The following is a 115343-nucleotide window of genomic DNA, read 5'->3' on the forward strand; positions in this document are numbered from 1 at the left end:
GATGCGCTGCCGAGGATGCGCTGGACCTGGCTGATCGTGAATGTGAGATCGGCGGCCGCCAGCACCGCGAGCACGTCGCCGTCGAGGGTCGGTGTCACCGTCGCGAACGGCTTGTTGAGCTGCATGGCGCACCCCTCTCCAACGAAAGTTGGAGTAACACAACTATAGTTGGAGAACGGCTGGAGGACGACGCGCTCGCCCCTGCGCGGACTGCGCATCAGCAGCGCCCGCCGGTAAGACGGCGACCGACGCACCGCGGGCGGGACAGACTGATCACCGTGAACCCACGACGACGGACAGGCCCCGTCGACCGCCCTCGACGCCCGACTGCTCGAGATTGAGTCGGGCCCCTGACACCGGGCCACTGACACCAGACCCCCTCCGACCACCAAAAAAACCTCCCGGATGAACCGGGAGGTTTTCATGGTGGCCAGAGTCGGGATCGAACCGACGACCTTCCGCTTTTCAGGCGGACGCTCGTACCAACTGAGCTACCTGGCCCTAAGACAACCGGCGCATCCGGTAGAACCGAATGCGCCGGTCATCTTTGGCGACCCTGACGGGACTCGAACCCGCGACCTCCGCCGTGACAGGGCGGCGCGCTAACCAACTGCGCCACAGGGCCTTGTTTAATTGTGCTGTCCGACTCTCGTTTCCGAGTGCCGTCCAGGCGTACCCCCTACGGGATTCGAACCCGCGCTACCGCCTTGAAAGGGCGGCGTCCTAGGCCGCTAGACGAAGGGGGCCGGTCTCGCTTCTCCGCTGGGAGCTCGCATAGCTTATGACAGGTTTCGCGCGCAACACAAATCGGCTGGTCAGAGCTATAAAACGACGATTAACGCACCCTCGCTGCCTGACGTGCTCCCCCCTCGCCGCTTGACGCGCGAAGCCTCCCTGCCTGACGCGCACCCCCTCCCTGCCTGAGGCGCGAAGCCGCCCCCCGCTGCCTGAGGTGCACCCCTCGCCGATTGAGGCGCGGCGCCGCCCCCGCTGCCTGAGGTGCGAGGAGCGATAGCGACGAGCCACGAAGGCCTCGCAACAAGCCTCGAAAAGCAAGTGCCCTCGCAGCCCCACCGGACACACTCCCCGCGGCCGGCTCGACACACCCATAGGCCCCCGTTCACGCCGTCCTGGCAAGCTGTAAACTCGTCGACGCCCCGGCTCGCCGGGTTACGCCCCTATAGCTCAGTTGGTAGAGCTACGGACTTTTAATCCGCAGGTCCCAGGTTCGAGCCCTGGTGGGGGCACTACTGAACGATATTCTTAGCCTCACTTCCGGGCCCTCGTGCAGCTCGATTTGAGGTTTGTCACTGCACGTCTGAATCGCATCAAACCACCCGGCGAGAAGTCTCCTGCAAGCTCAGCAGGCGAGGCGAACCCGAACGACGCGAAGGTGCGAGGGAACAACGCGTCCACCGGCGCAGTCATGCGTACTTAGGAACACCTGCTGCCGCGACGCACCCGCCAGCGAACGCCACACAGGACCCCTTACGCTGCCGACTACGTGATGCCAAGCGATGATGTCTCCATGCTGCGTAAGATATGGCCCGGTTTCTGGCGTGACCTAATGCTGAACACGGTCATCAGTTCCTCGTTGGTCCCGCCCCGAGTCCGAGCGATAGCCCTACGCATGTACGGGATGAAAGTCGGCGCCAACGTCTTCATCTCGCCTGCAGTATGGTTCGGCAGCAAGCGAGTGACCCTCGGAACTAGCACCTTTGTCAACTACGGGTGCAGATTCAACACCTCGAGTCCAATATCGATTGGCGAACGTTGCAATATCGCCATGGATGTGCTCTTTGTCACCGATACACACGAACTGGGGCCACACTCCAGGCGGGCAGGGGAAAATAAGTCGGCACCAATCAAGGTCGGCAACGGTGTGTGGATCGGCGCTCGTGCTGTAATACTCCCTGGCATATCCATCGGTGACGGCGTTGTTATTGCTAGCGGCGCGGTAGTTGCAGCAGACTGCGAGAACGACGGACTATATGCTGGCGTACCCGCCAGACGAATCAAGACCATTGAGCAATAGAAACCACTTACCGCGACTAAGCAGAATTGACACCCACGAACTGCTGGGTGTTCCGTTTTAACACGGAGAGTTAAACTTCTCCAACCTCGGCCACCCTACGCCATGCCCGAGGCAGTGCCCAAGTTGAGCGCCAGCAAGATAAACGGCAAGGTGGAGCGGTTTTGACGCCCAACGAAACGGCGGAAGCCCTCACCAACATAACGCGCAGTCTTAGACAACCGAGCACGGGTATCGGAAGATCCGAAGCAAGGCGAATACCCATTCAGGAGTAATGCCCACGACAGCACGCATTACTTCGCTCGCAGGCTTCCTTCTTCCTCCAGGCCGCGAATCTCGCCATCGCGGACCCTGTCTAGCCATTTCAGTTTAGCCGGACACCGATACGAGCCATCAACAGCGCCTGAGAACCAAATAGTCTGCGACACACGGTTGTAGGTATCACGCCAGGCACCAACCTAAAGCGAGGAGTGCCACAGAAAAATTCGACGAACATTCTGCAATAGCCCACTTCTTTGAGAGTTATCAAGCCACTAATCAGCGAACTATAGTGCGTTTCTAACCACCGACCTCAGTGTTCAAGATTTTTAGACTAGCCACTTTCTCTTGTCCGCAAGACAGTCCACTAAGCACAACGGCAGCTATCGCGACACCGACGCAGCCAGGGATGGCACGGTCCAACCCGCCAAAATGCGTCCACACGAGTGCCAAGGTCGCCGCCCAAACTGGCAACGCCGGCCTAGTGTCCTGAGTCATTAATTGTCGTTCGGTTGTTAGGCTAGGGAATGGCAACCCGGGGTCCGCGAGCAGTGGATATCGTTCTGACCGATGACGAGCGCCGTGAGCTCGAAGGGTGGGCGCGTCGACGAACGACAGCCTCGGGTTTGGCGATGCGATCACGAATCGTTCTCGCCGCCGCCGAGGGTGGTTCTAATACCGAAGTGGCACAACGACTCGGACTCAATCGAAGTACCGTGCGGCGGTGGCGAGGCCGGTTCGTCGAGCAACGCTGTGATGGGTTGCTCGACGAACCCAGGCCCGGTCGACCACGAACCGTCGACGACGAGCAGATCAAAGACCTGATCACCGCAACTCTCGAGACCACTCCGAAGAATGCGACACACTGGTCGACCCGGTCGATGGCTGAGCATCTCGACATGTCGCAGTCAACGGTGTCGCGTGTCTGGCGAGCGTTCGGATTGGCTCCGCACAAACAGGATTCGTGGAAGCTGTCGAAGGATCCTCTGTTTACCGAGAAGGTCCGCGACGTCGTCGGGCTCTACATGAACCCACCCGAACGTGCCTTGGTGCTCTGCGTTGACGAGAAAACCCAGATCCAAGCGCTCGATCGCACCCAGCCGATCTTTCCCATGCTCCCGGGCACCCCGCAACGGGCCAGCCACGACTACGTGCGCAACGGCACCTCCAGCCTGTACGCGGCGTTGGACATAGCGTCGGGAAAAGTCATCGGCTCGCTTCACTCACGCCATCGCGCAACAGAATTCATCGGATTCCTACGCAAGATCGACGCCGAGGTGCCCGACGAGCTCGACGTCCACCTGGTCATGGACAACGCCTCTACCCACAAGACACCCGCAGTGAAGCGATGGCTGACCTCGCACCCACGGTTTGTTGTCCACTTCACCCCGACCAGCTCATCCTGGATGAACCTCGTTGAACGCTGGTTCGCTGAACTGACCACCAAGAAGCTCCAACGTTCCACCCACCGCACCGTAAGAGCGCTCAACGCCGACATCAGAGCGTGGATCGACACCTGGAACGACAACCCCCGCCCCTACGTGTGGGTGAAGACCGCTGATCAAATCCTCGACTCCATCGCCCACTACTGCACACGAATTAATGACTCAGGACACTAGTGTCCTGAGTCATTAATTTCCGTTCGGTTGTTAGGCTAGGGAATGGCAACCCGGGGTCCGCGAGCAGTGGATATTGTTCTGACTGATGACGAGCGCCGTGAGCTCGAAGGGTGGGCGCGTCGGCGAACGACGGCCTCGGGTTTGGCGATGCGCTCACGAATCGTTCTCGCCGCCGCTGATGGCGGTTCGAATACTGAAGTGGCACAACGACTCGGCCTCAATCGCAGTACCGTGCGGCGCTGGCGAGGCCGGTTCGTCGAGCACCGCTGCGAGGGGTTGCTCGACGAACCCCGGCCTGGGCGACCTCGCACCGTCGACTGGCGTGTCCCCCGTGAACCGGTCCGGTCTGTTTTAGAGTCCTGATTGCCCTGTTGAGGGCAGAGAAGGGACGATGAGGATCATGGCAGGACGCAAGCGCCACTCGGCAGAGGACATTGTGCGCAAGTTGCGCCGGGCTGACGAGTTGGCGGCGCAGGGCAAGACCGGCGAGGAGATCGCCGCCGACCTCGAGGTGTCGGCAGCGACGTTGTACAACTGGCGCCGCCAGTACGGCGGCATGGACGGTGACGTGGCCAAGGAGCTCAAGGAGCTGCGTGAGCAGAACGGCCGGCTCAAGCGGCTGCTCGCCGATGCCGAGTTGGAGAAGGACGCGCTACGGGAGATCGCCAAGGGAAAATTCTGAGCCCAACCGCCAAACGCGCCGCCATCGACATGCTCAAAGACGTGATGAACATGTCAGAACGCAAGGCGTGCAAGGTTGTTGGGCTTGCTCGTTCAGCGTATCGTCAACTGCCGCAAGCGCACACCCCGGCTGACCCGGATGCTGGCCTGCGCCAGCAGCTACGAACCTACGCCCGTCAGAACCCACGCCACGGGTTCCGTCGGGCGTGGGCCTGGCTGCGTTTCGACGAAGGCGACACCGTGAACAAGAAGAAGGTCCACCGGCTGTGGAAGGAAGAAGGATTGCAGGTGCGCCGGGCGCCGCGGCGTAAACGGGCCGGCCAGTCGTCGGTGCCGATTGTCACCGCGGACGCACCGAAAGTGGTGTGGGCATTGGACTTTCAGTTCGACTCCACTGTCGACGGACACAAGATCAAGATCGCGTCCATGGTCGATGAACACACCCGGATGTCGCTGCTCAACATTGTGGATCGCTCGATCGCCGCCGACCGGTTGATCGAGGAGTTGAAGAAGACCTTCGCGATCTGGGGTGGCCCACCGAAGGTGCTGCGCATGGACAACGGCCCTGAGTTCATCTCTGAGGCCCTCCAGACGTTCTGTGCAGGGTCGGTGGGGATCTCCTACATTCCGCCTGGCACGCCGTGGAACAACGGGTTCATCGAGTCGTTCAACAACCGGTTGCGCGACGAGTGTTTGAACCGCAACTGCTGGCCCACCCTGTTGGAGGCCCGCGTGGTCATCGAAGACTTCAAAGACGACCACAACCACCGACACCGCCACTCAGCGCTGGGCTACAAGACCCCGGCCGAGTACGCTGCCCGATGCACCCACCAGCACCACCCCGTGGGCTGCGAGATCGACTGACCGACCGCAAGTAAGAACTGGCTCTAGGACCGACTGGACCGGTTATCGGGGACCTGCCACGCGCGCGAGCGAGTTCACTATTGGCGCGTTTGACGATCAGCTCGCGGGTCCGCTGTTGACCTGGGGTGAGGTTCTCAGGGTTCTTCAACAGTGCCCACCTCAGATTCCTACGATCGTCGTTGGACAGACCGTGGATCCGGTTGAGGACCCGGCTGCGACAACGGTCCACGGCGCGGGTGGCCCACTGGACGACATGAAACGGATCCATGCATCGAATGGCATCCGGAGCACGTTCTGCAACAACCGTTTCGATGTACTGACCCGCGTCGGCGCTCACATGGGTCAGCTGTGCACTGCGCGTGGGGTAGCGCCCCATAGAGTGGTGTAACTCGGTGGCCGAGTTCGTTATCGACGTCGTGTCGTTAACGGATGCAGAGCGGCCACCGCGTGATCCTTCGAGTCAACCTTCCACAGAATCCTCGAGGAGTCATCGCGATGACCGCACCCCACATTGTCGACCCTGCAGGCCTTCTTGGCCAAGCCCTCGCAGACGCGTCACCAGATCTGATGCGTGAGCTGCTGCAAACCATGATCAACGCGCTGCTATCGGCCGATGCCGACGCGGTCTGCGGAGCCGAATGGAACCAACACACACCAGAGCGCACCAACCACCGCAACGGCTACCGCCACCGGCCACTGGATACCCGCGTCGGCACCGTCGACGTCGCCATTCCGAAGCTACGTTCGGGCAGCTACTTTCCCGAGTGGCTCCTCGAACGCCGCAAGCGGGCTGAGTCAGCACTGATCACCGTCGTGGCCGACTGCTACCTGGCCGGAGTCTCGACCCGCCGGATGGACAAACTGGTCAAGACACTCGGCATCGACTCACTGTCGAAGTCACAGGTCTCACGCATGGCCACCGACCTCGACGAACAGGTCACAGCATTCCGCCATCGTCGCCTCGACGAGGTCGGGCCGTTCACCTTCGTCACCGCAGATGCCCTGACGATCAAAGTCCGCGAGAACAAGCAGGTCGTCAAAGCCGTTGTCCTGCTGGCCACCGGTGTCAACGGCGATGGCCACCGCGAGGTGTTGGGCATGCAAGTAGCGACCAGCGAAACCAAAGCCTCCTGGAACACCTTCTTCGCCGATCTGGTCGCCCGCGGGCTGGGCGGGGTGCGTCTGGTGACCTCTGATGCCCATGCCGGACTGGTCGAGGCGATCGCGGCGAACCTGCCCGGCGCCGTGTGGCAACGGTGCCGTACCCACTACGCGGCCAACCTGATGGCGGTGTGCCCCAAGTCCATGTGGCCGGCGGTCAAAGCGATGCTGCACAGCGTGTATGACCAGCCCACCGCCACCGCGGTGCACGAGCAGTTCGACCGACTCCTGGAATACACCGAAGGCAGACTCCCCAAGGTTGCTGACCATCTCGGTGACGCTCGAGAGGACCTGTTGGCCTTCACAGGCTTCCCCGATGACGTGTGGCGACAGATCTGGTCTAACAACCCCACCGAACGACTCAACCGCGAGATCCGCCGCCGCACTGACGTTGTGGGTATCTTCCCCAACCGTGACGCCATCATCCGACTCATCGGCGCGGTCCTGGCCGAGCAGACCGACGAGTGGGCCGAAGGCCGCCGATACCTCGGCCTCGAGGTCCTCAACCGATGCCGACTGACCCTGACCACCGACACCACCACAACAACGGAGGCCACTACCGACCCGCTGATCGAACTGCCTGCCTGAAAGCCCGACGAAGGATCAGAAACGAGTTACACCACTACTTGGGACTTGACCGCGCGTGGCGCCGAGCTCGTCGAAGAACTGGCGAAGCGTCTTCTTGGTTGCACCCTCACGCGCCCACACCAACCTGCCGGTGTCGTGGTCGACGATCACCGTCAGATATCGCCGGCCTTTTCGGTAGGCGATATCATCGATACCTATCCTGCGCAACCCATCCATTCGGTCGGTCTGTCCGGTGTGATCGGCAACGACTCGAGCGATGATGCGTTGCACTGTTCGCCACGACACCCTCATGTACTCACACACCGCGGATGATGGACTGTGCGCGGCGAGCCAGGCGACCGTGTCGTCGAATCGGCGCGTCATCTTTGCTGCCGGCCGTGCCCACGGCACATGTTCGGTGACGACGCCGTGCAGGCTGCAGTCAACCCGTCCAATGTGTCCTTGCAGGTAGCAGCGCATCCCGCCCAGGTCGAGGTGTCGCCAACGGCGCGGATGGTGTGAGCGGTCATAGCCTGGTCGACGCCGTCGGCAGTGTGGACACCGCGAGTCCTGCCCGCGTTTCGCACGGACCGAGACGACCAACAACTGGCCGTCATCGTCGTCTTCAACGCCGACATCAAGAACCACCAGGTTCTCGATCTTCAGCAACTTCTGCAGTAGTCTGGTAGCGCGCAACGCCCTGCTCCTCGGTTTAGTCTTCGCAAACCAAACCTTAAGTGAGACAGGGCGTTGCGCGCTTCAGGCGCACCGGGGGCACCCACAGAACCGTCAAGAGTGCCACGTATGTTCGTGTACAAAGGAGTCATGTCTCGATTCGAAGAGCCCATCTACTGACGAAGAAGCCGATCGAAAATCTTGTCAGACCCCTGATGTAGAAATGAAGACAACGAAGTCGTAGGACCGAGCAGTAGTCAATGACGTTCCCACCCCACCTGATTCAGATCCTCTTGAGAGGGAAGAAGGTTGCTGTCATGACCGACTCCGACACGGCCGACGCCGCGGCGCTGCTCGAAGCTATATTCGACCAGCTCACCGAGGTCACCCCACCCGCCGACGACCCAACCGGCGCAAAGACTTTCGCCCAGATCGAGTGGATCCGACTGATCCGCAACGCAGCGGACCACCAACTCGGCTCGCACACAGCCAATCTCGATGTGCTCGGGGTGCCCGAACGACACGGCTCCACCACCAAGCGACTGTTGATCGAGATGGGTTTCCCACCCGCGGTCGCCACACGCTCGGTGCGTATCGCCGGCAGTCTCGGGGCGCTGGGCAAGGTCGAGGCGTGCGCTGCCGACGGGCGCCTCTCGGGTGAGATCGTCGATGCCGTCGTTCGGGGAATCGCCACGATCGAGAAACGGTCACCCACAAAGCTTTCCGACGACGACCGAACGGTCTACGAAACCGAACTCCTCACCCAAGCCCTGTCCGGTGCCACACCCACCGAGATACAGAAACATGCCCAGACCATCGGCAACACCATCGCCGACGACGAGGGCGGCATTCCCGCGTCCGACGACCGATCCCTGGACACCCTGTCACACAGCGTGACCGACGACAGTCGCGTCGAGATCCACGCCAACGTGACCCAGGCCGTCGGCGAGAAGTTCATCGCCATGATCGACGAACGCTCTGTACCGCGTCCCGAGCCCGACGGCGCCGACGACCGACGCTCCCCCGATCAACGACGCGTCGACGCCCTCGAGATCCTCCTCGACCAAGCAGCACAAGGTGCATCCCAGGACAGCATCGGTGCACCACGTACCCAGACCCTGTTGACCATCCCCGCCGACGGTGGTGATCCCGCCTTCCTGCCCTGGACCGGGTCGGTCACCCAGGCCACCGCGCAGAAACAGTCCTGCGACGGCACGATCACCGAGATCATCATCAACGGAGAGACCGTGCCCCTGGCGATGGGTCGCGAACGACGCCTGTTCCCAGCACATATCCGCAAAGCCATCATCATCCGCGACCGATGCTGCATCAGCTGCGGCGCACCACCCTCGCACACCCAGGTCCACCACATCCAACACTGGTCCGACGACGGCGACACCGACCTCGACAACGGCTGCCTACTCTGCCAACGGTGCCACACCCGGGTCCACCACAACGGCTGGGACATCATGATCGGCTTCGACCGCCACCCCTGGCTGATCCCGCCCGCCGACATCGACCCCCGACGCCGACCCCTACCCGCCTACAACCGACGCACCATGCGACTCGACGACGCCGCCTGACACAGACTCACGCGCAGCACCTTCCGCACCCGGTGATCAGCCGGGACCGCGTTCGATCATTGACAAGTCCATAGTGAAACTGGGCCTCCCGCGTGGCGCGGCGGTCACCCCGCGGACGAACCCTCCACCGCTGCATGGGTGCTCACCGCGTCGAGGGCTTCGGTGAACGGCGGGATGAAGAACTTCGCACCGAGTACGCAGCAGGCGTGGCCACCGTCGACCTCGAAACGCTGCGACCCGGGGATGCCGTCGAGCAGCAATTGCTGGCGTTCCGGTTCGACGACGCGGTCGCGGGTGGACACGACGACAGCGGTCGGGACATCGATCTCGTGGAGCCAACTGCGGGAGTCGAACTGCCCCAGACCGTTTCCGAACTCACCGAGGTGCGACAGCGGCGTCGAGAAGAACTGCCGCAGCGCCCAGATGGATGTGTGCGACGTCGTCTTGTTGAGGCTTTTCTCGGAGACACGCGGGAGCATCCGGTACAGCGGCGCCAGGATGCGGCCGGTCCGTTCCGACGACCTCCGGTGCTTGGGGTCGTTGGTGCTGAAGAACGGGCCCGTCGAGCAGAGCACGAGTCCCGACACCCGCTCGGGGTGCCGACGCCACGTCAGCTGGGCGATGCCGCCGCCCATGGAGAAGCCGGCGGCGACGAAGCGATCGATGCCCAGGACGTCGGCGACGGCGACGACGTCGTCGGCGCAGTCCCGGAGGTCGAAGGTCTCGGACTCGATGCCGCGGCCGTGCCAGCGAGCGTCGAGGGTGATCACCCGGTAACGGTCGTTGATCGCCGGGATCGTCGGGTACCAGCACAGCAGGCCGGTGGTCAGCACCGAGTGGAGCAGGAACACCGCCGGGGCGTCGCGGGGTCCCGAATCGGTGACGAAGGCGCGTCCCCGGCCGGGCAGGTCGAGCATCTGACCTCTGGGTATGTCCGTGGCCGGGTGGGGCGAGAAGACATGGCGGACTGCTCTGGCGGTGCCGTTGAGAAACTCGGGGATCACGCATACAACGCTACGTGAGATGCTGGTCACATGATCGACATCGCCCGTCCGAAAATCGAGGGGTCGATCGCCGTGGCCGACGGTGATCGTCGCATCGGGTTCGCCGAATACGGATCAGCTACCGGACGGGCCATCATCTGGCTCCACGGGACGCCCGGCGCTCGCCGCCAGATCCCCGTCGAAGCTCGTGGATATGCCGCTGAGCGGGGGGTTCGCCTGATCGGGCTGGACCGGCCGGGCGTCGGGTCGTCGACGCCGCACCGGTACGAGAACATCGCCGCCTTCGCCCCCGACCTCGAGACCGTACTCGAAGCACTCGGCATCGACGAGTTCGCCATCATCGGCCTCTCCGGCGGCGGACCGTACACACTCGGAGTGGCGCACGCGATGCCCGACCGGGTGGTCGCCGCGGGCATCCTCGGCGGCGTCGCCCCGACCGTCGGACCCGACCGCATCCCCGGCGGGGCGATGAAGCTCGGCTCGTTCCTGGCGCCGGCGGTCGATGTCGCGGGGGCGCAGATCGGGCAGATCGTGAGCACCGCACTCCGCTTCGCACGACCGATTGCCGAACCCGCCATCACCGTCTACGGTCACTTCTCCCCTCAAGCCGATCGAGAACTGCTGGCGCGCCCCGAGTTCCGGGCCATGTTCCTCGACGACCTGCTCCACGGCGGGCGCCGCGCGATGGAGGCACCGTTCGCCGATGTCGTCGTCTTCGCCAAGGACTGGGGATTCCGCGTCTCCGACGTCGGAGTGCCCGTGCGCTGGTGGCACGGCGACCACGACCACATCATCCCGTACGCACACGGCCAGCACATGGTGTCGTTGCTCCCCGACGCCAAGCTGTTCGAGCTGCCCGGCGAGAGCCACCTCAGCACGCTGCACATGGCCACCGACATCATCGACGAGCTGCTCGCCATCTGGGATCAGTCGCGGGCGTTGAAGTAGGGCGCGTCCGTCAGGGTGCGGTCGCCGACAATCCGGCGGCCAGACCCAGCACGACGGCCATCAGCATCAGTTCGACGACGGCGTTCCGGATGGACGCGGTCTCGGTCTGGCGATGGCGCTCGACGGCAGGCACCCAGCGCCGTCGATGCCAGGCGGCGACTCCCACCAGCGCCGCCAGCATCACGACCTTCGCCACCAGAATCCTCCCGTAACCCGTGGTGACCAGTGCCGACAGTCCGTCGATCTCGGTCAGTGCGGCGACCACGCCGGTCACCGCGATCACCCCGACCGCCCACGGCGCCCGCTGCGAGAACACCGGCAGGCTGCGCGCCCACCCGGACCGGCCGCGCACGGAGAGGACCATCGCGGCGAGCAGTCCGCACCACCAGGCGGCGGCCAGCGCATGCGCGCCGACGAGGAACGGGCCGATGGCGTTGTTGCCGGCGTGACCGGCGATCGCGGTGGCCAGCACACCGATCGCTGCGAGCGCTCCGACCACCAGAACCGGAACCTCGACTGCGGTCAACAGGTCGAGTACCGCCCACAGGACGATGAGCAAGCCCGTGACCAGCGCGACCATCTCAGAGGCACCGGAGGTCAGGACCTCACCGAAGTCGGCGGCACTCACGTCGAGCACGTCCTTGCCGGACCTGTCAGCGGTACGCACCCAGGCGCTGATCAGCGTCGCCACCACCCAGACACCGGCGAGCGCACCGATCCAGGTCGACGCCGGTTCGGCGTCGACCGTCGGCAGCAGCCCGAGGCCGAGTACCACGACCGAGACGCCGAGCGCGAGGGTCGCGGGCAGTGCGACCGTGTCGGGTCCGTCGGGGCGGGCGAGCAACCAGCTCACCAGCAGTCCGGCGAACAGGACCGGCACACCGGCCACGACCCTCACGCGTCAGCTCCGAGTCTTGGGACGGGTCAGCCAGAACACGATTCCAAGACCTAGCACCAGGACCACGACGGCGCCGACGATGAAGTACCACACCGGGATTCCGTCGTCGGACTGATCGGCGGAGGCGTCGGCGAGCGGGCCCGGTTCGCCGTTGCCGGCGACCGTCAGCTCGAAGCTGCGCTGCCCGCTGATGACGTGTCCGTCGGCGGAGGTCACCCGGTAGTTGATCGTGTACTTGCCGGTCGGCCCGAGTTCACCCATGCCGACGCTCACCTTGCTGCCGTCGACCTTCGGGTCGCCGGACTGCCAGAAGTGCTCATCGGGTCCGACGACGTTGAGCACCGCATACGCGGACTGGATGCCCTCGTTGAAGGTCAGCGTGACGGTCTGCGGACCGGCGGGCAGCCTCGCACCGTCGGCGGGGTCGGAGGAGACGAGCCGCGAATGCGCCGAGGCGGCGGGCGCCGACCAGGTACCGACCAGGCCCAGGCACGCCAGCGCGGCCAAGGTCAGCAGGATGGACCGGCTCAGCGGCATCACGCGCTTACGCATTGCCGCGACCGTTGCGTCGGACCACCATCAGCGCCGCGACACCGAAGACGGTGCCCAGCGCGCCGACGACCAGTCCGATGCCGCCGAGCCAGCGGGCTGCGGAGTCGGCCTGGGCGGTCTCCGTCGTTTGCGACGCAGCCGCGTCGGTGGTCTCGGGGGCGGCGCGGTGCTGGCCGTGCCCGGCCTCGCCCACGGGGATGGTGATCATGGGTGCGGGCTTCTCGGGCTCGGTGCCGTCGGCCGGGGTCGGCTGGTTCCAGTCGGCCTTCTCACCGTCGGCGTAGGTCTGCAGCGTCGGCAGTTCGACGGTCTCCTGCTCGGGGAAGGGACCGCCGGCGAAGCTGAACTGCGCGAACTGTCCGACGGGGATGCCCGGCGAACCCGGCTCGGCGGTCCAGGTGAGTTCGGTGACCAGGTCGTCCTTCTTGGTGACGACGGTCTTCCATCCGGCCATCACCTCCGGGCGGGCCGACTTCAGACCGGGGAGGGTGACCCGGATCGACGTCGTCGGCGCCACCTCGGACTCGTTGGGGACGACCAGGTTGACCACGCCGTACCCGCCCTGGGTCACGGTCGGGGCGTTGGCGCTGACATGCGCCGATGCCGCGCCCGCGCCGGTGAGGGAGGAGACGCCGACGACGGCGGCAGCGGCGGCGGGAAGGACGAGACGGCGGGCGACCGTCGCCCGCGACGAGACAAGCTTCTTCATCTGGATTCTTTTCTCAAGAGTTCGGACATTCGATGCGTAACGCGCGCACGACAGCACCGAACCGTCGCGGGTCCGGTGTGGCGGCGCGGCGTCAGAGTCCGAGCGGAGGTCCGCGAACACCGGTGCCGCCGACGGCGGGACCGGCGACAACAGCGGGTTGAGTCCAGAAGACCGGGCGCGCACCGGGCACGCGCAGTACGGCGGGCGGGGTGAGGAACGCGAAGACCGACCCGATGACGGCCAGCAGCTGCGCACCGACGACGATCAGTACCGCGCTGAGCGGTATCGCGACGAAGTGCGTCAGCAACATCGGCAGCGCGGGGGCGTCGTGGGTGACGTGCGCGGCGTCGGCGGCGAGCGACCAGTGGCTCGCGACCTGCGCGGCAGTCAGGACGCCGACGGCCGATGCAGCAGCCGGGACCAGGCGTCGGCCCCGGGTCGCCAGCTGCAGGAGCATCGCCGCGGCCACGCCGATCGCGACGGTGAGAACCACACCGCCCGAGCTGAGCGCATGTCCGCCGGCGGCACCGTGCGCGGCGATCGCGACAGTGGGCACCACACCGGCCGCGGCGACGCGCGTGAACGCGTCGGGCGTGCGGACGGTGGGTGACATGGCCCCCATCCTAAGGAGTGGGTCCGGGTCGGACGGAGTCGCCCAACCCGGCCAACTCCCGCCGGACGCGGTGAAACAATCGAGGGCATGTCGCATTCACCGGCTCCTGTCGAGGCACGCCCAGCTGGATTCGGTTCCGTCGAGGTTCGCGAGCTGTCCTCCCCCGACGAACTCGAAGAACTGATGCGGGTCTTCGACGACGTCTGGCGACCCGACCCGACGAGACGCCCGGTGGGCATCGACATGCTGCGGGCGTTGTCGCATTCGGGCAACTACGTCTCCGGCGCCTTCATCGGTGATCACCTGGCCGGTGGAAGCGTGGCGTTCCTGTCGGCACCGGCCGGTGAGGCCCTGCACAGCCACATCACCGGGGTCTCCCGACGCGGCCGCGGCCACCATGTGGGTTACCTGCTGAAGATGCATCAGCGGCAGTGGGCGCTGGCACGTGGACTCACGACGATCACGTGGACCTTCGATCCGCTGGTCGCGCGCAATGCGTATTTCAACATCACCAAGCTGGGCGCCGAGCCCATCCACTACTACGAGGACTTCTACGGCGAGCTCGGTGATGAGTTGGGCGGCGGCGTGGACTCGGATCGGGTGTTGATGTCGTGGGCGCTGCACGACGAACTGCCCAGCAGCGTGGACGGCGTCGGAAGTGTCGAGGCGCTGATCGCCGGCGGTGCGGTGCCGGTGATCGACGATTCCGATCGGTCGCGTCCGGTCGCCCATCACGAGCGGTTGGACCCCGACGCGACAGTGGTGGTGGCGTTGCCGCGGGACGTCGAAGCGATGCGGGTGAGTCATCCGCTCGACGCGGCGCGGTGGCGGATCGTGCTGCGGGATGCGATGTCGCCGTTGCTTCTCGAGGGTGATGCCCGACGGTCGGTGCGGTTTCTGCGGTCGGGTCACTACGTGTTCGGTCCGGCGGGCTCGGGGGTGCGGTGAGCGGCGAACTGACTCCCGACGAACTGACACCCGCCGACTGGGGGCGGTACCCGCACACTCTCGCCGACGTTCTGCCGGCAGCGTCGGTCGCCCTGAGCGTTTCTGACAGCGCGGATCTCGTTGTGCCTCCGGGCGATTCGGTGGTGGTTCTGCTGATCGACGGACTGGGCGCGACGCTGCTCGAGGAGTACGCGGAGTTCGCGCCGACCCTGCGGGAGCTGACCGCGACCACTCTGCGTGCGGGATTCCCGGCGACGACGGCGACCAGCATCCTGAGTCTGACGGTCGGCGCACCCTGCGGCGTGCACGGGATCATCGGCTACAGCTTCCGGCCCGACGACGACTGCCGGACACGGGGTTCCCGACGGGTGCTGAACTCGCTGCGCTGGAGTCTCGATGACGCGCAGGGACCGTCGGCGCTGGTCACCTATCCTCCTGCGCTGGTGCGTACACATCCCGGGAGCCTGGAAACGCTTGCCGACGAAGGTGTTCGGGTGACGTACGTGATGCCCGGCGAGTTCCGCGGGTCCGGCCTGACCCTGGCGGCGTTCCGCGCGCCCGGCCAGTACGTACCGGCAGTGACGCCCGACGGGGTGCGCGACGGCGTCCTGGCGGCGGTGCAGGGACACAGTCGCCATCGTCGGTTCGTCTACGCCTACTACAGCGAGTTGGACATGGCGGGACACATCCACGGCCCGGGGTCGTCGGCGTGGCTGGAGAAGCTCCGGCTCGTCGACCAGCTGGTGGCCGAGCTCGCCGCGGAGTTGCCGTCCGGCACAACACTGCTCGTCACCGGCGATCACGGCATGATCACTGCCGACCGCGCCATCGACATCGACACCGCGCCAGGGCTTCTCGAGGGTGTCGACGCCGTGGCCGGCGAGGCGCGAGCGCGGCATGTGTACGCGACGCCCGGTGCTGCCGACGACGTGCTGAAGGCATGGTCGGGGCATCTGGGCGATGCCGCACACGTCGTCTCGCGCGAGCAGACCCTCGACGAGGGCTGGTTCGGCCGCGAGGTGACCGATGCGGTGGCGAATCGGATCGGGGATGTGGTCGCGGTGGCTCGGGAATCGGTCACGTTGACGCGGTCGAAGAACGAGACGATGGAGTCGATGATGATCGGCCACCACGGCGCCTGGACGGCCGCCGAACAGCTTGTGCCACTGCTGGTTGCGCAGGGATAGTCAGTCAGTTCTCCTCGTCGGTCACCAGGTCGAGGCGCACGCCGAGGAGACGGACCGGGTGATCGATGTCGAACTTGGTGAGCAGGTCGGCGACCACCGCTTCGAGCTGGTCGAAGTCGAGACTCGGCGCAGGGAGTTTCCGGGACTTGGTGCGCGTGTAGAAGGTCGTGGTCCGGACGGTCACCGCGACGCGGAACGGTAGGCGTTCCTCGGCGATCACCTGATCGAGCAGCTCACGCAAGAGTTCGGCGGCCGCGGTACGCATCTCGGACGGGTCCGCGATGTCGGTGGCGAAGGTCCGAGACTTGGAGTGCGACCGGGCGAGCCACGGTTCGGCGGTGATCGTCGAATCCCCGCCGCCGCGGCACAGGACGTACAGCCAGTTGCCCTGGTGCGGACCGAAGGTGGCGATCAGATCGTCGCGAGGTGTCGCGATGAGGTCGTTGACGGTCTCGACGCCGGTGGCGGCGAGTTTGGCCGACGTCTTCGGTCCCACGCTCCACAGGTCGCGAGTCGGCCTCGCCCCCATCAGGTCCAGCCAGTTGCGGTCGTCGAGCAGGAACACGCGCGGCGCACCCACGCCGTCGTCGGGTGTGGCGCCGGGCGGCCGCTTGGCGAAACCGGTGGCCATCTTGGCGCGCTGCTTGTTGTCGCTGATGCCGACGCAGCTCATCAGGCCGCACCGGTCGAGGATCTCGTGCCGGACCCGTTCGGCGAAGTCGACGATGCCGGCGTCGTCGAACTCCTCGACCTCGGCGCCCCGCACGCCGACGCCGAGGTACGCCTCGTCCCAGCCCCACACCTCGACGGGGTGGCCGGTTCCGCGCAGCACGTCCATGACGTCGGCCGATGCGGCGTCGTACGCCCCCATGTCCAGCGGGAGGTACACCGCATCAGGCAACTTCTTGTAGGCAGCACGCAGCGGCATCCCGGCCCGCACGCCGACGTCCCGCGCTTCATACGACGCGCAGGTCACGACCTTGCGGGCCTCGGTCGGGTCGCCATTGCCGCCGACGATGACCGGGACACCGACGAGCTCCGGACTGCGCAGTCGTTCGACCGAGACCTGGAACTGGTCGAGGTCGACGTGCAACAGCCACCGGTAGCGTTGCGAAACCGACGTGGTCACCCCGTCAGGGTAACCACGGACCGGCGATCAGACGGCGCCGTCAGACAGCGATACGGACGTCGATCTCGCCGAGTCCCACGCCTCGGCACGACGAGCGCAGCGAATGCGGGTTGTAGCGCAGCACCGACAAGCCGCGCTGCGTCTCGGTCGACCAGCCGGCGAACGACGCACTGGCCTCGGCGATGAACCCGGTCAGTTCCGCGATCGACGGCTCGTCGAGCGCGGCCACCGCGTGGACGAGCACCTTCTCGAGCAGCGCACGGTCGCGGTGCAGCGGTGGCGGCACCAGATTGAGTGCGGGGGAAGCGGTTCCGCAGTTCATCGGATCGGTCAGGGCATGCACCGCGACGACCAGGAAGGCCAGCGAGACGATCGCCCGCGAGGCGGGATCCCCGAGGCGACCCGGATATGACTGGATGATGTGGCACACCTGCACCGGCCGCGGCGGGGTGACGCCGACGGCCTCGGCCCGGCTGGGCTCGAGGAGCCCCAGCGCAGCCATCGCCTCTTGATGTGCGGACGAAATGGTTTCCGCGGCAAGCGCATCCGCATGCATCCGCCGCAGTTGGGCGATGATCGCCTGATGGCGTCGCGCCGCCTCGTCGATCTCCCGGACCAGATGTTCGGTCAGCCCGAAAGTCGACGAATAGTGGGTCAGCGCCTGATATCCGGGCAACACGATGTGTTGCTCGATGGCGATGGCTTCGGCGATTGCCGACGGTTCGAGAAATTTCCTGGTGCTGCGCTTAGACGCGCGCGCCGAGAGAGTACTGGTCAACTGAGCCTGGATCCACCGATGATGTGAGGGATTGAGCGTGTCGTAGAACGCGAGAGCCCCTGGTGGGCTGGAGAATTGGAGTTACCACAACAACAATTCCGGCCCAAACAGGAGCATCTCGCAGATGAAAGCATCTCACACTCTCACCCCAGTTTTCGATGACCCGAACCTGGTGTCGGCGGCGGGTCTGGTCCCGGTGATGCGCCTGGCCGAGACCGCCGGCCTCCACCAGCTCTGCGAGCGGCACCTGAGCGTGGAGTGCCCCAACCCGGTCCTCAAGTCGACCAGCATCGTGGCCGGCGTGCTCGCCGGCGCCGACAGCATCGACGACCTCGACCTGCTCCGCCACGGCGCGATGAACCGGCTCTTCGCCGGGATACGGGCACCCTCGACCTTGGGCACCTACCTGCGCTCGTTCACTCACGGCCATGTCCAGCAACTCGACGCCGTGGCCACCCGGCTCCTGGCCGGCCTGACCGCAACCGTTCCGGCGCTCCTCGGTGAGGCCGGTGAGCTGGCATTTCTGGATATCGACGACACCATCCGCGAAGTCCACGGCTACGCCAAACAGGCGGCTGCGTTCGGCTACTCCAAGGTCCGTGGCCTCAACGCCCAGCTCGCCGTACTGTCGACCCCGACGACGGCACCGGTGATCGCCCGGGCCCGGCTCCGCCGCGGCAACGTCGCTTCCCACACCGGCTCCGGCCGCCTGCTCACCCTGGCGGCCAACACCGCCCGCGCCGCCGGAGTGACCGGACAGATCCTGGCCCGCGCGGATTCGGCCTACTACTGCCACGCCTTCATCGCCGCCGCCATCCGGGCCGGCATCTGGTTCTCGGTCACCGCCCGCCACAACCCACAGATCACCGCGGCGATCGCCGCCATCGACGAGGCGGCATGGACCCCGATCGAGTACACCAACGCCGTCTACGACGAGGCCGAGCAGCGCTGGATTTCCGATGCCGAAGTCGCCGAAACCCCGGTCACGATCTTCACCTCACGCCGCAAACGCGACCACGTGACCTGCCGGTTGATCGTGCGGCGCGTCAAACGCCTCAACCCGGCCAGCGCCGATGGCCAAGACGAGTTGTTCACCACCTACCGTCACCACGGGTTCATCACCAACTCGACCCTGCCGATGATCGACGCCGACGCCCATCACCGCGATCACGCCATCGTCGAGCAGGTCATCGCCGAACTGAAGAACGGGCCGCTGGCGCATCTGCCCTCAGGGAAATACGCGGCCAACGCCGCCTGGCTCGCCCATGCCGTCATCGCCTTCAACCTCGCCCGCGCTGCCGGCGCCGCGGCCTCACCCCGACATGCCCGTGCCCGCTGGGCCACCATCGGCACCCACCTGATCAACATCCCCGCCCGCATCGCCTCCTCCGCACGACGACTGACCCTGCACCTGCCCACCGACTGGCCCTGGGCCTCGGCCTGGCAAGCCCTGTTCACCTCCGCGACCAGCCCACCAGCGACCGCTAACTGACCACCGGCCCCAGCGGCCCCGACCAAGGACCCCAGTGAAAAAGCCGGGCAGACCGGCGATACCGTCACGCCTACATCCGCCTTCCCGACCCTCACCCCGATGGGAGCGCAGCCGCATATGCGGTCGGTGGATCAAGGCTGAGCCCTCCACACACGTAGACCACAAATGCTCCGGCGTGGAATCTGCCCACCCCGGTGTTGACCCCCTACGCCCCGAGCACCCCCTCCGATGCCGTTAACGAAGCGCACGATCACCATAGCTGGAATTACGGAAAAGTGTGAGTCGAACGACTGATGATGCGAAGAATCGGTCATTCCGGAACACCGACGAATGCGTATTGGGCCCTATTACCCAGTCGCGGTCGACACATCGACCCTCTACACACCACCGAAGACCCTTCCTTTCCCGGGCCCGGCGGGTTTCACTCGATCAGAGGGCTTCGACGGGAGGACTCGAGACGATGCACGCAGTGACGCTGACCGGACATCTCGACGAACCGCTGTCGCGATGGCTCTGGCTGCTCAAATGGTTGCTGGCGATCCCGCACTTCCTGGTCCTGGTCGTGCTGGACATCGCGTTCTTCTTCGGCACGGTCGTGGCCGGCTTCGCGATCTTGTTCACCGGCCGCTATCCGCGCGGACTGTTCGACTTCAACGTGGGTGTGATCCGCTGGAACTGGCGCGTCGCCTTTTACACGCACTCCGCGTTGGCCACCGATCGGTATCCGCCGTTCGCGCTGCGCCGAACCGACTATCCCGCCGACTTCGACGTCGTCTATCCCGAGCGATTGTCGCGCGGCCTCGTGCTGGTGAAGTGGTGGTTGCTGGCGATCCCCCACTACCTGGTCCTCGCGGTACTCGCCGGCGGATGGCTGGGCGGGCCGCCGGCCGTCGGCTACGCGGCACAAGGCGACGACGGCCGTGTGACCATCGCGCCCGTGCTGGCCTTCGTGGTGTTCTTCGCCGCAGTCGCGCTGCTCTTCACCGGCACCTACCCGCGCGGGCTGTTCGACTTCGCGATGGGCATCAATCGCTGGCAGTACCGGGTGTGGGTGTATGCGGCGCTGATGTGTGACGAGTACCCACCCTTCCGGCTCGATCAGGGCGGGGACGAACCGACCACCTCGACAGGAGTCCGCGATGTTGCGGTTCCTCGCCCGTGAACTGCACAGCTGGCGGCTGATGCACGCTTCGTCGAACCGGCTGGTCCGGCCGCTGGATCGGCTGGAAACCACTGTGCTGCTGGCTCTCTGCGTGTCGGCGCTGGCAGGTCTACTCGCCGCCCTGACCGTCGGCGGCAACACCTACGCGGCACACAAAGCCGCCGCCGAGGTCCAGGGACCGCGGCATTCGGTGAGCGCCACCGTCATCACGACTCCGAAGCAGGACGACAGCCCGACGATCGTCGCCTGGCGGCGGCCCGACGGCGCACGCCTCACCGCCGCCGTGGACTCCGAACGGCAGGACCGCGTCGGCCGGGTCCGCCTCATCTGGCTCGACGACGAGCAGCGCGTCGCGGACCCGCCGGTCACCCACACCGACGCCGTCGTCGAGGGCGTCATGGCGGGGCTCGGCGTCGTGATGCTGACCGCCATGGGCTGGTGGGGGCTGGTCTTGCTGGTCCGGGCGGCCGCCGACCGGCACCGGATGCGTCGATGGGAGGCCGAGTGGCTCGAGTTGGACATCGACAGCCACCGGTGAGATTCCGCGGAACCTCCTGCTCAGCCGTCTTCGGCGTCCTCGAGGTCCCGCGTCGACAACCATGCCTGCGAATCGTCGATGCCGACCTGTGGCGGCAGCGGAGGTACGCGGGTCCCGAACACCTCGTGCGTGAGTTTGCTCAGGGCCCGGCATTCCTCCGCCCAGGACATCCGGCCGGCCGGGGTGGTCTCGTAGGTTCGACGCCCCGGGTACCCCGCCGATGCCTCTCGGACACCGACGAGCCCGCGTCCGACGAGTTCGTTCAGAACCGACCGGAGCTCGCGCGACTGGAGGCGGTAGCCGCGGCGATGGAGTTCGTCGAGCATCCGATGGTCTGACGCGTCTTCGTTCAGGCCGATACCCAGGATGTGGACACGAATGGCGGCGCGCTCAACAGCTCTCATCTGCCATCCTCCCTTCGTTCTCCGAGACCGCCGCGATGGTGGGGCAGACAAACATCCGACACCTACCGTCCGGGTGCGTCGAGGACGGCTTCGACGAGCAGTCGCTGTTCGGCGCGGGCGACGTGCAGCCGGGTCGTGGCGATGGCGTCGGGATTGACCGACACGGAGGTGATCCCCATCCGCACGAGGCGCTCGGCGAAATCCGGGTTGGTCGACGGCGCCTGCCCGCACAGCGACGAGGTGATCCCGCAGCGGCGGGCGGTGGAGATGATCGTCGCGATGGCGTCGAGGACGGCCGGGTCGCTGCCGTCGAACAGTTCGGCGCAGGATTCGGAGTCGCGGTCGACGCCGAGGATCAGCTGGGTGAGGTCGTTGCTGCCGATCGACACCCCGTCGATGCCGGCCTCGACGTATTCGGGGAGCCAGTACATCACCGACGGCACCTCGGCCATCACCCAGCGATGCAGGCCGCGTTGGCGGCCGAGCGGACTCTCGTCGATGAGTTCGAGGCAGCGTTCGAGTTCCCAGCGGGTCCGGACGAAGGGCAGCATCACGTGCAGATTGGGGTGCGTCTCCCGGGCCCGCGCGAGCGCCGCGAGTTCGAGCCGGAACACCTCGGGCTCCGAGACGTACCGATAGCAGCCGCGGAAGCCGATCATCGGGTTGCGTTCCTCGGGTTCGAACTCCTGCCCGCCCTCGAGTCCGCGGAACTCGTTGGTGCGCAGGTCGGTTGTCCGGTACACCACCGGCCGGGTGCCGAACGGACCGGCGATGCGTCCCAGGGCGTCCGCCATGGCCGAGATGGCCGCCTCGGTCTCGCCGGCGGCGATGACCGCACGCGGATGACGCCCCGACAGCGCCTCGGTCAGCATGAATTCGGCGCGGAGCAGACCCACGCCGTCGACGCCGGTCGCGCCGACCTCGGCGGCGTGCTCGGGCGACCCGAGGTTCACGTAGATCTTGGTCGCCGTCACCACCGCCGGCTGCCCCTGCGCCCCCGATGACGCCGAGACCTCGGTGACCGTGGCCCGCTGCGGTGCGACACGACCGGACCTGACCTCACCGGAGCCACCGTCGACCGTCACCACCGATCCGGCCGTGAGAACCTTGGTGCCCGTTCGGGTTCCGACGATGCACGGGACGCCGACCTCGCGGGCGACGATCGCGGCGTGACAGGTGATCCCGCCGCGATCGGTGACCACGGCCGAGGCGCGGCGGATGGTCGGCAACCAGTCGGGGTCGGTCATCGGTGCGACGAGCACCTCGCCGTCGATGAGCTGGTGCCCGTCACGCGGGGAATGCAGGATGCGGACCTCGCCGCTGGCGATGCCCGGGGCGGCGGCGAGACCGCGGAGCAGAACCGGCTTCGACGACTCGTCCGAGGTGTCCACACCGGTGGTGATCGGCCGGGACTGGACGATCCAGATCCGGTGCTGCGGATCGATGGCCCACTCCATGTCCTGCGGGCGCGCGTAGTGACGTTCGGCTCGCAGCGCCATCCGCGCGATCGTCTGGACGGTCGTCGGGTCGATGACCGGCGTGGTCCTCCCGGGCGCCACCGGCTCGCGGCGGTCGTGACCGTCGCTGCCCCGCACGATCCGGAATTCCTGGTTGCCCATGCTGGTCTCGAGAACCGAACAGTCCGCCCTCGCGACCAGGAAGGTGTCGGGGGTGACCGCACCGGACACCACCGCCTCGCCGAGTCCTTCGACGGCTTCGACGACGAGATGGTCGAGGTCGCCGGTGACGGGGTCGGCGGTGAAGACGATCCCGGCGACCTCCGAGGACACCATCTTCTGCACCACCACCGCCATGAGCGGATCCGAGGACAGACCCTTCTCAGCTCGATAGGAGACGACCCGCGGCGAGAACAGCGACGCCCAGCACCGCACGATCGCACCCAGAAGCTCGTCGGCGGAGCCGACATTGGTGAAGGACGCGTTCATACCCGCGAACGACGCATCCTTGCCGTCCTCCCCGACCGCCGACGACCGCACCGCCACGTTGGCGCCAGACCCGTTCCCGCCAGACCCGTTCCCGCCGGACCCGTTCGGGCCGGCATCCGAGTCGAGGCTCCGGTATGCGGCGAGCACCTCGTCGACGATCCTCGGGGTGATGCCGACCTTGGTGACCATCTCGGCCATCCGGCGGCTCAGGTCGGCGAGCCGGGCATCGTCACCGACCGCCGACAGGGCCTCGCGATGGGTGGCCACCAGGTCCTCGTGCACCCCGCCGTCCCGCATCGACTCCGCGAACGCGTCGGCGGTCAGCGCGAAACCGTCGGGGACCGGCAGTCCGGCCGTGACGAGTTCTCCCAGGTTGGCCGCTTTGCCGCCGACCACCATCATCTGCTCGAGTCCCAGCTCCGCGAAGGTCAGTACATGCCTCATACGCTCACCATTCTCTTCTTGCGGCGCGAGCCCTAGTGACCAACGGCGACGACCGAGATGACCAAGGTCTCTTCGTCGTGGTGCGTGCGCGGCGTCGAATGGCTGTGTCGGGTCCCCGCGGAGGTGCCGACCGGAAGAACGGTGCATGAGATGTCCACCCCACAACCGCTCCCGTGGCCGCAGGCGCTGAGCGCCTTCGGACGATGCCTGGTGGACGTCGTGCGATCGCTACGGCAGCGGCGACTGCATCAGCCGTCGGCGAACCTCGGTCGCGTCATCGCCTTCGCCGATGGCACGCAGGCCACCGTCTACCGGGAGACCGTTCACGACAACGGCCCGGTCACCGAACCGGTCAGCCTCATCGTCGCCTTCCAGTTGCGCGGGGTGGGAGGCAACCGGGTCGCACATCGACTGTTCCGGCTCGAAAGCGCTTGCAACACGGTCTTGTTCGCCGGATTCGACGGATTCGTGTCGAAACTGTGGATGACGGCCGACCACAAGCACATGTACCGGGGCGTCTACGAGTGGGACGGCTACGACAGCGCGGTCGACTACGTGCGTGCCCTGTGGTGGCCGCTGATGGTCGTGAGCCGCCGGGACTCCATCCGCTTCCACGTCGTCGGCGAGAGCACGCGCGCATCACTGCTCGACGGCGCTCATGGTGATTCAGATGGGTCGTGGTGGCAACCGGTGTGATCCGCCGCGGCTCACCGGTTGTCGTCGACGATCTGCCGACACCAGTGATCGACGTCGCCCCAATCCCGGGCGTCTCCGTAATGGCCGCCCATGAGACGGAACACGATCCGGCCGACGCCCGGCCAGTCGCCCTTGGCGATGGCCCCGGCGAACTTCCGATGATCCCGCAGGGTCCCGCTCGCCTCGATTGCCGCGACCGCTCGCGGCAGCGGAGTGCGTGGCCGGAGGAAGCGCGCCACCCGCGGTGACAGGAAGGTGGAGGTCTCGCCGACCGAGGAGACCGAGAACGCCCACGCGGGGCCGTCGCGTTCGTTCGCCACCATCTCGGCGAAGCGCTCCGCCGCGGAGAGCCACTGGCCGTTGTGGATCGCGCTGCCGATGACGAGATGGTCGGCACCGATGGCGGTGTGGTCCGGCGGACCGGCGGCGGTGAGATCGCACAGATGAACCGTGGCGCCGGCGGCACGCAGACCGTCGGCGACCCGGTCGGCGATCTCCTCCGTCGATCCGTTCGCGCTCGCGTAGGCGACCACGGTGCGCTTAGCCCTCACCACGACCTCCGCGTCAGGGGGCGGTGTGGGTGACCATCACCGGGCACTGCGCGACCTGCAGGACAGCCCGGCTGGTCGATCCCAGCAGCAGACCGCGGATTCCGCCGCGGCCGCGTGTGCCCACGACGACCAGCTGAGCGGTCTCGGCGGCATCGACGAGAGCATCGGCGGGAGAACCGATCTCGACCCGGCGCTCGATCTTGACGTCCGGGTAGTCCTCCGGGTACCCGGCGAGCTGTTCGCCCAGCAGCTCCTCCGCCTCGTCCCGGAGCTGCCGGATGATCTGGTGCTGGTCGCCGTAGAACGCGGTGCCCGAGAAGCCGCCGAACGTGTGCACCGCGAGCAGCGACGTCTGCAGCAGGTCGGCCTGCCGGAAGGCGTGGCCGATCGCGGCGGTGGAGGTCGGCGAACCGTCGACGCCGACCACCACGGGCCCGGCGGTCGGTGTTGGGCCGCCGACGACGATGACCGGGCATTCGGCGTGGATCGCCGCGTCGTTGCTCACGGAACCGAGCAGCAATCCGCGGACGCCGCCGACGCCGCGCCTGCCCACGACCAGGCTGTGCGCCTGAGCGGACGCGTGCCGGAGCGCGAGCACCGGCGAGCCGCCGACGACCGTGCCGTCGACCGGCACATCGGGGGCCGTCTCCTTCGCCACCGCCGTCCCGGCCTCGACCGCGCGCCGGGCATCGGACTGCATCGCCTCGACGACGACATCCGACGTCATCATCGCGGTCGGCGCGTACGCCCCCGGGAAGATGCCGACCGCGAACAGCACGCGCAGCGGACGGTTTTCGCGGGATGCGGCCGCCGCAGCCCAGCGGACGGCCATCAGTGCACAGTCGGAGCCGTCGACGCCGACGACGATCGGTGCGGTCGAATCGGTCATGGTGATCTCCTTCGTAGAGCGGTCTGCACGATGACGACGACCATCGCGATCGCGGTACCGGCGATACCCACGGCGAGCACGACGCGCGCGACCGTCGACCAGGGAATCCCGGAGTCGCCGAAGTCGAATGGGAAGACCTGCCAGAGACGGACCAGGGCAATGAGCCCGAACGTGTCGATGGCGAGTTCACCGATCATCTCGACGATCGGCGGGTCGGCGATGAGGTACATGGCGTTGGCGACGATCCCGGCGACCAGCGCGGCGACGACCCAGCCTATGATGCGGCCGAAGTCGTCGGTGAGGAACGGAACCGACTCCCAACCCGGCCAACCGAGAAGGGCCACCAGCAGTACGGCGTTCACGGCGATACTCACCGAGTAGCCGACTTGCCTGCGCCGGGCGTCGACCCGATGGTCCGACAACGACTTCGAGGTGGTCACGGCTGCTCCGAGGGGTCGACGACGCCGGCACCTCTCATGGTGGTCGCGGACCCCGGCGTCGAACCTGAGTCGAAGGTCATCTCGGCCGGTCCGAAGGTCCCACTGCCGTGGCGGTTCGGTTGCCCTCAGCCGGTGACGAAGATCCAGATCAGGAACACCACCCAGGCGATCGTGCCGAGGATGTTGACGCCGAGGGCGGTCATCAGCAGGGCGTCACGACCGCCCTCCGCCCGGTTGATGCCGATCACGGTGAGCGCCATGCCGACGATCGTGCCGAGGCAGATCGGGAACCCGAGGATGCCGAGGATCAGGCCGGCGAGGGCGTAGGTGTTGATGCCCGGGGACGCCGGAACGGGGTGTGCACCAGCATGTCCCGCAGCCGGGGTGCCGGGTTGTCGCGGCGGGTACGGGGACTGGGGTTGGCGCTGCTGGGGCGGCGGATACATCGGTTGGGGTTGCGCGTACGCCGGCTGGGCGGCGGTGATCCCGGCCGGGGCACGGTGGAGCTGCGACCACTGTTCGGGCCGGAGATCGGCCGCACCGACGGCACCGAAGACGACGCCCGGTTGTGCGACGACCCCGGGACGCAGGTCGAGTCCGTGCAGGGTGCCCGCCACCGGGGCGTCGACCGTGAGCCGGCCCGACGGCGAGTCGAGCGTCGCCAGCGGCTCGCCCGCGCGCACGACCTGACCGTTGCGGGCGAGGACACCGGTGATCACGGTGCCGGGCGGGACGGTCGGGAACGCGATGCGGCGTGCGGAGGCGTCGACCGCGGTCGCCGACATCGGCGGATCGGTAGGCCGCGCCGCGTACTGCTGGGCAGCGGCAGCCCCGTGGACGTCGACGTTGGTCGATCGCAGCAGGCCGCCCTGGGCAACGACGACCTTGGGGTCGCCGATCCGGGCGACGCGACCCACCGACGACAGGGCCGACTGCAGCATCGGGATGGAGCTGGTCCCGCCGGTGACGTAGACGATGACGGGCCCCTTCGGTCCGGTGCCGGCGGCGTCGGCGCGGGCGATGGCGTCGCGGGTCAGTTCGACGGCGCGTTCGACGAACGGCGCGATCATCGACTCGAACTCGCGGCGGGTCAGCAGCAGCGTGTGCCGGGTGCCGGGCAGTTCGATGACGGCCTGCGCGGTGTCGGAGAGGGCTTCCTTGGCGGACCGGACGTGGTCGGCGAGGGCGATGGCGGCGGCCGGTGCGCGAAGGCGGGCCGGAAGTCCGGGGTCGATCTCGGCGGCTTCCTCGAGCACCCATCTCGTCATGCGGGCGTCGAGGTCGCGGCCGCCGAGGTTGTTGTCGCCGCCGGATCCGGTGACGGTGAAGCCGTCGGCTCCGGCGCGGATGAGGACGGCGACGTCGCAGGTGCCGGCACCGAAGTCGAAGACGCACATCCGCTCGTCGCCCGTGACGTCATGTCCACGGTAGACGTAATACCAAGCGGCGGCCAGGGATTCGGAAGCGATGCGCAGCCGGTCGGCGGAGATACCGGCGCGCTCGGCGGCGCGTCTGAGCACCCCCTTGCGGCGTTCGCTCCACTTGTCGGGGTGGGTCAGGATGATCGAGTCGAATTCGGGAAGTCCGCTGTGGCGCAGCGCGGTCTGGTGCGCATGCCGCAGGACCGCGCCGATGAGGTCCTCGATCGGCCAGAACCGGTCGCCGAGTTCGATCTCGCCCTCGTCGATCCGCGACTTCGGGGAGTCCTCGTAGGCATCGGGAGCCTGCACGCGACGACGCACGGCGTCGTGCCCGACGACGATCCCGCCGTCGTCGGCGAACACCGCGGACGGCATCGCCGGACCACCCGAACCCAGGGGCACGATGACCGGTTCGGCCGGCCCCACGCGGTAGGCGGCCGCGGTGTTGCTGGTTCCGAAGTCGATGCAGAGTCGCCGGCGGCTCTCCTGTGTCACCTGACCACCTCCCACCATCCGCCCTGAGGCACATGGTTACACAACTGACCGGCGTTCATCCGGTGGGCGCCCGGAGGACCCGGGCGATCGCTTTGCGGACGTTGTCGACCGCCACGATCTGGGTGCGCAGATCGGCGGCGGTCTTCTCCCGGTCGGCGGCCGACTTCTTGGCCTCGACCGCGGCGTCGTTGATGATCTTCGTCGACTCGGCGAGGAGTCGTTCCAGCAGTTCGTCGTAGGCGATCTGCAGGTCGGCGCTCGCCTCGGACTTGATCGACTGCAGTTGCGACCGCACGTCGGCCTTCATGTCGTTGACCGCCTTGGTCAGCCACTTGCGGTGGTTCTCCTTGCCGACCTTCGACGCCCGGAAGCCGACCACCACCCCGGCCCACACGGGCACGGCCACCACGTTGACCACCGGGATGATGGCCAGCGGTCCGCCGGCGGCGACGATCGACAGGAGCACCGGGTCGACCATGTTCTTCCACGGCGAGATCTTCTCCTGCTCACGCAGCTTGAGGTCGGACACATTGCCGGAGATCCGGTCGACGAGTTCGCCCGAGATGGTGGCGTCGGCGAAGAGGTTGTCCGCGATCCGCTCGATCCCGGCGACGAAGAACGCACTGACCTCGCGGGCGGCGGCCTCGAGGTCGACGGTCATCTGCCCGATCAATTCCTGTCCGGCGCGGTGCGGTTCGTAGAAGCGGAGCTTGTCGATGCGCGTCGACCACTGGCCGAGGAGTTTGTCGAAGCGGTCGCGGATCAGGTCGTCGGTCTGCAACGACGCGGCGGTGATGTCCTGGTTGAGCCGCGCGCGCCACTCGCGTCGTCGATCCTTGAGGCGCTGCAACCGATCCCGTTCGGCCTCGATGTCGGCGCGCTCGGCGGGGGTCGCAGTGGCCGCCTTCATCTCCAGAACCAGGCGTTTGCGGACATCGTCGAGGCCGGCGAAGGTCAGCTGCAGCGCATTGCGTTCCGGCGAGGCCGCACCTTCGGCGACCAGCGGCGTGAGGGCGTCGACGAGTTCGGGGATGCCCGACGCGGCGAGGGCACGTTCGCGGCGTTCGGGATCGGTGATGGCGGCGGCCTGCTCGGCGATGCGGTTGGAGATGCCGATGATCGGGATGTGCGCGAAGCGAGGCGCATTGGCACCGATGAGTTTCCGGTTCTCGGCGACGATCGTCCGCCACTGCCGCATCACCAGATCGGTCTTCGTGACCACCAGGACCACCGAGGCGACCTCCTCGCTGACGCTGCTGAGGAAGGCGAGTTCGGGGGCCGACAGCGGTGCCGTCGCGTCGCACACCATCACGAGCACCGAGGCGCCGCGGGCCGCACTGACCGCGGCTTCGACGTGTTCGGGAACCAACGATCCGACGCCGGGGGTGTCGACGATCGTGACGCCCGGGAGCAACGGCGAGTCGATCCCGACGCGCGCCGAGACCGGCGGCACGAGAACGGAATCGACTGCGGTGCCGGGCGCGAGGCGTTCGGCGGGAACCCCAGCGGCGTAGTGACCGCCGACGGTGATCCAGTCGGCGAGGTCGGCGACCGGGATGCGATGGGTGGCACCAGGGAACTCGATGAGTGCCGAATTGACCGGCAGATCCTCGGTCGCGGGGGTGAACCGGACGTAGACCGAGGTGGTGATCTCGGTGTCGACCGGAGCCAGTCCGTTCACACCGACGAGGGTGTTGACGAGAGAGCTCTTGCCGCGGCTGACCTCGCCGATCACCACGACGGTGCCCTGCGGTGCGGGCCGGTCCGTCACGCGGAGAGCACGGTCGGCGATGGCGTCCTCGCCGTGCTTGCGCAGCATGTCCACGGCGGCTCGCAGCGTGGCGTCGGGGGTGGGGACCGCGGACTTGGCGGGCGTCTTCTCGAGACTCACTGCCCCGCTCCTCGTTTCACGACTGTTCCCCGGCTCATGTGGTCCACCGCCCACGGCGCACCAGCTGATAGGTCTGTTCGAGAACCAGCAACGCCTCCTTCTCGGCGGATGTCGCGGCGAAGGCCCGTCGCGTGCGGCAGTCGGCGGCCCGTTCCTTCGCGGCGTCGGCGATCTGCGGTGGCGCGGCATTGGGCGGCAGCGACAACAGCAGGCGCACATCGCGACTCGCGACGACGAGGGTCAGCTCGCCGATGAGGTCGCTGTCGGGTTGCCAGCGGGCGAGGGCCTCGAGCGCGGCGACCTCGCGCAACCGGTGCAGCTCGGGAGCGGTCTCGGCCTCCTCGATCGCCTCCAGGAAGGCATCGCGGCGCGTAGCGCGATATGCGGCCTCGCGGAGTTCGGCCAGTGCGGTGCGGGCCTTGAGGATGTCGCCGACCGCGAGGAAGCGTCGTCCGATCGCGAGGCGCAGTTCGTCGATGCCCGAGACTCGGTGCAGCCATTCGCAATACGCGCGCGCACCCTGGCGGGCGACGTCGGCGCCGGCATCCATCGCGTAGGTACCGACCAGTTCTTCGAGTCTGCCCAGCAGGTCGACGTCGAGTCCCGGTGGTGGCGGCGCCGCGCCGTCGAGGATGGTCAGCAACTCCCAGGATTCGAGGAGTCCGCGACGGGAGATCTGTGCGGTCTCCCGTTCGGTGACGCCGCAGACCCCGGCCTCGGCCATGAGTCCCGACACTGCGACCACTGCACCCGCGATCGCCGGGAACCGCCGCCAGACGCGTCGGGCGATCTCCTGCGCCTTGAGCATCGGGTTGTCCGCGGCGATCAGGTCGGCGTGGGAGATGACCAGGATCGTGTTCTGCGCCGACGCCCCGGCGTCGGCGAGGAACTGCACCTCGTCGGACTTGGGACCCGCCGCGTCGTCGAGGAGGAACAGGATGACGTCGGGTCGCGGCAGCCGACCCTCCCCGGAGAAGACGCGGCGGGTGGCGATCTCGGCGGTGTCGGTGAACCCGGACAGCCCGGGGGTGTCGATGACCCGGAATCGCTCGCGGAGCAGGCGGGACGGGGTGTAGACGACGGCGTGGTCGATGTCCTCGGGTCTCCGTCCGAGGTCGCCGCGCATGGTTCCGGGGATCTCGGTGACGGTGCCGTCGAGGCCGACGACCTCGACGCGCTGCGGGTTGCCCTCGGTGTACAGGGCGGCGACCTTCGTGCACTCGGCGCGGTCGGTGGGTGCGACGCGGTCGCCGACGAGGGCGTTCAGCAGCGTCGACTTGCCGGCACTGACGCGTCCGACGAGCGCGACGGTGAGCGGGTTCGCCAGTTGCGCGCGCAGGACACCGATCAGCGCGGGATCGGGTGCGAGGGGAGTGACCTCGTCGAGCAACTGCTCCACGCGACCCCGCACGGTCATGTGTTGCTCCACGCCATCGGTCCTCCAGTTCACGGACACTGCCTCGTGACGTTGCGCCGTTTCCGACTCTGCGCCGTGTCGGTGCCGCCGGGAACATTTCCGCGTCGTCGACACTCCAAGTCACGTGACGAGAATTGTCCATTACCGTCGACGCCCTGACAGTCGACCGGATGACGGTATCCGGGCCGACGCCGCGTGCGTCGCAGATCCGAGCAGGAGTCGAACACCATGACCGACAACACCACCAGTTGGGACGACCCGCTCGACGGGGACGACTTCGAGTCCTGGCTACGCGAGAGCGATCCGCCGAGCGAGCTGGCCGTACCGGCCACGACCTGGGATTCTGCGGTGGAGACCGCCTTTGATCCGTCCCACGAACTGACCGAGGACCTGACCGCCGCGCCCGGACCGGGCCCGCTCGACGAGGAATCGTCCGACGGCTCCCCCGATGCCGAACTCGTGGGATTCGACGACGATCTCGGTGGAGACCTGGACGCCACCCTCGACACCCCAGACGCCTTCGGCAGCGACGACGACGCCGGCGACGAGTCATTCGGGGGAACGACTTTCGACCACTCGGCCCTCGGTGACGACTTCTGAGGATGGACACTTCTGAGGTGCATTCGTTGACCGACGAATCCGATCCGGGCGCAGACCTTCTCGAGCATGCGCGCTCCGGCGACCCACAGGCCTTCACCATGCTCGTCGAACAGCACCGGGACCGGTTGTGGGCCATCTGTTTACGCATCACCGGCAACCAGCACGACGCCGAGGATGCCCTCCAGGACGCATTGGTCGCCGCGTGGCGCGCGATCGGAAGCTTCCGGGGCGACGCGCAGGTGTCGACGTGGCTGTACCGGATCGGATCGAATGCGGCGCTCGCGCGCATCCGCAAACGATCCGACGCCGACGACATCGACGACCACGACCCGGTGAGCTCGCTCGACGTCGCGCAGCAGGTCGTCGTGTCCGATCGCATCCAGGAGGCGTTGTCGCAGGTCCCGGACGCCTACCGGGCCACTTTCGTGCTGCGGGTCTACGGCGAGCTGAGCTATTCGGAGATCGCCGAGGCGCAGGGTATCGGCCTGCAGACCGTGCGCAGCCGCATCTCGCGGGCACGGTCCGTCCTCGCGGACCTGCTTGCGGATCTGCGATAGCAGTCGTTGCCCTCCGCTAACGAATTACGCTCTGTCCGAGCACGTTTCAGCCACCTGAATTATGGGTTGACCACCTGGTGCGCAATTACGCTCATCCTCGTGCTCATCGGCGGCCAGGTCATCTCATCGGATGATCGACTCCTCCCAGGGAACAAACACCGCCGAGTTCGTCTCCAAGTAACCAGAGCACGAAAAACCACCACCCACAGCATTCCCTGGAAGGAAACATCATGAGCGAGATCCCCGAAGACGCAGTACTCGTCGACACCGACGGCGACGGCACCATCGACGCCGCCCTGACCGACGTGGACGGCGACGGCGTCACCGACGCCGTCCTCGACACCGACGGCGACGGCCAGGCCGATTCCATCGCCTACGACACCGACACCGACGGCGAGATCGACGTCATCGAGGCCGACACCGATGGAGACGGCTACACCGACCTCGCGGTCGCCGACACCGATGGCGACGGCACCTTCGACACCGCCGTCGACGACGAGGGCAACGTCGAGGTCGGCGACTTCGGCAGCATCGACGGCGGCGACGCGGTCTGACAGTCCACTCCTCGAAGGAATCCCGGTCGCGTATCGCGGCCGGGATTTCGCCCTTTCTAGACTGTCCGAGTGCGAACCGACCTGAGCAAGCTGGCCGACCCCGATCGCGGAAACATCGGATCCCTGGAGTTCGCCATACCGGTGTGGGCGACCGCGACCGCGCTGATCCTCGTCCTGATGGTGGCCTGGCTCTTCGGTTCCGTCGCGAAGTGGCTGTTGCGTCGACGGGCACGGCTGAACACGACCACCTGCATGGTGCTCTCGATCGTCGGCACTGCCGTCGGCTTGTTCATCGCCGGCGCCGTCGACCACCGCATGGACATCTGGAGCCCGGTGACCATCGTGCTCGGACTGGTGAGTTCGATCGTCGCGGTCGGCGCCTACGCGTTGATCGCGGCTCGGCTGCAGACCCCGACCGACATCTCGGTCGCCGAGATCCTGGAGTCCGGCGAATCCGAACGGGTCGAGTTCAAGTCGACCGCCCGCATGAACCTGCGCACCAAGCAACGCGATCCCGCACTCGAGGCGGTGATCGTCAAGACGGTGGCCGCATTCCTCAACTCCGACGGCGGGAACCTGCTGATCGGCGTCGACGACGACGGCACTCCCCTGGGTCTCGACGCCGATTTCACGTTGCTCCGCCAGCCCGACGCCGACCGGTTCGAACTGTGGCTGCGGGACCTACTCACCACGATGCTCGGTCAGAGCACCGCCGCCGAGGTGGGCATCTCTTTCGAGAAGATGGCTCGTCCCTCTGGAGACGCCGACTCCGAGGGCCCTGCGGAGGCGCTGGTGTGCCGGGTGGAGTGCACCCCGTCGCCGCGCCCGGTCTATCTGCGCGGCACGAAGAACAACGCCGTGCCCGAGTTCTGGGTGCGCGCAGGCAACTCCAGCCGGCAACTGAACGTCGACCAGGCCGCCGAATACGTCATGTACCGCTGGCCGCTCGGCGTCGGACGCGCGGTGGCGGCCCAGGTCCAGGCCGCCGTGCGGTTCTCGGCCGTCTGACCACCGCCCAGACGCAACGCGCCACTTGGCGGACGAAAACTCGTCCCCCTGAGCCGTATTCAAGGGCAGATTGCCCTCCGACCACGCTCAGGGGGACGGGATTTCACGACGCCTCGGGTCCTCCTCGCGTCTGATGCGATGACGGTCGGGTCGTGTGACGGCTCTGATGTCCTCGAGAACGCTCTCCCAGTCGTAGAGAACGTCGTCATAGGTGACACGCATCGTCATCCAGCGATCGATCAGAGTCATCCGGTCACGACGACGATCGTTCCGAAATGCTTCTGCGCTCGAGTGGTATTGCCGACCATCGCATTCGATCAGCAGCGAACCCACGCGCAAGTCCGCCCGCTCGTGTCCGCCGATGGAGGGCTGGACCGCCACCTTGAACCCAGTGGCGACCAGTCGAACACGCGCGATCGATTCCGTGCCGGACTGAGATCGTGCATCGCAGCGTCCGAACAATTCCATCACTGCCTTCGTCACCCCGCCCATGTCTGCCTGGATGTCGGGGATGGTCAGCTGGGTCTGGTTCAGGATGGAATCGACGGTCGCGACCCAGTCCTCCGGTTCAAGACAGCGCGCCGCGCAACCCAGCGCGATCGGGATCGAATCGACCGCGGACACCACCGGAAGAGGCCGACCATAGCCCTGACACCACCGAAAAGGTCCGGTCGGTCGGGCTCCGGACTTCCGGTGTTTGGGCCGGCGAACGTGGGTCTCCTGGTATCCCGGAGGTACCCAGATCCCCTCGGAACCGTGTGTTCTGTGAAACCGGAGCGCAGAAATGCACGATAACGCGCCACCTGCGGCCACCGCCGAGACCGCTCGCTCGTCGGCGCCCTCCGCACTCACCCAACCGTGCGCGACAGAACTGAGCCGGCCCGCACGGCGGGCTTCGGCCACCTCCGCCCGTGACCAGCCGTTCGCCAGTAGTTCGCTGAGTGGGTAGACGCCGCAATCTGACATATGTCTTGGACGCGCCGCTTCCAGTTCCGGTTGCGCGACTTCGGAAAGAGGACCGAAACCGTCCTCGATGCCTGGGACCGTGGTTTCAGAGCACACGACCACGACATCAGGAGGAACCGTGAACTGGACACTCGAAGTCGTCACCCTGCCCGTCACGGACGTCGATCGCACCAAGGCGTTCTACGAGTCGATCGGGTTCAACCCCGATCACGATCACACCGTGAGTGAGGAGATCCGCTTCGTCCAGATGACGCCTCCCGGGTCGAACTGCTCCATCGCCTTCGGCAAAGGCCTCACCGACAAGGTCCCCGGGTCCACCGGACCGATCATCATCTGCGTCACCGACATCAACGCCGCCCGCGATCAACTGCTGGCCGCCGGCGTCGATCCCGGCGAGGTCGACGTGCAGCCGTGGGGGCACTTCGTGTACTTCGCCGACCCCGACGGCAACCAGTGGTCCGTGCAGTATCTGCCGTATCGCGACAACTGACTGCTGCACCACCGAACGCAGGACCACCGACGGTCGCGGATACGGTGGGATATGCGATCCCCCATCGACGACTATCTCCACCAGGTTCTCCAGGACTGCCGCGACGACGACGCCGGGGACGTCATGTCCGGCAATCGTGAACTCGAGCGGGCGGATCCGTCGTCGTTCGGCATCGCTCTGGCGACCGTCGACGGGACCGTCTACACCGCGGGCGACGCCGATCACGAGTTCACCATGCAGTCCATCGCGAAGCTGCCCGCCTACGCACTCGCGCTGCGGGACCGGGGACTCGACGGCGTTCTCGACCGCGTGGACACCGAGCCGTCCGGTGACGCCTTCAACGAGATCTCCCTCGAGGCCGAGACCGGTCGCCCCCGCAACGCCCTCATCAACGCCGGCGCCATCGCGGTCCACGGCATGGTCGACGGCGACGGCGCCACCGAACGGGTCGACCGCATCGTCGACCTGGTGAGCACCCTCGCCGGACGAGAACTTTCCGTGGACAGCGACGTGCATTCCGCCGAGCTCGCCTCCGACGACCACAACACCGCACTCGCCTACCTGCTGCGGTCCGCGGGCAAGCTCGAATACGAACCCGACGAAGTCGTCGACGGATATGCCGCCCAGTGCGCGATCAAGGTGAGCTGTCGCGACCTCGCGGTCATGGGATCGGTCCTCGCCAACGGCGGACTCTCCACGACGAACGACGACGAGAGCCTCCTCGAGGGTTGGATCACCCGGCACCTGCTGTCGGTGATGGCCACCTGCGGGATGTACGACGGCAGCGGCAGCTGGATGGCAAGGGTCGGGATACCCGCGAAAAGCGGTGTGAGCGGGGCGATCCTGGGAGTGCTGCCCGGCCAGGTCGGGGTCGCGGTGTGGTCGCCGCGGCTCGACGAACAAGGCAACAGCGTGCGCGGCGTCGCTGTCTTCGAAAGGCTTTCGCGCGACATGGAATTGCACATGATGCACGTCGCGCCGTCGGGCATGCCGGCGTTACGGTCGGTCCGCGAGAGCGACGGCGCGACCGTCGTCGAACTCCAGGGCGACGTGCGCTTCGCGGGTGCGGAGATCGTCGCAAGCCGCGCGTGCGAAGGCTTTTCGACCGACAAGGTGATTTTCGACCTCACCCACGTCCGTGTGATGGACGACGCCGCACGAGGACTGCTGCGCGAGGTCACCACACGTCTCGAAGACGACTACGACACCCACATCGAGGACCCGAACGAACTCATGGACGAGGGCCCCGATGACCAGGACACCGACGGGGAATGATGAGCCCGAGACGATTCCGCATCCCCTGGATCGCGACCCTTGCCGCCATCGTGGTTCTCATCGGAACGACGCCGGCGGCCGTTCTGGCCGAACCGGCCACGCGGCGGCCCGTGGACGTGTCGTCGTCCTTTGTTGCCACCGAATGCGCGGGCAAACCCGTCCAGGTCGACACGCGCTGGTACTTCCCCGCCGGCCGGCCCACTGCGCTCGTCTGGCTCCAACACGGCTTCTCCCGTAGCGCAGCCAACCTCGACGCGCTCGCGCGCTCCTATGCGAACTCGGGTTTCCTCGTCGTGAGCCCGACACTGGACTCGGTGAACCTCAGCGGCTGTGCCGTCGCGGACAACATCGCCGACAACTCTGCATTCGCCCAGACCATCGGCGGGGTGTTCGGCTCCGGCCGGGACGCGGCCGGCCCGCTCGGGATGAGTCTCGTCCGGGCGCGGAACGCCGTACACCGTCCCGAGGTGACGATGCCGTACCGAATGGTCTTCGCCGGGCATTCGGCCGGCGGCGAGTTCGTCGTGGTCGCGGCCGACACGCTCCGACGCGCGGACCCGGTCGCCTACCGGCGTCTGGCCGGGCTCATGCTGTTCGATCCCGTGAACTCGTTCTTCGGCGTCCACTTCGCCTCCGCCGCAGCATCTCTCGGCGCCGACCGGTTCCCCATCAGGGTGATCGCCTCCCAGCCGTCGGTGTCCAACTCCTTCGGCTCCGGGGTGGCGGTCCTCCAGCGGACGACGCGACAGGAGTTTCTCGGCTCACGACTGGTCACCGGTGTCCACATCGATGCCGAAGGCGAGTCCACCGACCTGATCGGTGAACTGTCCGAACTCGCCGTGCCGCGTCCCCGAAACGGTCGGGTCATCCACGCGCTGGCCACCGGATGGTCCTCGGACATGGTGGCCGGCACCGTGACCCGCACCTATTACCCCGGCGGACGCTACTACGACCTTCTCCTCTCGACCCGCACCGTCACCACACTCCCCGTGGGCTGAGACACCCAGAACAGCGAAAAGCCCTCGCACTCAATGAGTGCGAGGGCTTTCGGCTTCGGTTACGGCTTACCGGTATTCGTTGGAGAAACCGTAGTCGTCCAGCGGCACCGCAGCGCCGGCCGGAGCACCGAAGGTGCCGTCCGGGCTGTAGTAGGTGTCGTCGTACGACGGCACCGCGTAGGCCGCGGCACGTGCCTCTTCGGTCGGCTGAACCTGGATGTTGCGGTAACGGTTGATACCGGTACCGGCCGGGATCAGCTTACCGATGATCACGTTCTCCTTCAGACCGATCAGCTTGTCGCTGCGGCTGTTGATCGCCGCGTCGGTCAGGACACGCGTGGTCTCCTGGAACGACGCCGCCGACAGCCACGACTCGGTCGCGAGCGAGGCCTTGGTGATACCCATGAGCACCGGACGTCCGGCTGCGGGCTCACCACCCTCGGTGACCACCTGACGGTTGGCCGCCTCGAACTCGGCACGCTCGACGAGCGAACCGGGCAGGAACTCGGTCGCACCGTGATCGATGATCGTCACGCGACGCAGCATCTGACGGACGATCGTCTCGATGTGCTTGTCGTGGATCGACACACCCTGGCTGCGGTAGACCTCCTGGACCTCGTTGACCAGGTGGATCTGCACCTGACGGGGACCCATGACGCGCAGGACCTCGTGCGGGTTGGCCGAGCCCTCCATGAGCTGCTGGCCGACCTCGACGTGGTCACCGTCGGCGAGGAGCCGCTCGGAACCGTCGTCGTGCTTGAACACGCGCAGACGCTGACGCTTCGAGATCTTGTCGATGACGACCTCTTCGGAACCGTCGTCCGGGATGATCGTGATCTTGTAGAAGCGGTCGTCGTCCTCGAGGCGAATCCGGCCGGAGACCTCCGCGATCGGCGCGACACCCTTGGGGACGCGGGCCTCGAAGAGCTCCTGGACACGCGGCAGACCACCGGTGATGTCGTCACCGACGCCACCCTGGTGGAACGTACGCATCGTCAGCTGGGTACCGGGCTCACCGATCGACTGGGCCGCGATGATACCGACGGCCTCACCGATGTCGACGAGCTTGCCGGTGGCCATCGAACGGCCGTAGCAGTGCGCACACACACCGGTGCCGGTGGCACAGGTGAGGACCGAACGAACCTTGACCTGTGCGATGCCGGCCGCGAGGAGAGCCTCGATGGCCGGGTCGCCGAGATCGTGGCCGCGCTCGACGATGACGTTGCCGTCGGCGTCGACCGCGTCGGCGGCCAGGGTGCGTGCGTAGGCCGAGGTCTCGACATGCGCGTCGCGGATGATCGAGCCGTCGGGCTGCTTCTCACCCAGCGACACGTTGATGCCGCGCTCGGTGCCACAGTCGGTCTCGCGAACGATGACGTCCTGCGACACGTCGACGAGACGACGGGTCAGGTAACCCGAGTCGGCGGTACGGAGAGCCGTGTCCGCCAGACCCTTACGGGCACCGTGCGTGTTGATGAAGTACTCGGCGACGGTCAGGCCCTCGCGGAACGAGGACTTGATCGGACGCGGGATGAACTCACCCTTCGGGTTGGTCACCAGACCCTTCATGCCCGACAGGTTACGAACCTGCGTCAGGTTACCGGTGGCACCCGACTTCGGGATCATGATGATCGGGTTGTCCTCGGGGTAGAAGTCCTCCATGGCCTTACCGACCTCTTCGGTGGCCTGCTTCCAGATCTCCACGAGTGCGTCGCGACGCTCGTCCGGCGTGAGGGCACCGCGCTGGAACTTGCGCTCCAGGCCGTCGGCACGCTCCTCGTAACGGTCGAGGATCTCCGCCTTCTGCGGCGGCACGAGCACGTCGGCCATCGACACGGTGACGCCCGAACGGGTGGCCCAGTAGAAGCCGACGTCCTTGAGCTTGTCGACGGTCTGGGCAACCACGATCATCGGGTAGCGCTCGGCGAGATCGTTGATGATCGCGGCCTGACGCTTCTTCGGCATCTGCTCGTCGACGAACGGGTACTCGATCGGCAGCAGCTCGTTGAAGAGCACGCGGCCCAGCGTGGTGATGGTGGTCCACGGCTGACCGAAACGCCATCCCTCGGGGAACAGCTCGGCCTCGACCTCGGCCGGCGGACGCTGACCGGTCAGACGCACCTTGATGCGCGACTGCACGGTGAGCTGACCGCGGTCGACGGCCATGATGGCCTCGGCCGGGCTCGAGTAGACACCGCGCTCGATGTCGTCGGCGGTCGCCGGGGTGTACTCGCCTGCCGCACCCTCCTTGAGGGAGGTCAGGAAGTACAGACCGGTCACCATGTCCAGACGCGGCATGGCGAGCGGACGCCCCGATGCCGGCGACAGGATGTTGTTCGACGACAGCATCAGGATGCGTGCCTCGGCCTGCGCCTCCGCGGACAGCGGGAGGTGCACGGCCATCTGGTCACCGTCGAAGTCGGCGTTGAAGGCCTCACACACCAGCGGGTGAAGCTGGATGGCCTTGCCCTCCACCAGCTGCGGCTCGAAGGCCTGGATGCCGAGGCGGTGCAGCGTGGGTGCACGGTTCAGCAGAACCGGGTGCTCGGAGATGACCTCTTCGAGGACATCCCACACCGCGGGGCGCTGACGCTCGACCATGCGCTTGGCCGACTTGATGTTCTGGGCCTGGTTGAGGTCGACCAGACGCTTCATCACGAACGGCTTGAACAGCTCGAGAGCCATCAGCTTCGGCAGGCCGCACTGGTGCAGCTTCAGCTGCGGGCCGACGACGATGACCGAACGGCCCGAGTAGTCGACGCGCTTACCCAGCAGGTTCTGACGGAAACGACCCTGCTTGCCCTTGAGCAGATCGCTCAGGGACTTCAGCGGGCGGTTGCCCGGCCCGGTGACCGGACGGCCGCGACGACCGTTGTCGAACAGGGCGTCGACCGACTCCTGCAGCATCCGCTTCTCGTTGTTCACGATGATCTCGGGGGCACCGAGGTCGATCAGACGCTTGAGGCGGTTGTTGCGGTTGATGACGCGGCGGTACAGGTCGTTCAGGTCGGAGGTCGCGAAGCGGCCACCGTCGAGCTGAACCATCGGGCGCAGCTCCGGCGGGATCACCGGAACGGCGTCGAGGACCATGCCCAGCGGCGAGTTGCCCGACTGCTGGAACGCGGCGACGACCTTCAGGCGCTTGAGAGCACGCAGCTTCTTCTGGCCCTTACCGCTGCGGATGGTCTCGCGCAGCGACTCGGCCTCGGCGTCGATGTCGAAGGTCTCGAGGAGCTTCTTGATCGCCTCGGCACCCATCGACCCCTGGAAGTACTCGCCATAGCGCTCTTCGAGCTGGCGGTACAGCTTCTCGTCGATGATGAGGTCGCCCGGGGAGAGCTTGACGAACTTGTCCCAGATCTCCTCGAGACCGTCGAGCTCACGCTGGGCGGAGTCGCGCATACGACGCATCTCGCGCTCGGCACCGTCGCGCACCTTGCGGCGCACGTCGGCCTTGGCACCCTCGGCCTCGAGCTCGGCGAGATCCTGCTCGAGCTTCTGCTGACGCTCGTTCAGGTCGGCGTCGCGCTGATCGGCGACGGCCTTCTTCTCGACCTCCATCTCGGCCTCGAGGGTCGAGAGCTCGTTGTGACGCAGCTCGTCGTCGACGGCGGTGATCACGTAGGCGGCGAAGTAGATGATCTTCTCGAGATCCTTCGGCGCCAGGTCGAGCAGGTAGCCCAGCCGGCTCGGCACACCCTTGAAGTACCAGATGTGCGTGACCGGTGCGGCCAGCTCGATGTGGCCCATGCGCTCACGGCGCACCTTGGCCTTGGTCACCTCGACGCCGCAGCGCTCACAGATGATGCCCTTGAAGCGGACGCGCTTGTACTTACCGCAGTAGCACTCCCAGTCGCGGGTCGGTCCGAAGATCTTCTCGCAGAACAGGCCGTCCTTCTCGGGCTTGAGCGTGCGGTAGTTGATCGTCTCCGGCTTCTTGACCTCACCGTATGACCAGTTGTGGATGTCGTCGGCCGTGGCCAGGCCGATCTTCAGTTCGTCGAAAAAGTTGACGTCGAGCACTTGTTACCTTTCCAGAGCTCTGTTGTCAGTGAGGATCAGTTGGCGAGGTCGTCGACGGTTGCCGACTCGTTGCGCGACAGGTTGATTCCGAGGTTGGCAGCAGCGCGCTCCAGGTCCTCGTCGTCGGTGTCGTGCATCTCGATGGCGGCACCGTCGGAGCTGAGCACCTCGACGTTCAGGCAGAGCGACTGAAGTTCCTTCAGAAGCACCTTGAACGACTCGGGGATTCCCGGCTCCGGGATGTTCTCGCCCTTGACGATCGCCTCGTAGACCTTCACGCGGCCCACCACGTCGTCAGACTTGATGGTGAGCAGCTCCTGCAGGGTGTAGGCGGCGCCGTACGCCTGCATCGCCCAGCACTCCATCTCACCGAAGCGCTGACCACCGAACTGCGCCTTACCACCGAGCGGCTGCTGGGTGATCATCGAGTACGGGCCGGTCGAACGGGCGTGGATCTTGTCGTCGACCAGGTGGTGCAGCTTGATGATGTACATGTAGCCGACCGCCACGGGGTACGGGAACGGCTCGCCGGAACGACCGTCGAACAGCATCGCCTTGCCGTCGCCGTTGACCATGACCTCACCGTCGCGGTTGGGCAGCGTCGAGGACAGCAGTCCGGTCAGCTCCTCCTCACGCGCACCGTCGAACACCGGGGTGGCGGTGTTGGTGTCGGGCTCCGCCGAGTACATGTCCTCGGGCAGGTTCGAGGCCCACTCCGGGACGCCCTCGGCCACGTTGATGTTCCAGCCGGCCTTGGCGATCCACCCGAGGTGGGTCTCCAGGATCTGGCCGATGTTCATACGACGCGGGACACCGTGGGTGTTCAGGATGATGTCGACCGGGGTGCCGTCGGGCAGGAACGGCATGTCCTCCTGCGGGAGGATCTTGCCGATGACGCCCTTGTTGCCGTGGCGACCGGCGAGCTTGTCGCCGTCCTGGATCTTGCGCTTCTGGGCCACGTACACGCGGACCAGCTCGTTGACGCCGGGCGCGAGATCGTCGTCGTCGTCGCGGCTGAACACGCGCACGCCGATGACCTTGCCGGTCTCGCCGTGGGGCACCTTCAGCGAGGTGTCGCGGACCTCCCGGGCCTTCTCACCGAAGATGGCACGCAGCAGACGCTCTTCCGGGGTCAGCTCGGTCTCACCCTTCGGGGTGACCTTGCCGACCAGGATGTCGCCGTCGCGGACCTCGGCACCGATGCGCACGATGCCGCGCTCGTCGAGGTCGGCGAGGACCTCGTCGGAGACGTTCGGGATGTCCCGGGTGATCTCCTCGGCACCGAGCTTGGTGTCGCGGGCGTCGATCTCGTGCTCCTCGATGTGGATCGAGGTGAGCACGTCCTCTTCGACGAGGCGCTGCGACAGGATGATCGCGTCCTCGTAGTTGTGACCCTCCCACGGCATGATCGCCACGAGCAGGTTCTTGCCGAGCGCCATCTCACCGTTCTCGGTGCAGGGGCCGTCGGCGAGGACCTGGCCGGCCTCCACGCGCTGGCCCTCGTCCACGATCGGACGCTGGTTGGCGCAGGTGCCGTGGTTCGAACGCGCGAACTTGCGCATCCGGTAGGTGTCACGGGTGCCCTCGTCGGACATGACGGTGATGTAGTCGGCCGAGACCTCTTCCACCACACCGGTCTTGGAGGACACGATGACGTCACCGGCGTCGACGGCGGCACGGAGCTCCATGCCGGTACCGACCAGCGGCGACTCGTTGCGCACCAGCGGCACGGCCTGACGCTGCATGTTCGCACCCATCAGGGCGCGGTTCGCGTCGTCGTGCTCGAGGAACGGGATCATCGCGGTCGCGACCGACACCATCTGGCGCGGCGAGACGTCGAGGTACTCGACATCGGTGGCGCCCACGAACTCCACCTCGGAGCCCTTCTTGCGCACCAGCACACGCTCGTCGGTGATCCGGCCGCTGCCGTCGAAGTTGGTGTTGGCCTGACCGATGAGGAAGCGATCCTCCTCGTCGGCGGTCATGTACTGGATCTCGTCGGTGACGACACCGTCGACGACCTTGCGGTACGGGGTCTCGATGAAGCCGAACGGGTTGACCCGCGCGTACACCGAGAGCGAACCGATCAGACCGATGTTCGGACCCTCAGGGGTCTCGATCGGGCACATACGGCCGTAGTGCGACGGGTGGACGTCGCGCACCTCGAGGCCGGCACGCTCACGGCTCAGACCGCCCGGGCCCAGCGCCGACAGACGACGCTTGTGGGTCAGACCCGACAGCGGGTTGTTCTGGTCCATGAACTGCGACAGCTGGCTGGTTCCGAAGAACTCCTTGATCGCCGCCACGACGGGACGGATGTTGATCAGGGTCTGCGGGGTGATCGCCTCGACGTCCTGGGTGGTCATGCGCTCACGCACGACACGCTCCATACGCGACAGGCCCACGCGGATCTGGTTCTGGATCAGCTCGCCGACGGTACGCAGACGACGGTTGCCGAAGTGGTCGATGTCGTCGACCTCGACGGGAACCTCCACACCACCGGGCACGGTCATGTAGGTGGTCGTGTGCGGGTCGGCCTCGTGCAGACGCACCAGGTACTCGACGGTCGCGATGATGTCCTCGCGGGTCAGGGTCGACTCGCCGAACATCGGGTTGTCCGTCAGGCCCAGCTTCTTGTTGACCTTGTAGCGGCCCACGCGGGCGAGGTCGTAGCGCTTGTCCTTGAAGAACAGGTTCTCCAGGAGGTTCTCCGCGGACTCCTTGGTCGGCGGCTCACCCGGACGCAGCTTGCGGTAGACCTCGAGCAGCGCCTCGTCCTGGTTGGCGGTGTTGTCCTTCTCCAGGGTCGACATCATGATCTCGGAGAAGCCGAAGCGCTCGGTGATCTCCTCGGTGGTGAAACCGAGGGCCTTGAGCAGCACGGTGACCGGCTGACGGCGCTTGCGGTCGATACGCACACCCACGGTGTCGCGCTTGTCGACGTCGAACTCCAGCCACGCACCGCGACCCGGGATCACCTTGACGGTGTGCAGGGTCTTCTCGGTGGCCTTGTCGATCGACGCGTCGAAGTACACGCCGGGGCTGCGGACCAGCTGGCTCACCACGACACGCTCGGTGCCGTTGATGATGAAGCTGCCCTTGTCGGTCATGATCGGGAAGTCGCCCATGAAGACGGTCTGCGACTTGATCTCACCGGTGTTGTTGTTGATGAACTCAGCGGTGACGAACAGCGGAGCCGCGTAGGTCATGTCCTTGTCCTTGCACTCCTCGACGGAGGCCTTGACCTCGTCGAAGTGCGGCTCGGAGAACGACAGGGACATCGACCCGGAGAAGTCCTCGATCGGGGACAGCTCGTGGAGGATGTCCTCCAGCCCGCCCGTCGGGTTCTCTTCTCCGCGGGCGATCGCCTTGGCGCGCCACTCCGGGGACCCGACGAGCCATTCGAAGGAATCGAGTTGGAGGTCGAGGAGGCCGGGGACCTCCAGCGGCTCGCTGATCTTTGCAAACGACGCGCGATGCGGCGCGCCGGGGATTGTTGAGGTGGACTGGCGGTTGACTGCCAAGATGCGTCCTTCCAACACGACGTTATTCACAACCTAGATGTGCGGTGGCTTGATGGGCCGTTCGCTGGTGACACCCTGAGATCGGCGATCACCGCAGCACACACAACTAAGAGTGGCCGTAGAAGGATCGATTGATGGACAGGAGGCAGCCAGCGCAACGTCCAACTGTAGCAGAAAATAGACGCACTTTGTCAAGCCCGTCAAGAAACGATTTCGCACGGGTGGCTGCCTGCACTCAATCGCTGGTCACAGCCTGGCCCGACAACGCCCAAACGTCAAGCGGTACGCGCCAATTTGGCGAACTTGTCCCGGGACTCACCCGGTGACCTGGCGATCAGAAGGGCTCGACGCCCTGGATCCGCCACGTGTCGCCCTCCCTGACCATGGCGAACTGCGCGCGCGGTGCACCGCTGTTGGTGGCCATGCTGTTCTGCGTCTCGCTGATGATCAGGTTGGCGATCACGGTCGCACGGTCGCCGGCCAGGTCCTTGACGCCCAGGGCGTCGACCCGGCACTCGGCACCGGTCTTGGTCTGCGTGATCAGGTCCTTCTGCGCCTTGAAGGTCTTGTCGAACTCCTCGCGCGCCTGCCCCGTCAGGGCATCCTGTGCGCGTTTCTGCCAGTCGTCGAGCTCGGTGTGCTCGTAACCGAACACCGCGCAGATCCGTTGCTGCGCTTGCCCGGTCAGTTCCGAGGTGGCCTCACGCTCGATGAAGGCCTTGTTCGGGCCGATGCTCGCACCGGGGTGGAAGGCCAGGACCAGGGCGGCGATGCCGAGGACCACCGCGACCGCGGCGAGGATCGCCGCGAGCGGGGTCGACCGCACCTTCTCGCCCACACCGCTCCCCCGCCGGCCTCGAGGGGCGTCCGCTAAGGTGTCGGCCGCCGCGTCCGCGGCAGTCGGATCGGTCGAGCTGGGACGCAGGGTCGAGACCCGGGAGACCGGCCTGGTCTTGGGCTTGGTCAGATCGGGCTTGGTCAGGTCGGGCTTGCTGGAAACGGACTCGGTGAGGTCCGGCGTGGCGGGCGCCTCGGCGTCGGTGGTGACCTCGCCGGACTTCGACATGGAGACGCCGGCGTCGTTGGTCGCCTCGTCGGACGTCGACGGGGTGACACCGGTGTCGGTGGTGACCTCATCGGATTCCGGACGGACGGGACGGGTGTGTCCGGCGACCTTCGGCGTCGGACGACGCTTTCCTGCGGGCTTCCTCGGGTTCTGGGCCATCAGTTTCCGCCTCCCGGTGCCGGCGCGGGCGCCTGACCGTTTCCGGCCTGACCCGCGTCTGCGTAGGCGATGCCTTCCAGGCCGAGGAGGTTCTCGGCCTTCCAGAGGTCGCCGTCCTTGACCATGCTCACGTCGAATCCGCGCGTCTCGTCGACGCCGGGCTGGCCGGGCCGCTCGAGGGTCGTGACGACGTAGACCAGGACCTTGGCCTTCTTCTCGTCGGGGTTGACCTCGGTCGGTGCGCTGCGCACCAGGCGCGCGCTGAGCTTGGCGGCCTCGGGTCCCGCCTGCGACAGCATGTCGAGCACGCTGCCGTCCTTGCCGCCGAGCACCTCTTCCTTGGCCTTGCCGGTCAGCGAGGCCTCGGCACGCTTCTTGAAGCCGTCGAGATCAGTGGGATCGATCGTGGTGACGTTCAGTACGGCCTGCTCGGCCGCCTGGGTGGCGTCGTCACGCGTCTGCTGCGCGGGGTACTGGTTCGCGTAGACGTCGTAGGCGCGCACTCCGAACACGACCACGCAGACCGTCGCCGCGATCACCGCGATGATCGCCAGGGCGAGCGGCGCGACACCGGCGATCCGCGTCCACGCGGATCGGGTGCTCTTCTCGGTCGGATCAGTGTCCGAGTGTGCTGAGTCTGAGGGTTCGGGGGTGCCGGTCATAGCAGAAGACACTGTATAGATCGCTCCTGAGCGCAGGCCAAGGCCGAGAGTCCGCCGGGGGGGCGGAGTCCGGGCCCTGGACGGCCTGCGTTCGTCTACTTGGGCCGCACGCCGAGCAGCGCTGCGAGCTGCTGGGCCAACGGGTTGAGGTTCAGCTTGTCGGGGTCCTTCTTCGGCGTGGAGTCCCACGGCTGCGGGTACGCGGGATTCGCGTACTGCGCACGATCCGCACCGCGCACACCCGTCGGATTGCCGAGCGGCACGGTGCACTTGGCCTCGGTGTTGAACGGGAATTCGTCGTAGTGCTTGTCGAAGTTCGGGTTCTTGCGTCGCATCTCGGCCATGACCGCGTCGGTGCTCTCGTAGCCCCGGGTACATGCGGCCGGGTTGTTGGTCTCGAGGACGACGCCGAAGTGGATCTGGCCGTCGCCGGGGGCCGGCGAGTGGCTGCCTGCCGACAACGCGGACAGCATCGCGAAGGTCATCGACGTGGTGTAGGTGGCCGGCTCGATGGTCCGGGCCACCTCGGAGAGGTCCTTCACGACCTTGGAGATGTCGTTGCCGTTCTTCTGGATGAGCTCGGAGATCTGCGTCGCCGACAGGGTGCCGGTGGTGAGCAGACGACGCAGGTCGGGGTCGGAGGTCGCGAGAGTCGCGGTGACCAGGTTGAGGTTCCGCGACCACGTGAGGATCGCATCCGACTGGTCGGCCTGCGTCTCGAGGACGACGTTCGAGTCCTGGATCAGCGACACGACCTGGGGCAGGTTGTCGACGCCTGCACGCGACAGCTTCCCCAGCGAGTCGACGAGGCGGGTCAGGTTCTCGCTCTGACCGTTGAACGCCTTCCCGAGCTCGGTGATCACGATGTTCAGGTCGTCCACCGGGATCGACGAGGTGAAGTCGATCGCCGACTTCACGACGTCCTCCAGCGGCTCGGGCAGCTTGGACTTCGTGATGACGTCGCCGTCCTTCAGGTACGGCCCCTCCGCGGAGGTCGGCTGGAGGTCGACGTACTGCTCACCGATCGCCGAACGCGACGCGACGACCGCGGTCGCCGACGCCGGGATGTCCGGGCCGCCCGAGTCGATGTCCAGGGCGACGTCGACGCCGGTCTTGGTCAGCGTGAGTCCACCGACACGACCGACCGGGACACCCTGGTACGAGACCTCGGCGTTGGTGAAGATGCCGCCGGAATCGGGCAGCTCCGCGGTGACCGTGTACATGCCGACACCGGCGAGCTTGTCGAGCCGCGCATATTTGGCACCGACATACACCAGCGCGATCAGGCCGACGACGACGAACACGATCAGCTGGATCTTGACGAGTCTGCTGGTCATCGTCCTGCTCCTGTAGGTGCCTGCGACTTGGGTGCGATACCCAACGCCGCGAGCGGGCCGTCGAGAATGCCCTGTCCCGGCTTCGCAGGTGCGGGCATCGGGCCGGCGCCCTCGGCCGATCGTGAGAACGATGCCGCCGGGTAACGCCCGCCGGACGGCGGCGTGTTCGGTCCCGGCCGCCAGTTCGGGCCGGGCGGCAACAGCGTGATGGTCGGCCAGCCGTAGCGAGGTCCGTTACCGCCGTAGTACGGGTTCCGCTTGTCGACGGGCACCTTCACGCGGGCCGGCGGCGAGTACTTCGGTGTCCCCTGCCCCACGCCGAGAGCCTCGATCTGGTTGAGGATGCGCAGGTCCAGCGTCATGAAGAGGTTGGTCGCGTCGCCCTTCACACCAGGCAGCAGCCAGTCCGGGAACGGATGGGTCAGCATTAGCGGTGCGGCGGTGATCAGGTCCGGGGCGGCCGCGGCGAGCTGGGTGAGCACCGGGCGCAGCGCCTTCAGGTCGTTGATCAGGGCCTTGCGCGACTTGCCGAGCACGTCGGTGCCGACCTGACCGAGCTGGTCGAGCTTGGTCAGCAGTTCGACGAACTGCGGGCGCTGTTCCTCGAGCACCTCGATGCCCTCCGGCAGCTGCTTGAGGATGCGGTCGATCTGCGCGGTCTGCTTCTCGGTACGCGCCGACAGCTCGGCGAGACCGTCGATGGCGCCGATGATGTCGTCACGCTGGCGGTTGAGACCGGCGATCAGCTTCTCGGACTGATCGATGAGGTCGCGGACCTTGTCGGTCCGGCCGTCGAGCGTCTTGTTCAGCTCGGTGACGATCGGCTGGATCTGGTTGATGCCGCCGCCGGTGAGCAGCAGCGCGAGCGCGCCGAGGACCTGCTCGATGTCGGTGGCGGTGCGCGTCCGCGACGTCGGGATCGGCTCCGCCGGGTTCTGGCGCGGCGCGTCGGCGCTGCCGTCGGGTTCGCTCAGCGCGACGAACTTCTCACCGAGCAGCGAGGTCTGCTGGACGCTCGCCTCGGATTCGTCGGACAGGTCGACGTCGTTCTTCACCTCGACCGTGACCTGCGCAAACCATTGATCCTTCGGCACCTCGACCTTGGTCACTCGGCCGACGGGGATGCCGTCACGTTTGACCATCGACTGGGGTACGAGGTCGAGCACGTCGTCGAACTGGATCTTGTAGGTGCGCGGGTCGCCGCCGGTGTCGACGCCACCTGGCAGCGGCAGCGACTGGATGCCGTTGGACATGCAGCCCGACACGAGCACCGTCAGCGACAGGACCGCACCGGCCAGTGCCGCACGCATGGAACGCGGGTTCATCAGTTGCCTCCCCGGGGTCGCGGGGTGGTGGACTTGGTGGTCGACGACGATGCGGGTGCACGTGCGGCCGGCGGCGCGGGTGCCCGCGACGATGACGGGGTGCCGAGCTCGGGATCGGGGTTACCCGGGACCGTGCCGGGGACCGGCGCCCTCTGCAGCTTGTTGTTGCTCATGATGCCGAAGGGGAGCACCGGCAGAAGCGGCTCGAGCACGCCGTCGGTGATCTGCTTGCCCAGGGCCTCACACTGGCTGATCAGCGGCCGGAGCGTGTTGCTGAACTGCGTGGCCTGCGGGTTGCCCGGAAGCAGCTGACCGAGATCGAGCAGCCGGCACTGGGCGCCGATCAGGTCCTGCAGATCCGGGATCGTCAGACGCATCGCCAGGGTTCCCGACTCCGCGTCGTAGGCGTTGATCAGGTTGCTGATCGTGACCGGCAGAACGGTGAGGATCTCTTTGAGGTTGGTCTTCTGGTCGAGCAGCGCCTGAGTGGTCGGCTGGAGATCCTTGACGGTCTCGCCGATCTGCTCACGGTTCTCGTCGAGAAAGCGTGCCACGTCGCCGAGGGCGATCGACAGCTTGTTCAGCGCCGACGCGAGCTGGTCGCGTTCGCCTGCCAGGAACTGGTTGAACGAGGCCATCTGCGTGTTGAACTGCCGCACCTGGGCGTCGTTCTCGCGCAGCGCGCCGACGAAGGTGTTGAGGTTCTTGACCGTGTCGAAGAGGTTGCCGCGCGAGTCGCTGAGGGTCGTGGTGGCCTTCGACAGGTTCTCGATGGCCGCGCCGAGCTTCTCGCCGTTGCCCTCGAGGTTCGCGGCGCCGGTCGCGACGAGTTCGCTCACCGCGCCCTGACGTCCGGTGCCGTCCTGCTTGTTGGCACCGTCGGGACCGAGAGCGTCGGACAGTTCCTTGACGCTGCGGTAGAGCTCGTCGACCTCCACCGGGACCATCGTCTGGTTCACGTCGAGGGTGATGTCACGCGAGGCCTTCGGCCCACCGGTGTAGGCCGGGGTCAGCTGCACGTAGCGGTCGGCGACCACCGACGGGATCACCTGCACGGCGCGGACGTCCTCGGGCAGGGTGATGCCGCGGTCGACGGTCATCGTCACCCTCACGGTGTCGCCCTGCGGCGTCACCGAGTCGACCTTGCCCACTGCCACGCCGAGGATGCGCACGTCGGAACCGGAGTAGATGCCGACCGAACGCTTGAACGTCGCGGTGATCTTGGTGGTCCCGATCGACGAGAACACCCACCACAGCGCACCGGCGACGACCAGCGCGATGATCAGGCCGAGGACGAGCGCCACGATGTGACGGGGTGTGAACCACCGGCCGGGGCCGGAGGTCTGTGTCAGGTCTGGCGCGGTCATCAGCCTGCCTCCGTTCCGCCGTTGTTCTGGTCCAGCGTCTTGTTCGGCGGACGCGTCGTGTTCTGCTGCGGCAGCGCCGGCGGCAGCAGGTTCACCACGGACGACTCGAACCAGCGACCGTTACCGAGCACGTTGGCGTAGAGCCGATAGAACGGCGCCATGTACTTGATCGAGTCGCGGATGTTCTGGTTCTGGCGCTGCAGCAGCTCGTTGACGCCCTTCAGCGCGTCGAGCGCCGGTCCGATCTGTTCCTCGTTGTCACGGACGATGCCGGTGAGCGAGTCGCCGAGGCTCGTCGTGCTGGCCAGCAGCGCGGAGATGGACCGCTGCCGGTTGTTCAGCTCGTCGAGCAGCTGTCCCGCACCGGCGATCAGGCGCACGAACTCCTCGTTGCGATCGGCCAGCAGCTTTGACGTGTCCTTGGTCGCGGAGAGGAGCTTCTGCACCTCCTGGTCACGGCTGGCGATCGTGTTGGACAGACGCGCCAGGCCGTCGAGGGCCGGGCCGGTGGTGCCGGCGGTGCCCGAGAAGGCGTCGGACAGCACGCGCATCGACTCGGCCAGCTGATCGTTGTCGAAGTCCTCGATCTGATTCGTCGCCGCCGAGAACGCCTCGATGACGTCGTAGGGCGCGACCGTGTCGGTCAGCGGGACGTCGGGATCGGCGGGCTCGCTGCCGCGCGGGTTCAGCGACAGGAACTTCTGACCCAGGATCGTCTTGATCTGGATCGAGGCCTGCGTCTGGTTACCGATCCAGGTGTTCTCCACCTTGAAGGTGACGTCGACGAGGTCTCCGTTGAGCTTCACGTCGTCGACCTCGCCGACCTTCACGCCGGCGACACGCACCTCGTTGCCGGGCTTGAGCCCGGCGGCCTCGCTGAACTTCGCGGTGTAGCGGGCGCCGGCGCCCAGCAGCGGGACGTCGGTCAGGTAGAACGCGCTGAGTCCGAGCATCATCAGGATCAGGATGCCGATGGCACCGATGCTCACCGGGCTGCGTCGACCACCGAACCGGCGATGCGGGTGCTGCGCCTTCGCCGGCTTCTGCCCGGCGTCGTTCGTGTTGTCGGCGTTCGTGTAGTCGTCTGCCATCGTGGTCACCCCCCTGGCTTCTCGTCGGCCCAGCAGCGGGTTGCCGCACTGGTGTAGAGCACGTGATTGATGTCGGGCAGCGGGACCACCGGCTGGGTCAGCAGCGGCGACTTGCCGTTGCCGGCCACCACGTCGATGCCGCACAGATAGAACTGGAACCAGGAGCCGAAGGTCGCGGCCCGGCCGATCTTCTGCGCTTTGATCGGCAGGTTGGTCAGCGTCTCCTCGATGTCCGCGTCACGCTTATTGATCTGGTCGGCGAGCGACTTCAGACCGGCGATGTCGCCCTGGATGGACGGCCGCGTCGCGCCGAGGATGTTCGCGGTGACCGAGGTCAGGTTCGACACCGACGTGATCGCCGACCCCACCGAACCGCGCTGCCCCGCAAGGCCGGTCACGAGCTTCTCGGTGTTGTCGAGGAGGCTGGTGAACTGCTTGTCGTTGCGGTTGACGGTGTCGAGGACCTTGGTGAGGTTCCCGATCAGTTCACCGATCACCTTGTCCTTGTCCGCGATCGCGTTCGTCAGGTCCGCGGTGTCGCTGACCAGGCGCGTGATCGAGCCGCCCTGACCGTCGAAGATCGCGATGATCTGCTCGGTCAGCTTGTTGACGTCCTCGGCCGACAGCTGCTGGAACAGCGGGCGGAACCCGTTGAACAGTTCGGTGAGGTTCACCGGCGGATGCGTGTCGGTGCTGCCGGGTTCCAGACCGAAGGTATGGCCCTGAGGCACGGTCTGCGACGGGTCACCCGCTCCCCGCTCGAGGCCGAGGTATCGCAGACCGGTGAGGTTCCGGTAGCGGATGTAGAGCTGCGTGCCGTCCGGCAGCCGGTCGCGGTCGACGTTGAACGAGACCATCGCCCGGTTGCGGTCGTAGACCTCGACCTTCTCCACCTGTCCCACCCGGACGCCGGCGATGCGGACGTCGTCTCCGGCGTTCAGCAGCGTGGCGTCGGAGAAGACGGCCTTGAACTCGGCGCCGCCGTCACCGCCGGCGTTCGCGATGGTGAGCGCGAGCAGGCTGGTGGTGACCACGGTGACCACCGCGAAGATGATCAGCTTGACCAGGGGCGCGACGATCGACCTCATTTGATGTTGACCTTCGCTCCCTGGAGGGCGCCGCCGGCGATCATGGTGACCCAGGTCGGCACCGACTCCGGCGACTCACCGGTGGTCGCGCCGTAGATCACCTGCAGCTGCTTGCGATAGTCCGGGTCGTCGAACGGGTTGGGCTTCACCGTTCCCGCGGGGATCCCGCTGAACTGCGGCTGCGGGAGTTGCTTGACGGTCCGCGGGCCCGCGTTGCGTGACGGCGGCTGGTAGCTGCCGTCGGCGAGGCCGCCACCCGGGTACTGCGGGAACGGGCGACCGTTTTTGGCGGGCTCGTAGCACACGGCGGGCGGGTCGAGATCCATGAAGCGGGGTTCGTCCTGGTTCGGTAGGTAACGGCCACGGGGGTTGACGAACTGCAGGTTCACGCGCACACCGGGGTTCTTGGTGCCCTCGCCCACGATGTTGCGTGACTCGGGGATCAGACCGGCGAAGTTGCGGAAGGTGCAGGCGAAGGTCGGGGACTGCTTGGCCAACCCGACGAGCAGTTGCTCGGAGTCGACGAACAGGTCGATCAGGTCGGTCCGGTTCTGGCGCAGCCATCCGGTGAGGTCGTCGGACGCCACACCGAGGGTCGCGATCAGTGTCCGCAGATCGCTCTGCCGTTCGACGATGGTGTTCGACGTGGTGCGGAACGAGTCCAGCGCGTCGACGACGTCGGGCAGTGCCTGCGAGTAGGTCTGCGAGAAGGTCGCCAGACCCTCGAGGGTGCCCTCGAGGTCGGGCAGGTTCTTGTTGATCTCGCCGAAGATCTCGTCGAGCTCCTCGAGCGTGGTGCCGAGCTGCTCGCCGCGACCCGACAGCGCCTTCGACAGCGAGGTGAGCGTCGCGTTGAGATCCTGCGGCGGGATCGCCTCGAGCACCGGCAGCAGCTTGTCGAACAACTGCTGGACCTCGAGAGCGTTGCCGCTCTTGTCGGTCTCGATGGTCGCGCCGTTCTTCAGCGTCGGACCGTTGTTGTCCTCGGGAACCTGCAGCGCCACGTACCGCTCACCGAAGAGCGTCTTCGGCAGGATGCGCGCGGTGGTCTTGTCGGACAGCTCCGAGGCCTTGGTCGGATCGAGGCCGAGGATGACCTCCACCGAGCCGTCGGGGGCGGGCTTGACCGCGCGGACCTCGCCGACGATCATGCCGCGCGCCTTCACGTCGGCGTTCGCGGGGAGGGCGTTGCCGGTGGAGTCGGTCAGCAGGGTGACGTCGGTGAAGTCCTGGAACGTCTTGTTGAACTTGGTGATGGTCGCGGTCAGGAACAGTGCGACCACGATGAAGAAGACCAGGCCGAGCAGCCTCTTGCGCAGGGTCGACACGCCTAACCTCCCACTCTGACAGTCGTCGTGGTGCCCCAGATCGCGAGACCCAGGAAGAAGTCGAGAACCGCGATGAGGACCAATGCCGCTCGGACCGCGTGACCGACGGCCACGCCCACACCCGCGGGACCGCCCGATGCGTAGTAGCCGTAGTAGCAATGCACCAGGATGATCACGAAGGCGAAAACCAGCACCTTGCCGAACGACCAGAGCACATCGGCCGGCGGCAGGAACAGGTTGAAGTAGTGGTCATAAGAGCCGCCCGACTGCCCGTTGAAGACGGTCGTCACCACGCGTGACGCGAGATACGCCGACAGCAGACCCAGCACGTACAGCGGGATGACCGCGATGAAGCCGGCGATCACGCGGGTCGACACCAGGAACGGGATCGACGGCACGGCCATCGTCTCGAGGGCGTCGATCTCTTCCGAGATCCGCATGGCGCCGAGCTGGGCGGTGAAGCCACAGCCGACGGTCGCGGACAGTGCGAGGCCCGCCACGAGGGGCGCCACCTCACGGGTGTTGACGTAGGCCGACAGGAAGCCGGTCAGGGCCTGCGACCCGATCTGGTCGAGCGCGGCGTAACCCTGCAGGCCGACGACGACGCCGGTGAAACCTGACATCAGCACCATCACGCCGATGGTGCCGCCGATGACCGCGAGTCCGCCCGAGCCGAAGGCGACCTCGGCGAGCAGGCGCATGACCTCACGGGTGTAGTGCACCAACGTCTTCGGCATCCACGCGAGCGTGCGGCCGTAGAACGACATCTGCTCGCCGGCACCGTCGAGCACCTTGAGTGGTTTGCCCAGCTGTTTGCGGGCCTCGTACATGTAGTACTCGGGCCTGCTCTTGGCGATCGTCACGCCACCGCCACCATCGGTCACGTCTAGCTCCCCTTCGGTGGGACGATCTGCAGGTAGACCGCAGTGATGATCAGGTTGGCGAGGAACAGCAGCAGGAAGGTGATGACGACGCTCTGGTTGACGGCGTCACCCACACCCTTCGGCCCGCCCTTGGGGTTGAGCCCCTTGTAGGAGGCGACGACGCCCGCCAGCACACCGAAGATGGCTGCCTTCAGCGTCGAGACGTAGAGGTCGGGCAATTGGGCGAGGGCACCGAACGACGCCAGGTAGGCGCCCGGGGTGCCACCCTGCACCACCACGTTGAAGAAGTAACCACCACCGATGCCGATGACGGCGACGAGGCCGTTGAGCAGCATCGCGACCAGAACCATGGCCAGCACACGCGGGACCACGAGACGCTGGATCGGGTTGATGCCCAGCACCTCCATGGCGTCGATCTCCTCACGGATGGTGCGCGAACCGAGGTCGGCGGCGACCGCCGATCCGGCCGCACCCGCGATGAGCAGCGAGGTCACCAGTGGCGACCCCTGCTGGATGACGACCAGCACGCTGGCCGCACCGGTGTACGACTCGGCACCGAGTTGTTTGATCAGCGAGCCCGTCTGCAAGGAGACGATGGCGCCGAAGGGAATCGCGATCAGGGCGGTGGGCAGGATCGTCACACTGGCGATGAACCACGCCTGCTGGATGAACTCCCGCCACTGGAACGGCCGCACAAAGGTCTGGCGTGCAACATCGACGAAGAGCTGAACAATATTGCCGGTCTGGGCGAGTGCACCTGTTCCGGCCTGCGCGATTCGGTCGACGCCACGCGTGGTGGCATTGGTCATCCCTAGCTTGTCCGCCCTTCGTTCCCGTCAGCAGCACGATGACTGGGCTTGGTCAGTGCGTCGCCGCCACCGGGCGTCTGCCACTGTTCGGTGGGCGCATCGCTGCCGCCGTAGTCGATGACGTCGGTCTTGGAGTCGGCGACGGCCACGTTCCCGGCGGGAGCGCTGGTCCACTCGTTGTCTCCGCCGTGGCGTCCGCCGCCGCCCGCCATGTCCTCGGCGTGCGCGCGGCTCTCCTCGCGGATCTGGTCTTCCTGCTCCTGGCTGCGGCGGATCGCTTCCTGCGCGTTCTCCGGCAGGTCGGGCAGCATCGCGTGGACGCGCTCTCGGTGACGGGCGATCGCCTTGCGTTCGGGCATACCGGGATTGGGCTGGACCTGCGGGATGATCTCGGTGAAGTCCTCTTTGGTACCACCACCGGAGATACCCGCGGCCTGCATGGCCTCTTCCTGCTTCTGGACGGCCTCGTCCTTCTCCTCGGACATGCCGATCGGACCGAAACGATCACCGGAGAGGAACTGCTTGACCACCGGCTGCTCCGAGGTCAGCAACTGCTCGCGCGGACCGAACATCACCAGCTCCTTGCGGAAGAGCATGCCGATGTTGTCCGGGATGGTACGAGCGATGTTGATGTTGTGCGTCACGATCAGGATCGTCGCGTCGATCTGCGCGTTGATGTCGATCAACAGCTGCGAGATATAAGCGGTACGAACCGGATCCAGACCCGAGTCCGGCTCGTCGCACAGAATGATCTGCGGATCGAGAACCAGCGCACGAGCCAAACCGGCACGCTTGCGCATACCGCCGGAGATCTCACCGGGCAGCTTGTCCTCGGCACCGGTCAGACCGACCAGGTCGATCTTCTCCATCACGATGTCGCGGACCTCGTTCTCCTTCTTCTTCGTGTGCTCACGAAGCGGGAACGCGATGTTGTCGAACAGGCTCATCGAACCGAACAGCGCACCGTCCTGGAACAACACACCGAACAGCTTGCGGATCTCATAGAGTTCCTTGGCCGAACACTGCGTGATGTCGGTGCCGTCGATGATCACCGAACCCTGCTCGGGATGCAGCAGACCGATCAAGGTCTTCAGGAACACCGACTTACCGGTACCCGACGGACCGAGCAGCGCGGAGACTTCCCCCTCCGGGAGGGTCAGAGTGACATCACGCCAAATGTTCTGAGAACCGAACGACTTGGTGAGCCCCTCGACACTGACCTCTACACCCACAACTTCCTCCAGACGATCGCTGCCCCCGAGAGCGGCCACGGTGTGGCCGCACACCAACCGGTTGCAATTTGTGGTTGGGGTCACTGTAACCGACCGGAGACCTCCCACAACGCGACCGGAGTCACTCAGCTTGCGCCCGCGAAAGCTACCAGCCGGTAACTCTCGCTGCGTCGATGACATTAGCCGATGGAACGAAGTGAGGGAAGTCGGACATCAGCGCCGGATGTGATGCCGGACGCAGAGTCCCAGGTCACTCGGGAAGTGTCCGTTTCGGCGATGGAAATTGAACCGAGAAGGCGCCTCGTGCGTCCAATCCTCATGACTTGGTTCCCGACCGATCGACACGGACTCATACGGCGCGAATCGACGCTGCGGGTCGGCATCACCGACGACACCGTCGCAGCGGCGGTGGACGGGGGCGACTTGATCCGACTGGCGCCAGGGGTCTACGTGGAAGCCACCCCCGACACTGCCGATCCCACCGCGGCCCATCGCCTGCGGTCCATCGCGGTGGCGACCTCGGCGCGCGATCGCGGCACGACGACGCTGAGTCATGATTCGGCCGCAGCCATCCTCGGCCTGGAACTCCTCCACCCCGACCGCGAAGCTGTCCATCTCACCAAGAAGTCGAACGCGGGCGGTTTCGTGCGCGGCCACCGACATGTGCACAACGGTCCGCTGACATCCGCCGAGATCAAGATCGTCGACGGGATCGAGGTGACGACACTCGAGCGCACTGCGGTCGACGTCGCGACGAACGGCGACTTCGCGCAAGCACTCGTGGCCTTCGACCGAGCGCTGGCGATGAAGGCCGATCCATCGGCCATGACAGCCATCCTCGACGCACGATCACGGCGGCCCGGGACCAGAATCGCACGACGCGCCCTGTCGTTCGCCGACTCGTCGTCGGAGAGCGTAGGTGAATCGTGGAGCCGCGCCCAGATGATTGCAGCCGGACTCCCCGTCCCACGCCTGCAGCACAGGTTCCGGACGTCACAGGGCGAGGCGCGGGCGGACTTCGACTGGGACGGTCGGCTCGTCGGCGAGTTCGACGGACTCCAGAAGTACGGAATGCGCCCCGCAGAGACCCCACGAGAGGCACTGCTACGCGAGAAGCGGCGCGAGGACGCCCTGCGAGCCATGGGGATCATGGTGGTCCGCTGGACGTGGGCCGAGCTCGAACGAGGAGAGCTGGTCGGCCTCCTGAGACCCTGGCTCGTGAAGTTGGGGCTCGCGGCCGCCTGAGCGAGCCACTCTCAGACTTCATTTCGACGCTGCGACTTCGATCGAGGTCGCAACGTCGAAATGAGGTCTGGAAGTCAGGCCGCCACGAGAGTCGAGTGCCCAAACAGCAACAAGCCCGGGACAGCAATGCTGTCCCGGGCTCGTGAGTCGCGTAAGAAGAGTCTTACTTGACGGAGACCTTGGCGCCAGCCTCTTCGAGCTTGGCCTTGGCAGCCTCGGCGGCGTCCTTGTCGACCTTCTCCAGCAGAGCCTTCGGAGCGCTCTCGACGAGGTCCTTGGCTTCCTTCAGGCCCAGGCCCGAGACGACCTCGCGGACGACCTTGATGACCTGGATCTTCTTGTCGCCGGCGCTCTCGAGCACGACGTCGAACTCGTCCTGCTCGGCAGCAGCCTCAGCGCCACCGGCAGCCGGGGCACCGGCAGCGGCAACGGCGACCGGAGCGGCCGCGGTGACCTCGAAGACCTCTTCGAACTTCTTCACGAAATCGCTGAGCTCCAGCAGGGTCAGTTCCTTGAACTGCTCGATGAGCTCGTCAGCGGTGAGCTTCGCCATGGTGGCGTCCTTCCTGTAAGTCCCCGTACGGGGTTGGTGTGCATCCCCGTATGGTCCGGGGATTGGCTTGGTGCGGCGAGTTATTCGCCGGCTTCGTTCTTCTTCTCCTGCAGGGCCGCTGCGAGACGCGCGACCTGCGATGCCGGCTGGTTGAACAGACCGGCTGCCTTAGCCAAGTTGCCCTTCATGGCGCCGGCGAGCTTGGCCAGCAAGACCTCACGGGTCTCAAGGTCGGCGATCTGCTCGATCTCGGCAACGGACAGCGCGCGGCCGTCCATGTACCCGCCCTTGATGACCAGAGCCTTGTTGTCCTTGGCGAACGTCTTGATCGCCTTCGCGGCCACAACCGGCTCACCTTCGATGAAGGCGATGGCGGTCGGACCGGTGAACAGCTCGTCGAGCCCTTCCACGCCCGCATCAGCTGCGGCACGCTTCACCAGGGTGTTCTTGGCGACGGAGTAGGTTGCACCCTCACCGAGGGAACGTCGCAGCTGGGAGATCTGGGTGACGGTGAGTCCACGGTATTCCGTGACCACTGCCGCCGAGGAGCCCTTGAACTGCTCTGCGATCTCCGCAACAGCGGCGACCTTTTCGGACTTGGCCATACTTCGCCTCCTCTCCTCGTCACTTGAGTTGGTCGGGTTCAACTGAGCGACGGGCCGTGGAGGCGATCGAGGGCGGAAATGACAAACGCCCCGGCACGCAGGCACGGGGCGTGAAGACGCACACTGATGTGTGGGACCACATTCCTCGTTCATCCTGCGTGGGCCGGCGACTTCGTCGCGCCTTCGTTCGGGAGTTCCCGACGACCAACGGTCTCTGGTTGAACCGATACGACGCACGGTTGTGCATCACACCGACGACTAGGCTACGTCCTTGTGGGGGAACAAACCAAATCGACCGACGCGCACGACGCCAACGAGCGCGCGCAGGCCGCCATGGACGCCGTCGCGGCGCGGCATCTGCAGCGCGCCTTCTGGCTGCCGGCGACGCGGACGGCGGCGGTCGCCTGGCCGATCGGGTTCGTCGCGGCGCATCTCGGATCCTGGCACTACTGGTGGCACGCACATCTCGTCGACCTCCTCGTCGACGCCGCGATCCACAGACCCGAAGGTTCCGCACACGGAGACCGCTCCTTCGACCCCGATGTCGCCGACGACGCCAACCGGGTGTTGCGCGGGATCAAGGTGCGCAACCTCGGACGGTGGACGAACAACTACTACGACGACATGGCGTGGCTGGGACTGGCGATCGAACGCGCCGACCGTCACCTCGACCTCGACCATCGACGCGGCCTGGAGGTCCTGACCCGGCGCATGCTCGACGCCTGGGTTCCCGAGGACGGGGGCGGTATCCCCTGGCGCACCACCGACCAGTTCTTCAACGCCCCGGCGAACGGCCCCGCGGCCATCCTGGTCGCCCGTACCGGTCACGTCGAACGCGCGGTCGCGATGTGTGACTGGATGGACGCCAACCTCATCGACCCGAAGACGCACCTCGTCATCGACGGCCTGAAGAAGCAGCCCGACGGTTCGCTGAAGGCCGAGACCGGCACCTATACCTACTGTCAGGGCGTCGTCCTCGGCGCCGAACTCGAGGCCTTCCGCGCGACCGGCGGACAGCGCCATCTGGACCGTCTGGCCCGCCTCCTCGGTGCCGTCGAGAAGCACTCCTGCACCGACGGGGTGATCAAGGGCGGCGGCGGTGGCGACGGCGGCCTCTTCCACGGGGTGCTCGCCCGCTATCTCGGGCTCATCGCCACCGACCTCCCGGATGTCGACGGATCGGATGAATTGCGTGCCCGGGCAGCCCGAATCGTGACCTCGAGTGCCGATGCGGCGTGGGCGAACCGCACCGAGGTCCGCGGCCGCGTCGTGTTCGGCAGCGACTGGCGCAGCAGGGCCGTCATCCCTACGGCCGCCGGCAAGAAAGCCCAGTTCGTGGCGGGTGCGGTGATGCCCTCGGAGGTCCCCGAACGCAATCTGTCGGTGCAGCTGTCGGCGTGGATGGTCCTCGAGGCGGCGGCCGCGATCGACCTGTCGCTACCGGAATGTGACCGGCCGTAGACCTCCGATGGCCAAACCGAGGCCACCTGGTTAGCCATCCGATACCGGCGCTGAGCTATTCTTCAGCGAACGCGTGAGGTGACCTGGAACACACTGACATCCGCCGCCAGCGGAGCGGGTCCGGCGCCCACGACCGACACGAAGGGGTGTCGGTGTCCACCCGGCCATCTCGACCAGCAGCACTCGCGGTGCGACACCTCTCACCCCAGGCAGGGTGGTGCACCATGACGTATCAGTTGGACCCCGCGGAACGCCGTGCGCGGCCGGCCCCTTCGCCTTCGCGACGTCCCACGGAAGCACCCCATTTCGGCACGCTCCCCCTCGGCGACCCCACCGGAGGCGCCGACGGCATCCGCTGGCGTGAACAGGTCGACGGCAAGCAGCTGTACCCGCGCGTCGTCATCGACCGTGACGTCTCGATCACCATGAGCGACGGGGTCGTCCTGCGTGCCACCGTGATCCGTCCGGCCAACCGGTTCGGCCAGACGGTCCTCACCCCGTACCCCGCGATCATCAACATCAACCCGTACAACCGGGCCGCCATCGACTTCGTCGACCAGGCGCTGCACGCTCCCGTCCTCGGCAAGGCGTTGCACACCGCGTCGGCGTCGATCGATGCGGCCGGTACCGCACTCGAGGGCCTCACCACCCTCACCCAGACGCTGTCGGGGGGCGTCTTCGACGTCTTCGGCATCAACCGCAACCTGGTGCGCAGCGGCTATGTACAGGTCGTCGTCGACGTCCGCGGCACCGGTGCGAGCCACGGCAAGTGGCAGATCCTCGGCCCGCGCGAGCAGGAGGACTCCGTCGAGATCATCGACTGGGTCAGCGAGCAGGACTGGTGCGACGGCACCGTCGGCCTGGCCGGCTGGTCGTATTCGGCGATCAACTCGCTACAGGCCGCGGACAAGCGCCCGCCGCAGCTGAAAGCCGTCTTCGCAGTGGAGGGTTGCGACGACATCGTGCGCGACATCTACATCACCGGCGGCATGCCGTCGGCGTTCATCCCGGTGTGGCTGTCGGCGGTGAACATGCTCAAGTGGGTGCCCAATCCCGCCAACATCATTCGGGACATCACCAGCGGTCACGCGTTGAGGTGGGCCATCGACCGGGTGAAGTCGCCGGCCACCGAGATCCCCTCGCTGCTCTGGGGTTTCCTCACCGCCCGCGACCCGCGCATCTTCGACGACCCGTATTTCGACGAACGCGACCCGATCGTCGACCGCATCGAGGCACCCACGTTCACCGTCGGCGCCTGGCATGACCTGTTCGGCCGCAGTGCAACCGGCGTCTACGAGCGGCTGAACATGGAACCGGGCCGCAAGCAGATGATTGTCGGCGACGGCTATCACCTCGACGTCGGTTCGGGATACGGCGGCAAGTTCGCGCCACCGCGTCTGGACGTCCTCGAACGCGCCTGGTTCGACCGCTGGCTCAAGGGGCACCGCAACGGCGTCGAGTACTACGGGCCGGTCACGATGCTGCAGCAGGGCGGTGCGTGGACCGCCGGACAGAACTTCCCCCGCCCGGGCGTCGAGCCGAAGCGGTTGTACCTGACGGCCGATGCCTCGTCGACCGCCGACCATGCGGTACACGACGGCTCGCTGGGTTCGACTCCCGCACAGGGTGTCTCGTCGTTGCACATCCGCCCCGACATCCGCGGTCTCCGATCGCGCGACATGACCCAGGTGACCGCCGGCGCCACGATGGTCCTCGGCGCCGATTACGCCAAGGACGCACGCTTCCAGGAGCGGGGCGCGTTGTCGTTCACCACCGGCCCGGTTCTCGAGGCCACCCCGATCAGCGGCGCGATGAACCTGCGACTCAACGTCGCAACCACCGCCCACGAGGCGATCTGGGCGGTGACCGTGAACGACGTTGCGCCCGACGGCACGTCGACGGTGCTCACCAACGGCGCCCTCTCCGCGTCGAATCGCGCACTGGACCGCAGCAAGTCGACCTACGCGACCGACGGCAGCCTGCTCTCGGCGCATCACTACCTGTCCCACAAGCGCAAGCTGCCGGTGCCCGCCGACGAGCCGGTCCGCATCGACGTCGACCTGGTCCCGACCGACGCGGTCCTGCAGCCGGGGCACCGCCTACGCGTCGACGTCTACGCGGCGAGCCTGCCCCGCTACCTCACGGTGGTGCCCGACCTGATCAAGGCACGCGGCCGCAGGCAGCGCCTGGTCCTCGACCCCGACCATCCGAGTTACCTCACGTTGCTCGCGGGTGAGGGACTGTGCGCCGACGCACCCGAGGCGGTGCAGCTCTAGCTGCGCAGCGCCCCTACCTGCAATTTGGGACGGTTCTTTTTGTCCGTCCCATTGACACCGTCGTACCTCCGACCTACGTTCTGGGTGACAGCCGTTGCCCAGAACCTCCGATCGGAGTGCACGTCCGATGACCACCGCACGGGTTGCCACCACGCCGCCGCAGGCGCCGCCGAGCACCCCCGCACCGACTATCCCGTCCCGCCACCCGGACGGACCCTGCAAGATCCCGATCGGCCTGCGGCTCGTCGGACCCCTGCTGGGTCTGCGCAAACCCGACCGCGAACTGTTCCGTCATCTCGGTGAACTCCTGACGGTCGGCGACGAGCCGGCGGATCGCCTGGTCGAGTGGATGCACACCGCCGGAATGGCCCGGTCCCGTCCGCTGTTCGAGCGGGCACTCGTCAACGGCATCGACTCGATCGACGACGCCCCGGCCCCGCTGCGCGAGTTCTTCACCGAGGTGGAAACCGTACCCACCTGGGTCGACCGCGACCTGATCGAGAAGGGCGCGCGGGTCATGCGCAGCGGAGGCGCCGACGGCCTGTACGTGGCGCGTGACGTCGCCCTACTCGGCGGCTACCAGTTCGCCGGTTTCAACCAGACGCTGCTGCGCACCGGCGCTCTCGAGAAGGGCTCGAACACACGGTTCGCCGAGACCACCCAGTGGGCCACCGACGTCATCACCGAAAACGGTTTGCTGCCACAGGGAATCGGTTACCGGTCGACGCTGCGCGTCCGCCTGATCCACGCGATGGTCCGGCGCCACGTCGCGGCACTACCCGACTGGGATTCCGATACCTGGGGGCTCCCCATCAATCAGACGGACATGGCCGCGACGCTCGTCGGAGCACTCGTCTCGCCCAGCCTGGGCGTGGTCATGATGGGACTCGTCAACCGCCCCAGTGATTATGACGCCGTCGCGCACCTCACCCGGTACGCCGGATGGCTACTCGGCGTGCAGGACGAGTTCCTGCCCAGGGGCTTTCGCGACGCGATCCGCGTGCTGCTCCAGACCTCGTACGTCCTCTCCACCCCCGACGAGACGACCAAACAGCTCTCGGTGCCCATGGCCGACGATCCGCTGCAGTGGAACTACTCGCGGTTCCCGAAGTTACGTCGCAAGATCGCTCGCGCACAACACCTCTCGGTCACCAGCGGCTTTCTGGGACCGGCGGCGATGCGCACACTCGGACTGCCGTTCGTCCCACCGTGGTATCCGGCGATCCGGTTCCCGGTGAACATCATCCGTTCGGTGCAGGCGCAACGCCCCGGCGGACGCGAACGTGCAGCGATCCGCGGCGCCGCCGAACAGCGCGAGTTCATGCGGATCATGACCGGCGGTGAGGCCACCATCGGCCATGCCGCGAAGGAGATCACCGGGCACTAGGCGCCCGATCAGCCGATCCCGGAATCGGCCAGCACCACGCGGAACACGAAGGCCGCCTCGGGGCCGAGGACGAGGCCCACGAGTTCGATGAAGGTGAGCACGAAGCCGCGGCCGTGCCCCGGCCCCTTGGAGTCGTCGAGGTGATGGGCGAGCTCGTGCAGCACCACGAGCTCGCGTAGCGCCCACCGGCCCTCCGCCGACGACGGGATCGCGATCTCCGCGCTGAGCAACTTGTCACCGGAGATCGTCGTCGACCGGGCGTAGTGTGCCGAGCTCTGGCCGCGCCGCTCGCGCACCGACACCGGCTCGGCGGCGCGTGGGAACCGCGACCGTACGCTCGGCAACTCCAGCACCCGTCCCACGTAGTCGCGCACCGCGTCGATCGAGGCGAACCGGGCCTCGGCGGGCAGCGTGAGTTCGGTTCCGGCCAGCTGCACGGTGCGCGAGGAGGACGCGGTGTCGAAGAGTCGGAAGACGAGTCGCTCGGCGTCGTAGTACCGGGCACGCCCGGTGTCACGCGGACTCATGGCATCACCAATGATGATGAGGGTCCGCCGTACCCGATGGGAGTTTTCATGCGCCGTCCCGACCTGCACGCGATCGGCGAACGTGTGCTGCGACTGCCGGGCGCGACGCTGAGCCTGCGCATCCTCACCGACATCGCGCGCGGCGACATCACCGACCGCGCGATGACCCTCGCCGCGCAGGCCTTCACCTCGATCCTGCCCATCGTCATCCTGCTGCTCACGCTCCCGGGCAGCGACGTCGTCGACGACGCCCTGAGCGGGCTCGGCATCCCGGTGAGCAAACTCGACCACAACTCGGTGGACAACCCGCAGTCGTTCGCCACCTTCGGGATCATCGGCGCACTCATGACCATCGCCGGCGCCACCTCCCTGTCACGTGCACTCGGCCGAATGTATGTCGCGATCTGGGGCGTCACCAAACTGCCGTGGCGAGCTTTCTGGCGCTGGGTGATCGTGCTGTTCCTCATCCCGACCGCGGTCACCGCGCAGGGGCTGTCGACCGGCCTGCACGCCGAGACACTGTTCGGCCTCCACCTCGGCGGCAGCGGCCTCCTCGGCATCGTGCTGGTCTTCGGAGTGACGGTGACGATCTGGTCGGGCACCTTCACCGCCATCCCGCGCTTGCTGGTGTCCACCCAGGTCCCGCTGCGTCTTCTCGCCCTCAACGGTGTGGTCACGGGGCTGCTGATCACTGCCCTGCTGGCCGGCAGCCGGCTCGCGCTGCCCACGTTGGCGTCGGGAACGATCCGCTATTTCGGCACTCTCGGCATCGTGTTCGTCGCGATCAGCTGGCTGTTCGTGTTCGCTGCGATCCTGGTGGTCACGGCCATCGTCGTGCACGGCGTGGCCACCGACTCCGGACGTATCGGCACCTGGGTTCGACGTTGGGCGGGAACCCCGACCCCGTTTGCTCCGACCCCATCGGTGGCCTGGTACGACCGCGGCGCCTGACCACTCGTCAGGCCTCCAGAGCGCCTCGCGCACCGCCGAATTCACGGTCGGCGCCGATCTTGGCCCGACGCCCCGCCCGGTCCCCCGCCTTCCGGGCGGCCTCCGAATAGCCGGCCGACGCGCTCGATGCCCGCCACGTGCCGCGAGCGGTGGACTCGGTCTTGTAGAAGTCGGTGACCTCGAGTTCCTTGTTGCGCAGGGCCAGCGCCGTCGAGCGTTCCGGATCACCTGAGCGCCGTTCGGCGGCGAGTGCTTCTTCGCGGGCGGCGTCGCGGGCCTCGGTGAGACGTTTGCCGATGCGTTCGGCGAAGGCCGACTGGAAGTTGAGTCGCGCAGTGATCGGCGACAGCGGCTTCTCCTCGATCACCCGCCGCGCTCGCCAGCCGCTGCCCTTCGTGACGACCCGCGCGAAGGTCTCGCCCTTGTACGCCCCCGACCGCAGATAGGCATCGCTCGCCGCGACCATCTGGATGATCAGCGACGTGTAGAGCGCCTCGCAGGCGTCGATGTCGGCCTCGTACCCGTAGGCGAGGACGAAGGTCGAGTTGCTCGCGACGTCGACGGTCACGTCGTTGGCCATGGTGATCGCCACGAACAATTGCACGTAGGTGCGCAGGCCACGCTTACCCGGCTCGCCGATCTTGATCTGCCGCGAGATCGGGGTGACCTGCTTACGCGCGGCGGGATCGTGCGCGCGGGCCACGGCGAGATCGATCGACGACGCCGTGGCAAGGCGTTGTGCGGCCTGCATGAACGTCTCGGCCTCATGCTCGTTGTCGGTGTTCTCCGCCTGCCGCAGGAGGGCGGAGATCCGGGTGAGCAGCTTGTCGTCGCGCATGTAGTTCAGACTATCTGCGCGCCCGATCGGTTCCATCGGACTGCAGGCGAGCAGAAAAAGCCAGGTCGGAGACCCTCACGCACAGTGTGTGACCGAAGGGTCAGTTCTGCTCGCAGGCGATGCCGTCCTTGTCGCGGTCGCTCTCGTCGTTGGCGTCGTAGAGGGCCTGGTCGACGGTGAAGTTCGTAACCGGCGTGCCGGAGGTCGAGTCGACGGCGCCGGGCTCGCCGGCGCCGTGCGGGTAGTCGGCGTTGAGTGCCGCGCAGTTGGCGTAGTCGGTCGCCGCCGATGCAGGTGCCGCCACCATCAGCGGCGCGATCGCCATCGACGCCGCAGCGACAAGACCCAGAACCGTCTTCCGCGAACCACTCATCGTCGAACCTTCTCTTCCACCGATGTGACCAGGTGAAACTACCCCGGCGAGGATGCCGCACCGGCATGGAGCACCGAGATTGGTCCACCCGATGGACAGTGCCTGCCCCTACAACCCGAATCGCGCCTGCATCCGGCGTAGCGTCTCCGCCGAGGCGAGCAGACCGGCTTCCTCGTCCGGCGACAGCGGCACCTCGAGGCGCGTCTGCGCACCACCGCGGTCGACGACGGTCGGCAGGGAGAGACACACATCATCGAGCCCGGGGAATCCGGAGGCGACCGTGGACACCGGGAGCACCCGGTGTTCGTCGTTCAGAACGGCTTCGACGATACGGGTGGCGGCGAGGCCGATGGCGTAGTTGGTGGCCCCCTTCCCCTCGATGATGGCGTAGGCGGCGTGCACGACCTCGTCCCGGATACGCTCCCGTGCAACGGCATCCATCTCCGGACGCCCCGGTAGCGGCGTCCACGACGTCAGCGGCACGCCACCGATCGTCGCCGACGACCACAGCGGGATCTCGCTGTCACCGTGCTCGCCGACGACATACGAGTGCACACTCTGCACCGCTACCCCGCAGTGCTGCGCGACGAGGAACCGCAGCCGCGACGAGTCCAGCACGGTTCCCGACCCGAACAGCTGATTCGGCGGCAGGCCGGTGATCTTCTGCGCCGCATGGGTGACGACGTCCACCGGGTTGGTCACCATCAGGTAGATCGCGTTCGGTGCCACCTCGAGCACATCCGGCAGGATGGCGCGCGTCAAACCGATTGTGGCCTCGGCTAATTCGAGTCGGGACTGTCCCGGCTTCTGCTTGGCTCCGGCGGTGAACACGACGACGTCGGCGTCGGCGCACACCGACACGTCGTTGGAGCCGATGATGTCGGCGCGCGGTACGAACTCCAGACCGTGGGACAGGTCGAGCACCTCGGCGGTGACCTTGGCGGCCTTGATGTCCAGCAACGCGACCGTGCGCGCGACCCCGCGGATCAGCGCCGAGTAGGCGATCGCGGTGCCGACCGCGCCCGCCCCGATGATCGCCAGTTTCGTGGGTCGTCCGTCCATCAGATCACCGTTCGCCTCGGTTCGATTCGCACCTGTCCGTTGCCTGTCAGCGCCCAGCCTAAGACCTCCGGGCATCCCTCGCCCGACGACTTGGAGACGGGTCGGTGAGAGCTCCGTGTCCGTATTGCTAACCTCACCGGTGAGAGCGGTCGCACCTGCACAGGCGGGTGCCAGGGAACCTGGTGCGAATCCAGGACTGGCGCGCAGCGGTATGGGGGACGGACCCGACATCAGGCCACTGGGGCAACCCGGGAAGGCGTCGGGTTCGGACGAACCCGAGTCCGAATACCTGCCGTTCTCGTCGAGTCCACCCGGCGTCTCGCGCACAGATGCCCAGACCAAAGGCAGTTCCACACGTGTCCCGTCCTCCCGACGGCACGACGATGATCGCCACCGCCATGTCGGTACGGCGACTCCCGTCGTTGCCCCTTGCCCTGATCCTTCTCGCGCTCACCTTGGTGAACATCGCGATCGCCACCGCTTTCGGTGCCGAGACCATCCCGCTCGGCGATGTCTGGCGAACCGTCGCCGGGCGCCTGCGAGGCGACGAGCTCGACGCCGCCCACTCCGTGATCATCTGGGATCTCCGTTTGCCGCGTTCGGTTCTCGCGGCGATCGTCGGCGCCGGTCTGGCGCTCGCCGGCGCCGTCATGCAGGCCCTCGTCCGCAACCCGCTCGCCGAGCCGTACCTGCTGGGCGTGTCGGCCGGCGCCGCGGTGGGTGCGACGGCGGTGATCACTCTCGGATCGTTTGCCGCCCTGGGTGTCTGGGCGTTGTCCGGCGGCGCGCTGATCGGCGCGCTCGCGGCCTCGGTCACCGTGTACGCCGTCGCCCGGGCGCAGGGCGGACTGACCGCCCTACGCCTGATCCTCTCCGGAGTGGTTCTGTCGTCGGCGTTCCTGGCGCTGTCCTCACTGCTGGTCTTCACCGCGGCCGACCCGCATGCCGCCGACAACGTGATGTTCTGGATGTTGGGCAGCGTCGCCGGCGCGACCTGGGCGAAAGTGCAGATCGCCGGGGTTGTCGTCGTGGTCACGGTGCTCGCCATGCTCGCGATCCACTCCTGGCTCGACGCCTACGCAGCCGGGACCGACACCGCGACATCTCTCGGGGTTCCGTTGCGCGCCATGCGAAACGCGCTGTTCGCGGTCCAGGGAATCCTGGTCGGCGTTCTGGTCTCAGTCGCGGGTGGAATCGGATTCGTGGGCTTGATCGTCCCTCACGCGGCACGCCTGCTCGTCGGTGCGACGCACCGCGCGATGATTCCCGTAGCGGTCTGCGGCGGTGCACTGTTCCTGGTGTGGGTCGACGTCATCTCACGAGTGGCCGCGTCACCTCGCGAGATGCCGCTGGGCATCGTCACCGGACTGATCGGCGCACCGATCTTCCTGTTCCTGATGGGACGGCGCCAGTACGTGTTCGGCGGCGAAGCCTGATGGGCGCCGTGCAGCGCTCGATGTCCCTGTGCGCGAACGCCATCAGTTGCCGTCGAAGTGGCCGCCCGATACTGCGCGACGTGGATCTCGACGTCCCTGCCGGAACCCGGCTCGCCATCGTCGGACCCAACGGGGCGGGCAAGACCACGTTGCTGCGGACACTGTGCGGTCTCGAACAACCGGCCGAGGGGCGAATCCGGTTGGGCGACGACGATCTCGATCGTCTTCCGGCTCGGCGTCGCGCGCTGTCGATCGCGGTGGTCGGTCAGGATGAACACCCGTCGGCCGAACTCACGGTCGCCGAAGCGGTGGGCCTGGGACGCACGCCGTACCGATCCGCCTGGGCCATACGTAACTCCGACGACCACGCGATCGTCCGGTCCGCACTGGAGCAGGTGGGACTGGGCGGTTGGGAACACCGTTCGTGTACGCAGCTGTCCGGCGGTAAACGGCACCGGGTGGTGCTCGCCCGCGCAATCGCACAGCAGACGCCGATCCTTGTGCTCGACGAGCCGACGAATCATCTCGACGCGGCCTGGCGACTGCGGTTGATGCAGGTCCTCGACGACCTCGAGGCGACTGTGATCGCCGCGATGCACGACCTCGACCTCGTCCTCCGCCACTTCGACTCCGTCGCCGTCATTTCCGACGGCGGCGTCACCGCACACGGCCCACCGGTCGAGGTGCTGACCCCGCCGCTGCTGGCGTCGGTCTTCGATGTGTCCGGCACCGTCGTGCCACACCCCGAGACCGGCCTCCCCCATCTGCTGCTCGACTCCCCCACCTCTCCTGCACCGCAGGTCTACGCCACCAAGGAAAACCGATGAGACACAACATCACCCGATACGCCACGCTCGCCGTCGTCCTGGGCATCGCAGCGGGCTGCGGCACCGAGTCCGGCGCCGTCGCAACCGACCGCGTCACCGTCACCAACTGTGGCGCCGAGGTCGCCTTCGACCAGCCTCTCGATCGCCTGTTCGTCAACGACGGCGGGATGATCGCGATCGCGCTGGCGGCGGGCGCCAGAGACAAGATCGTCGCCGTCAGTGCGCTCGCCCGCGACAAGGACGTTCTCCGACTCGAATACGGCCCACAGGTCGACACGCTCGACGAGGTCGCCACCGAGCAGCCCACCCTCGAGAACATCGTCGGCGCCAAACCGCAGGTCCTCTACGCCGGCTACAACTACGGCATGAGCGAGTCCCGCGGCATCACCCCGGAGATCCTGGCCTCCCACGGGATCGACGTGTATCAGCTGTCGGAGGCGTGCCGTCAGGTCGACGGCCAGGCTCAGCGCGGCACGATGGACCCATGGGTCGCGCTCGACACCGACCTGCGCAACATCGGCACCATCGCCGGCAATCCCGAGCAGGGCGCGACGGTCGCCGACGACATCTCCGACCGCCTCGAAAAACTCCGTGCTGCACCGCAACCGGCATCGAAACCGACGGTCTTCGTCTTCGACAGCGTCTCCGACACCATCTTCTCGTCGGGCTCCTTCGGTGGCCCGCAGGGCATCATCGACGCGGCGGGCGCGCGCAACGCGACCGAGGATGTCGAGGACACCTGGACCGCGGTGAGCTGGGAACGGATCGCCACCGCCGACCCCGATCTGATCGTCTTCGTCGACTATCCCGGCCAGTCCGTGGAGCAGAAGATCGACGCTCTGCGCACCAACCCCGCCAGCCGCAATCTGAAGGCGGTGCGCGAGAACCGCTTCGTGAACCTCCCCTACGCGATGTGGGTGTCGAGCCCGCTCAACATCGACGCCGCCGAGACACTGCGGTCGGTCCTCGAGGCACATGACCTCGCGCCGGCGTCGGGGATCACGCCCACCCTCGACGTCCGGCAACTCGGACTAGGCGGCAACGACTGGCTCGGCTGAGCACCCCCACGAACGCGAATGATCCGGCCGGTTTGTTATCAGAGGTGAAATACCTTCGACCAGATGACGCAAATCGGACATCGTCCACGTACCGTGATTCCAGTCGGTCGAGGGCATTGCTGCCGCAACATACGTTTCGCCGCACCATTCGGTTCGAGTAGGAGTTCGAAAATGAGACGCACATTGGGAATAGCCGCATTGACCGTGGCAGCCGCCGCCACCATGATCACGTCGCCCGCTTCCGCCGCTCCCGGGTTGCCGTTGCCCGGCAACGACTCCGGAAGCCTGTCGGCGCCCCTCCTCGGCGTGCTCCCCAGTATCAGGATGTCGGTGGAGAATTCTCTCGGCAGCGAACTCGGCCCGAATCGTTACAGCAGACCGTTCGCACCCAGGGTGAAGTGGTCGGCGCGCGTCTTCGGCGCCCAGGGCAGGGACATACCCTGTCGAATCGACATCACCTTCCGGGGCACGAGCCTTCCTACGTACCACGCGACGGTCTGCGAGGGCAGCGCCACGTTCACCGACCCCTTCTACAACAAGCCGGGTACCTTCACGATCACCGCCTACGAGAACATGTCCGGGATGGGCGCCCGGGACTCCAGGACGTTCGTCATCCAGTGACATCGCCGTTCACCTGTTCACCCGCACCGGGCTACCGCACCACCAGGGGTTGACCGGCGACCGTCATCACGACCTGGTCGGCGCGGTCGGCCATCTCGGCATTCAGTCGGCCGAGTTCGTCGCGGAAGAGACGGCCCGACCCGGTGGCCGGGACGACGCCGCTACCGACCTCGTTGCTGACCGCGACGACGGGCACCGGGCAACTCCGCCAGGCGTCGAGGAGATCCTCGACGTCGGACCGCACGGCATCGAGTTCGCCGCTCTCCCAGGCATCGTGGTGATCGATCCGGGCGGCCAGCCAGGTTCCGAGACAGTCGACGAGGACCGGGTGACGCGCGGATCGTAGGACACCGGCCACCTCCGTGTCCTCGACCGTCGTCCACGATGCGGGGCGTCGTTCACGATGGAGTTCGACGCGTCGGTCCCAGTCGGGATCGCCGGCTCGCGGACCGCCGGCGGCGACATAGACGACGTCGTCGACGCCGGCCAGCAGACCTTCGGCATACCGCGACTTCCCCGACCTCGCCCCTCCGGTGACGAAGATCCGCCGCCCGACCGACTCGCCCAAGTCGAGCACCTCCCCGTCTCGTCCCGGCCGCGCGCCGAGATCCCGAAGCCGCTCTCGGAGCACGCCGACCGGCGGATTGTGGTGTCCCAGATGGACTGCGACGACGTCGGTGGAGTCGACGACGGCACCCACTCCACGCAGTGCCGGTATCATCGTCGCAAACCCGGGTAACCCGAGATGCCCATCGGACAGGTCCTCACGATCGCCGAAGGTCTCCTCGAGGAAGACCGCGTCGAACTCGGCCCCGGTCACCGCATCGAACCAATCGTCGGGCCACACACCGGTGTCCGTCGCCCACAGCAGCCTCATACCGTCGGGACCGGTGACGTCGTACAAGACCGCATCACCGTCGCGAAAGACCTGGTGGCGCGCCGGGAGCACCCGCACGTCGTGGTCCCCCACCCGCACCTGGTCACCCGCGACGACCGGCGTGAACCGCACGCCGGCGTCGGGCCCCACCCACGGGCGACACACATCGAGAGCATCGGCCGGACCGATCAGTTCCAGGTCACCGACCCCCTCCACCCACGACCGGAACAGCAATGATTGCGGTGCAAGATGATCGGCGTGCGCATGGGTGATCAGGACATGCCGTACCCCGGCGAGGGAAAATCCTTGGCGTATTGCCGAACCCGGAGCGTCGGGGCCGAAGTCGAGCATCAGCACGTCGTCGACGAGTGCCGCGGTCTGCGCGCGAAAGTCCCGCCGGCGCCGCGCGTCGGCACAGGACTCGCAGCGGCAGAACGCATTCGGCCAGCCGTCGGCGGCACCCGTGCCGAGCAGCGTGACCTTCATCGTTTCCGTGGTCCCGGATCACGCACCGGCAACACGGCCGGGCCGTCGCGGCGGTCGAGCACCTCGACATTGGCGGCATAGACGTCCTGCAGGCGTTCGGCCGTCAGGACCTCCGCGGGCGTACCGTCGGCGACGATACGTCCCCGGTCGAGGAGCACGAGGCGCTGTCCGTACTGGGCCGCCGATGTCAGGTCGTGCATCGCCGCGATCACGGTCAGCTCACTGGCCTGCCGCATGGAGTCGACGAGGTCGAGGACCTGCTGCTGGTGGCCGATGTCGAGAGCGCTGGTCGGTTCGTCGAGCAACAACACGCGCGGCTGCTGGGCGAGTGCCCGGGCGAGCACCACCCGCTGCAACTCACCGCCCGACAGTGCCGAGGCGGAACGGTTCGCGAACTCCACGAGGTCGAGTCGCTCGATGACGTCGTCGACAACCTCGCGGTCCGAGCGGGTCTCGCTGCCGAATCGGGCGATGTGCGGGGTGCGGCCGAGGCCGATGAGCTCCCGCACCGACGTGCCCTCCGGGACGATCGGCCGCTGCGGCATCAGCGCCACGGCCCGGGCGATCTCGCGGCGGCGCGCACGACCCGGGTCGACACCCGCGACGTCGACCCGCCCGGTCGAGGCCACCAACCCGGCGAGGGAGTGCAGCAGCGTCGTCTTACCCGAACCGTTGGGCCCCACCAGGGAGACCCAGGTGCCGGAACCGATCTCGAGGTCGACGTCGTGCAGGACCTCCACTCCCCCGCGCGACGCGCACACACCTCGACAGGTGATCGCGGCGGTCATTCGACGCTCCGTCCGCTGCGCCGGAGGACGACAAGGAAGAAGGGCGCGCCGATGGCGGCGGTGACCACGCCGATCGGCAACTCCGACGGCGACATCGCGGTCCGCGCGACCACGTCCGCCAGCACCAGGAAGGCCGCACCCACGAGCAGCGACAACGGCAGCAGCAGCCGGTGCCCAGGACCGACGAGGAGCCGGACGGCGTGCGGGATGACGATGCCGACGAAACCGATCAATCCGCTCACCGACACCACCGCCGCGGTGCCGAGCGTCGCGACGCAGACCAGCAGCAGGCGCACGCGGTCAGGTCTGATCCCCAGGCTCGACGCCTCGATGTCACCGACCGCCATGACGTCGAGTGTGCGCCCGAACAGCACGATGACGGCGACGCACGCGAGGACGTACGGCAGCACGGTGACGACCTCGGACCAGCCGTCGGTCGCCAGGCGGCCGAGCATCCAGTTGTAGACCTGCCGCAGCGTGTCGTCGTGCTGCTGCATGAGGAAGGTCTGGAGGGCATTCGCGAACGCCGCGACCGCGACTCCGGCGAGGATGATGACCACCTCGGTGCGGCCGCCGCCGACGGTCCGGCCCAGCGCATAGGTCGCGGCCACGGCCAGGATGCCGCCGACGAACGCCGCGGGTGGCAGGCCGATCGTGCCCGCGGCACCGCCCAGGACGATCGCGACGGTCGCGCCGAGTCCCGCACCGCTGGACACACCGAGCAGGTACGGGTCTGCGAGCGGATTGCGGAAGACACCCTGGTAGGCGGCACCCGCGACGGCGAGCATCGCACCGACCAGCGCTCCCAGCGCCACGCGCGGCATCCGCACCTCCCACAAGATCGTCTGCTGGCGGGGGGTGAGCCCGGATTCGACGTCGACGAGCGGGAGTTGGTCGAGGAGGTCGAGCAGCACGCCCTTCGGGGTCAGTCCGGCCGGGCCGACGAGGACTGCGAGCATGCATGCGCCCAGCAGCACTGCGACGGCCGCGCAGATCACCCCGATGTGACGGCTCGACATCTCAGTTCGTTGGCTGTCCGTCGACGCCGGAGACGATCTGCGCGATGTCGCGGACCAGGTCGACGACGCGGGGTCCCCATCGGCTCGCGATGTCCTCGTCGAGGACGTGGACCTGACCGTTCGCGACGGCCCGCAGGTCGTCCCAGCCGGCACGCGCGGCGACCTTCTCCGGTGTGACCCCACAGCACTGCGAGTCGGCGAGGAAGATGACCTCGGGATCGCTCTCCAGGATGTACTCGGGTGACAGCTGCGGATAGCCGCTCTGACCGGTGGCGATCGACCGCAGACCGAGCAGGCTGTAGACCTGACCGAGGTAGGTGTCGTCGGTGACGGTGTAGTAAGTGTCGTCGAGCTCGTGGAAGTAGGTCAGCGGAACCTCGCGCAGCGGGACTGTGCGGATGGTCTTCTCGATCTCGTCGCGCATCGAGGCGACGAGCTCATCGGCCGACTCGGCATGGCCGGTGGCGTCACCCACCTGCTGGATCTGCGCGTACGTCTCGTCGAGGTTCTTCGCCGCCGGGATCTGCAGCACGTCGACGCCCACCCGGTCGAGGCCGGCGATGATGTCGTTGTTGTCGTCGGTGAGGACGACGAGATCGGGGTCGTAGGCGAGGATCGCCTCGAGGTTCGGGGTGTAACCCGACAGCGAGGTCCGCGGGGCCTCGGCCGGGAAGTCGGACTGGTCGTCGACCGCGACCACCTGATCGCCCGCGCCGACGGCGAAGAGCATCTCGGTGGTCGTCGGGCTGATCGACACGATCGTCGACGGGATGCCCGCGGGGGATGCGTCATCGGCCTGGCCACCGTCGGTGCCACAACCGACGATCACCAGCAGCAGCGACAGCAACACGGCAGCCACCGCCGCACCACCACGACGGGTTCCGAGACGGATTCTCACCACGAGCCACTGACCTCCGATGGAAGAACTGGGGAGACAGAGCACGAGGGGCCCGGCATCGACTGCCAGGCCCCTCGTGGGTGTCTCTAGTTACGCGCGAGCGCCAGGATCAGGCCTGGGGAGCTTCGGCGAAGTTGCGGCTGACCTGCGGGTCGACCGGGATGCCCGGGCCCGTGGTGGTCGAGACGGTGACCTTCTTGATGTAGCGGCCCTTGGCTGCCGACGGCTTCGCACGCATGATCTCGTCGTACGCGGCGCCGTAGTTCTCGGCCAGCTTGGCCGGGTCGAACGAAGCCTTGCCGATGACGAAGTGCAGGTTGGCTGCCTTGTCGACACGGAAGTTGATCTTGCCGCCCTTGATGTCGTTGACGGCCTTGGTGACATCGGTGGTCACGGTGCCCGTCTTCGGGTTCGGCATCAGGCCACGCGGTCCGAGGACACGCGCGATGCGGCCGACCTTGGCCATCTGATCCGGGGTGGCGATCGCGGCGTCGAAGTCCAGCCAACCGCCCTGGATGCGCTCGATCAGGTCCTCGGCGCCGACCTCGTCGGCACCGGCGGCGGTGGCCTCGGCGGCCTTGTCGCCGGCGGCGAACACGATCACGCGGGCGGTCTTACCCGTGCCGTGCGGCAGGTTGACGGTGCCTCGAACCATCTGGTCTGCCTTACGGGGGTCGACGCCCAGCCGGATCGCAACCTCAACGGTCGCGTCGGTGTTCTTCGACGAGGTTTCCTTCGCCAGCTCAACAGCCTCCAGCGGGCTGTACAGCTTGGACTTGTCGACCTTCTCGGCCGCAGCCGCGTAGGCCTTGCTCTTCTTGCTCATTGCTCTGTTCCTTCTCCGCACTCAACCGGCGGGGTGTGTGGTGCGGGCCGAGCCGGCCCTCCCACGAGATGTTGTGGTAGGTCTAGCCCTCGACGGTGTCGACGGCGCGAGCTCGCAAGCTCACTCGACGGTGATACCCATGGACCGAGCAGTACCGGCGATGATCTTCGCGGCCTGGTCGATGTCGTTGGCGTTCAGGTCTTCGGCCTTGGTCTTGGCGATCTCACGGACCTGGTCCATGCTCACCTTGCCGACCTTGTTGGTGTGGGGCTCGCCGGAGCCCTTCTGCAGGCCTGCAGCCTTGAGCAGGAGCTTCGCTGCCGGCGGGGTCTTCAACTTGAAGTCGAAGGAGCGATCTTCGTACACGAAGATCTCCACCGGGATGACGTTGCCGCGCTGCGACTCGGTCGCGGCGTTGTACGCCTTGCAGAACTCCATGATGTTCACGCCGTGCTGACCGAGCGCCGGACCCACGGGCGGGGCCGGGTTGGCCGCGCCTGCCTGGATCTGGAGCTTGATGATCCCGGCGAGCTTCTTCTTCTTGGGAGGCATCCTTTTGTCCTTGCTTGTTTCCTTGCGAATTCACGCCCGCTGGAGACGTGAAAGTCTGTGTTTATCTGCTGTGCATCCGCTCCCGCGGAACCAGTCAGATCTTCTCGACCTGATTGAACCCGAGCTCGACCGGGGTCTCGCGACCGAAGATCGACACGAGCACCTTCACCTTGCGCTGCTCGGCGTTGACCTCACTGATCGACGCGGGCAGCGTGGCAAACGGGCCGTCCATGACGGTGACCGACTCGCCGACCTCGAAGTCGACCTCGATGGTGTTCGACGCGGCGGCGGCTGCGGCCTCGACGCCCTCGGCGGCGGAGCCCCCCTTGGCGGGCTTCTTGGCCTCGGCGCGCGGCATGAGGAACTGCAGCACCTCGTTGAGCGACAGCGGCGACGGCTTGCTGGTCATCCCCACGAACCCGGTGACACCCGGGGTGTTGCGCACCGCGCCCCACGACTCGTCGTTGAGTTCCATGCGAACGAGGATGTAGCCCGGCAGCACCTTGCGGTTGACCTTCTTGGGCTGGCCGTTCTTGATCTCGGTGACCTCTTCGGTCGGAACCTCGACCTGGAAGATGTAGTCGCCGACGTCGAGGTTCTGCACGCGGGTCTCGAGATTGGCCTTGACCTTGTTCTCGTAGCCGGCGTAGCTGTGGATGACGTACCAGTCGCCGGGTGCGCGACGCAGCTGCTTGCGCAGCTCCTCGACCGGGTCGACCTCTTCTTCCGGGGCCTCCTCGGCGGGGGTCTCGTCGGCGTCCTCGGAGTCGACGTCGGTCGCGGGAGCCTCGTCGCCCTCGGCGGCCGTCTCGACGTCGGTGTCACCGGCCTCGTCGACCGCAGCCTCGTCGACCTCGTCGGTCACGGCCGCGTCGACGGTGTCGGTCGATGCGAGTTCGTTCTCCGGGGTGCTCACTGCAGCCCACGCTCCTTATGGTTCATCTCCGGTCGGCTCCCGCTCGCCCGGCCACCCACCGCGTGGGTCAGCCGAACAACCAGAGGACGCCCTTGGCAAAGGCCAGGTCGAGGCCGGAGATGAACGCGGTCATCACGATGACGAACACGAGCACGACGATCGTGTACGTGATCATCTCGCGCCGCGTCGGCCAGATGACCTTCTTCAGCTCGGCGACGACCTGCGTGAGGAACACCCAGATCCGAACGAACGGATTCCGGCTCTCCTCAGCAGAGGCCTTTTTCTTCTTCTTGCGTTCCTTGACGGCTACTGCCGACCCCGTGGCGGAGTCGGTGTCTCCGTCGGTTCCGGATGCACCGGTTGACGAGCGACGTCCGCGAGCCGAGCGCTTGCCGGACGGACGCAGCTCCTTCGCGGCGCCGGTCGACGTCTCGTCGTCCGCACCGCCGGTGGCCTCGTCGCGACCGTCGAGCTCAGCCGCAGCCGAATCGGCCGCAGAACCCTCAGCGGCTTCTTTGGCGCGGGCAGCCCGGTCTCGCTTGCTCAACTTCGCGGTCCTCTCGTCAACGTGTGCCCTTCACCAGGGCAGGGGCGACAGGACTTGAACCTGCAACCTGCGGTTTTGGAGACCGCTGCTCTGCCAATTGAGCTACGCCCCTTTGCGACTTCCCCACCGGAGTGGTTCCGCTGCCATCTCATCGAATCCCGGCCTCGCGACCGGTGCCGACGTTTCACCGCCGACAAAACCAACGCGCCACCCTATGGGTAGCGCGCAAGTCTGAATCAATCAGACACTTCAGTGTAGATCACCGGGGCTGTGGACCCAAAACGCGCTCCACCTGCTCCCTCGTCGACCGTACACGGTGAGGTCGTCCAAGACGGTCATGACACCTGCTGTCCTGCGAGTTCGATGCGCGGCCAGCCCTCGAGATCGTGCAGCATCTTCCGGTCGTGGGTGGCGACGACGACCGCGCAATCGACGTTCTGCAGGGCCTCGGTGAGCTCGTCGACGAGGCTCGCCGACAGGTGATTGGTCGGCTCGTCGAGGAGCAAGAGGTCGGCCCGGGCGGCCAGGCACAGTGCCAGGTGCAGGCGCCGTTGCTGGCCCTGCGACAGCCGCGCCACCGGGGTTCGCGCGGCCGCCGCGTCCAGCAGGCCGAGACCGCGCAGCGACGGCACGTCGGGCTGATCCGTCTCCAGGCGGCGCCGCTGCTCGTCGTAGATCTCATGGGCGGTGCGATACGGGTCCCAGCTCGGTACCTCCTGCGCGAGGAACGCGCCGCGGGCATCTCGACGGAGGTCCACACGCCCTTCGTCCGGGTGCGTCTGACCGGCCAGAACGGCAAGCAGGGTCGACTTGCCGGCACCGTTGGGTCCGACGATCAGCAGCCGGTCGCCGCCGGTGAGCGCGACGGAGACCGGCGTCCGCAGCCGACCGGCCACCCGCGCGTCGGTGACGTCGACGATCGGCGCGCCGGGCCGCGTACCGGACGCCGGCAGGTTCAGGTGCCGGGGTGGGACGGGAACCGTGATCCGGTGGGCTTCGAGTTCCTCCACGCGGCGGTTGAACGCCTGCACCGCTCCCCCGGCGCGCGTGGCCCGCTGATGCTTCCCGGTGCCTTTGTCGGGCCTCCAGTGGGTCTGCAGCCGATCCCTCGCAGCGTCGGCGGCCCGCACGAGTTCGGCATGTTCGGCCTGCTGCGCCGCGTGTTCCTGCTCCCATCGCTCACGCTCCCGTCGACGACCGGCAACCCAACCGTCGTACCCGCCCGCATACACGCGCGGACGTCCGTCACGGCTGGGGTCGAGATCGACGAAGGTGGTCGCCACGTCGCGCAGGAACGCGCGGTCATGGCTGACGACCGCCATCCCGCCGACGCGCTCACGCAGCCGTCGTGTCAGGAAGCGCAGCGCCTCGGCGTCGAGATGATTGGTGGGTTCGTCGAGGAGCAGCAGATCGGCACCGGAACCGAGGGTGACCGCGAGGCGCACACGGTGTCGCCCGCCTACCGACAGCGTCGACAGCGGGCGCGCACGGTCGGCGCACGCGGACAAGGCCTCGAGCGCGATGTCGATGCGCCGCTGGGCATCCCACGCGTCGAGGCGGGTCGCTAGGTCGAGCGCATCGGCGTAGGCGTCCTCGGCTCCCGGGGTGCCGGTCGCGAGATCCGCGGCCGCCCGATCGAGTTGCTCCAAAGCTGCCAGGGCATCGCCGACCGCGTCGTCGACGAGGCTTCCCACGGTGCGCGCACCGACTGGTAGATCCTGCCCGACGAACGCGATGGTGCCATGGCGCGCAACGGTTCCCGCGTCGGGTGTGGTGATTCCGGCCAGGACTTGGAGAAGCGTGGTCTTGCCGCGGCCGTTCTCGCCGACGACGGCGAGTCGTGATCCTGCGGAGACGATCACGCCGACGTCGTTCAGGATCTGCCGGTCACCGCGGGAGACATGCAGTCCTTGCGCGCGGATGTGTGCGGCCGACCCTGCGGGAAACTGCTGGGGCGGAGAAGAGGGGATCGATGATGAAGTGGTGCGTGATGCGGGCATGCGTATGCTCTCGGCTCGTCGGTACGAAATGCTGACCGGTGCCGGACACGACGAAAGCGTCGGACGGCGAATCCGGGACGACGAACGAGAACTTCAGAGGATGAGAGGGCTCGTCGCCGTCAGCGACGGGTCCAGAGCTTCATCGACGCGATGCCTGAGTACATGGCCGCGACCGTAGCAAGACCGAGCTGACCGGTCCAGCGGATTGCCTGGCACCACCACCGCACCGCACGATCTGCCGAAACGATGTACGCATCGACGGCGGCGACCCCGAGGGGGCGCCGCCGTCGTGGCGTGTTGCGTGCGGAGGGCGTCAGTTGAACTGGACGACCACGGTGGCGCGGCCGAAGATCCGGCGGTCGCCCTGCTTCGCGGTGATCGCGATGGTGCCGCGTCGGGTCTCCGGGTCGAGCGACTTGACCTTGCCGGTGAAGTCGACGGCGGCGCTGTCGTCGGCCGGGACGTACACGGGGCTGGTGAAGCGGACGCTGTACTCGCAGAAAGCGGCCGGGTCGCCGATGAACTCCGATACGAAGCTCGCGCCGAGGCCCATCGTCTGCATGCCGTGGGCGACCACGTCGTCCATCCCGGCCGCGCTGATCACGTGATCGGAGAAGTGGATCGGGTTCGGGTCGCCGGCGACACCGGCGTAGTTCGACAGGTTGCCGCGCGTGAGGAAGTACCGCTTCGGCGTCAGTTCCTGCCCGACGGTCAGGGTGTCGAAGTTCACCGCGGCGTACGCGCCGGGAGTCTGGGTCGGGTCGGGCAGGTCGTAACGACCGGCCTTGGCCTCGACGGTGTGCCCGGGATCGCCGATGGCGTCGATCTTCATCATCACGTGATCGAGGGAGGCCTCGAGCTCGGGATCGACGTCCATGCCGGGACGTGCGGCGAGCGAGGTCCAGGTGGTCATCACCGGCTCGTCGTGCTGATTCCAGATGACGTTCTTGGTGACCATCAGGTCGATCATCTCGGGACTGCTGACGTGGCGGAACGACTCGAGGGAGACGTCGCAGATCAGGCGGTCCCCGACCTTCATCGGCTGGTGGTAGACGAGGCGCTGGTCGGTCTGCATGATCTGCCACATGTCGTAGCCGGTGATCACGTCCTCGAACAGCTTGCGCTGGGCGATGATGCCGAGCACGGAGACGTAGGTGGGAGCGGCGATGAGGGTCTCGTGACCGAACTCGCGGGCGCCCTTCTCACTCCAGTGGGTGGGATGCGCGTCCTGCACGGCCATCGCGTGCTTGCGGACCTCTTCGCGGCCGATCTCGTAGTAGTCGTCGACGGTGTAGTGGAAGCCGACAAGCGACTGGGTGTGCGCGGCGATCTCCTCGGGGGTGAGCTTGACGCCGCCGTTCCTCGACTCGGCGATCCGCTCCTGGAGGTCTGTTCCACTCGCGTCTGACATTGACTACTGCTCCCTTCGCATGCCCGACCGGGAGGGGCCCGGACCGGACTACGTGGGCCGAAAGTCGACGACCCACCCGCGCCGCGCTGCGCGTGTTGTCTCGATTGAATTTATTCAGTTGTGCGAAGCACACTGCGCCCGGGCGACCCCTTGGCCCGGCAACAAGCAAAACGAGCTGCCTCTTCGCAGAGGCAGCCCGTGTGCTGGTTCTTGTACCGGAATCGCCGACTGACGTCGTTTAGCGCGATTCCTTGTGCGCCTGATGCTTGCCGCAGTTCGGGCAGAACTTCTTGATCTCGAGGCGATCGGGATCGTTGCGGCGGTTCTTCTTGGTGATGTAGTTACGGTGCTTGCACACCTCGCATGCCAAGGTGATCTTGGGGCGAACATCTGTTGAGGAGGCCACTTGATTGCCTTCTTTCGAGTGGTACGTGGTCGGGTTCGGCAGTTCCCTCAGGGCTTGCGACCCTTGCGCTCGGTTCCGGTCGGACCCGATGTGTAGCGGTGGAGGGACTCGATCCCTCGACCTCACGATTATGAGTCGTGCGCTCTAACCAGCTGAGCTACACCGCCCCGCGGACTTGTCGTCCAGCGAGCCCCCTGACGGAATCGAACCGTCGACCTTTTCCTTACCATGGAAACGCTCTGCCGACTGAGCTAAGGGGGCGTGCCCCGGGCATTTCTGCTCGAGAGCCTTAACGAGGTTACACACTCATGTCCGTGCTAGACAAATCGCTGGTCAGAGACCATCTGTCAGGCAGTTTTCATGGATGTTCACCACGTCGTGGCAGGTATAGGATTCGAACCTATGTAGCTTGCGCGACGGATTTACAATCCGCTCCCTTTGGCCGCTCGGGCAACCTGCCGTGCTGCTCCCACGGCCGCCGTGACGGTCGTTCGAACAACGCGGTGAAGAATACAACGAACCATACGTCCCCACGCAAACCGGCTGGTCAGCGCCTCAGTTTTGGCAGCTCCCGGCCGACCCGACGCGAGCGCTGCCGGTCGGGCGTCGTCCCCTCTGCCGGTCGAGCCGCGTACCTGTGCCGGTTGGGCTACGTCGAAACCCCGCCACGCACCCAGTCCACCCGAGGCGATGACATAACCTGTCGGACATGGCTGATTCATCGTTCGACGTGGTGAGCAAGGTCGACCGCCAGGAGGTCGACAACGCCCTCAACCAGGCTGCCAAGGAGCTGTCGCAGCGCTACGACTTCCGCGGCACCAACACCGGTATCGAGTGGTCCGGCGAGGAGACGATCGTGATCACCTCCGACGCCGAGGAGCGCGCGCAGGCCGGTCTCGAGGTGTTCAAGGAGAAGCTGATCCGCCGCGACATCTCGCTGAAGGCGTTCGACGCCGGCGACATCGTCGGTTCCGGCAAGACCTTCAAGATCAGCGGCAAGCTGGTCCAGGGCATCGACTCCGAGCACGCGAAGAAGATCTCCAAGAAGATCCGCGACGAGGGCCCCAAGGGCGTCAAGGCACAGATCCAGGGCGACGAGCTGCGCGTCTCGAGCAAGAAGCGCGACGACCTGCAGGCCGTCATCGCCCTGCTCAAGGGCGAGGACTTCGGGATCGCCCTGCAGTTCGTCAACTACCGCTGACATTCACGCCGACATCCCCGCCCGCGATCCCCTGGCGGGCGGGGATATCGCTCGTCGACCCCACCGAGCATGACGCCCGGCGGCCGCAGATGTGTGCAAGATCGCACCGCGGGCCGTCGGAAACCCAAACGGACACTGCGTCGTTTGAATGAACGAGGCGCCTTCATCCTGGTTCGGCGCACGACAGACGAGGACCCCCGATGCATTTCAACGGATTGAAGACCGCAGCCCTACTGGGTGTGATGTCGGCGATCATCGTCGGAATCGGTGCCCTGTTCCAGAGCCCGCTGATCCTCTGGGGCTCGGTGATCGTCGCCGTGGGCATGAACGCCTACGTGTACTTCAACAGCGCCAAGATGTCCCTGAAGGCGATGCACGCCCAGCCCGTCACCGAGCTGCAGGCGCCCGTCATCTACCGGATCGTGCGCGAACTGGCCACGGCCGCCCACCAGCCGATGCCGGCGCTCTACATCTCCCCCACCGAGTCGCCCAACGCCTTCGCGACGGGCCGCAACCCGAAGAACGCTGCCGTGTGCTGCACGACGGGCATCCTGCAGCTGCTCGACGAGCGGGAACTGCGCGCGGTACTCGGTCACGAGCTGTCCCACGTCTACAACCGCGACATCCTGATCAGTTCCATCGCCGGTGCGATGGCCGCGGTGATCAGCGGTCTGGCGAACTTCGCGATGTTCATGGGCGCCTTCGGCGGCCGCGACAACGGCCCCAGCCCGCTCGCGATGATCCTCATCGCGTTCCTGGGACCCATCTCGGCCACGCTGGTGAAGATGGCGGTGTCGCGGTCACGTGAGTTCCAGGCCGACGAGTCGGGCGCCGAGCTGACCGGTGACCCGCTGGCACTCGCCTCCGCTCTGGCGAAGATCTCCGGCGGCGTCCAGGCCGCGCCGTTGCCACCGCAGCCCGACATCGCCGCGCAGTCGCACATGATGATCGAGAGCCCGTTTCGCGCCGGCGATCGCATGGCGAAGATGTTCTCCACCCACCCGCCGACCGCCGAACGCATCCGACGTCTTCAGGAGATGGCCCGCAACGGCCGCTAACCCTGCTGGTTGAGCAGGCGACGAGCGCCGCGAGGAGGCGTGTCGAAACCTACCCGACGCGGTCGATGGTGTAGTCCACCAACGACGAGAGCGCCTTGTGTGCCGGGGTCTCCGGCAACTCGGCGAGCATCGCGTGGGCCTCGTCGGCGAAGCTCTGCAGCTTCGCGCGTGCCGCGGCCATGCCGGCCGACGATTCGAGCAATCGAAGAGCCTCGGCGACCTCGGCGTCGTCGGTGAGCGGCCGTGAACCGCCGTCGGGACCGACGAGGAGTTCACGCAACCGCGCCGACGTCGCGTCGTCTACGGTGAGCGCGTAGAGCACGGGCAGGGTGTGGACACCCTCTCGCAGGTCGGTACCCGGGGTCTTGCCCGAGTCGACCGACACCGAGCTGATGTCGATGATGTCGTCGGACACCTGGAAGGCGACGCCGACGATGTCGCCGATCTTGGAGAGTCGTTCGATGTCGTCGGTGGTCGCGCCGGAGGCCATCGCGCCGAACCGTGCGGCGGCCGCGATCAGCGAACCGGTCTTCTCCCACACCACCTGCAGGTAATGGTCGATGGGGTCCGCGCCGGGCTTCACGCCGACGGTCTCCCGCATCTGGCCGGTGACGAGTTCGGCGAAGGTCTCGGCGATGATGCGCACCGCCTCGGGACCCAGCGTCGACACCAGTCGCGAGGCGCGGGCGAACAGGAAGTCGCCGGAGAGGATCGCGATCGAGTTCGTCCAGCGGGCGTTGGCGCTCGGGGCGCCGCGACGCATCGAGGCCTCGTCCATCACGTCGTCGTGGTAGAGCGTCGCGAGGTGGATCATCTCCACGACGGTGGCCGAGGTGATCACGTCCTCCGAGTCGGGACGCGGCCCGAACTGCGAGGCGAGGATTGCGAACATCGGCCGGAACCGCTTGCCGCCGGCCTTGGCCAGGTGCGTCGCCGCCTCGGTCATGACCTCGTCTCCGGATGAGAGTTCACCCAGGAGCAGGTCCTCGACCTTCTCCAACGAGGAGCGCACCGTTTCGGCGAACTCATCCGATACCAGGTCCAACCCGGCGAATGTGGACTTCACAGCTACGCCGCCCCATCTCGTCTGATCCGGCTAATGTGTGTCGGCGGAGGCCCGAGTGTCCTCGTGACCCCACCTGCCTGCCGAGCCTATCCGGTCCGGGGTACGGACATACTGTTCGGGTGAGCCCTGAGAAATCGACGCCCCGGGATGTCTCCTTCCCCGATCACGCCGACGTGTTGGTGGTCGGCGCGGGACCGGGCGGATCGGCGGCGGCAGCACATGCCGCGGCGGCCGGTCGTGACGTCGTCCTGGTCGACGCCGCGGTGTTCCCGCGCGACAAGACGTGCGGCGACGGACTCACCCCGCGCGCGATCGCCGAACTCGACGCACTCGGCCTGGGTTCGCTGGTGGCCGACCGGCCCCGCATCGACGGTCTACTCCTCAACGGGTGGGGTGCGCGGCAGCAGGTCCGCTGGCCGTCGGGCCGCTTCCCCGCGTACGGCAGCGCGGTCGCACGGACCGAGTTCGACGATGCGATCCGGGCGCACGCGGTGTCGTCTGGTGTCGCCATGGTCCAGGGCGCCAAGGCCGTCGACGTGACGATGGACGGCGACCGGGTCGGCGCGGTGACATTCTCCGCGGGCGGCACCACCCATACCGTGCGGGTGACCGACCTGATCGTCGCCGACGGGGTGCGGTCGGGACTCGGCAAAGCCCTTGGGCGCGAATGGCATCGAGACACCGCCTACGGTGTCGCGGCTCGAGCGTACGCACCGTCGGGCCGGGCCGATTCCCACTGGATGGGTTCACATCTCGAGCTTCGCGGCCCCGACGGCGACCTCCTCCCCGGCTACGGCTGGGTGTTTCCGCTGGGCAGCGAGGGCGGGGGTCTGGTCAACGTCGGCGTGGGGGCACTGGCCACGTCGAAACGCCCGGCGCACATGGCCCTTCGGCCGATCCTCGAGCACTACGCGACGATGGTCCGCGACGAGTGGGCTCTCGACGGACCGCCGGTCCGCATCGCGTCGGCACTGTTGCCGATGGGCGGTGCGGTGACCGGCGTCGCGGGCCGCAACTGGGTACTCATCGGCGACGCCGCCGCTTGCGTCAACCCGCTCAACGGCGAGGGCATCGACTACGCGATGGAGACCGCCCGGCTCGCCGTCGAACTCCTCGGCGCCGACGACTACACCGACCGCTGGCGCGACATCCTCGTCGGCCACTACGGGCTCGCGTTCTCCGCCGCCCGACGCCTCGCCGGACTCCTCACGATGCCGCAGACCGTGCCCACGCTCGGCCGTCCCGGCATCCGCTCCCCGCAACTGATGTCGCTGGTCGTCCGTGTCATGGGCAATCTGATCACCGACGAGGACACCGACCTCGTGGCCCGCGCCTGGCGGACCGTGGGCCGCGTCTCCAACCGGATCGATCCGCGGCCGCCGTTCGCCTGAGGGCCCGAACTCCCGCGTGCGGGTTTCCCTCCCGCGGTGTCGTTTCCTTCCCGCGTGCGCTATCCGGCAAGCGGGAAGGAATTGGTCCCGCGGGAAAATCTGCGACGTCTCACCACCCCCGGTACCTAATGAGACGTTGAGGCGGTACTGTTCCAACAGTGTGGCGCCGACCACACCGTGCAAGAATCGAGACCACCGCCGACCCTGGAGATGGAACATGTCCACCGCATCCACTCTCGCCACCCGCGCCAAGCACGCCGTCCAGAACCGGGTGGCGCAGCGCTATCACCTGCGTGGCGACATCGATCGCATGGACGCCGACCACGACCCCACGGCCGTCGCCCGGGCGCTGGCCACCCAGGAGTTCCCCTGGGGCATCACCCAGGCGCTGAGCTTCGCACTGTTCCGCACGTACGCGGTGCCGTCCATCGGTGACCTGCTGTACAAGACGAGCCAGTTCACCGAGTCGACGCAGAAGCGCTACGACGACACGGTGCTCCTGCTCGACGCCCCGATCGAGCACGGCGTCGACAGCCCCCTCGGCCGCGCCGGCATCCGCCGCATCAACCAGATGCACGGCATGTACGACATCCCCAACGGCGACTTCCTCTACGTGCTCTCGACTTTCGTGGTGTGCCCGGTCGAGTGGGTCAACGCCTACGAGTGGCGCAAGCTCACCAACCACGAGGTCCGCGGCCTCACGAACTACTACCGCCGCGTCGGGCAGCTCATGGGCATCAAGGACATCCCGGAAACCTACGAGGGTTTCAAGCAGTTCTACGAGGACTACGAGACGGCCAACTTCGCCTTCAGCGCCGACGCCCTGGCGGTCGCGGACTCGACGCTGGACCTGCTGGGCACCTTCATGCCCTACAAGCTGCTCCCCCGCGCGGTGGTGCGCCGGATGTCGTTCGCGCTCATGGACGATCGCCTGCTCACCGCGTTCAAGTACCCGAAGCCGACCCTCGTCGAACGCATCCTGGTACGCGGCGGCCTGAAGGCCCGTGGCCTCGCGATCCGGCTGTTCTTCCCGCCGCGGACCGAGCCGCTGTTCGGCCGCCAGACCAAGCAGGTCCGCAGCTACCCCAACGGTTACCGCCTCGAGGAACTCGGCACCTTCGGCGCGGGCTGCCCGGCACCGAAGGGCGAGAAGGCCGGCGCCGCAGGCTGCCCGGTTCCGCATGAACTCCTCACCGAGGATGCGCAGCAGGCCGCCGGCTCCTGATCCACCTCAGGGAGCGGTGGGCGACGAGCCTCAGGCTCGCGCGGAGTGGATCGCGGCGATGCCCCCGGTCATGTTCTGCCAGCGCACCTGGTCGAAGCCCGCTTCACGGATGAGGTCGCCGAGGGCGAACTGGTCGGGCCAGGCCCGGATCGATTCCGCGAGATAGACATACGCGGCCGGGCTGCTGGACACCTTGGTCGCGACCGCGGGCAGCGCCTTCATCAGGTACTCCATGTACACGGTGCGGAACGGCTTGAGGGTCGGCGTCGAGAATTCGCAGATCACCAGTCGCCCACCGGGTTTCAGAACCCGACGCAGCTCGGCGAGGGCCTTGGGGACGTCGTTTACGTTGCGCAGGCCGAAGGAGATGGTGGCCGCGTCGAAGGAGTTGTCGGCGAACGGGAGCGACAACGCGTCGGCCGCGACCTTGGGAACGTTGCGGTGGGCGCCGGCCTTCAGCATGCCGAGTGAGAAGTCGGCTGCGACACAGTGCGCACCCGAGGAGGCGAGTTCGACGGTCGACACCGCGGTTCCCGCGGCGAGGTCGAGGACGATGTCGCCCGGGCGCAGATCGAGCGCCTTGCGGGTCTTCTTGCGCCACCCGCGATCCTGTCCGAAGGACAGCACGGTGTTGGTGATGTCGTAACGGCGGGCGACGCCGTCGAACATGGCCGCGACCTCGGCCGGGTCCTTCTCCAGACTTGCTCGCTGAGGTGGGTTCGCGCCCGTGGATGCCATGGCAGTCACGCTACCGCGCACCGACGGTGTGATGACCGCGAGGTGGGCCCGGCGATTCTGGTCGCGCTCAGGCCGGCCGGTCGAGAGCCGCGACCCCGGCACCCGTCACCGACCGGTAGTGGTCGACGAGTTCGGCACACACCGCCGGCCACGTCCGTGTTCGCACCGTCTGGACGGCCGCCCGGCCGAATGCGGCTCGCACCGCGTCGTCGTGCAGCGAGTCGACGACCGCGGGAAGCATGTTCTCGTACCGCGCGACCTCGAGGAGGTAGCCGGTGCGGAACGGCGTCACCAGGTCGCGTGGCCCACCGGCGTCGGGTGCGATGACGGGCAGGCCGCTGGCCATCGCCTCCTGGATCGTCTGACAGAACGTCTCGTGTTCGCCGGCATGCGCGAAGACGTCGAAGGATGCGTAAGCACGGGCCAGCGCCTCGCCGCGGAGTTCACCGGCGAACACCGCGTCCGGCAGCAGCCGTTCGAGTCGGGCACGTTCGGGACCGTCGCCGACGACCACCAGCCGCACCCGAGGATCTCCCGACAGTCCCGCCAGCCGCTCGACATGTTTCTCCGGCGCCAGCCGACCCACGAACCCGCACACCAGTGCGTCCTCCTGGCCGCGTGACCACTCGGCGCGCAGCGCACCGCTACGCCGATCGGGCGAGAACAGGTCGAGGTCGACGCCCCGGCCCCACCGCCGCAACCGCGGCACCCCGCGCTCGGCGAGAGCGTTCATCGTGTCGGTCGACGGGACCAGGGTCAGATCGCACATCTCGTGCAGTTTGCGGGTGTAGCGCCAGGCCGCCTTCTCGACCGCGCCCAGCCGGTAGGCCGAGGCGAACCCGGCGACGTCGGTCTGGAAGACCGCGACCGTCGGCACACCCAGCGCCCGTGCCGCCGCGGCACCCGCAGCTCCCACCACGAACGGGGAGGCCAGATGCACGACATCGGGCGCGAAGTCGCGCAATACCCGGTACAGCAGCGGCAGCGGCACCCCGACCGGCAGCGACGTCACCCGCGGAACCCGCACGGCAGGCACCAGATGCACCGGCGTACGCCGACCGACTGTCCGTGGCGCCGACGCACATCCCCGCGGCGTGTCCGGGGCGATGACGACCACCTCGTGGCCGGTGGACTCCAGATGATCGACGACCCGCAGGACGGAGTTGACGACCCCGTTCATCTGCGGCAGGAAGCTCTCGGCGACGATCGCAACACGCATACCCCGACCCTGCGCGTCGGATCTGTCCGGCAGCGGCGAAGCGCGTGACTCGATGCGCAACGCCTGGTGAATTCCCGACGACCCGCGCCGCCGGTGCACAGTGGATGTGTGCCCGACATGGACCTACTGCTGCTGAGCCGCTGGCTCACCCCGGTGCGCGACTTCCTCGTGCCCCGGGTCGCCGCCGGTGCCCGCATCGGCTTCATCCCGACCGCGTCGTCGATCTACCCCGACCAGGCCTGGCTCGACCTCGATCGCGGCAGCCTCCGCGATCAGGGTTTCGAGGTCGTCGACGTCGATCCGGAACTCGTCTCGGCGGCCACGTTCACCCGAGCACTCGGCGAGATCGACGCGGTGTTCGTGTCCGGCGGCAACGTCTTCCATCTTCTCGGCGCGCTCCGCCACGCGGGCGCCGACCGCGTCCTCGTCGACGCGGTCCGGCGCGGACTGCCCTACATCGGGGTCAGTGCCGGGGCGTGCGTCACCGGCCCCGACATCGCGCCGCTCGCGCTACTCGACGACCCGGCCGAGGCAGCGCCCCTGACCTCGACCACCGGCCTCGAACTCATCGATGTCACGGTTGTCCCGCATGCGGAGGGAACCGTCGGCGGACGCGGCCGGATCGATCGGACGCGGCAGGAGTTCGCCGACCATCGGCTGCATTTCCTGCGCGACGACGAAGCACTCGTGATCTCCGGAGGGACCACGACGGTCATCGCGGGCTGACGGACTCCTCGTCGGCGCCGGAAGAATCAGCGTCGGAAGGTTCGGTGTCACCGGCGGTCTCCGCGGTCCGGCGGTTCCGGCGCCGGCTGAACTCCGCGACCCCGACCATCAGCAGGCCGACGACCACCCAGCCGACGACGGCGACGGACAGGCCCGGGATGATCGAGAGCATGGCGGTGCGTCCGGTCGGGCGCGCGAGATCCGGATTATAGGCGGCGTATTCGATGCTGATCCGCTGGCCCTCGCTGAGTTCGGTGGGATAGAGCAGACCGAAGCGCGGACTGTGGAACGAGCCGTCGGGCGTCTGGAAGTCGACTGCGGCGTGCAGCGCGTCCACCGAGACCACCTCGGCCATCACGGTGGCCTTGCTGGCCTCGATCGCGGAGTCGTTCTTGAAGCAGCCGGCGACGAGCGAGAACGCCATCGCGGTGATGGTGATCCCGACGACCAGCAGCCCGAGCTGCACGCGTCGCTGGATCACCGGATTCATGCCGTTCAGGGTAACCGGCCGCCGCGGCGGGTACGGGACCGCCGTCGCGCAGTCTAGACCGCCGACGCCTTCAGACGGGCCGCGATCGCCGCGTGCACCGACCGCAGCCGGTCCCGATCCGTGGCGACCTCGATCACCTCGATGCCGCCGGCCGTCGGGCTCTCGGCGAGGACGCTGCGCAGTTCGTCGACGCCGACGCGCCGGTGCGGGATGTGGAAGCCGGCGCACATCGACGCGATGTCGGTGCGGTGCGGGGTTCCGAAGACGCGCTCGTAGGCGCCGGCGTACTGCCCGGCGTTGTAGCGCGGGTCGCCCTGTTCGAGCAGGCCGAAGATCCCGCCGCCGTCGTCGTTCGCCACGACGATCCGCAGCGAGTCGGGCCGCGGCTCCCCGGGCCCGATGACCAGGCCGGTGGCGTCGTGGATGAACGTCAGGTCCCCCATCAGCGCGATCGTGCGAGCGCCCGGACGTTCGTGGTCGAGGGCCAGTGCGGCGCCGATCGCCGTCGAATTGGTCCCGTCGATGCCGGCGACGCCACGGTTGGACAGGACGCGCACACCCTCGGCGACCCGTCCGGCGAGCGCGATGTCGCGGATCGGGTTCGACGCCCCGACGACGAGTTGGTCACCCGGTGCCATCGCGGCGCTGACCGCGCGGGCGACGTGCAGCCCGGTGGTCGGACCGGGTTCGTCGAGCTCGGCCTCCACCGCACCGGCCACGCGTTCCTGCACGGCGGCGCACTCCTTGATCCAGTCCTCGCGCGGTTCGCCGACCACCTCGATGCGGGTGCCGGTCGCGAAGACGTTGCCCGAGACGTCGGGCCAGCGCGGGCCGGTGGTCAGCGCGTAGACCCGGACCTCGGGGTCGGCGAGCAGCCGCGAGACCCCGCGATGGAGCGTCGGACGGCCGCAGATGATCGCCTGCTTGGGTCGCACAGTGTCCAGTGCGAGCGGGTGCAGCGGCGTTGCCGGATGCGGCGCGGTCGGTTCGGCGACCGTCGGCACGTCGGCGAGCGCGGGATGCTCACCGGAGCCGTGACCGGACACCACGACCGTGTCCAGCGACAGGTCGATGGGCAGCGGGACGTCGAGTTTGCCCACCGGCGCCTGCGTCCACGGCAGGCCGCCGGGACGTCCGGCGAAGGAGCCCAGGTCGTCGTCTCCGACCTCGTCCGGATCGGGCACGAGGGGTTCCCGCAGCGGGATGTCGAACTGAACCGGACCGGCGTTGCCGGTGCGTGCACCGCGCGCGGCGGCGAGCACACGACCGACGGCCGACCGCCACTGGCTGTTGGTGTCGAGGTCACGCTCGGCGAGGCCGAGGCTGATCGCGGCACGCACCTGGGTGCCGAAGAGACCGAACTGTTCGACGGTCTGGTTGGCGCCCGATCCGAGCAGCTCATAGGGCCGGTTGGCGCTGATCACGACCAGCGGGACGCGGGCGTAGTTGGCCTCGAAGACCGCCGGACCCATGTTCGCCACGGCCGTGCCGCTGGTCATGACGATCGGCACCGGTTCCTTCGACGACACCGCGAGACCCAACGCCAGGTAGCCCGCCGACCGCTCGTCGATGCGGACGTGCAGCCGCAGCCGGCCCGTCGCGTCGGCGGCGTGTAGGGCGAAGGCCAGCGGCGCGTTCCGGGACCCCGGGCACAGCACGGCTTCCCGCACGCCACCCCGGATCATCTCGTCGACGATGACCCGCGCCTGCAGCGTCGAGGGATTCGGAACCGGTCGATTCATTCCTCAAGCGTAGGGACTCGAACTCCCGGCGATGCGCCGGGGAGCGGCGTTACGCTGGTCACGTGGGTTTCTATGGTGACCGCATCGTTCCGCATCTGGTCGAGATGACCTGCGGCATGTCCGCGCTGACGCCGCTGCGGCAACGCGCCTGCGCTCCGCTGAGAGGTCGGACGCTCGAGGTCGGTTTCGGCTCGGGCCTCAACGTCGGCGTCTACCCCGACACGATCACCGAGGTCGCCGCGGTCGAACCCTCCGACGTCGGCTGGTCGATGGCCGCCGACCGCGTCGCGGGATCGAGAGTGCCGATCGAGCGCTCCGGCCTCGACGGTCAGAAGCTCCCCTTCGACGACGAATCCTTCGACGCCGCGCTGTCGACCTTCACCCTGTGCACCATCCCCGACCTCGGCGCGGCCCTCGCCGAGATCCGGCGCGTACTCCGACCGGGCGGCACCCTGGCCTTCCTCGAACACGGCCTCGCCCCCGACGAGAAGGTACGCACGTGGCAGCGTCGGCTCGAGCCGATCCAGAAACGCGTCGCCGGCGGCTGCCATCTCACCCGCGACGTCCGTGCCGAACTGACCGCGGCCGGCTTCGCGGTCGGCACCGTCGACTCCTTCTATCAACCGGGTGTCCCGAAACCCCATGGGGCACTGAGCCTGGGCACCGCTCAGCCCGCCTGATCCCGGCCCGCCAACCTCGACCTCGCACGGCCGACGTCGAGGTGCTGCCCTACTGTGGGCACAATGCGTCGCTGGACACTGCTGGCCCTCCTGACCGCGGCCGCGACGCTGATCCTCGAGTTCTTCGACGTCGACGCGGCGGCCCTGTTCGCCGGTCTCGTCGTCGCCGGCCTACTCGCCATCGCCGGTCGTGCACCCCGGCAACGCAATTCCGACGACGACCCCGACGCCCCGATCGTGCCGCGCTGGGCGTTCGTCTCGTCCCAGGGTGTGCTCGGCGTCTACATCGGGACGATGGCCGAGCCGGAAACCCTGAGCGGACTGGGCTCGACGTGGTTCCCGGTGTTGGTGATCGGTGTCGCGACCCTGGCGATCTCGGTCATCTGCGGCGCACTCCTGGGTCTGCACCGGGACGTCGACCCGCTCACCGGTTCGCTCGCACTGGTGGCCGGCGGCGCCTCCGGGCTGGTCGCCCTCACCCGTGAGTTCGGCGGCGACGAACGGATGGTCGCGGTCATCCAGTACCTGCGCGTCGCGCTCGTCACCGTCACGATCCCGCTCGTCGCCTCCCTCGTCTTCGGGGCCGGCGAGGGCGCGGTCGAGGTCGTCCCGGCGTCGTGGACCGACCAGGCGTGGGGGCTGCTGCTGCTCGTCGTGGGCCTGGGAGTCGGTATCCCGGTGGGTCGACTTCTGCGACTCCCGGCCGCCGGGTTGCTCGGCCCGCTCGCGCTGTCGACGGCCGCCGAGCTCACCGGCATCGCCGGCGACGCCGCAGTGTCCCCGATCCTCCTCACCGTCGCCTATGCGCTGATCGGCTGGCAGGCCGGGCTCGGCTTCACCATGGAGCGTCTGCGCGCGATCGGGCGTGTCCTGCCGTATGCGCTCGTCCTGATCCTGGCCATCGGTGTCGGGTGCGCGCTGCTCGGTGTCGCGCTGTCGGCGTGGACCGGGGAGTCGATGTTCGACTGCTACCTCGCGACCACCCCGGGCGGCATCTATGCCGTCCTGGCGGCGGCGACCGGGGCCGGCGGCAACGTGGCCTTCGTCGTCGCGGCGCAGATCCTGCGGGTCCTCCTCATGCTGTTCGTGGCGCCGTTCGCCGCGCGTGCCGCCTCCCGGCGTGGTGGTCGGGGAAAGTAGCTGACTCCCTGGTCACATGTGACCGGCGTCCCACGTAAGGTCGGAAGGATGAGCGGGGAATCCAACACCGAGACAAACAGCAACGAGAACCAGTCCGCAGCCGGCTCGCACGGCCGCGAGTTCGACGTCGTCGTCTACGGCGCCACCGGCTTCGTCGGCGAGATCACCGCGCGGTACCTCGCCGACCACGCCCCGATCGGCACCAAGGTGGCGCTCGCCGGCCGCAACGAGTCCAAGCTGACCAAGGTCCGCGACCGCCTGCCGCTCCGCGCCCGGGACTGGCCGCTGATCGTGGCCGACTCCAACTCGCCGGCCGCGCTCGACGCGATGGTCGCCCGCACGCAGGTCGTCTGCACGACGGTCGGCCCCTACCTCAAGTACGGCGAGGCGCTCGTCGTCGCGGCGGCGACCGCCGGGACCGACTACGTCGATCTCACGGGCGAGGTCCCCTTCGTCCGCTACTCCATCGACAAGGCACACGACACCGCAGTCGCCTCGGGCGCGCGCATCGTGCACTCCTGCGGCTTCGACTCCGTCCCGTCCGACATCACCACCTATGCGCTCTACAAGAAGGTCACCGAAGACGGGGCAGGCGAGATGACCGACACCACGCTCGTGGTGAAGTCGATGCGCGGCGGCCTGTCCGGCGGCACCATCGACTCGATGCGGGTCATCGCCGACGAGGCCAAGAACTCTCAGGCCCGGCGCCTGATGCTCAACCCGCAGGCCCTCTCGGGCGGCCCCGGTGAGGTCCCCCGGGTCAGCCTGTCCGACGAGCCGAGCGACCTGTCGATCATCAACGCCAAGAAGGTCGACCCGTCGCTGCGCGGCACGCTCGCCCCGTTCTTCATGGCGGCACACAACACCCGGATCGTGCGGCGGTCGAATGCGCTGCTGGACAACGCCTACGGCTCGAACTTCCACTATGCGGAGACGATGAACGTGGGCGGGGTCCCGGCCGTGTCGACCCTGGCCGCCGGCGCGGTGGCCGTGGGCACCGGCGCCTTCATGGGTGCCATGAGCTTCGGCCCCACCCGCCGCCTCCTCGACCGCGTTCTCCCGAAGCCCGGCGACGGCCCCAGCGAGAAGTCCCGCAACAGTGGATATTTCGTGGTGGAGACGTTCACCCGGACGTCCACCGGCCGTCGCTACCGCTCACAGATGCGCGCCCAGGGCGACCCCGGATACAAGGCAACCGCCGTGATGCTCGCCGAGAGTGCTCTGGCGCTCGCGCTCGACCGTGACCGCCTGCCGGCTCGCACCGGTGTCCTGACGACCGCGGCGGCGATGGGCGACGCCCTCATCGATCGCCTCCGCGACGCCGGATTCACCATCGACGCAACCGAACTCGGTTGAGCAAGGTCGGCGGACACCTGCCGGGAAATCGTCTGGCACTCTCCACCCGAGAGTGCTAGACGAGTGCGGAATCCGGTGCTATCTTCGATGTCAGTACAGCGTTGAGCTGCTCGCCGGACGAGTGGCGGGCAGCCCTTGTGAGACAGGAGGTGAACTGCTGTGCTGCGTTTCGATCCGTTTTCCGACATGGATGCCTGGGCCCGGGGCATGCTGACCGGTTCGACTGCCGGAACCGCGCGTACTCCCAAGTTCATGCCCTTGGACCTCTACAAGATCGACGACCACTACATGCTCGTCGCCGACCTGCCGGGCGCCGACCCGGGCTCGATCGACGTGAGCGTCGACAACGGCGTACTCACGTTGTCCGCCCAGCGATCTGCACCGTCCGACGAGGGCGTCGAGTGGCTGGCCAGCGAGCGGTTCTCGGGTACCTATCGACGCCAGCTCACCCTCGGTGACCTCATCGACAGTGCCGGCATCTCCGCCCGCTACGACAACGGCGTGCTCACCGTGACCATCCCGGTGGCCGAGAAGGCCAAACCGCGCCGCATCGAGGTGGAGAGCATCAACCATCAGCAGGCGATCGAGACCTCGACCGCCACGTAGTCCGAGAAACCCTCTCCCCGAACATCATCGGGGACCACAGCGGCGGGCCGGTGTGCCGTTCGCGGCGCACCGGCCCGCCGGTGTCGCCAGTCCGTCGGTGTCGCCACCCTTCGCTGTCGCCTGGCCCTCGGGGCCATCGTCGTGCTGTGGTCCGGCCTACCGCCCCGTCCAGGTGGCCAGCGGTTCGGGCCGACCGAAGAAGAATCCCTGCGCATAGTCGAAGCCGAACTCCGTGAGCACCTCCAGCACATCGTCACTCTCGATGCCCTCGGCCACCATCCGCAACCCGGTGGCCGCCGCCATCTCCGAGATCGCCCGCACCACAGCACGATCGGAATGACTGTGCACGAGCTGGGCGATCAGCGTGCGATCGACCTTCAGGACATCGACGGGCAGATCGCGGACGTAGCGGAGGGCCGAGAAACCGGCGCCGAGGTCGTCGACGCAGATCGTGCACCCGAGGTCGTGCAAGCCGTTGACGGTCCGGGCCGCCGAGGTCTCGAGCCGGACCACCTGATCCTCGCGGACCTCGATCCACACCCGCGCCGGGTCGACACGGTGGTCGCGGATCAGACCGTCGATGTAGCAGACGAGACCCTCGTCGGAGAGCTGCTGTCCCGAGAGGTTGAGCGAGACGAAGGCCTCGTCCCCCGCCGTCTCGGTGATGTCGGTGGCCAGATCCCGGATGGCCTCCCCGATGGCGTGCCGCCCGATCGGCGCGAGCAGCGAGATACCCTCGGCCACTGCGAGAAACGCATCGGGGGCGAGAACGCCGGATTCGGTGTGCCACCGCAGCAGCGACTCATAACCGACCACCCGCCGGTCCGCCATCGCGACGATCGGTTGATAGAAGACCGAGAAGTCGCGCTCCACCGACCGGGTGAGCCAGGCCGCGAGGTCGACCTCCGCGCTGATCTGCCGCACCATGCTCGGGTGCGCGAACTCGACGTGCACCCGCCGGGTGAGCGCGACGCACAGGGCGGCGTCGGCGTGCCGCACCAGGTCGGCCTCATCGGCGCGGAGGTCTGCACCTATGGCGACACCCATGCAGACGTCGAGGAAGGCGCTGCGATCGCCGTCGCTGACGGTGTGCGCGCCGAGTTTGCGCCGGGTCGCGTCGATGAGCGCGTCGTGGCCGCCGTCGTCGACGGAGAGGGAGATCAGCCACTGCAGGTCCGAGCGGCGTTCGAACCGGGCGCGCGGACTGATCGGTTTCAGGACCTGCTCGACGAAACGTTCGGCGATCGACACGGCGGCCTGATGCCCGTAGGCGACGACAGCGCGGTGATAGGGGTCCACCGAGACCGCGATCACCGTTGCGTCGCGGTTCAACACTCCATCATCTGTCTCGTCCGATCCCCCCGGCCGCGGCCCGATCGCCACGTCCCGCCGTGGGCGAGACTTTACTCGCAGACCCCGCGGTTCTGTAGCGCACGACCCGCGCCGGGTCGCGGTCGAAGAACTGCGGATTCGGCCGGAGGAATTCGACCGCGTCGATTGGTGTCGACAATCACGCCGGCACGCGCGAGCGACAGCCCGGCCGTAGAATTCCGGGGTCCCGGTATCGGACGACGTGTGCGCCGACACTTTCCCTTTTCCTCAGATCTCAGCAAACAATTAGAAAGGCTAGAAAACGACTGGTAGGGTAGTCGCAACTCCTGGGTGCGATGCCACTGAAGGATTCGTTCGTTCCGGTTACGATTTTGTTTTCGCAAATCCCATGTTCGGAGTATCCGTGACCGCGTGCGCGGTCATAGCGACGGAAAGCGGTCCCGGCGTATGGCCTTGATCAGGAATGTGATGCGGCGCTACGACGCGCGCTCCATGGCAACGCTGATCAGCACCGGTGGCGTTCTGCCGCTGCCTCTCATCGCTCTCCTCGCGCCCCACACCATCAAGCCGGGCAAGATCATCGTCCTGATGGCCATCTGGTCGTTCATCGCCCTGATCTTCGCCTTCACCGCCCTGCGTCGCCGGTTGGCCGACCCGGAGTTCGCTGCCCTCGGCGGATTCGGCATCGCGGGCATCGGCGGCACATCGTTGATCCTCGCCGATCCCCTCACCGCAGCTCTGGTGCTGGCCATCGTGGCCGTCATCCCGGCGATCGGCGCGATCTCCGCCTCGCCGCGGCTCATCCTGTCCCACCTGGCGGTCGCCAGCGCCTGCGCAGCGCTGGTCCTCGCGATCCTCGCGGACTCCGTGCCCACCTTCCTGATCAGTTTCGGCGCGATGTTCGGCATCATCGTCGTGCCGGTCTTCCTCGTGGTGGCTCTCCGGAAATCGATGGAGGCCGTTCTCGACCAGCAGACCCGCCTCTGCGGGATCGACCCGCTGACCGGCCTGCTCAACCGTCGCGGTTTCCTCATCCGGGCATCCCAGTTGCTGTCGGCCGCGCGATCCTCGACCGGATGGATCGGCATCCTGCTGCTCGACGTCGACCACTTCAAGCGGATCAACGACGAGTACGGGCACCTTGCCGGCGACGGCGTGCTGCTCTCCGCCGCGGCAGCCATCCGCGAACAAGCACCGGTCGGTTCCGAGGTCTGTCGTTATGGCGGCGAGGAGTTCCTCCTCTTCCACGTCGTCCGTGACAAGGAAGAGCTCTGGCGCAGCGCCGAACGTCTGCGTGCCGCCGTGGCCGCGACCGCACCGGTGACGATCAGTGTGGGGGGTGTCTGCGCACCGCTGGTGTCCTCGCGGGACGGCAGCGCCCACTCGACCGACGACGTCATCGGCAACCTACTCGGCCGCGCCGACGAGTGCGTCTACCGGGCCAAGGAGAGCGGCCGCGACACCACGGTCATCGACACGATCGACCCGATCGTGTGGAACGACGGCACGCTGAGCGCCCACGCCGCGGAGGACCCGCCGGCATCGCCGCCGTCGGCGAGCCTGTACGAGGTCTTCTACCAGCGTCCCCCGGACTTCGTCGAGATGGAGACGCGGGCTAGGAGCTGAGCCGCGCCCGCGGCCTGCAGGATGTCGGCTTCCATCCGCATCCGTCGCCACGTCTCGAGAGTGGTGTGTTCGCGGATGCGGGCACGATCCCACCACATGAGGCGCGTGCGGTACCGCTCGTCGGGGAACGGGGTCGGCGGCACGGATTCGTCGACGCGCCCACCGCCCGACTGCCAGCGCCGCAGCACATGGTCGGCCGCGGTCGCCATCATGTGGTCGGTGCCCGACATCTCCATGATCACCAGACCCAGCCGCGAGAGCTGGCCCGCCACCGACCGCGCGGTCGGCGAGCTCTCGTCCACCCAGGCCGTCTTGACCTCGACGATCCCGCCGGCCAGTCGCGACTCGATCGCGTTCACCAGCTGCACCTGACCGGGCTGTCCGGCCCACTCGACCAGCGCATGCGACTGGGCCGCCGCACCGAACCTCGGCTGGACACGTAGGCCACCCCGGACCTGGTCGGTGTCGTCGAGGACCGCGAAGAACAGCGCCGTTCCCGCACCCGAGACGACCTCGTCGTAGTCGAGAGCGGCCGCACAGCCGTGCCGTTCGTACGCGGCGGCGGCCCCGTTCAGATACCGATCCCACAATGCGCTCTCACGGCGGGGTGCGGCCGCGACGACCGTGTACTCCGACCCGGCTTCCTCGGCGGTGCCACGCAGAACCCCCGTTCGCACCACCTCACCGGCGGTTCTCATCGTTTTCATCGCAGGATTGCGCCTTCCGAAATGGAGGAATTGGTTGCAAGATCTCCCCTGACCCCGCGTGTAATGTTGCCACAAGAGCGTTTTTATGCAGGCTCACGAGCGCCGTTTCCTCCCGGATTCGGCACCTGCCGACCCGGTTGGCGACGCTCGGTCGAGTAGGCCACGATGAGGTATGCCCTCCGTGCCGGCCACCACCGCCGTCCTGTACTCCGAGTCCGAAGTCCCTGATTCCCTGTTCGACGACGGCCCGCTCGACGTGACCGACCTGACGGCGCAGACCACCCGCGCACTCGCCGAGATCCTCCCACCGGTCGACCCGGCACTCCTGACCGAAAAACCCCGTTTCGCATACTTTCCGTGGCGAAAATCCCTGGTGAAAATCCCCGGTCCACTGTCTTTTCGTCGTCTTCGCCTGGACCGCAACCGGCATAAGCTGACCGCCGCGGATCTCGATGCCGCGGCGAAACTACGCATCGGTGTCGTCGGATTGAGCGTGGGTCACGCCATCGCCCTCACCCTGACGCTCGAGGGATTGGCCGGCGAATTACGCCTGGCCGATTTCGACGACCTCGAGCTGACCAATATGAATCGAATTCCGGCGACATTGCTGGATATTGAGACGAACAAAGCCGTGGTCGCTTCTCGTCGGCTTTCTGAAATCGATCCCTATCTGACGACTTCGGTGTTCTCCGACGGCATCACCGCGGAGAACATCGACGAATTCCTCGACGGACTCGATCTCGTCGTCGAGGAATGCGATTCCTTCGACGTGAAGGTGCTGGTACGGCACCGTTGCCGCGAGCTGGGCATCCCGGTGCTGATGGAGACGAGCGACGGCGGGACCCTGGACGTGGAGCGCTTCGACCTCGAGCCGGATCGCCCGTTGTTCCACGGCCTCGCGGGCGACCTCCGCATCGAGGACCTCGTGGGGCTCGACCGCGCGCATCTGACGCCGCTGGCCGTCAAGGTGCTCGAGCCGGCTCGGGTCACCGCGCCGATGGCCGCGTCGGCGATCGAGCTCGGTCACTCGGTCACCGCCTGGCCTCAGCTGGCCGGCGACGTCCTCCTCGGTGGGGCGACGGTCGCCGCCGCGGTCCGTCGCCTCGTCCAGGGCAGGCCGCTGCCGTCGGGACGCGTGCGCTTCGATCGCGACGCCTGGCTCGACGGCCTCACCGATCCCCTCGACCGTGCACACGACAACGCCGGCACGGCCGACGAATCGACAGACCAGCTTCCGGTCGAGGAGATGTCCGACCTCGAGCTGATCACGTACGCGGCGAGCCGTGCCCCGTCGGCGGGCAATCAGCAGCCGTGGCAGATCATCGCCGACGACGACTCCGTGACCATCGTGCTGGATCGCTCCCGCACGTCGACGCTCGACATCGAGCATCGGGCCTCCGCGGTCGCGGTGGGTGCCGCCCTGCACAACGCCCGCGTGGCCGCGGCGAGTCGCGGCGTACTCGACGACCTCGAGGTCGTCGCGGACGATCGGACGATCCTCGGACGGGTGCGGCTCAAGGGCCTCGGTGCGGGCGTGCACGCACCCGAGTACGAGCGCGAACTCCGCACCCTGCTGGCGCGGGGGACCCGGCGTGGACCGGGAAACGGTTCACCGCTGGACGACGACGATCTGATCCGTCTCGCCGACGTGGCCGACACCGAGATCACCCGGCTCGTACCGCTCACCGACCGTGCGCGGATCACGACCTTCGCCTCGATCGCCGACCGCTCCGACCGGGTGCGCTTCCTGACTCCGGAGCTGCACCGCGAGATGTTCGCCGAACTCACCGCCGACCCCGCGGACGGCGCCGGGATCGACATCGCCTCCCTCGACCTGCCGCCGGCCATGGCCGGGATGCTCGACGTGCTCCGCCGCGCCGATGTGATGTCCCTGCTCGACGAGTGGGGCGGGGGTGCCGCACTGGGTGCCGACGCGGCGGCACGGGTCACCTCGGCGTCGGGAATCCTGCTCCTGGTCCAGCGTGGACGAACACCGGCGGACTACCTGCGGGCCGGCCTCGTCGTCGAACAACTGTGGGCGGCCGCCGAACAACTCGGCTACGCCGTACACCCCGTGACCCCTGCGTTCCTCTATGCCCTCGACGACGCGACGGCTCGCTCTCTGTCGAGCAACCACGGCGACGTTCTCGCCGGTCTACGTCGTGAGATGGACGAGCTGTGTCCGGTCGCCGACGACGAGGCCGTCACCATCGTGCTCCGGGTGTCGAGGTCGGCGTCGCCGACGGTGCGCAGCCGACGACTCGACGCCTGAGGCGCCGACCGCCGACCCGACCTGCCCGGCTAGGCCTGGCCGGGCTTGAGTTTGATGAACAGGGCGTCCATCTCGGCGCACAACCGGTCACCGTCGTGCATGGTGCCCTTGATGAAGACCTTGCGGCCCTCGATCCTGTCCGCCCAGGCGCGCACCCGCAGCGGGGTGTTCAGCGGGGTGATCGAGCGGTACTGCACGTTCAGGTAGGCGGTGCGGCTGACGTGCTGGATCGCCACGGCCGAGGCGTAACCACCGAGGTCGTCGAAGGCGACGGCGACATGTCCGCCGTGTGCAGCGGCGTTGCCGCCGAGATGGAAGTCGCGGAAGACCAGTTCGGCGACGACTCCGTCTTCGGAGGCCTCGACGACCTCGTAGGGCGGGAGGGTGATGTTGCCGCGGGACGGCAGGTCGACGCGGGTACCGGCAGGCGAATGCCATTCGTCGATGCGAACCTTGGCCAGGCGCTCGTTGACCGCGCTGAGGTGCTCGATGAGTTCGTCGACGAGCTCGTCATCGGGGCAGGCGTAGCGCGCGTTGTCCATCAGCAGACGGACCTGTTCGCTGAACTCGCCGTACCGCGGGCCGCCGCGCTCGGTGGTGATGGCCGCATGGGGCCGGAAACCACCCTCGTGCGGGTCTTCCTCGACGATCTCTACAGCACGGTCGTTCGCTTCACTCACCGGTCAACCGTATAAGAAGACCGATTCACGAGCCGGACTGGTGCTCCCCCTGGCCACCCGGACGGTGCCGGTCAGAACGACGGTGCGAGTCGAGGTCGACGCACACACCGTGGCGCACGAACCCCTGTGACGTACCGGGGACGAAGTCGGGGACTCCACGCGGCCCGCGCTCCTTCTCGTCTCGAAGCCGTACCGCCCGCCCCACGATCACCGCGACCACCGCGGCAAGTACGCACCAGCCGGCCACTCCGACGACAATCCACCCCCAGGTGTCCATGGGTACATGTAAGCACTGCGAACTGGGAATTAGCTGAAAACCCCGCATCGTATACGGTTCGCGCGGAAACCGACTCATCAGGACCTTTGATCCACTTCGGACGCCCGCGCACCCGGCGGACCGCCGTGAGCCCGGCCGTCTGTGATCACTACTCTGAGCGCATGAGCGCGACCGACGACACCAAGACCGCCGACCAGCCGTTCGATCCAGCCCAGTGGACCCCGGTGCCCGGGTTCACCGACCTCACCGACATCACCTACCACCGGCATGCAGGTGAGGGTCGCGAGAACGGCATCGTGCGGGTGGCCTTCGACCGTCCGGAGGTCCGCAACGCCTTCCGCCCGCACACCGTCGACGAGCTCTATCGGGTGCTCGACCACGCCCGCCGCTCCCCCGATGTCGGCACGATCCTCCTGACCGGCAACGGCCCGAGCCCCAAGGACGGCGGGTGGGCCTTCTGCAGCGGCGGCGACCAGCGAATCCGCGGCCGTTCCGGGTACCAGTATGCGACCAGTCACGACACCGACGTCGTGGCCGCGGGCGCCGACTCCGTCGACGAGGCCCGGGTCAAGGCCGAGGGCGGACGACTCCACATCCTCGAGGTCCAGCGACTCATCCGCACCATGCCCAAGGTGGTCATCGCGGTGGTCAACGGATGGGCGGCCGGCGGCGGCCACTCACTGCACGTGGTGTGCGACCTGACCCTGGCCTCCGCCGAGCACGCCCGGTTCAAGCAGACCGACGCCGATGTGGGCTCCTTCGACGCCGGCTACGGCAGCGCCTACCTCGCCAAGCAGGTCGGCCAGAAGTTCGCCCGCGAGATCTTCTTCCTCGGCGAGGCCTACGACGCGGAGACCATGCACCGCATGGGCGCGGTCAATCGCGTCGCCCCGCACGCCGAGCTGGAGAACACCGCCATCGAGTGGGCCCGCAAGATCAACGGCAAATCGCCCACCGCACAGCGCATGCTGAAGTTCGCCTTCAACCTCACCGACGACGGCCTCATGGGTCAGCAGGTGTTCGCCGGGGAGGCGACCCGCCTGGCCTACATGACCGACGAGGCCGTCGAGGGCCGGGATGCGTTCCTGGAGAAGCGCGATCCGCGCTGGGACGACTACCCGTACTACTACTGACGCGGCCCGCAGGCGGGCACGGTCACTCCCGCGGCCCGCACGCGGGCACGGTCACTCCCGCGGCCCGCAGGCGGGCACGTCGACCGTGACGGTGGGGTCGTCGACCAACGGCTGCACCGGAACCTCGGCTTCGCCCGTCGCCGCGGTCGGCTCGTCGATCTTCAACGTGATCGTGGTGCTCTGTCCCGGGGCGATACCGACCCGGGTCGAGTAGTAGGGCCGCCCGTGCAGGGTCTGTTCGACGTAGAAGGCACCGGCGTCGCCGAGGGTCATCTCCTTGAGCACCGCACCCTTGGTGGCGAGGAACTCCACGTTGGCGAGGTTCGTGCCCTTGTCCACGGCCAGTTCGGTGCCGAGGCCACCGGCGACGTAGTCGGTGAGTCCGGCGGTCTCGTCGAGGGTGTTGGTCAGCGTGACCGTGATCGTGCTCTCTCGGGTGTCGCCGCTGCAATCGCCTGAGGTGTAGTCGATCTCGCGACGGAGGTAGTAGTCGAGCTTGCTGCCCGACGCATTGCCGATCGCCACCTGCAGGTACGGCGAGTCGGTGTCGGAGATCTGATGCCCGAGCTTGGTGGTCTCGAGGATCTCCTGTTCGGCGGGCGTGGTGCTGTAGACCATGATCCGGCGCTCGTGGACGCCGCGTCCGAGCGCCTCGAGCAGGTCCCGGGTGCTCCCGCCCGAGCTGATCAATTTCTTCACCACAGCCTGGGAGATGGACTGCAGGTACGCCTTTCGGGCCTCGTTGTCGTCGGCGAACCGCTGGTACGAGGTCGACAGCGTGATGGGTACGACGTTGTCGGCGGTGATCTTCTCCCCGCCGGGCAACGTCACCGGTCCGACGACCTCGAGGATGTACTTCAGCGCGATCGGGTCGAGGGCGATGGCACCGTCGAGCTTCTGGCCGGTCTGGGCCCGCCAGTTGGCCAGCCAGATCTTCGCCGCATCGGGGAAATGAGCGCTGAGGTTCCCGTTCCGGAAGTCGGTGTAGGGCTTGTAATACGAGTAGATCGCGTCGTACTCGGGGCCCAGGTTGATCTTCGGTGTCGCCGGGTCGCGGAACTCCGAGTTGGCACCCAGTTCGGGAACCGTCACCCGTCCGCCGGTCGCGTTGAGCAGCCCGAAACCGCCGACGAGCCCGCCGGTTCCGCGGGACTCCGACGGTGTCTGGAAGGCCATGAAGTAGTTGCGCGGCCCCGAGGAGCCCAGCATCGGCGGGATCAACTGGGCGGCGATGTCGGTGGCGACCAGGGTGGACTCGGCCGCATCGACCTGTTCGGCGAGTTGGGTTCTCGCATCGGCGACGACGCCGAGCCAGCTCGGGTTGATCGACGCGACCTCGTCGGCCACCTCGGTCGAGCGTTCGGCGACCTTGGCGAGGTCGGGCTGCGCCTCGCGTAACAGTTTGAGATTCACCGTGTTCCCGGTCCGGAGCTGATCCGGGTTCAGCACGCCCGCGAGATCCGCGGCCGGGAGGAGTACGTCGGCGGACAGCGCCTCGACGGCGTCGCTCATCTGCTGCACCGACTTCAGCGGCGATCCGATTCCCGGGAGCGCGGCCACCGCCGACCACACGATGCCGTGGGACCGGTCGGAGGCGGCCTGGGCGCTGTCGGCGGCCGCAGCGGCGGCCTGCGAGGCGCCGGCCTGATCGCCGTCGAGCATCAGGGTCCGGGCCTGCGAGGCGTCGGATCGGACCGACTCGAGGTCGCCCTTCACCTTCAGTGCCGAGTACGCGAGCCAGACGACGACCGCGGCGAGGAGCACCACGATCAGGGCGAGAACCTGGACCGCCCGGTTTCCGGCGATACGGCGGATCATCGGGTCTCCCCTGTCGTCTCGGTGAGGTGTTGTGCCGCCAGCCACTTCGCCACGGTCTCGACCTTCGGCTCGATCTCGCCGAACACGCGGTCGAAGTCCTCACGCGGACGGCCCATCGGGTCGACGATGTCGAGGAGCGGCGAGTTGGGATCGATGCGTCCCCGCCCGCCCATGATCGCGGCGAGGGTGCCGTTCTCCGCCTGGGGACCGGTCTCCGCGAGGGAGGCGAACTCGGTGAGGGTGAACACGCGCTTCCAGCGGGCGGGCGCCATCTGCTGGGCGGCCGCACGGTGCTCGCGGCTCATGCACAGCACGAGGTCGGCCTGCGTCAGCATGGGCGGACGTAGGTATCGGGATTCGAAACCCGATGCGTCGTAACCGTGGTCGGCGAGGACCGCGGCCGAATGCGGGTGGATCGGCTGCCCGTTGAGCGCACCGGTACCGGCACTGCTCGAGGTGACGGCGAGTTCCCTCCCGTCGGCCCGCATGCGGTCGGCCAGACCGGTCAGCACGCGTTCGCCGATCGGCGAGCGGCAGATGTTGCCGGTGCAGACGAACAGGATCGACAGTCCTGTCGATGCCTCGTCCCGCTCGGATCCGGTCACCATTCCTCCTCGATTCTCCTGGCCAGCCGACGCATCACGTCGGGGTCGCCCAATTGCGCGTGTGCCACTCCGGCGGGGATCACTTCCACCGCCGGAGCCCCGGTTCCGGTATCGGGCCGGACGGCCCGTGCCCAGCTCTCGGTGTCCGGATTGTCCTCGGCGGCAACGTAGATGACCTTACCCACGGGCACCGGACGAAGTTCGTAGGACCGCACCGCGGCGGCGAGGGTCCGGGAGCGATCCTCGAACCGTCGTAGTGCCTGCGGGTCGTGGCGCTCGGCCGCGGCTCGGAGCGGATGATCCTCGCCGAGCAGCTCCTCGTCGGCCCCCTCGTGCAGGTCGCCGGGAGGTCGGGAGTCGAGCACCATCAGCACGTCGACCTTCTCGCCGGCCTCGATGAGTTGCCGGCTCATCTCGTGCGCGATGACACCACCGAGCGACCAGCCGACGAGACGGTAGGGCCCGGACGGCTGGCGGCTGCGAACCGCCGCGACGTGCAGGGCCGCGATCTCGGGGAGGCTTGCGGGCAGGTCACGGTCGGCGACGACGAGTTCGGGCAGCTGGAGACCATATGCGGCAGTCGAATCCAGTGACGCGCCGAAGGCCCGGAACGGTTCGACGATCCCGGTGGCGGTGTGCACGCACCAGATCGTCGGGGCCCCGGACTCCGGAACGCCCGGTTCGGTGCCATCCGTCCGCGACAGCGGCACGACGCGGTGGTCGACGCCGGTACCCTCCCCCGCGGACGCGGCGTCGACGACGCGGGCCACCTCGGCCGGCGTGCGGTGGGTGAAGAGGTCTGCGACGTCCACGGTGACGGAGGTGCGTCGGGTGAGTTCGTCGCGCAGCTGTACCAGGGCCAGGGAGTTGCCACCCAGTGCGAAGAAGTCGTCGTCCATGCCGACGCCCTGTTCGCCGAGGACCGTCCGGAAGGCGTCGCGAACGGTTGTCTCCGTGCGGGTCTCGGGTTCTCGGGTCGATTCCGACCAGGTCGGCTCGGGGAGTCGTCGCTGGTCGATCTTGCCCGCGCCACTCAGCGGCAGTTCGGCCAGTTCGACGATCCGGGCGGGCACCATGTGCCGCGGCAGCTGGGCGCGGCAAACGTCGGCGAGGTGGTCGACGGACACCGGCGAGACCACATAGGAGACGAGCGCCGGCCCGGCCGGCCCGGGCCGGAGCACGGTCACCGAGCGATCGGCTCCGGCGCGCAGGAGAACGGCGTCGATCTCGGCGGGTTCGACGCGTTGTCCGCGGATCTTCATCTGACGGTCCGCGCGGCCCACGTAGATCAGCTCGCCGGTCTCGCGATCCCATCGCACGAGGTCGCCCGTCCGGTAGCGTCGACGCCCGTCACTCCCGGCCACGAAGGTCGCGGCGGTCAGTGGCTGGTCGCCGAGATATCCACGGGCGACGCCGGTTCCGCTGACGTAGAGTTCGCCCACCACGCCGGGCGGTACGTGCCGCAGTCGGGTGTCGAGGACCTCGGCCCCGATCCCAGGCCGCGGATGCCCCAGCCGCACGGGCTCGCCCGGACGGTAGGCGCTGGTGGACACCGTCACCGTCGTCTCGGTGGGACCGTAGATGTTGCGGACCTGCGCCCACTCCGCCCACGCCGACGCGAGGTCGGCCGGCAGCGCCTCGCCGCCGATGTAGACCAGTCGCAACGAGGAGATCGATTCCGGCTGCATGGTCCGCATCACCGACGGGGTCGCGGTGAACACGCTGACCCGGGTGCGGTCGAGGAAGCCGGCGAGGTCCCGTCCCCCGACGATCTCCGGCGGGACGACGACGAGCGTCGCGCCCGAGGCCAGCGGCAGCAGCAGGTCGTGGAACGTCGCGTCGAATCCAGGGCTGATCGCCATCCCCACCCGGTCGCCGGATTCCACGTCGCCGAGCCCGGCGACACGATGCACGCCGCGATGGGTGACGCCGACGATGTTGGGGGTGCCCGTGGTGCCCGATGTCGTGATGACATACGCCAGGGAGTCCGGTGAGACACGTGCAACCGGCTCCGAGGCGACGGGTTCGACCGGTTGCGTGGGGATGTCCTCCGGACCGATCGCCGTCGCCCGTGCTCCGGCGACCACGTGCTCGATGCGCGCCGCCGGGTAGGTGACGTCGACGGGGACGCACACCCCGCCGATGCGGCTCACCGCCCAGATGGCGACCACCGATTCGATGGAGCGTGGGACGACCACCGCAACCGCGTCGCCCGCGTCGAGGCCGCGCGCACGAAGGGCACGCGCCGTCTCCGACACCCAGGCGTCGAGTTCGCGGTAGGTGAGGGATCGCGTGCCGTCGGTGATCGCCGGCCGATCGCCGTGCGTGGCCACCGTCCCGGTGAACAGGTCGGCGAGCAGTGGTTCGGTCCCGGTCGGCACGGCGGCATGCGCACGGCCGCTGAGGAATTCGCGTTCGGCCGCGGTGAGGGGTTCGACGGCGGCGATCCGACGTGCGGGGTCGCCGGTCACCGCGGCGAGGGCCGCCACCAGACGCTCACCCAGTCCGCGGATCACGCTCTCGTCGAACAGATCCCGCGCGTGATGGAGCTGCAGCCGCCAGTTGCCCTCGGACCGGACCGCGACGATGTGCACGTCGAACTCGCTGTGCGAATCCATCGCGGTACGCGGTGCGTCCGCGGTGACGGGACCTGGCGCGTCGCCGGTGGAGTCGACCACCGAGAAGGCGACCTGGACGAGCGGGTGACGTCCGGGGATGCGCGGCGGATCGACGAGTGCGACGACGTCGTCGAAGGCGATCGCCGCGTGGTCGAGAGCGGCGAGGTCCGTGTCGCGGACGGTCTCGATGAGGCCGCCGACCGTCATCCCGGCGGTCAGTCGCGTACGCAGGACCACCGTCGAGATCAGCATGCCGACCGTGCCCGCACTGTCCGCGTCGCGGCGCATCGAGGCCGGGGTCGCCACGGCGATGTCGTCGACGCCCGCCTGCGCCGCGAGGGCTAGTGCGGTCGCGGCGTGCAGGAGATGGAAGTCGCTGGCCTGTGCGCGGCGGGCGGCCGTCGAGATGGACCGGGCGACGGCCTCGTCGATCGGGAACTCGATCACCGAGGTACGGAGATCGCGGTCGGGCGGACGGTGGTCGGCGAGGTCGAGTTCCCCGCGGTAACCATCGAGGGCCTGCCGCCAGTAGTCGTGCAGTTCGGCGCGTGAGCTCTGCTCCTCGGCGACCATCCGGCGCGCGAGGACGTCGAAGCCGACCGGTTCCCGGGCCAGGGACTCCCCGGCCAGGAGTGCGGCGAGTTCCCGTTCGACGATGGCTGCGGATTCGCCGTCCATCGCGATGTGGTGGGCGACGAGGACCGCCGCGACCGGGGCGGTGTCGACGCCGTTCTCCGTCAGCAGCCAGCTTCGCACGGGTGGTTCCCCGGCGAGATCGAAGGGAGTGGAGAACTCATCGGCGATGGCCGTGCCGGTGAGCGCGGTCGAGTCGAGGTGCCGTACCGGCGGCCGCCATCCGTCGACGACTCGCTGCCGCGGACCGTCGGGCGTGGCCAGGTAGCGGGTGCGCAGCGCGGTGTGCCGGTCGACGAGGGCGTCCAGTGCGGCGATCACCTCGGCCGTCGTGAGTCCGGGCGGGACACCGACGACGACGGGAACCGAGTAGATCGGGACCTGGCCCAACATCTGCGCGCCCACCCACATGCGGCGTTGCGTCGGTGCGAGTGGGATCTCCGTGACCCGGTCGTCCGGATCGTCGACCGCACGAGAATCGGCGAGGTCTTGCACGGCGTCGACGGTCGGCGTGGGAACCGCGACGGCGAGGCCGGCGGGTGTCGGGTGCTCGAACAGCACCCGCGTCGGCACCCGGACACCGAGGTGGCGGCCCAGGGCCGAGGTCACCCTGGTGGCCGACAGCGAGGTGCCGCCGAGAGCGAAGAAGTCGGCGGATTCCGCAATCGCGTCCACCGAGACCTCGAGCACCTCGGCCATGATCGCGCGAACCTGCGCGACGAGCTCCGGATCGGCGAGTTCTCGCTCGTACCGGGCGGATTCGCCGGAATCGCGCGTGGGGATCTCGGGGGCATCCACGGTCGAGGCCACGACCGGGAACGGCTGCCCGACGTCGCCCACACCGAGCAGCAGGGTGGTGTAGTCGTCGAGCAGCAGCCGGGCCACCTCGTCCGGGACCTGCGCGGAGTGCACCAGGGTGACATGCAGTTCGTCGTCGCTCTCGGCGAGGACCACTTCGATGTCGTACTTCGCGTCGACGGTCGATGTCGCCTCGGTGACCAGCGAGGCCATTGCGCCTGCCAGAGGGACCTCGCCGGAGGCCTGCGGGACGACCTCCTGGCTCACGAGCAGCACCGAGATCAGCGGATCGCCGCCGTGCCGGGCCGCGGGCCGGACCGCCTGTACGACGTCCTCGTAGGGGATGTCGCTGTGCGCCAGCGCTGCGAGTGCGACGTCGCGGACCTGTTCCACCGCTTCGCGAACCGGGGTGTCCGGGCGGAGTCGGGTGCGCAGCGCGGCGGTGTTGACGAACATGCCCACGACCGACTCCCATTCGGGGGCGGAGCGTCCGTGCACCGGCACGCCGACCAGGACATCCCACTGTCCGGTCAGCTGACCGAGGGTCGCCGAGAGAGCTGCGTGCGCGACCTGGAAGACCGTGGCCGACAACGCCTTCGCGGTCTGATGGATCGCGGGGGCCGGCACGGAGGCACCGATACGACCGGTGACACCCGCGGCGCCGGGGTCGCGATGACCGGGCAGCCGGAGCGGTTCCGGCGCATCGGCGAGAGTATCTGTCCAGTAACGGATCTGGTGCGCGAAGAGGCTGTCGTGATCGGCGGCGTCTCCGAGGCGTTCGATCTGCCACTGGGTGAAGTCGGCGTAGGTGAACGCCTCGTCGGCGGCCACCGTCAGTCGCTCGCCGTCGTAGGCGCGCATCAGGTCGGCGAGCAGCACACGGATGGACCAACCGTCGATGGCGATGTGGTGGAGGACCGCCGCGAGGTAGAGGTCGGTGTCGTCGGTGGCGTCGTCAGACGTCTCCACCTCGAAGACGGCCGCGCGGAATCCGGGCTCGTTCTCGAGGTCGAACGGTGTGCGCAGGTACTCCGTCACCTGCCGTCGGACCACGGTCTCGACGTCCTCGTCGCCGACCTCCACGAGATGGTGTGCCAGCACAGGGCTTCGGTGTTCGATCCGTCGCTGGATCGGTCCGGCCGGCGAATCCGGGTACACCGTGCGGAGCACGGGGTGCGCACCCACGACCTCGTCGACGGCCTTGCGCAGTCGGGCGAGGTCGACGCGACCGCGGATCCGCATCACCACGGGAACGTGGTATGCGGTCGATGTCGGGTCGACGTGATGGTGAATCCACATGCGCCGCTGCGGATATGCCAGTGGCAACGGATCGGGAACAGGGAGTCGCGCCGGCGCCGGCGCCGGCGACAGTGCCGCAACGGGTTCGGAGGTCGGTGAGATCAGGTCGTCGATGCGGCGAGCCAGCTCGCCGAGCGTCCGCGACTCGAACAGCAGACGGGCCGCGACGTAGACACCGGTGGACGCGGAGAGCCTCGAGGTGACCTGTGTTGCCGACAGCGAGGTGCCACCATCGGCGAAGAAGTCCGAATCGGCGTCGAAGCTCTCGACCGGGCGGTCGAGGACCTCCGCCCACACCGACGCGATGAGCAGTTCCGTCTCCCCCGCCGGGGCGCGACCGGCCGTCGCCGGACCACGGACACCGGTCGCGCCGAAGTCCGGTGCGGGCAGGGAGGTCACGTCGATCTTGCCGTTGCGTCCGATCGGCAGGTCGTCGACCTCGACGAACACTCCGGGGATCATGTTGCGCGGCAGCACATGTGCCAGTTGCGGTGCCAGGTTGTCGGTGCGGATCTCGACACCGGGCTCGCCGATCACCCAGGAGACCAGCACCTTCTCGCCTGCTGCGGTGGCACGCGCCGCGGTGACGGAGGCGGCGATGCCGGGCAGCCGGGACAGCGCCGCAT

98 protein-coding genes, 8 tRNA genes, 4 pseudogenes and 1 riboswitch (2 of these 111 only partly in view) are annotated in these 115343 nt (G+C 67.3%); of the genes and pseudogenes, 42 read left to right on the plus strand and 68 right to left on the minus strand.

The window, feature by feature from the left end; all coding sequences use genetic code 11:
* The 4 genes from C5O27_RS21660 to C5O27_RS21675 all read right to left on the minus strand — a co-directional run.
* Window positions 1-125: the 5' portion of a nucleotidyltransferase domain-containing protein gene (locus C5O27_RS21660; protein ID WP_006357356.1), read on the minus strand. The gene continues 505 nt to the left of window position 1, outside the view; only the first 125 of its 630 coding nucleotides appear in the window; its start codon is at window positions 123-125; its stop codon lies off the left edge, out of view.
* Between the two features lie 299 nt (window positions 126-424).
* Window positions 425-501 (minus strand) — tRNA-Phe (locus C5O27_RS21665).
* Between the two features lie 47 nt (window positions 502-548).
* Window positions 549-625, minus strand: a tRNA-Asp gene (locus C5O27_RS21670).
* A gap of 48 nt (window positions 626-673) precedes the next feature.
* Window positions 674-746, minus strand: a tRNA-Glu gene (locus C5O27_RS21675).
* 428 nt (window positions 747-1174) lie between these two features.
* On the opposite strand from C5O27_RS21675, the gene C5O27_RS21680 reads away from it, so the two are divergent.
* The 5 genes and pseudogenes from C5O27_RS21680 (at window position 1175) to C5O27_RS21700 (ending at window position 5454) form a co-directional block, all read left to right on the plus strand.
* A tRNA-Lys gene (locus C5O27_RS21680) sits at window positions 1175-1247 on the plus strand.
* 539 nt (window positions 1248-1786) lie between these two features.
* Complete coding sequence (locus C5O27_RS23235) at window positions 1787-2035, plus strand: DapH/DapD/GlmU-related protein (protein WP_425269614.1); 249 nt, start codon at window positions 1787-1789, stop codon at window positions 2033-2035.
* A 782-nt stretch (window positions 2036-2817) separates the two neighbouring features.
* Entirely contained in the window at window positions 2818-3909 is a 1092-nt protein-coding gene (locus C5O27_RS21690; protein WP_006356718.1) for an IS630 family transposase, read from the plus strand.
* A gap of 42 nt (window positions 3910-3951) precedes the next feature.
* Window positions 3952-4224 (plus strand): annotated as a pseudogene (locus tag C5O27_RS21695) (helix-turn-helix domain-containing protein); the annotation flags it as partial.
* Window positions 4225-4309: 85 nt separating this feature from the next.
* Window positions 4310-5454, plus strand: a protein-coding gene (locus tag C5O27_RS21700; protein WP_127963639.1) for an IS3 family transposase whose coding sequence is annotated in 2 segments (ribosomal slippage) — window positions 4310-4577 and window positions 4577-5454 — 1146 coding nt in all. Because the reading frame shifts where the segments join, the coding sequence is not laid out codon by codon here.
* Window positions 5455-5515: 61 nt separating this feature from the next.
* On the opposite strand, the pseudogene C5O27_RS21705 reads toward C5O27_RS21700, so the two are convergent.
* Window positions 5516-5812, minus strand: a pseudogene (locus tag C5O27_RS21705) (transposase); the annotation flags it as partial.
* Window positions 5813-5949: 137 nt separating this feature from the next.
* Between C5O27_RS21705 and C5O27_RS21715 the strand changes: the two are divergent.
* Complete coding sequence (locus C5O27_RS21715; RefSeq protein WP_127963640.1) at window positions 5950-7203, plus strand: IS256 family transposase; 1254 nt, start codon at window positions 5950-5952, stop codon at window positions 7201-7203.
* 51 nt (window positions 7204-7254) lie between these two features.
* Here C5O27_RS21715 and C5O27_RS21720 read toward each other — a convergent pair.
* Window positions 7255-7878 (minus strand): annotated as a pseudogene (locus C5O27_RS21720) (helix-turn-helix domain-containing protein); the annotation flags it as partial.
* A gap of 296 nt (window positions 7879-8174) precedes the next feature.
* Here C5O27_RS21720 and C5O27_RS21725 point away from each other — a divergent pair.
* Complete coding sequence (locus C5O27_RS21725) at window positions 8175-9440, plus strand: HNH endonuclease (protein WP_127963642.1); 1266 nt, start codon at window positions 8175-8177, stop codon at window positions 9438-9440.
* A gap of 104 nt (window positions 9441-9544) precedes the next feature.
* Here C5O27_RS21725 and C5O27_RS21730 read toward each other — a convergent pair whose 3' ends face one another.
* Window positions 9545-10444 (minus strand): alpha/beta fold hydrolase, encoded by a 900-nt coding sequence (locus tag C5O27_RS21730; RefSeq protein ID WP_196222031.1) that lies wholly within the window; start codon window positions 10442-10444, stop codon window positions 9545-9547.
* Window positions 10445-10474: 30 nt separating this feature from the next.
* On the opposite strand from C5O27_RS21730, the gene C5O27_RS21735 reads away from it, so the two are divergent.
* Entirely contained in the window at window positions 10475-11392 is a 918-nt protein-coding gene (locus C5O27_RS21735; RefSeq protein ID WP_127963643.1) for an alpha/beta fold hydrolase, read from the plus strand.
* Between the two features lie 10 nt (window positions 11393-11402).
* Here the strand turns inward: C5O27_RS21735 and C5O27_RS21740 are convergent, their stop codons facing one another.
* From C5O27_RS21740 to C5O27_RS21755, 4 genes are all read right to left on the minus strand, one after another.
* Window positions 11403-12290, minus strand: coding sequence for a copper resistance D family protein (locus C5O27_RS21740; protein WP_127963644.1), 888 nt, complete (start codon window positions 12288-12290; stop codon window positions 11403-11405).
* Between the two features lie 3 nt (window positions 12291-12293).
* On the minus strand, window positions 12294-12842 hold the full coding sequence (locus C5O27_RS21745) for a copper resistance CopC family protein (protein WP_006358274.1): 549 nt from the start codon (window positions 12840-12842) through the stop codon (window positions 12294-12296).
* Window positions 12835-13551 carry a YcnI family copper-binding membrane protein gene (locus C5O27_RS21750; protein WP_127963645.1) on the minus strand — a complete coding sequence of 239 codons (717 nt, stop codon included), beginning with the start codon at window positions 13549-13551 and terminating at the stop codon, window positions 12835-12837. Before C5O27_RS21750 ends, C5O27_RS21745 begins: the two co-directional genes overlap by 8 nt.
* Window positions 13552-13642: 91 nt before the next feature.
* Window positions 13643-14164, minus strand: coding sequence for a hypothetical protein (locus tag C5O27_RS21755; protein WP_006358272.1), 522 nt, complete (start codon window positions 14162-14164; stop codon window positions 13643-13645).
* An 87-nt stretch (window positions 14165-14251) separates the two neighbouring features.
* On the opposite strand from C5O27_RS21755, the gene C5O27_RS21760 reads away from it, so the two are divergent.
* Together C5O27_RS21760 and C5O27_RS21765 are read left to right on the plus strand one after the other, a co-directional pair.
* On the plus strand, window positions 14252-15112 hold the full coding sequence (locus tag C5O27_RS21760; RefSeq protein ID WP_127963646.1) for a GNAT family N-acetyltransferase: 861 nt from the start codon (window positions 14252-14254) through the stop codon (window positions 15110-15112).
* On the plus strand, window positions 15109-16299 hold the full coding sequence (locus C5O27_RS21765) for an alkaline phosphatase family protein (protein ID WP_127963647.1): 1191 nt from the start codon (window positions 15109-15111) through the stop codon (window positions 16297-16299). Before C5O27_RS21760 ends, C5O27_RS21765 begins: the two co-directional genes overlap by 4 nt.
* 4 nt (window positions 16300-16303) lie before the next feature.
* On the opposite strand, the gene C5O27_RS21770 is transcribed toward C5O27_RS21765, so the two are convergent.
* Both C5O27_RS21770 and C5O27_RS21775 read right to left on the minus strand, forming a co-directional pair.
* A complete protein-coding gene (locus C5O27_RS21770; protein ID WP_127963648.1) occupies window positions 16304-17428 on the minus strand; it encodes a DNA polymerase IV in 1125 nt (374 codons plus the stop codon).
* Window positions 17429-17468: 40 nt separating this feature from the next.
* Entirely contained in the window at window positions 17469-18206 is a 738-nt protein-coding gene (locus tag C5O27_RS21775) for a hypothetical protein (RefSeq protein WP_035753231.1), read from the minus strand.
* Between the two features lie 124 nt (window positions 18207-18330).
* Between C5O27_RS21775 and C5O27_RS21780 the strand changes: the two genes are divergently transcribed.
* From C5O27_RS21780 to C5O27_RS21790, 3 genes and pseudogenes are all read left to right on the plus strand, one after another.
* Window positions 18331-19698, plus strand: coding sequence for an IS1380 family transposase (locus C5O27_RS21780; protein ID WP_042378977.1), 1368 nt, complete (start codon window positions 18331-18333; stop codon window positions 19696-19698).
* Between the two features lie 475 nt (window positions 19699-20173).
* Window positions 20174-20860 (plus strand): annotated as a pseudogene (locus C5O27_RS21785) (DUF4389 domain-containing protein); the annotation flags it as partial.
* Window positions 20838-21398 carry an Rv1733c family protein gene (locus tag C5O27_RS21790; protein ID WP_035753237.1) on the plus strand — a complete coding sequence of 187 codons (561 nt, stop codon included), beginning with the start codon at window positions 20838-20840 and terminating at the stop codon, window positions 21396-21398. The pseudogene C5O27_RS21785 and the gene C5O27_RS21790, both read left to right, overlap by 23 nt.
* A gap of 20 nt (window positions 21399-21418) precedes the next feature.
* Here C5O27_RS21790 and C5O27_RS21795 read toward each other — a convergent pair whose 3' ends face one another.
* Window positions 21419-21802 carry a hypothetical protein gene (locus C5O27_RS21795; protein ID WP_006358265.1) on the minus strand — a complete coding sequence of 128 codons (384 nt, stop codon included), beginning with the start codon at window positions 21800-21802 and terminating at the stop codon, window positions 21419-21421.
* Between the two features lie 62 nt (window positions 21803-21864).
* Window positions 21865-24192 carry a phosphoenolpyruvate synthase gene (gene ppsA, locus C5O27_RS21800; RefSeq protein ID WP_035753239.1) on the minus strand — a complete coding sequence of 776 codons (2328 nt, stop codon included), beginning with the start codon at window positions 24190-24192 and terminating at the stop codon, window positions 21865-21867.
* 150 nt (window positions 24193-24342) lie between these two features.
* On the opposite strand from ppsA, the gene C5O27_RS21805 reads away from it, so the two are divergent.
* Entirely contained in the window at window positions 24343-24888 is a 546-nt protein-coding gene (locus C5O27_RS21805; RefSeq protein ID WP_230461902.1) for a hypothetical protein, read from the plus strand.
* 11 nt (window positions 24889-24899) lie between these two features.
* Here C5O27_RS21805 and C5O27_RS21810 read toward each other — a convergent pair whose 3' ends face one another.
* The 6 genes from C5O27_RS21810 to C5O27_RS21835 form a co-directional block, all read right to left on the minus strand.
* Window positions 24900-25439 (minus strand): flavodoxin domain-containing protein, encoded by a 540-nt coding sequence (locus C5O27_RS21810; RefSeq protein ID WP_127963650.1) that lies wholly within the window; start codon window positions 25437-25439, stop codon window positions 24900-24902.
* A 13-nt stretch (window positions 25440-25452) separates the two neighbouring features.
* Window positions 25453-26328: a universal stress protein gene (locus C5O27_RS21815; RefSeq protein ID WP_127963651.1), complete on the minus strand. Its 876-nt coding sequence runs from the start codon at window positions 26326-26328 to the stop codon at window positions 25453-25455.
* Window positions 26325-26768: a hypothetical protein gene (locus C5O27_RS21820; RefSeq protein ID WP_006358260.1), complete on the minus strand. Its 444-nt coding sequence runs from the start codon at window positions 26766-26768 to the stop codon at window positions 26325-26327. Before C5O27_RS21820 ends, C5O27_RS21815 begins: the two co-directional genes overlap by 4 nt.
* 125 nt (window positions 26769-26893) lie before the next feature.
* Window positions 26894-28684, minus strand: coding sequence for an Hsp70 family protein (locus tag C5O27_RS21825; protein WP_127963652.1), 1791 nt, complete (start codon window positions 28682-28684; stop codon window positions 26894-26896).
* Window positions 28685-28739: 55 nt separating this feature from the next.
* Window positions 28740-30575 carry a dynamin family protein gene (locus tag C5O27_RS21830; protein WP_127963653.1) on the minus strand — a complete coding sequence of 612 codons (1836 nt, stop codon included), beginning with the start codon at window positions 30573-30575 and terminating at the stop codon, window positions 28740-28742.
* Window positions 30576-30609: 34 nt separating this feature from the next.
* Window positions 30610-31992, minus strand: coding sequence for a dynamin family protein (locus tag C5O27_RS21835; RefSeq protein WP_244216555.1), 1383 nt, complete (start codon window positions 31990-31992; stop codon window positions 30610-30612).
* A gap of 228 nt (window positions 31993-32220) precedes the next feature.
* Here C5O27_RS21835 and C5O27_RS21840 point away from each other — a divergent pair, with 228 nt between their 5' ends.
* The 4 genes from C5O27_RS21840 (at window position 32221) to C5O27_RS21855 (ending at window position 34711) form a co-directional block, all read left to right on the plus strand.
* A complete protein-coding gene (locus C5O27_RS21840; protein WP_127963655.1) occupies window positions 32221-32592 on the plus strand; it encodes a hypothetical protein in 372 nt (123 codons plus the stop codon).
* Window positions 32593-32594: 2 nt separating this feature from the next.
* Window positions 32595-33149: an RNA polymerase sigma factor gene (locus tag C5O27_RS21845; protein WP_075862948.1), complete on the plus strand. Its 555-nt coding sequence runs from the start codon at window positions 32595-32597 to the stop codon at window positions 33147-33149.
* A 230-nt stretch (window positions 33150-33379) separates the two neighbouring features.
* Window positions 33380-33703, plus strand: a complete 324-nt coding sequence (locus C5O27_RS21850) for a hypothetical protein (RefSeq protein WP_208651399.1) — start codon at window positions 33380-33382, stop codon at window positions 33701-33703.
* 69 nt (window positions 33704-33772) lie between these two features.
* Window positions 33773-34711, plus strand: coding sequence for an AlbA family DNA-binding domain-containing protein (locus C5O27_RS21855; RefSeq protein ID WP_127963657.1), 939 nt, complete (start codon window positions 33773-33775; stop codon window positions 34709-34711).
* Window positions 34712-34798: 87 nt separating this feature from the next.
* Here C5O27_RS21855 and C5O27_RS21860 read toward each other — a convergent pair whose 3' ends face one another.
* Complete coding sequence (locus C5O27_RS21860; RefSeq protein ID WP_127963926.1) at window positions 34799-35677, minus strand: endonuclease domain-containing protein; 879 nt, start codon at window positions 35675-35677, stop codon at window positions 34799-34801.
* A 118-nt stretch (window positions 35678-35795) separates the two neighbouring features.
* On the opposite strand from C5O27_RS21860, the gene C5O27_RS21865 reads away from it, so the two are divergent.
* From C5O27_RS21865 to C5O27_RS21875, 3 genes are read left to right on the plus strand one after another with little or no spacing between them, the layout of a single operon-like run.
* Entirely contained in the window at window positions 35796-36167 is a 372-nt protein-coding gene (locus tag C5O27_RS21865; protein WP_127963658.1) for a VOC family protein, read from the plus strand.
* 51 nt (window positions 36168-36218) lie between these two features.
* Window positions 36219-37442: a glutaminase A gene (glsA, locus tag C5O27_RS21870; protein WP_127963659.1), complete on the plus strand. Its 1224-nt coding sequence runs from the start codon at window positions 36219-36221 to the stop codon at window positions 37440-37442.
* Window positions 37442-38440 (plus strand): alpha/beta hydrolase, encoded by a 999-nt coding sequence (locus C5O27_RS21875; RefSeq protein WP_127963928.1) that lies wholly within the window; start codon window positions 37442-37444, stop codon window positions 38438-38440. The genes glsA and C5O27_RS21875 overlap by 1 nt, the downstream gene beginning before the upstream one ends.
* Before the next feature lie 66 nt (window positions 38441-38506).
* Here C5O27_RS21875 and C5O27_RS21880 read toward each other — a convergent pair whose 3' ends face one another.
* The 13 genes from C5O27_RS21880 to C5O27_RS21940 form a co-directional block, all read right to left on the minus strand.
* Window positions 38507-42463: a DNA-directed RNA polymerase subunit beta' gene (locus C5O27_RS21880; RefSeq protein ID WP_127963660.1), complete on the minus strand. Its 3957-nt coding sequence runs from the start codon at window positions 42461-42463 to the stop codon at window positions 38507-38509.
* A 35-nt stretch (window positions 42464-42498) separates the two neighbouring features.
* Window positions 42499-46005, minus strand: coding sequence for a DNA-directed RNA polymerase subunit beta (gene rpoB / locus C5O27_RS21885; protein WP_208651401.1), 3507 nt, complete (start codon window positions 46003-46005; stop codon window positions 42499-42501).
* A 316-nt stretch (window positions 46006-46321) separates the two neighbouring features.
* A complete protein-coding gene (locus C5O27_RS21890; protein WP_127963662.1) occupies window positions 46322-47212 on the minus strand; it encodes a hypothetical protein in 891 nt (296 codons plus the stop codon).
* Window positions 47212-47874 carry a hypothetical protein gene (locus tag C5O27_RS21895; RefSeq protein WP_127963663.1) on the minus strand — a complete coding sequence of 221 codons (663 nt, stop codon included), beginning with the start codon at window positions 47872-47874 and terminating at the stop codon, window positions 47212-47214. Before C5O27_RS21895 ends, C5O27_RS21890 begins: the two co-directional genes overlap by 1 nt.
* 95 nt (window positions 47875-47969) lie before the next feature.
* Entirely contained in the window at window positions 47970-49211 is a 1242-nt protein-coding gene (locus C5O27_RS21900) for an MCE family protein (protein WP_127963664.1), read from the minus strand.
* Entirely contained in the window at window positions 49208-50536 is a 1329-nt protein-coding gene (locus C5O27_RS21905; RefSeq protein WP_127963665.1) for an MCE family protein, read from the minus strand. Before C5O27_RS21905 ends, C5O27_RS21900 begins: the two co-directional genes overlap by 4 nt.
* On the minus strand, window positions 50536-51903 hold the full coding sequence (locus C5O27_RS21910) for an MCE family protein (RefSeq protein WP_127963666.1): 1368 nt from the start codon (window positions 51901-51903) through the stop codon (window positions 50536-50538). The genes C5O27_RS21905 and C5O27_RS21910 overlap by 1 nt, the downstream gene beginning before the upstream one ends.
* On the minus strand, window positions 51903-52994 hold the full coding sequence (locus tag C5O27_RS21915) for an MCE family protein (protein WP_127963667.1): 1092 nt from the start codon (window positions 52992-52994) through the stop codon (window positions 51903-51905). Before C5O27_RS21915 ends, C5O27_RS21910 begins: the two co-directional genes overlap by 1 nt.
* A 5-nt stretch (window positions 52995-52999) precedes the next feature.
* A complete protein-coding gene (locus tag C5O27_RS21920; protein ID WP_127963668.1) occupies window positions 53000-54082 on the minus strand; it encodes an MCE family protein in 1083 nt (360 codons plus the stop codon).
* Window positions 54079-55410: an MCE family protein gene (locus C5O27_RS21925; protein WP_127963669.1), complete on the minus strand. Its 1332-nt coding sequence runs from the start codon at window positions 55408-55410 to the stop codon at window positions 54079-54081. Before C5O27_RS21925 ends, C5O27_RS21920 begins: the two co-directional genes overlap by 4 nt.
* Before the next feature lie 2 nt (window positions 55411-55412).
* Window positions 55413-56294, minus strand: a complete 882-nt coding sequence (locus C5O27_RS21930) for an MlaE family ABC transporter permease (protein WP_006865197.1) — start codon at window positions 56292-56294, stop codon at window positions 55413-55415.
* A gap of 2 nt (window positions 56295-56296) precedes the next feature.
* On the minus strand, window positions 56297-57103 hold the full coding sequence (locus C5O27_RS21935; protein ID WP_006358237.1) for an MlaE family ABC transporter permease: 807 nt from the start codon (window positions 57101-57103) through the stop codon (window positions 56297-56299).
* A 2-nt stretch (window positions 57104-57105) separates the two neighbouring features.
* Window positions 57106-58335: an ABC transporter ATP-binding protein gene (locus C5O27_RS21940; protein ID WP_127963670.1), complete on the minus strand. Its 1230-nt coding sequence runs from the start codon at window positions 58333-58335 to the stop codon at window positions 57106-57108.
* A gap of 318 nt (window positions 58336-58653) precedes the next feature.
* On the opposite strand from C5O27_RS21940, the gene C5O27_RS21945 reads away from it, so the two are divergent.
* Window positions 58654-59580, plus strand: a complete 927-nt coding sequence (locus C5O27_RS21945) for a hypothetical protein (RefSeq protein ID WP_208651403.1) — start codon at window positions 58654-58656, stop codon at window positions 59578-59580.
* Between the two features lie 163 nt (window positions 59581-59743).
* Here C5O27_RS21945 and rplL read toward each other — a convergent pair whose 3' ends face one another.
* Window positions 59744-60133, minus strand: coding sequence for a 50S ribosomal protein L7/L12 (rplL, locus tag C5O27_RS21950; protein ID WP_127963672.1), 390 nt, complete (start codon window positions 60131-60133; stop codon window positions 59744-59746).
* An 80-nt stretch (window positions 60134-60213) separates the two neighbouring features.
* Window positions 60214-60738 carry a 50S ribosomal protein L10 gene (gene rplJ, locus C5O27_RS21955; protein WP_006358233.1) on the minus strand — a complete coding sequence of 175 codons (525 nt, stop codon included), beginning with the start codon at window positions 60736-60738 and terminating at the stop codon, window positions 60214-60216.
* 273 nt (window positions 60739-61011) lie between these two features.
* On the opposite strand from rplJ, the gene C5O27_RS21960 reads away from it, so the two are divergent.
* From C5O27_RS21960 to C5O27_RS21970, 3 genes are all read left to right on the plus strand, one after another.
* Window positions 61012-62199: a glycoside hydrolase family 76 protein gene (locus tag C5O27_RS21960; RefSeq protein WP_127963673.1), complete on the plus strand. Its 1188-nt coding sequence runs from the start codon at window positions 61012-61014 to the stop codon at window positions 62197-62199.
* A gap of 224 nt (window positions 62200-62423) precedes the next feature.
* Entirely contained in the window at window positions 62424-64475 is a 2052-nt protein-coding gene (locus C5O27_RS21965; protein WP_127963674.1) for a CocE/NonD family hydrolase, read from the plus strand.
* 127 nt (window positions 64476-64602) lie between these two features.
* Window positions 64603-65862 (plus strand): oxygenase MpaB family protein, encoded by a 1260-nt coding sequence (locus C5O27_RS21970; RefSeq protein ID WP_127963675.1) that lies wholly within the window; start codon window positions 64603-64605, stop codon window positions 65860-65862.
* An 8-nt stretch (window positions 65863-65870) separates the two neighbouring features.
* Here the strand turns inward: C5O27_RS21970 and C5O27_RS21975 are convergent, their stop codons facing one another.
* Window positions 65871-66389, minus strand: a complete 519-nt coding sequence (locus C5O27_RS21975) for a TIGR04338 family metallohydrolase (RefSeq protein ID WP_127963676.1) — start codon at window positions 66387-66389, stop codon at window positions 65871-65873.
* 48 nt (window positions 66390-66437) lie between these two features.
* On the opposite strand from C5O27_RS21975, the gene C5O27_RS21980 reads away from it, so the two are divergent.
* Window positions 66438-67340 (plus strand): YihY/virulence factor BrkB family protein, encoded by a 903-nt coding sequence (locus tag C5O27_RS21980; RefSeq protein ID WP_127963677.1) that lies wholly within the window; start codon window positions 66438-66440, stop codon window positions 67338-67340.
* Window positions 67341-67347: 7 nt separating this feature from the next.
* Here the strand turns inward: C5O27_RS21980 and C5O27_RS21985 are convergent, their stop codons facing one another.
* The 3 genes from C5O27_RS21985 to C5O27_RS21995 all read right to left on the minus strand — a co-directional run bounded on the left by C5O27_RS21985 (window position 67348) and on the right by C5O27_RS21995 (window position 69613).
* Entirely contained in the window at window positions 67348-68178 is an 831-nt protein-coding gene (locus C5O27_RS21985; RefSeq protein ID WP_127963678.1) for a DUF2786 domain-containing protein, read from the minus strand.
* Window positions 68179-68278: 100 nt separating this feature from the next.
* Window positions 68279-68551 carry an excalibur calcium-binding domain-containing protein gene (locus C5O27_RS21990; protein WP_127963679.1) on the minus strand — a complete coding sequence of 91 codons (273 nt, stop codon included), beginning with the start codon at window positions 68549-68551 and terminating at the stop codon, window positions 68279-68281.
* Between the two features lie 108 nt (window positions 68552-68659).
* Window positions 68660-69613 (minus strand): L-lactate dehydrogenase, encoded by a 954-nt coding sequence (locus tag C5O27_RS21995; RefSeq protein WP_127963680.1) that lies wholly within the window; start codon window positions 69611-69613, stop codon window positions 68660-68662.
* Between the two features lie 129 nt (window positions 69614-69742).
* A riboswitch (cobalamin riboswitch) is annotated at window positions 69743-69924 on the plus strand.
* 72 nt (window positions 69925-69996) lie between these two features.
* On the opposite strand from C5O27_RS21995, the gene C5O27_RS22000 reads away from it, so the two are divergent.
* From C5O27_RS22000 to C5O27_RS22015, 4 genes are all read left to right on the plus strand, one after another.
* Complete coding sequence (locus tag C5O27_RS22000) at window positions 69997-71049, plus strand: FecCD family ABC transporter permease (RefSeq protein WP_127963930.1); 1053 nt, start codon at window positions 69997-69999, stop codon at window positions 71047-71049.
* Complete coding sequence (locus tag C5O27_RS22005) at window positions 71049-71876, plus strand: ABC transporter ATP-binding protein (RefSeq protein ID WP_127963681.1); 828 nt, start codon at window positions 71049-71051, stop codon at window positions 71874-71876. The genes C5O27_RS22000 and C5O27_RS22005 overlap by 1 nt, the downstream gene beginning before the upstream one ends.
* Window positions 71873-72934: an ABC transporter substrate-binding protein gene (locus tag C5O27_RS22010; RefSeq protein WP_127963682.1), complete on the plus strand. Its 1062-nt coding sequence runs from the start codon at window positions 71873-71875 to the stop codon at window positions 72932-72934. Before C5O27_RS22005 ends, C5O27_RS22010 begins: the two co-directional genes overlap by 4 nt.
* 171 nt (window positions 72935-73105) lie before the next feature.
* A complete protein-coding gene (locus tag C5O27_RS22015) occupies window positions 73106-73555 on the plus strand; it encodes a hypothetical protein (RefSeq protein WP_035753268.1) in 450 nt (149 codons plus the stop codon).
* A gap of 31 nt (window positions 73556-73586) precedes the next feature.
* On the opposite strand, the gene C5O27_RS22020 is transcribed toward C5O27_RS22015, so the two are convergent.
* From C5O27_RS22020 to C5O27_RS22090, 15 genes are all read right to left on the minus strand, one after another.
* Complete coding sequence (locus C5O27_RS22020) at window positions 73587-74918, minus strand: bifunctional adenosylcobinamide kinase/adenosylcobinamide-phosphate guanylyltransferase (RefSeq protein WP_127963683.1); 1332 nt, start codon at window positions 74916-74918, stop codon at window positions 73587-73589.
* Window positions 74915-75706: an ABC transporter ATP-binding protein gene (locus tag C5O27_RS22025; protein WP_127963684.1), complete on the minus strand. Its 792-nt coding sequence runs from the start codon at window positions 75704-75706 to the stop codon at window positions 74915-74917. Before C5O27_RS22025 ends, C5O27_RS22020 begins: the two co-directional genes overlap by 4 nt.
* On the minus strand, window positions 75703-76725 hold the full coding sequence (locus C5O27_RS22030) for a FecCD family ABC transporter permease (protein WP_127963685.1): 1023 nt from the start codon (window positions 76723-76725) through the stop codon (window positions 75703-75705). The genes C5O27_RS22025 and C5O27_RS22030 overlap by 4 nt, the downstream gene beginning before the upstream one ends.
* Before the next feature lies 1 nt (window position 76726).
* Window positions 76727-77626, minus strand: coding sequence for an ABC transporter substrate-binding protein (locus C5O27_RS22035; protein ID WP_006358217.1), 900 nt, complete (start codon window positions 77624-77626; stop codon window positions 76727-76729).
* Window positions 77627-77732: 106 nt separating this feature from the next.
* On the minus strand, window positions 77733-78449 hold the full coding sequence (gene rplA / locus C5O27_RS22040) for a 50S ribosomal protein L1 (protein WP_006358216.1): 717 nt from the start codon (window positions 78447-78449) through the stop codon (window positions 77733-77735).
* A gap of 120 nt (window positions 78450-78569) precedes the next feature.
* Window positions 78570-79001 (minus strand): 50S ribosomal protein L11, encoded by a 432-nt coding sequence (gene rplK / locus C5O27_RS22045; protein ID WP_042375468.1) that lies wholly within the window; start codon window positions 78999-79001, stop codon window positions 78570-78572.
* 94 nt (window positions 79002-79095) lie between these two features.
* Window positions 79096-79917 carry a transcription termination/antitermination protein NusG gene (gene nusG, locus C5O27_RS22050; protein WP_006358214.1) on the minus strand — a complete coding sequence of 274 codons (822 nt, stop codon included), beginning with the start codon at window positions 79915-79917 and terminating at the stop codon, window positions 79096-79098.
* Window positions 79918-79984: 67 nt separating this feature from the next.
* On the minus strand, window positions 79985-80464 hold the full coding sequence (gene secE, locus C5O27_RS22055; RefSeq protein ID WP_006358213.1) for a preprotein translocase subunit SecE: 480 nt from the start codon (window positions 80462-80464) through the stop codon (window positions 79985-79987).
* A 39-nt stretch (window positions 80465-80503) separates the two neighbouring features.
* A tRNA-Trp gene (locus C5O27_RS22060) sits at window positions 80504-80576 on the minus strand.
* 223 nt (window positions 80577-80799) lie between these two features.
* Window positions 80800-82464: an ATP-binding cassette domain-containing protein gene (locus tag C5O27_RS22065; protein ID WP_167483114.1), complete on the minus strand. Its 1665-nt coding sequence runs from the start codon at window positions 82462-82464 to the stop codon at window positions 80800-80802.
* A 313-nt stretch (window positions 82465-82777) separates the two neighbouring features.
* Window positions 82778-83875 (minus strand): fused (3R)-hydroxyacyl-ACP dehydratase subunits HadA/HadB, encoded by a 1098-nt coding sequence (locus C5O27_RS22070; RefSeq protein ID WP_035753278.1) that lies wholly within the window; start codon window positions 83873-83875, stop codon window positions 82778-82780.
* 238 nt (window positions 83876-84113) lie between these two features.
* Window positions 84114-84281, minus strand: coding sequence for a 50S ribosomal protein L33 (rpmG, locus tag C5O27_RS22075; RefSeq protein WP_003929651.1), 168 nt, complete (start codon window positions 84279-84281; stop codon window positions 84114-84116).
* 93 nt (window positions 84282-84374) lie between these two features.
* Window positions 84375-84448: transfer RNA gene (locus tag C5O27_RS22080), tRNA-Met, on the minus strand.
* 21 nt (window positions 84449-84469) lie between these two features.
* Window positions 84470-84542 (minus strand) — tRNA-Thr (locus C5O27_RS22085).
* 118 nt (window positions 84543-84660) lie between these two features.
* A tRNA-Tyr gene (locus tag C5O27_RS22090) sits at window positions 84661-84741 on the minus strand.
* A gap of 249 nt (window positions 84742-84990) precedes the next feature.
* Between C5O27_RS22090 and C5O27_RS22095 the strand changes: the two genes are divergently transcribed.
* Together C5O27_RS22095 and htpX are read left to right on the plus strand one after the other, a co-directional pair.
* Window positions 84991-85482 carry a YajQ family cyclic di-GMP-binding protein gene (locus C5O27_RS22095; RefSeq protein WP_006358209.1) on the plus strand — a complete coding sequence of 164 codons (492 nt, stop codon included), beginning with the start codon at window positions 84991-84993 and terminating at the stop codon, window positions 85480-85482.
* Between the two features lie 200 nt (window positions 85483-85682).
* Window positions 85683-86540, plus strand: coding sequence for a zinc metalloprotease HtpX (gene htpX, locus C5O27_RS22100; protein ID WP_127963686.1), 858 nt, complete (start codon window positions 85683-85685; stop codon window positions 86538-86540).
* Between the two features lie 49 nt (window positions 86541-86589).
* On the opposite strand, the gene C5O27_RS22105 is transcribed toward htpX, so the two are convergent.
* The gene (locus tag C5O27_RS22105) at window positions 86590-87606 is read right to left on the minus strand and encodes a polyprenyl synthetase family protein (protein ID WP_127963687.1); all 1017 of its coding nucleotides are present in this window, start codon (window positions 87604-87606) and stop codon (window positions 86590-86592) included.
* A gap of 119 nt (window positions 87607-87725) precedes the next feature.
* Here C5O27_RS22105 and C5O27_RS22110 point away from each other — a divergent pair, with 119 nt between their 5' ends.
* Together C5O27_RS22110 and C5O27_RS22115 are read left to right on the plus strand one after the other, a co-directional pair.
* On the plus strand, window positions 87726-88997 hold the full coding sequence (locus tag C5O27_RS22110) for a geranylgeranyl reductase family protein (protein ID WP_006358206.1): 1272 nt from the start codon (window positions 87726-87728) through the stop codon (window positions 88995-88997).
* A gap of 217 nt (window positions 88998-89214) precedes the next feature.
* Window positions 89215-90222 (plus strand): oxygenase MpaB family protein, encoded by a 1008-nt coding sequence (locus C5O27_RS22115; protein ID WP_127963688.1) that lies wholly within the window; start codon window positions 89215-89217, stop codon window positions 90220-90222.
* Window positions 90223-90252: 30 nt separating this feature from the next.
* Here the strand turns inward: C5O27_RS22115 and C5O27_RS22120 are convergent, their stop codons facing one another.
* Both C5O27_RS22120 and C5O27_RS22125 read right to left on the minus strand, forming a co-directional pair.
* The gene (locus C5O27_RS22120) at window positions 90253-90960 is read right to left on the minus strand and encodes a demethylmenaquinone methyltransferase (RefSeq protein WP_005199624.1); all 708 of its coding nucleotides are present in this window, start codon (window positions 90958-90960) and stop codon (window positions 90253-90255) included.
* A 67-nt stretch (window positions 90961-91027) separates the two neighbouring features.
* Window positions 91028-92179, minus strand: a complete 1152-nt coding sequence (locus C5O27_RS22125; protein WP_127963689.1) for a glycosyltransferase family 4 protein — start codon at window positions 92177-92179, stop codon at window positions 91028-91030.
* Window positions 92180-92287: 108 nt separating this feature from the next.
* Between C5O27_RS22125 and C5O27_RS22130 the strand changes: the two genes are divergently transcribed.
* Window positions 92288-92905 carry a Type 1 glutamine amidotransferase-like domain-containing protein gene (locus C5O27_RS22130; RefSeq protein WP_127963690.1) on the plus strand — a complete coding sequence of 206 codons (618 nt, stop codon included), beginning with the start codon at window positions 92288-92290 and terminating at the stop codon, window positions 92903-92905.
* Here the strand turns inward: C5O27_RS22130 and C5O27_RS22135 are convergent.
* Both C5O27_RS22135 and menD read right to left on the minus strand, forming a co-directional pair.
* On the minus strand, window positions 92892-93395 hold the full coding sequence (locus C5O27_RS22135) for a hypothetical protein (RefSeq protein ID WP_127963691.1): 504 nt from the start codon (window positions 93393-93395) through the stop codon (window positions 92892-92894). The genes C5O27_RS22130 and C5O27_RS22135 overlap by 14 nt on opposite strands.
* 53 nt (window positions 93396-93448) lie before the next feature.
* Window positions 93449-95137, minus strand: a complete 1689-nt coding sequence (menD, locus tag C5O27_RS22140) for a 2-succinyl-5-enolpyruvyl-6-hydroxy-3-cyclohexene-1-carboxylic-acid synthase (RefSeq protein WP_127963692.1) — start codon at window positions 95135-95137, stop codon at window positions 93449-93451.
* A gap of 62 nt (window positions 95138-95199) precedes the next feature.
* Between menD and C5O27_RS22145 the strand changes: the two genes are divergently transcribed.
* The 4 genes from C5O27_RS22145 (at window position 95200) to C5O27_RS22160 (ending at window position 98919) form a co-directional block, all read left to right on the plus strand.
* Window positions 95200-95817 carry a class I SAM-dependent methyltransferase gene (locus tag C5O27_RS22145; protein WP_127963693.1) on the plus strand — a complete coding sequence of 206 codons (618 nt, stop codon included), beginning with the start codon at window positions 95200-95202 and terminating at the stop codon, window positions 95815-95817.
* Between the two features lie 63 nt (window positions 95818-95880).
* Entirely contained in the window at window positions 95881-96957 is a 1077-nt protein-coding gene (locus C5O27_RS22150; protein WP_127963694.1) for an AbrB family transcriptional regulator, read from the plus strand.
* A gap of 48 nt (window positions 96958-97005) precedes the next feature.
* A complete protein-coding gene (locus tag C5O27_RS22155; RefSeq protein ID WP_006358198.1) occupies window positions 97006-98313 on the plus strand; it encodes a saccharopine dehydrogenase family protein in 1308 nt (435 codons plus the stop codon).
* 159 nt (window positions 98314-98472) lie between these two features.
* Window positions 98473-98919, plus strand: a complete 447-nt coding sequence (locus tag C5O27_RS22160; RefSeq protein ID WP_127963695.1) for an Hsp20/alpha crystallin family protein — start codon at window positions 98473-98475, stop codon at window positions 98917-98919.
* A gap of 156 nt (window positions 98920-99075) precedes the next feature.
* On the opposite strand, the gene C5O27_RS22165 is transcribed toward C5O27_RS22160, so the two are convergent.
* On the minus strand, window positions 99076-100251 hold the full coding sequence (locus C5O27_RS22165; RefSeq protein WP_035753421.1) for an EAL domain-containing protein: 1176 nt from the start codon (window positions 100249-100251) through the stop codon (window positions 99076-99078).
* A gap of 447 nt (window positions 100252-100698) precedes the next feature.
* Here C5O27_RS22165 and C5O27_RS22170 point away from each other — a divergent pair, with 447 nt between their 5' ends.
* Window positions 100699-101877, plus strand: a complete 1179-nt coding sequence (locus tag C5O27_RS22170; protein WP_244216556.1) for a GGDEF domain-containing protein — start codon at window positions 100699-100701, stop codon at window positions 101875-101877.
* Here C5O27_RS22170 and C5O27_RS22175 read toward each other — a convergent pair.
* Window positions 101826-102584 (minus strand): hypothetical protein, encoded by a 759-nt coding sequence (locus tag C5O27_RS22175; protein ID WP_127963696.1) that lies wholly within the window; start codon window positions 102582-102584, stop codon window positions 101826-101828. The two genes, C5O27_RS22170 and C5O27_RS22175, sit on opposite strands and share 52 nt — an antisense overlap.
* Window positions 102585-102756: 172 nt before the next feature.
* On the opposite strand from C5O27_RS22175, the gene C5O27_RS22180 reads away from it, so the two are divergent.
* Window positions 102757-104856: an Rv1355c family protein gene (locus C5O27_RS22180; protein WP_127963697.1), complete on the plus strand. Its 2100-nt coding sequence runs from the start codon at window positions 102757-102759 to the stop codon at window positions 104854-104856.
* A gap of 29 nt (window positions 104857-104885) precedes the next feature.
* Here the strand turns inward: C5O27_RS22180 and C5O27_RS22185 are convergent, their stop codons facing one another.
* A complete protein-coding gene (locus C5O27_RS22185) occupies window positions 104886-105536 on the minus strand; it encodes a PaaI family thioesterase (protein ID WP_006865245.1) in 651 nt (216 codons plus the stop codon).
* 25 nt (window positions 105537-105561) lie between these two features.
* The gene (locus C5O27_RS22190; protein WP_006865246.1) at window positions 105562-105813 is read right to left on the minus strand and encodes a hypothetical protein; all 252 of its coding nucleotides are present in this window, start codon (window positions 105811-105813) and stop codon (window positions 105562-105564) included.
* 161 nt (window positions 105814-105974) lie between these two features.
* Here C5O27_RS22190 and C5O27_RS22195 point away from each other — a divergent pair, with 161 nt between their 5' ends.
* On the plus strand, window positions 105975-106946 hold the full coding sequence (locus C5O27_RS22195) for a 1,4-dihydroxy-2-naphthoyl-CoA synthase (protein ID WP_127963698.1): 972 nt from the start codon (window positions 105975-105977) through the stop codon (window positions 106944-106946).
* A 51-nt stretch (window positions 106947-106997) separates the two neighbouring features.
* On the opposite strand, the gene C5O27_RS22200 is transcribed toward C5O27_RS22195, so the two are convergent.
* The 3 genes in view from C5O27_RS22200 to C5O27_RS22210 are tightly spaced (each overlapping or abutting the next) and all read right to left on the minus strand, a layout consistent with a single transcriptional unit that may run on beyond the window.
* Window positions 106998-108764 carry a DUF4012 domain-containing protein gene (locus tag C5O27_RS22200; RefSeq protein WP_127963699.1) on the minus strand — a complete coding sequence of 589 codons (1767 nt, stop codon included), beginning with the start codon at window positions 108762-108764 and terminating at the stop codon, window positions 106998-107000.
* On the minus strand, window positions 108761-109372 hold the full coding sequence (locus tag C5O27_RS22205; protein ID WP_127963700.1) for a low molecular weight protein-tyrosine-phosphatase: 612 nt from the start codon (window positions 109370-109372) through the stop codon (window positions 108761-108763). The genes C5O27_RS22200 and C5O27_RS22205 overlap by 4 nt, the downstream gene beginning before the upstream one ends.
* On the minus strand, window positions 109366-115343 hold the 3' portion of the coding sequence (locus tag C5O27_RS22210) for a non-ribosomal peptide synthetase (RefSeq protein ID WP_244216654.1). It continues 1312 nt past the right edge of the window; the window shows 5978 of its 7290 coding nt (coding positions 1313-7290); its start codon lies beyond the right edge, outside the window — the gene reads right to left on this strand; the stop codon is at window positions 109366-109368. The genes C5O27_RS22205 and C5O27_RS22210 overlap by 7 nt, the downstream gene beginning before the upstream one ends.

The sequence above is a fragment of the Gordonia alkanivorans genome (genome assembly GCF_004011905.1).
In the GTDB taxonomy this organism is placed as follows: Bacteria; Actinomycetota; Actinomycetes; order Mycobacteriales; family Mycobacteriaceae; genus Gordonia; species Gordonia alkanivorans.

Bases quoted from the DNA above. Each gene is read 5' to 3' on its own strand.
- C5O27_RS23235 (WP_425269614.1), top strand. From the start codon at position 1,787: ATGGATGTGCTCTTTGTCACCGATACACACGAACTGGGGCCACACTCC.
- C5O27_RS21690 (WP_006356718.1), top strand. From the start codon at position 2,818: ATGGCAACCCGGGGTCCGCGAGCAGTGGATATCGTTCTGACCGATGAC.
- C5O27_RS21715 (WP_127963640.1), top strand. From the start codon at position 5,950: ATGACCGCACCCCACATTGTCGACCCTGCAGGCCTTCTTGGCCAAGCC.
- C5O27_RS21725 (WP_127963642.1), top strand. From the start codon at position 8,175: ATGACCGACTCCGACACGGCCGACGCCGCGGCGCTGCTCGAAGCTATA.
- C5O27_RS21735 (WP_127963643.1), top strand. From the start codon at position 10,475: ATGATCGACATCGCCCGTCCGAAAATCGAGGGGTCGATCGCCGTGGCC.
- C5O27_RS21745 (WP_006358274.1), bottom strand. From the start codon at position 12,842: ATGCGTAAGCGCGTGATGCCGCTGAGCCGGTCCATCCTGCTGACCTTG.
- C5O27_RS21750 (WP_127963645.1), bottom strand. From the start codon at position 13,551: ATGAAGAAGCTTGTCTCGTCGCGGGCGACGGTCGCCCGCCGTCTCGTC.
- C5O27_RS21755 (WP_006358272.1), bottom strand. From the start codon at position 14,164: ATGTCACCCACCGTCCGCACGCCCGACGCGTTCACGCGCGTCGCCGCG.
- C5O27_RS21760 (WP_127963646.1), top strand. From the start codon at position 14,252: ATGTCGCATTCACCGGCTCCTGTCGAGGCACGCCCAGCTGGATTCGGT.
- C5O27_RS21780 (WP_042378977.1), top strand. From the start codon at position 18,331: ATGAAAGCATCTCACACTCTCACCCCAGTTTTCGATGACCCGAACCTG.
- C5O27_RS21790 (WP_035753237.1), top strand. From the start codon at position 20,838: ATGTTGCGGTTCCTCGCCCGTGAACTGCACAGCTGGCGGCTGATGCAC.
- C5O27_RS21795 (WP_006358265.1), bottom strand. From the start codon at position 21,802: ATGAGAGCTGTTGAGCGCGCCGCCATTCGTGTCCACATCCTGGGTATC.
- ppsA (WP_035753239.1), bottom strand. From the start codon at position 24,192: ATGAGGCATGTACTGACCTTCGCGGAGCTGGGACTCGAGCAGATGATG.
- C5O27_RS21805 (WP_230461902.1), top strand. From the start codon at position 24,343: ATGTCCACCCCACAACCGCTCCCGTGGCCGCAGGCGCTGAGCGCCTTC.
- C5O27_RS21815 (WP_127963651.1), bottom strand. From the start codon at position 26,328: ATGACCGATTCGACCGCACCGATCGTCGTCGGCGTCGACGGCTCCGAC.
- C5O27_RS21835 (WP_244216555.1), bottom strand. From the start codon at position 31,992: ATGACCGTGCGGGGTCGCGTGGAGCAGTTGCTCGACGAGGTCACTCCC.
- C5O27_RS21840 (WP_127963655.1), top strand. From the start codon at position 32,221: ATGACCGACAACACCACCAGTTGGGACGACCCGCTCGACGGGGACGAC.
- C5O27_RS21845 (WP_075862948.1), top strand. From the start codon at position 32,595: ATGGACACTTCTGAGGTGCATTCGTTGACCGACGAATCCGATCCGGGC.
- C5O27_RS21850 (WP_208651399.1), top strand. From the start codon at position 33,380: ATGAGCGAGATCCCCGAAGACGCAGTACTCGTCGACACCGACGGCGAC.
- C5O27_RS21860 (WP_127963926.1), bottom strand. From the start codon at position 35,677: ATGTCAGATTGCGGCGTCTACCCACTCAGCGAACTACTGGCGAACGGC.
- glsA (WP_127963659.1), top strand. From the start codon at position 36,219: ATGCGATCCCCCATCGACGACTATCTCCACCAGGTTCTCCAGGACTGC.
- C5O27_RS21875 (WP_127963928.1), top strand. From the start codon at position 37,442: ATGAGCCCGAGACGATTCCGCATCCCCTGGATCGCGACCCTTGCCGCC.
- C5O27_RS21890 (WP_127963662.1), bottom strand. From the start codon at position 47,212: ATGGCCCAGAACCCGAGGAAGCCCGCAGGAAAGCGTCGTCCGACGCCG.
- C5O27_RS21895 (WP_127963663.1), bottom strand. From the start codon at position 47,874: ATGACCGGCACCCCCGAACCCTCAGACTCAGCACACTCGGACACTGAT.
- C5O27_RS21900 (WP_127963664.1), bottom strand. From the start codon at position 49,211: ATGACCAGCAGACTCGTCAAGATCCAGCTGATCGTGTTCGTCGTCGTC.
- C5O27_RS21905 (WP_127963665.1), bottom strand. From the start codon at position 50,536: ATGAACCCGCGTTCCATGCGTGCGGCACTGGCCGGTGCGGTCCTGTCG.
- C5O27_RS21910 (WP_127963666.1), bottom strand. From the start codon at position 51,903: ATGACCGCGCCAGACCTGACACAGACCTCCGGCCCCGGCCGGTGGTTC.
- C5O27_RS21915 (WP_127963667.1), bottom strand. From the start codon at position 52,994: ATGGCAGACGACTACACGAACGCCGACAACACGAACGACGCCGGGCAG.
- C5O27_RS21920 (WP_127963668.1), bottom strand. From the start codon at position 54,082: ATGAGGTCGATCGTCGCGCCCCTGGTCAAGCTGATCATCTTCGCGGTG.
- C5O27_RS21935 (WP_006358237.1), bottom strand. From the start codon at position 57,103: ATGACCAATGCCACCACGCGTGGCGTCGACCGAATCGCGCAGGCCGGA.
- C5O27_RS21945 (WP_208651403.1), top strand. From the start codon at position 58,654: ATGACTTGGTTCCCGACCGATCGACACGGACTCATACGGCGCGAATCG.
- rplL (WP_127963672.1), bottom strand. From the start codon at position 60,133: ATGGCGAAGCTCACCGCTGACGAGCTCATCGAGCAGTTCAAGGAACTG.
- rplJ (WP_006358233.1), bottom strand. From the start codon at position 60,738: ATGGCCAAGTCCGAAAAGGTCGCCGCTGTTGCGGAGATCGCAGAGCAG.
- C5O27_RS21965 (WP_127963674.1), top strand. From the start codon at position 62,424: ATGACGTATCAGTTGGACCCCGCGGAACGCCGTGCGCGGCCGGCCCCT.
- C5O27_RS21970 (WP_127963675.1), top strand. From the start codon at position 64,603: ATGACCACCGCACGGGTTGCCACCACGCCGCCGCAGGCGCCGCCGAGC.
- C5O27_RS21975 (WP_127963676.1), bottom strand. From the start codon at position 66,389: ATGAGTCCGCGTGACACCGGGCGTGCCCGGTACTACGACGCCGAGCGA.
- C5O27_RS21980 (WP_127963677.1), top strand. From the start codon at position 66,438: ATGCGCCGTCCCGACCTGCACGCGATCGGCGAACGTGTGCTGCGACTG.
- C5O27_RS21985 (WP_127963678.1), bottom strand. From the start codon at position 68,178: ATGCGCGACGACAAGCTGCTCACCCGGATCTCCGCCCTCCTGCGGCAG.
- C5O27_RS21990 (WP_127963679.1), bottom strand. From the start codon at position 68,551: ATGAGTGGTTCGCGGAAGACGGTTCTGGGTCTTGTCGCTGCGGCGTCG.
- C5O27_RS21995 (WP_127963680.1), bottom strand. From the start codon at position 69,613: ATGGACGGACGACCCACGAAACTGGCGATCATCGGGGCGGGCGCGGTC.
- C5O27_RS22000 (WP_127963930.1), top strand. From the start codon at position 69,997: ATGATCGCCACCGCCATGTCGGTACGGCGACTCCCGTCGTTGCCCCTT.
- C5O27_RS22005 (WP_127963681.1), top strand. From the start codon at position 71,049: ATGGGCGCCGTGCAGCGCTCGATGTCCCTGTGCGCGAACGCCATCAGT.
- C5O27_RS22010 (WP_127963682.1), top strand. From the start codon at position 71,873: ATGAGACACAACATCACCCGATACGCCACGCTCGCCGTCGTCCTGGGC.
- C5O27_RS22015 (WP_035753268.1), top strand. From the start codon at position 73,106: ATGAGACGCACATTGGGAATAGCCGCATTGACCGTGGCAGCCGCCGCC.
- C5O27_RS22020 (WP_127963683.1), bottom strand. From the start codon at position 74,918: ATGAAGGTCACGCTGCTCGGCACGGGTGCCGCCGACGGCTGGCCGAAT.
- C5O27_RS22025 (WP_127963684.1), bottom strand. From the start codon at position 75,706: ATGACCGCCGCGATCACCTGTCGAGGTGTGTGCGCGTCGCGCGGGGGA.
- C5O27_RS22030 (WP_127963685.1), bottom strand. From the start codon at position 76,725: ATGTCGAGCCGTCACATCGGGGTGATCTGCGCGGCCGTCGCAGTGCTG.
- rplA (WP_006358216.1), bottom strand. From the start codon at position 78,449: ATGAGCAAGAAGAGCAAGGCCTACGCGGCTGCGGCCGAGAAGGTCGAC.
- rplK (WP_042375468.1), bottom strand. From the start codon at position 79,001: ATGCCTCCCAAGAAGAAGAAGCTCGCCGGGATCATCAAGCTCCAGATC.
- C5O27_RS22065 (WP_167483114.1), bottom strand. From the start codon at position 82,464: ATGCCCGCATCACGCACCACTTCATCATCGATCCCCTCTTCTCCGCCC.
- C5O27_RS22070 (WP_035753278.1), bottom strand. From the start codon at position 83,875: ATGTCAGACGCGAGTGGAACAGACCTCCAGGAGCGGATCGCCGAGTCG.
- C5O27_RS22095 (WP_006358209.1), top strand. From the start codon at position 84,991: ATGGCTGATTCATCGTTCGACGTGGTGAGCAAGGTCGACCGCCAGGAG.
- htpX (WP_127963686.1), top strand. From the start codon at position 85,683: ATGCATTTCAACGGATTGAAGACCGCAGCCCTACTGGGTGTGATGTCG.
- C5O27_RS22115 (WP_127963688.1), top strand. From the start codon at position 89,215: ATGTCCACCGCATCCACTCTCGCCACCCGCGCCAAGCACGCCGTCCAG.
- C5O27_RS22120 (WP_005199624.1), bottom strand. From the start codon at position 90,960: ATGGCATCCACGGGCGCGAACCCACCTCAGCGAGCAAGTCTGGAGAAG.
- C5O27_RS22125 (WP_127963689.1), bottom strand. From the start codon at position 92,179: ATGCGTGTTGCGATCGTCGCCGAGAGCTTCCTGCCGCAGATGAACGGG.
- C5O27_RS22135 (WP_127963691.1), bottom strand. From the start codon at position 93,395: ATGAATCCGGTGATCCAGCGACGCGTGCAGCTCGGGCTGCTGGTCGTC.
- menD (WP_127963692.1), bottom strand. From the start codon at position 95,137: ATGAATCGACCGGTTCCGAATCCCTCGACGCTGCAGGCGCGGGTCATC.
- C5O27_RS22150 (WP_127963694.1), top strand. From the start codon at position 95,881: ATGCGTCGCTGGACACTGCTGGCCCTCCTGACCGCGGCCGCGACGCTG.
- C5O27_RS22155 (WP_006358198.1), top strand. From the start codon at position 97,006: ATGAGCGGGGAATCCAACACCGAGACAAACAGCAACGAGAACCAGTCC.
- C5O27_RS22170 (WP_244216556.1), top strand. From the start codon at position 100,699: ATGGCCTTGATCAGGAATGTGATGCGGCGCTACGACGCGCGCTCCATG.
- C5O27_RS22175 (WP_127963696.1), bottom strand. From the start codon at position 102,584: ATGAAAACGATGAGAACCGCCGGTGAGGTGGTGCGAACGGGGGTTCTG.
- C5O27_RS22180 (WP_127963697.1), top strand. From the start codon at position 102,757: ATGCCCTCCGTGCCGGCCACCACCGCCGTCCTGTACTCCGAGTCCGAA.
- C5O27_RS22190 (WP_006865246.1), bottom strand. From the start codon at position 105,813: ATGGACACCTGGGGGTGGATTGTCGTCGGAGTGGCCGGCTGGTGCGTA.
- C5O27_RS22195 (WP_127963698.1), top strand. From the start codon at position 105,975: ATGAGCGCGACCGACGACACCAAGACCGCCGACCAGCCGTTCGATCCA.
- C5O27_RS22200 (WP_127963699.1), bottom strand. From the start codon at position 108,764: ATGATCCGCCGTATCGCCGGAAACCGGGCGGTCCAGGTTCTCGCCCTG.
- C5O27_RS22205 (WP_127963700.1), bottom strand. From the start codon at position 109,372: ATGGTGACCGGATCCGAGCGGGACGAGGCATCGACAGGACTGTCGATC.